The organism is Pseudomonas sp. GW823-FHT06E10 (assembly GCF_058794995.1).
In genome coordinates this window covers 112,145-223,721 of the sequence record NZ_JBXAHJ010000002.1, presented here as the reverse complement: position 1 = coordinate 223,721, position 111,577 = coordinate 112,145, and the positions used below count along the sequence as shown (strand labels likewise).

The following is a 111,577-nucleotide window of genomic DNA, read 5'->3' as shown; positions in this document are numbered from 1 at the left end:
CTCGGCCACGACCTGGACCTGCTGACCTGCAAGTGGGCACCAATGTGGGTCGTCGACTTCCCGATGTTTGAAGAAAACGACGACGGCAGCTTCACCGCCTTGCACCACCCGTTCACCGCGCCGAAGTGCACCCCGCAAGAGCTGGAGGCCAACCCGGCTGGCGCTCTGTCCCGTGCCTACGACATGGTATTGAACGGTACCGAACTGGGTGGCGGTTCGATCCGTATCCACCGTAAAGAGATGCAGCAGTCGGTGTTCCGTCTGTTGGGCATCAACGAAGCGGAACAGGAAGAGAAATTCGGCTTCCTGCTCGATGCCCTGAAATACGGCGCGCCACCGCACGGTGGCCTGGCCTTCGGTCTGGACCGTCTGGTCATGCTGATGACCGGCGCCCAGTCGATCCGTGAAGTGATCGCCTTCCCGAAAACCCAGAGCGCGGCGGATGTCATGACTCAGGCGCCGGGCCAGGTGGATGCCAAGGCATTGCGCGAACTGCACATTCGTCTGCGCGAAACGCCTAAGGCCGAGTAAGGCTGACCTGAAGGGCGCATCTGTGGATGCGCCCTTTCCTTTATAGGCAGAGCAGTTCAAGATTTTTGTTTGCCGGCCGGCGCAATGCAGCGCGGCGGGCAATGTTTCAAAGAGAATTCGGAGCGAGTTATGGCAGGTCATTCCAAGTGGGCGAACATCAAGCACCGCAAAGAACGTCAGGATGCCAAGAGGGGCAAGATCTTCACCAAGTGGATTCGTGAGCTGACCGTCGCTGCCCGTCAGGGTGGTGGTGATCCAGGCTCCAATCCGCGTCTGCGCCTGGCCCTGGACAAGGCCCTGGGTGCGAACATGAGCCGCGACATCATCGATCGTGCCGTCGCCCGCGGAACCGGCGCTGCCGACACGGACGACGTGGTCGAACTGACCTACGAAGGTTACGGTCCGGGCGGCGTGGCGGTGATGGTCGAATGCATGACCGACAACCGTAATCGCACCGCAGCCGCTGTTCGTCACGCGTTCAGCAAGTGCGGTGGCAACCTGGGGACTGACGGTTCGGTGGCCTATCTGTTCGAGCGCAAGGGGCAGATCTCCTTCGCTGCCGGCGTTGACGAAGACGCACTGATGGAAGCCGCCATGGAAGCCGACGCCGATGACGTGGTGACCAACGAAGACGGTTCGATCGACGTTTTCACCTCGTTTGCCGGATTCTATTCCGTGCGTAACGCACTGGAAGCGGCGGGCTTCAAGGGTGACGACGCTGAAATCGTCATGTTGCCGACCACCAGCGCCGAGCTCGATCTGGAAGGCGCCGAGAAAGTCCTCAAGCTGATCGACATGCTCGAAGACCTGGATGACGTGCAAAACGTCTATTCCAACGCGGAGATTCCGGAGTCGGTGGCCGCGCAGCTCGGTTGAGAGCGCCGTCTTTGTAGGAGCGAGCTTGCTCGCGATAAACCTGAGAGCGACGCTGATTTCAAACGTTGCGTTATCGTTAAGGTCCATCGCGAGCGAGCTCGCTCCTACAGCGTGCGGTGTTCTGGCCGACGCGTTATTTCAATTTATCCGCAGGCGTTATGACTTTAATTCTTGGTATCGACCCCGGTTCGCGCATCACCGGTTACGGTGTGGTTCGCGATACCGGCCGTGGCTGTGAGTACGTCGCCTCCGGTTGTATCCGCACCGGTGCCGGCGAGCTGCATGAGCGGCTGCAGATTGTCTACCGCGGGGTGCGGGAGATCATTCAGACTTACCACCCGGTGACCATGGGGATCGAAAAGGTGTTCATGGCCCGTAACGCCGATTCCGCCCTGAAACTGGGGCAGGCCCGTGGTGCCGCGATCGTGGCGGGAGCCGAGGAAAGCCTGGAAATTGCCGAATACACTGCAACCCAGGTCAAGCAGGCGGTCGTCGGCACCGGTGCGGCCAACAAGGAACAGGTGCAGATGATGGTCATGCACATGCTCAAACTCACCAGCAAACCGCAGATCGATGCTTCGGATGCCCTGGCCATTGCCATCTGCCACGCTCATACCCGTTCCAGTCTGTTGCCCCATGGTCTGGGAGCTGCACGCAGTCGTGGCGGGCGCCTGCGTCTCTGATAGCATCAGCAATCATTTTCATGGAGTGAGGGTATTCCGCCTGTGTTGTCGGCGGTATTCCTCGCTCTATCAGTCGCTGGCCATGAGCTGGCCAACGCTCAAGGATTTGTAACGTGATTGGACGTTTGCGCGGCACCCTGGCTGAGAAGCAGCCTCCCCATCTGATCCTGGATGTAAATGGCCTGGGCTATGAACTTGAAGTGCCCATGACGACCCTTTACCGCTTGCCGTCGGTCGGTGAGCCGCTAACCTTGCACACGCATTTGGTCGTGCGCGAAGACGCACAGTTACTCTATGGTTTTGTCGGCAAGCGTGAACGCGACTTTTTTCGCGAATTGATCCGTCTCAATGGCGTCGGGCCGAAACTGGCCCTGGCCTTGATGTCGAGCCTGGAAGTCGACGAACTGGTTCGTTGTGTACAGTCACAGGACACGTCGGCGCTGACCAAGGTCCCGGGCGTCGGCAAGAAAACCGCCGAGCGTTTGCTGGTGGAACTCAAGGATCGCTTCAAGGCCTGGGAAACCGTACCGGCCATGTTCGCCCTGGTGCCGAACCAGCCGGATGGTCCGGCTCCGGTGAACACTGCCGAGACTGACGCCGTCAGCGCCTTGATTTCCCTGGGCTACAAGCCCCAGGAAGCGAGCAAGGCAGTGTCTGCGATCAAGGAGAAAGATTTGAGCAGTGAAGACATGATCCGCCGCGCCTTGAAGGGAATGATCTAAGTGATTGAAGCTGATCGTCTGATCGCTGCCACGCACAGTCCGCGTGAGCGCGAAGAAGTCCAGGACCGAGCCATTCGCCCGGTCAGCCTGGCCGAATATATTGGCCAACCGACCGTTCGCGAGCAGATGGAGTTGTTCATTCAGGCTGCGCGCGGTCGTAATGAATCCCTGGATCACACGCTGATCTTCGGGCCGCCCGGCCTGGGCAAGACCACCCTCGCCAACATCATCGCCCAAGAAATGGGCGTATCGATCAAGAGCACCTCGGGGCCGGTGCTGGAGCGCCCCGGTGACCTGGCGGCGCTGTTGACCAACCTTGAACCCCACGATGTGCTGTTTATCGACGAGATCCATCGCCTGTCGCCCATCGTTGAAGAGGTGCTGTACCCGGCCATGGAGGATTTCCAGCTCGACATCATGATCGGCGAAGGTCCGGCCGCGCGTTCGATCAAGCTGGATCTGCCGCCGTTCACGCTGGTCGGCGCAACGACGCGGGCGGGGATGCTCACCAACCCGTTGCGTGACCGTTTCGGCATCGTTCAGCGTCTTGAGTTCTACAACAACGCCGATTTGTCGACGATTGTCAGTCGTTCGGCGAGTATCCTCGGTTTGCCGCTGGACCCGGAAGGCGCCTTCGAAATCGCCCGCCGTGCCCGTGGCACGCCACGGATCGCCAACCGGCTGCTGCGCCGGGTGCGTGATTTCGCCGAAGTTCGCGCCAAGGGGCATATCACCAAGCCGATTGCCGACCTGGCGCTGAACCTGCTGGACGTCGACGAACGTGGCTTCGATCACCAGGACCGGCGTCTGTTGTTGACCATGATCGAGAAATTCGACGGCGGGCCAGTCGGGGTCGACAGCCTGGCCGCCGCCATCAGTGAAGAGCGTCACACCATCGAAGACGTGCTGGAGCCTTACCTGATCCAGCAGGGTTACATCATGCGCACGCCACGGGGGCGGGTGGTGACGCGGCATGCCTACCTGCATTTCGGCTTAAACATTCCGTCACGATTGGGCGAAATGCCCGTGGTAGACGAGTTTCTTGAAGCCGCTGACGATTAATTAACATTGCGTGCTGATTTTTTCGGGCAATGTAGGGTCCCAGGACCGTACTTTCACGTGAAAGCCGCAGAACAATGAAAAACAGTTGCCATGCCGGATTGGCAACCTGAGGAGTAAGCACTAGAGTATGCGCGCGCAAAACGGGCTTGAGCCTTTCGCACATCGTTGTCGCGTTTATTACGAGGACACCGATGCGGGCGGCATCGTGTATTACGTTAATTACCTCAAGTTTATGGAACGGGCTCGAACCGAGCGGCTACGAGATCTGGGCTTTGCCCAATCGCAGCTGGCAGGGGAGGACCTGTTGTTCGTCGTGCATTCCAGCGAAGCGCGCTACCACGCGCCGGCGCGACTGGATGACGAACTGTTGGTAAGCGCTGAAGTAATCGAATTGAACCGTGCCAGCCTGCGCTTCAAGCAGCAGGTCAGGCGAGCAACGGATAACGCACTGCTCTGCGAAGGGCAGTTTCTGGTGGCCTGTGTGCGCACTGAAAGTTTAAAACCCCGGGCCATTCCCGAAGCTTTACGAGCGGCCTTTGCCGACGTGAGCGGCGCGGGTACACACTCAAAGCAGGAGATAAAGCGTGGAAGCTAACGTCGTCGACCATTCCTCCATGTGGAGCCTGGTCAGCAATGCCAGTATCGTGGTGCAACTGGTAATGCTGATCCTGGTAGCCGCATCGGTGACCTCGTGGATCATGATCTTTCAGCGCAGCAACCTGCTGCGCGCCGGTCGACGTGCCCTGGAGAGCTTTGAAGAGCGCTTCTGGTCAGGTATCGACCTGTCCAAGCTGTACCGTCAGGCCGGCAGCAATCCGGACCCTGATTCGGGTGTCGAACAAATCTTCCGTGCCGGTTTCAAGGAATTCTCCCGTCTGCGCCAGCAGTCAGGCGTTGACCCGGAAGCGGTCATGGAAGGCGTGGCGCGTGCCATGCGCGTTGCCATTTCCCGCGAAGAAGAAAAGCTTGAGCAGAGCCTGCCCTTCCTGGCCACCGTTGGTTCCGTCAGCCCGTACATCGGTCTGTTCGGCACCGTCTGGGGGATCATGAACTCCTTCCGTGGCCTGGCAACCGCCCAGCAAGCGACCCTGGCCACTGTGGCCCCGGGTATTGCCGAAGCACTGATCGCCACGGCCATCGGTCTGTTCGCTGCCATTCCAGCTGTTATCGCTTACAACCGTTTTGCTGCGCGCAGTGAAACCCTGCTGGGCCGCTACTACACCTTCGCCGACGAGTTCCAGGCGATCCTGCACCGCAAAGTGCACACCAGCGAAGAATAAGCAGGTAATTTCCAATGGCTTTAATCGCTCGAGCTCGCAAAAAGCGCAAGCCGGTCGCCGAGATGAACGTAGTGCCTTACATCGACGTGATGTTGGTACTGCTGGTCATCTTCATGGTGACCGCGCCGATGCTCAATCAGGGCGTGAAAGTTGATCTGCCCAAGGTTTCCAGCGAAGCCTTGCCGCAGGACAACAACACCCAGGTCCTGACCATTTCCATCAAATCCGACAAGACCTACTACTGGAACCTTGGTAGCGAAGTCGACACCGAAAAGCAGCAGGATCGGGCCATGACCCTGCCGCAGATGACTGACGCGGTGACCAAGATCATTCGCGTCGGTAACGAAGGCGGCAAGCGTACCCAGGTCTTCATTCGCGGCGACAAGAGTGTCGATTACGGCTCCGTAATGGGCGCCATGGGCGGGTTGCAGAAAGCCGGGGTCGGTAATGTTGGCTTGATTACCGAGGCGCCCTGATGCAGCAACAGCGAGAGCCGTCCGCCTCGGAAAGCTACTTCTGGCCTAGTGTCTGGGCGATTGGCTTGCACGTGCTGGTGTTCGGCATGCTGTTCGTCAGCTTTGCCTTTACCCCGGAACTGCCGCCGGCCAAGCCGATTGTCCAGGCGACCTTGTACCAGCTGAAATCGAAAAGTCGGGCGACCACCCAGACCAATCAGAAGATTGCCGGTGAGGCGCAGAAATCTGCTGCGCGTCAGACCGAAGTCGAGCAGATGGAACAGAAAAAGGTCGAGCAGGAAGCGGTGAAGGCTGCGGAACAAAAGAAAGAAGAGGCTGCTCAAAAGGCCGAAGAAGCCAAGAAGGCCGACGAGGCGAAGAAAGCGGACGAGGCGAAAAAGGCTGATGAAGCCAAGAAAGCCGACGATGCGAAGAAAACCGCGGAAGCCAAGAAGGCAGAAGAGAAACAATTGGCTGATATAGCCAAGAAGAAAGCTGAAGAAGAAGCCAAGAAAGCTGCGGAAGAAGAGGCCAAGAAAGCGGCCGCTGAAGAAGCCAAGAAAAAGATCGTCGAAGACGCGAAGAAGAAAGCCGCGGAAGACGCCAAGAAGAAAGCTGAAGCTGAAGAGGCGAAGAAGAAAGTCGCCGAGGAAGCGAAGAAGAAAGCTGCTGCCGATGCTGCGAAGAAGAAATCGCAGGATGCGGCGCGTAAATCCGCCGAAGACAAAAAGGCCCAGGCCCTGGCAGATTTGCTTTCAGACACGCCGCAGCGTCAACAGGCCTTGGCCGATGAGCAGGGCGACGAAGTCGCCGGCAGTTTCGATGACCTGATTCGTGCGCGTGCAGCGGAAGGCTGGGCTCGTCCACCTTCAGCACGCAAAGGCATGACGGTCGTGTTGCAAATCGGCATGTTGCCGGACGGTACGGTGACTTCGGTCAGCGTGTCCAAGTCCAGTGGCGACGGTCCGTTTGACGCATCGGCTGTTGCAGCGGTGAAGAATATTGGACGTTTGACAGAAATGCAGGGAATGAAGCCGAGTGATTTCGCTCCGTATCGTTCATTCAAGATGACATTCACACCTGAGGATCTAGCCTTGTGAGAAACCTTCTTCGAGGAATGCTGGTCGTTATCTGCTGCATGGCAGGGATGGCGATGGCAGATGAGAAAAACATTCTGGTTACCAGCGGCAGCGATCGAGCGACCCCGATCGCAGTCGTGCCGTTCGGCTTCCAGGGCGGTAGCGTACTGCCGGACGACATGGCGGAAATCATCGGTAACGACCTGCGCAACTCGGGTTACTACTCGCCGCTTCCAAAGCAGAACATGATCAGCCAGCCGAGCCAGGCCAGCGAAATCATCTTCCGTGACTTCAAGGCGCTGGGTGCCCAGTACGTCATGGTCGGCAGCATTGTGCCGGCGGGCGGTCGCCTGCAGGTGCAATACGCACTGTTCAACGTGGCCACCGAGCAGCAAGTGCTGACCGGCAGCGTGTCCGGCGGCGTCGATCAGTTGCGCGACATGGCGCACTACATCTCCGACCAGTCGTTCGAAAAACTCACGGGTATCAAGGGTGCCTTCTCGACTCGCCTGCTGTACGTAACGGCCGAGCGTTTCTCCGAGAACAACACTCGCTACACCCTGCAACGTTCGGACTACGACGGTGCTCGCGCCGTGACCCTGCTGCAGTCGCGCGAGCCGATCCTGTCGCCGCGTTTCGCACCGGATGGCAAGCGCATCGCTTATGTCTCCTTCGAGCAGAAGCGTCCACGCATCTTCATGCAGAACATCGACACCGGTCGCCGTGAGCAGATCACCAACTTCGAAGGCCTGAACGGTGCGCCAGCCTGGTCACCGGATGGCAATCGCCTGGCGTTCGTACTGTCGAAAGACGGCAACCCGGACATCTACGTGATGAACCTGGGTTCGCGTCAGATCAGCCGCGTCACCAACGGTCCTGGCATCAACACCGAACCGTTCTGGGGCAAGGATGGCTCGACCATCTACTTCACTTCCGACCGTGGCGGCAAACCGCAGATCTACAAGACCAGTGCCGGTGGTGGCGGTGCCGAACGCGTGACTTTCGTCGGTAACTACAACGCCAACCCTAAACTGTCGGCTGATGAAAAGACGCTTGTCATGATTCACCGTCAGGATGGCTTCACCAATTTCAAGGTGGCGGCCCAGGATTTGCAGCGCGGTAGTGTAAAAATCCTCACTGATAGCACTCTGGACGAGTCGCCTACTGTTGCGCCCAACGGCACCATGGTAATCTACGCCACCCGCCAGCAGGGCCGGGGAGTCTTGATGCTCGTGTCCATCAATGGACGCGTAAGGCTCCCGCTTCCTACCGCACAAGGCGAAGTCAGAGAACCTTCCTGGTCCCCTTACCTGAACTGACGCGGCGCTATACGTTGTACTTAACACACTGGGGTTCATTAGGAGTTTCACGATGGAAATGCTGAAGTTTGGTAAATTTGCTGCGCTGGCACTGGCCATGGCTGTAGCTGTAGGTTGCTCGTCCAAAGGCGGCGACAATGCCGGTGAAGGCGCGGTAGATCCAAACGCTGGTTACGGCGCAAACACTGGTGCAGTTGACGGCTCCCTGAGCGAAGAAGCTGCTCTGCGCGCTATCACCACTTTCTACTTCGAATACGACAGCTCGGACCTGAAGCCAGAAGCCATGCGCGCTCTGGACGTTCACGCCAAAGACCTGAAAGCAAACGGCGCTCGCGTTGTTCTGGAAGGCAACACCGACGAACGTGGTACTCGTGAGTACAACATGGCACTGGGCGAGCGTCGTGCGAAAGCCGTTCAGCGCTACCTGGTACTGCAAGGTGTTTCCCCAGCTCAGCTGGAACTGGTTTCCTACGGCGAAGAGCGTCCAGTTGCTACCGGCAACGACGAGCAGTCCTGGGCTCAAAACCGTCGCGTCGAACTGCGTAAGTAATTCGTCATGCGAACGTGCCGTCGTGCTGTAACTGTTCTGGCTCTCAGCCTCGCGCCGCTTGCGGTGTGGGCTGCGGTTCCTGTGGTCGATAACGACTCCGGCTATAACAATAGCGGGAGCAGTTATCCGCCTGCAGGTTACGGTACGAACGGCGCCTATGCCGGGGGAGGGGTTTCGGCCCCTGTCTCGGCACAGGGCGAGCTGTTCAACCAACTGCAATCAATGCAGCAACAGATCGAGCGCCAGCAAGGTGCGATTGAAGTTCTGCAAAATGATGTAGCGCGCATGAAGCAGGAAAACCTGGAGCGATATCAGGATCTTGATCGGCGCATAGGAACCGGCGTTGCACCAGCCGCGACTCCTGAAAATTCTTCCACCGGTGGCGATTTGAACGCCCCCGGTGCAGCAGCTGGTGCAGGGGCAGCTGCCGCCCAGGCACCGGCCGCAGGTAGCGAACCGGCGGATCCGGCGAAGGAAAAGCTCTACTACGATGCTGCCTTCGACCTGATCAAAGCCAAGGATTTCGACAAGGCCAGTCAGGCTTTTGCCGCATTCCTGCGCAAATACCCGAACAGCCAGTACGCGGGCAACGCCCAATACTGGTTGGGCGAAGTGAACCTGGCCAAAGGCGATCTGCAAGGCGCAGGTCAGGCATTTGCCAAGGTTTCGCAGTTGTATCCCAAGCACGCCAAAGTGCCGGACTCGCTGTACAAGCTCGCTGATGTAGAGCGCCGCTTGGGGCATACCGACCGAGTCAAAGGCATTCTGCAGCAGGTGGTTTCCCAATATCCGGGCACTTCCGCCGCTCAGTTGGCCCAGCGCGATCTGCAAAAAATGTAAGCCTGCTTGACCCGTTTCAAAGAAACCCGCGCTTGTCGCGGGTTTTTTCGTTAGAATTCACGCCCTTTTTATGAAACACGCTTTTGGGGGCCTGCGCTTTGCCGGGGTTCCTTCAAGTGCCTGACGGAGGCGGACAGCCTGTTTAGCTGTTACGCCCGTGGCGACTATGCAAGACACATTGAGAATCACCGAAGTTTTCTACTCGTTGCAGGGTGAAACGCGGACTGCTGGCCTGCCCACTGTTTTTGTGCGCCTGACCGGTTGCCCTCTGCGTTGCCAATACTGCGACAGCGCCTACGCGTTCACCGGCGGGACCATTCGCACGCTCGACGACATCCTCGAGCAGGTCGCAGGATTTCGCCCGCGTTACGTCTGCGTCACGGGCGGCGAGCCCCTGGCACAGCCCAACGCCATTCCCTTGCTCAAGCGCTTGTGTGACGCCGGTTACGAAGTGTCACTGGAAACCAGTGGCTCCATCGATATCTCGGCAGTAGATTCCCGGGTCAGTCGCGTTGTCGACCTGAAAACCCCGGGTTCGAAGGAAGCACACCGCAACCGCTACGAAAACATCGAGCTGCTCACGCCCAACGATCAGGTGAAGTTTGTCATCTGCTCGCGAGAGGACTATGACTGGTCCGTTTCCAAGCTGATCCAATACGGTCTGGACCAGCGCGCCGGTGAAGTCCTGTTCTCGCCAAGTCACCATGATCTCAATGCCCGGGATCTGGCGGACTGGGTGGTGGCAGACAACCTGCCAGTGCGTTTGCAATTGCAGCTGCATAAATATCTATGGAATGACGAGCCGGGGCGCTGAAATGACTGAACAACTCAATACTGCTGAAAAACGTGCGGTCATCCTGCTGTCCGGTGGCCTGGACTCGGCGACCGTCGTGGCCATGGCGCGCGCCGAAGGCTACAGCTGCTACACCATGAGCTTCGACTACGGCCAGCGCTCTCACGCCGAACTGTACGCCGCCGAGCGTGTGGCGCGGGACCTGGGTGTGGTCGAGCACAAGGTGATCGGCCTGAACCTGAACGGCATGGGCGGCTCGGCCCTGACCGACAGCAGTATCGATATTCCAGAGGAGCTCGGTGAAGGCATTCCCGTGACTTACGTGCCTGCGCGTAACACGGTGTTCCTGTCCCTGGCCCTGGGCTGGGCAGAAGTACTCGGCGCACGGGACATCTTCATCGGCGTCAACGCCGTGGATTACTCCGGTTACCCGGACTGCCGTCCCGAGTTCATCGAGTCGTTCGAGCGCATGGCCAACCTGGCAACCAAAGCCGGTGTTGAAGGCAATGGCTTCCGTATTCAGGCACCGCTGCAAAACCTCAGCAAGGCGCAGATCGTCCAGGCGGGCGTGAAGCTTGGCGTGAACTACGGGCTGACCGTTTCCTGCTATCAGGCCGACGATGAAGGCCGTGCGTGCGGCAAGTGCGACAGCTGCCGACTGCGTGCGGAAGGCTTTGCAGCGGCCGGAATCAGCGATCCAACCCCTTATTTTTGATTTATTTCAAAATAGGTGTTGAATAGTCCTTAAAAATCAGTATTATACGCGCCACCACACAGCGGGTCGTTAGCTCAGTTGGTAGAGCAGTTGGCTTTTAACCAATTGGTCGTAGGTTCGAATCCCACACGACCCACCATTTTTGGCGGTTTAGAAAATCCGGAAGGCCCACGCAAGTGAGGATTTCCGGGTTTTTTTTTGCCCGCGATTCAGGTCCGCCTCGTTGCGGGCTGCTGCCCATGACGCAGATCAGAATCACCTTTTGCATCCATCGGATATTCTGTAGCCTTGCGCAGCTTCAACGCTGTCCGTGCCTGATGAATACTCACTTTCCCGGCGGTACCCCGTAGGGTCCGGAGCCGGGTGTATACTCGACTTTCGCGCGAATGCGCCTGCAGGTCTTGCGAACATGACGCAAATTTCCGAACGCCTTCTGGTTCAAGCCCACCTCGACGCCAAACAGCCCAAGCCGCTGACTGCCGATGAAGAGGCTTATTACCGTGCTGCCATCGCTGCCGAGCTCAAAGCTCAGGACGCGGTGCTGGTGGCCCACTTCTATTGTGACCCTGTCATTCAGGCGCTGGCCGAAGAGACGGGCGGTTGTGTTTCCGACTCGTTGGAAATGGCCCGTTTCGGCAACGCCCATCCGGCCAAGACCGTGGTCGTCGCCGGCGTGAAGTTCATGGGTGAGACTGCCAAGATCCTCAACCCGGAAAAACGCGTGCTGATGCCGACGCTCGAAGCGACCTGTTCGCTCGACCTGGGTTGCCCTGTGGACGAGTTTTCCGCGTTCTGCGATCAGCACCCGGAGCGCACGGTGGTGGTGTACGCCAACACTTCGGCTGCGGTAAAGGCCCGAGCGGATTGGGTGGTGACTTCAAGCTGTGCGCTGGAGATCGTCGAAAGCCTGATGGACAACGGCGAGACCATCATCTGGGGCCCGGACAAGCACCTGGGGACCTACATCCAGCGCCAGACCGGTGCCGACATGCTGCTGTGGGACGGTGCCTGCATCGTTCACGAAGAGTTCAAGTCCAAGCAGCTTGAAGACATGAAGGCGCTGTACCCGGATGCGGCGATTCTGGTGCACCCGGAGTCGCCGACCTCGGTGATCGAACTGGCGGACGCCGTGGGCTCCACCAGTCAGTTGATCGCGGCGGCACAGAGCCTGCCGAACAAGACGCTGATCGTTGCGACCGACCGCGGCATTTTCTACAAGATGCAGCAGTTGTGCCCGGACAAGGTCTTTATCGAAGCCCCAACGGCGGGTAACGGCGCGGCGTGCCGCAGTTGTGCACATTGCCCGTGGATGGCCATGAACACCCTTGAGCGCACGCTCAAGGCGTTGAAGGAAGGGGCGAACGAGATCTTTGTCGATCCGGCACTGATCCCGCAGGCGATCCGGCCGCTCAAGCGCATGCTCGATTTCACCCAGGCGGCGCGGATGAAGCTGGCCGGTAACGCCTGAGATCTTTCAACCAGGCCCAAAAAAACTGTGGGAGCGAGCTTGCTCGCGATGGCGGTGTATCAGTCACCATTGAAGTTGACTGACACCACGCCATCGCGAGCAAGCTCGCTCCCACAGTGGTTTCTGCGTCGGGAAATTATTTGGTCTTCTTCGGAATCCGCACCAGTTCGGTATTGGAGTAGATGTCATGCCAGCTGCGTTTCTGTTTGTCGAACAGCGACCAGAAGAATCCCAGGCCAACACACAGCAACGAAGCAATCGACACCACAAAGCGCAGCAGCGCCTGCCACAGGCTGATGGACGAGCCATCGGCATTCTGAACGCGGATGCACCAGACCTGCATGCCCAGGGTCTGACCGGACCAGGTCCAGAATTTGGCGAAGAAGCCGAACAGTACGAACAGCAGGACCGTAGAGAGCAGGGGGTCGCCGTCCAGCGCCCCGGCTTCGGTAAGGGTGCGCATCCTTTCTTCGCCGATGATCGCCATCTGGATCATCTTGTAGATGCCGCTGGTGACGATCAGCAGGGCGGTGCACAGCAGGAAATCATAGAACATGGCTGCCAGGCGACGACCCAGGCCAGCGGCAGGAAAGTCGCCCTGGGGGGTAAGCAGGTGTTTCGACATGGCAGGCTCTCGGCGAAAAAGAAGCCATTTTACGGATTTACGCGCACAAAAAAGCCCCTGATGTCAGCATCAGGGGCTTTTTCGTTACAGAAGATTAGGCTTCTGCTTGTACTTCGTCAGCCTGCATGCCTTTCTGGCCCTGCACGGCGATGAAAGTCACTTTCTGGCCTTCTTTCAGGCTCTTGAAGCCGTTGCCCTGGATGGCGCGGAAATGCACGAACAGATCCGGACCGCTTTCAGGAGTGATAAAACCAAAACCTTTCTCGTCGTTAAACCACTTGACGGTACCGCTCTGACGTTGGGACATTTCTTATTTCCTTTGACGCAAAAATTAATGACAGTCTCCTTCTCATGAAAGAGTACTGGGGCTGGTTGCAGGAGAGTAAGAAGACGTCGAACGGGATGTAGCTAACTTGTAGGCTACTGCCCAGGTCACGATTCCAAGCGACCCATGCAAACACAGTGAACAAACTCTACGCCAACTACGGGAGAAAAAACAAGCCCCGTGTAGGCCCCGTATTTCCTCAGGTTGATGGCAAAGTAAGTCCACTAGTGGGGCCTTATTCACTAACCTTGTTCAATTGTTTTCGATCGTTATAAGCAAAGTTCATAATCGAAGCTTATAGCCAAACAATGCACTATTTTATGGCGGTTGCGTTACACATTAGTGCGCCGTTAACGCAACCGCGTTACTTATAGGAACATTCAATCAGCCGCGATAGTAGCGCTGTGGAACAAATGGCATTTTGCTTACAAGCAAAGGCACCTTTTTCCCACGAACGATCGCCCAGACCGGTGTGTCCAGTGCGATGTAAGCGCTGTCGACGTAACCCATGGCTAGCGGGCCGCCCAGGGTTGGCCCGAAACCACCGCTGCAGACGCTGCCGATGATGTCACCGGCTTCGTTGACGATCTCGGCGCCTTCGCGCACGGGTGTGCGTTCCTGTGGTAGCAGACCTACACGTTTGCGGCTCACGCCTGCCTGTTGCTGGGCGAATACGGTTTCGGCGCCAGGGAAGCCGCCGGCCCGTGCGCCATCAGCGCGACGTGGCTTGGAGATCGCCCACAGCAGGCTCGCTTCGATCGGGGTGGTGTCGGTGTTCATGTCGTGGCCGTACAGGCACAAACCCGCTTCCAGGCGCAGGGAGTCGCGGGCGCCCAGGCCGATGGCGGCCACTTCGGCTTCAGCGAGCAGGGCGCGAGCCAGGGCTTCGGCGTTGGTGGCGGGTACGGAAATTTCGAAACCGTCTTCACCGGTGTAACCCGAACGGCTGACAAAGCAGTCCACGCCCAGCAGCTTCACGCGGGCGAACTGCATGAAAGTCATCTTCGCCACTTCAGGGGCCAGACGTGCAAGCACGGTCACTGCAGCCGGGCCTTGCAGGGCGAGCAGGGCGCGCTCTTCGAACAGCGGTTCGATCGTGCACTGGTCGCTAATGTGCTTGCGCAGGTGTGCCAGGTCCTGGTCCTTGCAGGCGGCGTTGACCACCAGGAACAGTTCGTCATTACCCAGGTTGGCGACCATCAGGTCATCGAGGATGCCGCCCGTCGCATTGGTGAACATCGCGTAGCGCTGCATGCCCACTGGCAGGTCGATGATGTCCACTGGCACCAGGGTTTCCAGGGCCTTGGCGGCATTGGCGCCGGTCAGGCGAATCTGGCCCATGTGCGAGACATCGAACAACCCCGCCTGGTCGCGGGTGTGCTGGTGTTCTTTCATCACGCCCAGCGGGTACTGCACGGGCATGTCGTAGCCGGCGAAGGGCACCATGCGGGCGCCGAGTTCGATGTGCAGTGCGTGCAACGGAGTTTTCAACAGTTGTTCGGTGGACATATTCAGCTCCTGAAAAAGGGTGCAGATGAGCGCGCATCAGCACTCGATAATGTTGACCGCCAAACCGCCACGGGCGGTTTCCTTGTATTTGCTTTTCATGTCGGCGCCGGTCTGGCGCATGGTGCGGATGACCTTGTCGAGGGAGACGAAGTGTTGTCCATCGCCGCGCAGCGCCATGCGCACCGCATTGATGGCTTTGACCGAGCCCATGGCGTTGCGCTCGATGCAAGGCACTTGCACCAGCCCGCCAATCGGGTCGCAGGTCAATCCGAGGTTGTGTTCCATGCCGATTTCCGCGGCGTTTTCCACTTGCTGCACGCTGCCGCCGAGTACTTCGCACAAGGCACCGGCGGCCATCGAGCAGGCGACGCCGACTTCACCCTGACAGCCGACTTCGGCGCCGGAGATCGAGGCGTTTTCCTTGTACAGAATGCCGATGGCCGCGGCGGTCAGCAGGAATCGCACCACGCCGTCGTCATTGGAGCCCGGGATAAAGCGCATGTAGTAGTGCAATACCGCTGGAATGATCCCCGCTGCACCATTGGTGGGTGCCGTTACGACGCGCCCACCGTTGGCGTTCTCCTCGTTGACGGCCAGGGCGTAGAGGTTGACCCAGTCCAGCACCGACAGGGGATCGCGCAACGACGATTCCGGGTTCTTGCACAATTGCCGATGCAGTGCGGCGGCCCGGCGCTTGACCTTCAGCCCGCCGGGCAGGATGCCTTCGTTGCGGCATCCGGCGGCGACGCAGTCCTGCATCACTTGCCAGATTTTCAGCAGGCCGGCGCGGGTTTCCGCTTCCGGACGCCAGGCGCTTTCGTTGGTCAACATCACCTGGCTGATGGACAGCCCGTATTTGACGCAATGACCGAGAAGATCCTTGGCGCTTTTGAACGGAAAGGTCAGGGGTGTGGCGTCTTCGACGATGCGGTCGGCGCCGGCGGCGTCCTCATCGACCACAAAACCGCCGCCGACCGAGTAGTACTCGCGGCTGCGGATCTGCAGGCCCGCGGCGTCGAAGGCGCGGAAAATCATGCCATTGGGGTGATAGGCCAACGGTTTGCGAATCATCGCCAGGTGTTCTTTCTCGTTGAACGCAATGCTGTGTTCGCCGAGCAGGTTCAAGCGGCCGTTGCCGCGAATCTCTTGCAGGCGCGCGGTGACGGTCTCTGTATCCACGGTGTCCGGGTGTTCGCCTTCCAGGCCGAGCAGCACAGCCTTGTCACTGCCGTGGCCTTTGCCGGTGGCACCAAGCGAACCATACAGCTCGACTTTGACGCAGGTGGTGGCTTCAAGCAGGTTTTCGCGGCGCAAACCTTCGGCGAAGCGCGCAGCGGCACGCATCGGGCCGACGGTGTGGGAACTGGAGGGGCCGATGCCAATCTTGAACAGGTCGAACACGCTTAACGACATGGTGGTTCTCCGGTTTCTTGTTATAGGAATTCACGGAACATAAGACTTGGCACAGATCCCTGTGGGAGCGAGCTTGCTCGCGATAGCGGTCGTTCAGTCGACATCGATGGTGGCTGTCAGTCCGTCATCGCGAGCAAGCTCGCTCCCACAGGGTTGTGGGGTGTTCTGGAAATTGGGGGCGGATCAATCCGCCCCCTCATTGGTTTAAGCGTAGCTTTCGATCGACGGGCAGGCGCAGACCAGGTTGCGGTCGCCAAACACGTTGTCGACGCGACCGACCGGTGGCCAGTACTTGCCTTCGATCAGCGACGCAACCGGGTAAACCGCTTGTTCACGGCTGTACGGGTGCGACCACTCGCCAACCAGTTCCTTGGCGGTGTGCGGCGCGTTTTTCAGCGGGTTGTCGTCCTTGTCCAGCGTGCCATTTTCCACTGCGCGGATTTCTTCGCGGATGCGGATCATGGCGTCGCAGAAGCGGTCCAGTTCTTCCTTGGATTCGCTTTCGGTCGGCTCGATCATCAGCGTGCCTGCCACCGGGAACGACATGGTCGGCGCGTGGAAGCCGAAGTCGATCAGACGCTTGGCGACGTCATCGACACTGATGCCGCTGCTGTCTTTCAGTGGGCGCAGGTCGAGGATGCACTCGTGCGCCACCAGGCCGTTGCTGCCGGTGTACAGCACTGGATAGTGCTCTTCCAGGCGACGGGAGATGTAGTTGGCATTGAGGATCGCCAGCTGCGAAGCACGCTTGAGGCCCGCGCCACCCATCATACGAATGTACATCCAGGTGATCGGCAGGATGCTCGCGCTGCCGAACGGTGCCGCGCAAACGGCGCCTTCCTTGCGCTCCATCTGTGCGTGGCCCGGCAGGAATGGCGCCAGGTGCGACTTCACGCCGATCGGGCCGACGCCCGGGCCGCCACCACCGTGGGGAATGCAGAAGGTCTTGTGCAGGTTCAGGTGCGAAACGTCGCCGCCGAACTTGCCCGGGGCACAGAGGCCGACCATGGCGTTCATGTTGGCGCCGTCGATGTACACCTGGCCGCCGTTGTCATGAATGATGCCGCAGATTTCGCGGATCCCTTCTTCGAACACGCCGTGGGTCGACGGGTAGGTGATCATCAGCGCGGCGAGGTGTTCGCGGTGCTCGATGGCCTTGGCGCGCAGGTCTTCGATGTCGACGTTGCCACGGGCATCGCACGCGGTGACGACCACGCGCATGCCGGCCATTTGTGCGGTGGCCGGGTTGGTGCCGTGGGCCGACGACGGGATCAGGCAGATGTCGCGACGGTCTTCGCCACGGCTCTGGTGGTAGGCACGGATCGCCAGCAGACCTGCGTATTCACCCTGGGAGCCGGCGTTCGGTTGCAGGGACACCGAGTCATAACCGGTGGCAGCGCAGAGCATCGCTTCCAGCTCGTCGGTCAGTTGCTGGTAGCCAGCGCTTTGCTCGGCCGGGGCGAACGGGTGCAGGGCACCGAACTCGGCCCAGGTCACCGGGATCATTTCGCTGGCGGCGTTGAGTTTCATGGTGCACGAACCCAGCGGGATCATGGTGCGGTCCAGCGCCAGGTCCTTGTCCGCCAGTTTGCGCAGGTAGCGCATCAGCTCGGTTTCCGAGTGATAGCGGTTGAACACCGGGTGGCTGAGGATCGGTGACTGACGCACCAGCGTGGCCGGGATGGCGCTCTGCACCGAGGCGGCGAGGGCGGCGAAGTCCGGCAGGGCCTTGCCGTCGGACAGCAGGCTCCACAGGGTTTCAACGTCGGCCTGAGTGGTGGTTTCGTCCAGGGACAGGCCCAGGCGCTCACCATCGACCACGCGCAGATTGATGCGCTGGGCGTGTGCCTTGTCGTGCAGGGCGGCGGTTTGCGCGCCGGCCTTCACCGTCAGGGTGTCGAAGAAGCTCGCCTGCTCGACGCTCAGGCCCAGTGCGCTCAAGCCTTTGGCCAGGATTGCAGTCAGGTGATGCACGCGATTGGCGATTTGCGTCAGGCCTTTTGGGCCGTGGTACACGGCATACATGCTGGCGATGTTGGCCAGCAGTACTTGCGCGGTGCAGATGTTGCTGGTGGCTTTCTCGCGACGGATGTGTTGCTCGCGGGTCTGCATGGCCAGGCGCAGGGCCGGGTTGCCGAAACGGTCTACGGAAACACCGACCAGGCGGCCCGGCATGTCACGCTTGAACGCGTCCTTGGTGGAGAAGTACGCCGCGTGTGGGCCACCGAAGCCCAGCGGCACGCCGAAGCGCTGTGCACTGCCGATGGCCACGTCGGCGCCGAATTCGCCCGGCGCGGTCAGCACGGTCAGGGCCAGCAGGTCGGCAGCCACGGCTACCAGGGCGTTGGCGGCGTGGAAGCGTTCGGTCAGCTCGCGGTAATCGAACACGTCACCGTTGCTTGCCGGGTATTGCAGCAGAGCGCCGAAGAACGGCGTCACGTCGCTCAGTTCACGCTCGTCGCCCACCACCACGTCGATGCCCAGAGGCTCGGCACGGGTGCGCAGTACGTCGAGGGTCTGCGGGTGGCAATGCACGGAGGCGAAGAAAGCGTGGCTGCTTTTGTTCTTGCTCAGGCGTTTGCAGAAGGTCATGGCTTCGGCAGCGGCGGTGGCTTCGTCGAGCAAGGAAGCGTTGGCGATCGGCAGGCCGGTGAGGTCGCTGATCAGGGTCTGGAAGTTCAGCAGCGCTTCGAGACGGCCTTGGGAAATTTCTGGCTGGTATGGGGTGTAGGCGGTGTACCAGGCCGGGTTTTCCAGCAGGTTGCGCAGGATCGGCGACGGCGTGTGGGTGCCGTAGTAGCCCTGGCCGATGTAGGTCTTGAACAGCTGGTTTTTAGTCGCGATGGACTTGATCAAGGCCAGGGCATCGGCTTCGCTCAAGCCATCTTCCAGGCCGAGGACGCTGGTGCCCTTGATGCTGTCGGGAATCACGCTGGCGCTCAGGGCTTCCAGGGAGTCGAAACCGAGGCTGTTGAGCATGGCTTGCTCGTCACCGGCGCGCGGGCCGATGTGACGGGCGATGAATTCGTTGGCGGTAGTCAAATTGATCTGGGTCATGTCGGTGCTCCTCAGGCTTCGGCTTGGGCTTTGATCAGGCGGTCGTAGGCGTCCTGATCCAGCAGTTGGCCGACAGCGGCGGCGTCGCTTGGTTTGAAACGGAAGAACCAGCCTTCGCCCAGCGGATCTTCGTTGACCAGTTCCGGGCTGCTGTCGAGCGCCGGGTTCACTTCCAGCACTTCGCCGTCCAGCGGCATGTACACGCCGCTTGCAGCCTTTACCGATTCCACGGTGGCGGCTTCGGCGCCTTTGTCGTAGGACTGCAGCTCAGGCAGTTGAACGAAAACCACGTCGCCCAGGGCGTTCTGTGCGAAAGCGGTGATGCCGACCGTGACGCTGCCGTCAGCTTCGGTGCGCAGCCATTCGTGATCTTCAGTAAAACGCAACTCGCTCATGGAAACTCCTAAGGGGCCAGACTCGTCTGGTGGACGCGATTGAAGGCTTGGGCATTGCCCAGGTTATGCAGGACTACATAGCAAGAACGCGGCCAACGTTGTTTTTATTGTTATTGATCAATGATTTAGGTGGTTTCGACAAACGCTGAAATTCACTCGTTGTAGCGAAATCGATACGGTATATGTCAAGGATAAAAGCCGAGGTGGATCAAAGCCTTGCACAGCCGTGATCGGAGAGGTGTGTAGCGATATCGTTCCGCTGTAGCGCTTTCAGTACAGGTGGAGGTCGTTTTTGGCGCGGTTTCGCACCGGACACAAAACCTGTGGGAGCGAGCTTGCTCGCGATGAGGGAGTATCAGCCGACACAAACGTTGAATGTAATACCGCCATCGCGAGCAAGCTCGCTCCCACAGGTTTGTTCGGTGTCAGGCCTCAGGCCTTGCTCGGAATCCCGTACTTGCGCAACCGATGGGCAATCGCCGTGTGGGAGGTTTGCAGCCGGGTCGCGAGTTGCCGGGTCGAGGGGTAGCTGGCGTAGAGTTTTTCCAGCAGGGTTTTCTCGAACTCGTCCATGGCCTGTTCCAGGCTGTCGACGTCATGATCGCCCTGGCGGGCTACCGAGGTGCCGGCGATGTCGAGATCGCCGATGTCCACCAGGCTGCTTTCGCAGATCGCCGCGGCGCGAAAGATCACGTTCTGCAATTGCCGCACGTTGCCTGGCCAGCGGTTGCCCAGCAGCGCCGGATAAGTGCCCGGCGCCAGGCGACAGATCGGTCGCTGGATCTGCGCACAGGCCTGCTGCATGAAGTAGCGAGCCAGCAGCAGAATGTCCTGGCCGCGCTCGCGCAGGGGCGGCACTTCGACGTTGAGGACGTTGAGGCGATAGAACAGGTCCTCGCGGAACAGGCCTTCGCTGACCATTTTTTCCAGGTCGCGGTGGGTGGCGCTGAGGATCCGTACGTTGACCTTGACCTCACGGTCACCGCCGACCCGGCGAAAACTGCCGTCGTTGAGGAAACGCAGCAATTTGGCTTGCAAATACGGCGACATCTCGCCGATTTCATCGAGAAACACCGTGCCCTGGTTGGCCAGTTCCATCAAACCGGGTTTGCCGCCCCGTTGTGCGCCGGTGAAGGCGCCGGGGGCGTAGCCGAACAGTTCACTTTCGGCGAGGTTCTCCGGCAATGCCGCGCAGTTCAACGCCAGAAACGGTGCGCTGTGCCGGGCGCTGATGGCGTGGCAGGCGCGGGCCACCAGTTCCTTGCCGGTGCCGGTTTCGCCCTGGATCAGCAACGGTGCGTCGAGGGCCGCCACCCGCTGAGCACGCGCCTTGAGGGTGCGGATCACCGGGGACTCGCCGAGCAGGGCATCGAAACCTTCGGCGTGGTCATGGTGCAGTGCGGAAAGGCGTTCGCCGATGCGGTTCGGTTGGTACAGGGTCAGCAGGGCGCCGGCGTCGGTGATCGGTGTGGCGTCGAGCAACAGGGTCTGGCCGTTGACGGTGATTTCCCGCAGCGGCAGGCGAAAGCCGTGTTCGAGCAGGGTGTCGAGCAAGGCCGGGTCGGCAAACAGGTCGGCCACGCTTTCACCATCCGGTTCGCGGCCGTACAGGGCGATCAGGGCCGGGTTGGCCAGCAGCACCTTGCCGTCGCTGTCCAGCGCCAGCACCGGGTCGGTCATGGCAGCAAGCAATGCGTCGAGCTGCAGGTGCCGGCGCTGGCCGGGCAGGATGTCGACCACCGTCACCGCTTGCACGCCACGCACGCTGAACAGGGCATCACGCAGTTCCTCGAGGACTTGCGGGCTCAGCGTCGGGGCGTCGATATAAACATTGGGCGGGACCATTTCCACCGCATCCAGGTTCAGATTGCGCCCGCCGAGCAGGGCCAGGACTTCCTGGGTGATACCGACGCGGTCGATGAAGCTGACGTGGATACGCATGGGGCGGTCTTGGGTTCTGCAGTGCGAAGGGTGGCAAGTATGCCTTGGGGCGGGCTAATGGTGAAATCCTGCGCGGACTTCAATTGAGCGAACGCCCCCTGTGGGAGCGAGCTTGCTCGCGATGGCAGTGTGTCAGTCAACATCAATGATGGATGACAGGCCGCTATCGCGAGCAAGCTCGCTCCCACAGGGATCGGTGGTGTTCACAGAGTCCGGGGTTATTCCAGGTGCTCGGGTTTGACCGGGTCGCCCGATTTCATGTTCAGTTGTACCCGCACGTCCTCGAACATGGCGTCGTAATGCTTGTGGATCGAACCGATGTTGCTATGGGTTTTCGGGATGCCGTGCTTCTCGGCAATCTTGGTGACGTTGCTGGCGAAGTTGTAGGCCATGTCCTTGGGCAGGAAGAACGTCTCGCTCATGTCCTTGCCCTGGATGCTGCCGTGCATCTTGAACTGCATCCCTTTGCCTTCCTTGGGGTCCTGGGCGACTTCATAGTCGATGCAGATGTTGTAGCTGACGTCATCCTTGTTCAGCGCGTGTCGCTCGATGTGCAGGTGACCCGGCTCGAACGTTGCCATTGTTGACTCTCCTTCAAAAGATCTTGAATCAGGGCCGGCCCCAGGCCTGCCCCGCCGTTTCGTTTACTGATAGCTGATGCCCGGTGTCGCCGTACTGATGCGCGTACCGGCCTTGCCCTGGACGATCGCTTCGATGTCCGAGAGCGAGCCGATCACTGCGACTTTCCCAGTATGGCGCGCGAATTCGCAGGCTGCCTGCACCTTCGGTCCCATGGAGCCGGCGGCGAAGCCGAGTTTTTCCATTTCGTCGGGGTGGGCCTGGGCGATGGCTTTCTGCGTGGGTTTGCCAAAGTCGATGAAGGCGGCGTTGACGTCGGTGGCGATCACCAGCAGATCGGCTTCAAGCTGTTCAGCCAGCAGCGCCGAGCACAGGTCCTTGTCGATGACCGCTTCGACGCCCTCGAGTTTGCCGGGCGAGGTATACATGGTCGGAATGCCGCCACCGCCGGCGCAGATCACGATGCTGCTTTTTTCCAGCAGCCATTTGATCGGACGGATTTCGAAGATGCGTTTCGGTTTCGGGCTGGCGACCACGCGACGGTATTTGTCGCCGTCCGGGGCAATGGCCCAGCCTTTCTCGGCGGCGAGTGCTTCGGCCTCTTCCTTGGTATAGACAGGGCCGATGGGTTTGGTCGGGTTCTTGAAGGCCGGGTCATTGGCATCGACTTCGACCTGGGTCAGCAAGGTCGCGAAGGGCACTTCGAAGTCCAGCAGATTGCCCAGTTCCTGTTCGATGATGTAGCCGATCATGCCTTCGGTTTCGGCACCGAGCACATCCAGCGGATAAGGCGAAACCGAGGTGTAGGCCGCCGCCTGCAATGACAGCAGGCCGACTTGAGGGCCATTGCCATGGGCGATGACCAGTTGGTTGCCGGGATGGATCTTGGCGATCTGTTCGGTGGCGATCCGGATGTTGGCGCGCTGGTTGTCAGCGGTCATGGGTTCGCCCCGGCGGAGCAGGGCATTACCGCCCAGAGCAACGACGATACGCATGGTGCTAGTCCTTCTAAAAGAGAAGTAAACGGGCGACTCGGTCTGTCGATGGAACCCGATCCTGTGGGAGCGAGCTTGCTCGCGATGGGATCGCCTCGGTTTGTCAGATGCACCGCGGCGCTGCCATCGCAGGCGAGCCAGCTCCCACATTGACCGTGTTCCGTCAGTGGGAGCCAGTCAGCCGTTATAGATCAGCCAGCGTTGACACCAGAATCGCCTTGATGGTGTGCATGCGGTTTTCCGCTTGCTCGAAGGCGATGCAGGCCGGCGACTCGAACACGTCATCGGTCACTTCGATGCCGTTGCTCAGGTGCGGGTACTGCTCGGCAATCTGCTTGCCGACTTTGGTATCACAGTTGTGGAACGCCGGCAGGCAGTGCATGAACTTGGTGCGCGGGTTGCCGGTGGCTTTCATCAGTTCGGCGTTGACCTGATACGGCAGCAATTGCTGGATGCGTTCGGCCCAGGCTTCAACCGGCTCGCCCATCGACACCCAGACGTCGGTGTGGATGAAGTCCACACCCTTGACCGCTGCTTTCGGGTCTTCGGTGAGAGTAATGCGCGCACCGCTTTCTTCGCCGTACTGTTTGCAGCGCGCCACCAGGTCGTCCGCCGGCCACAGGGCTTTTGGCGCACAGATGCGCACGTCCATGCCGAGCTTGGCGCCGATCAGCAGCAGCGAGTTGCCCATGTTGTTGCGCGCATCGCCCAGGTAGGCGTAGCTGATCTCGTGGATCGGCTTGTCGGCGTGCTCACGCATGGTCAGCACGTCGGCGATCATTTGCGTCGGGTGATATTCGTCGGTCAAGCCGTTGAACACCGGTACCCCGGCGAACTTGGCCAGTTCCTCGACGATTTCCTGCTTGAAGCCACGGTACTCGATGGCGTCATACATGCGCCCGAGCACGCGGGCGGTGTCCTTCATGCTTTCCTTGTGGCCGATCTGCGAGGAGTTCGGGTCGATGTAGGTGACGTTGGCGCCCTGGTCATAGGCTGCTACTTCAAACGCGCAGCGGGTGCGGGTCGAGGTTTTTTCGAAGATCAGCGCGATGTTGTTGCCCTTGAGATGCTGCTGTTCGGTGCCGGTGTACTTGGCACGCTTGAGGTCGCGGGACAGGTCGAGCAGGTAGCGCAATTCGCGAGGGGTGTGGTGTTCCAGGCTCAGCAGATTGCGGTTATGGATATTGAACGCCATTTTGGATCTCCTAAGGTGTCGGTAATCCCCTTGGCCTGCGCATGCCCTTGGGTAGAGGGCAGCGCGGTCCAAGGCAATAGGTTAGTAGTCAATCGGGTCGCGGATGATCGGGCAGGTCATGCAATGGCCGCCGCCCCGACCCCGGCCGAGTTCGCCGGCGCTGATGGTGATCACTTCCACACCGGCCTTGCGCAGCAGGGTGTTGGTGTAGGTATTGCGGTCGTAGCCGATGACCACGCCTGGCTCCACGGCCACTACGTTGTTGCCGTCGTCCCATTGCTCGCGTTCGGCGGCGAAGCTGTTGCCGCCGGTTTCCACCACGCGCAACGCTTTGAGGTTCAGGGCCTGGGCCACGGTGTCGAGGAAGCTGGTTTCCTCGCGGCGGATATCGATGCCGCCAGCCTTGCTTTCATCGGGACGCAGGGTGAAGGCGACAATCTGGTTCACCACTTCCGGGAAGATCGTGACGAGGTCGCGATCGCAGAAGCTGAAAACGGTGTCCAGGTGCATCGCCGCGCGGGATTTCGGCAGGCCGGCGACGATCACTTTCTCCACGGCTTTGTTTTTGAACAGGTTCACCGCCAGTTGGGCAATGGCCTGGCGCGACGAGCGTTCGCCCATGCCGATCAAGACCACGCCGTTGCCGATCGGCATCACATCACCACCCTCAAGGGTGGAGTTACCGTGGTCCAGGTCCGGGTCGCCGTACCAGATCTCGAAATCTGCTTTGGTGAACTCGGGGTGGAATTTGTAGATGGCGGTGGTCAGCAGGGTTTCCTGACGACGTGCCGGCCAGTACATCGGGTTGAGGGTGACGCCACCGTAAATCCAGCAGGTGGTATCGCGGGTGAACTGGGTGTTGGGCAGCGGCGGCAGGATGAAGCTGGAGTTGCCGAGGAAGTCGCGGAACATCTCGATGGCCTTGCCACCGAAACTGGAGGGCAAATCATCGCCTGAGACGCCGCCGATCAGGAACTCGGCGATCTTGCGCGGCTCCAGGCTGCGCAGCCACGAGGCGGTTTCGTTGATCAGGCCAAGGCCCACCGAGTTGGCGGTGACCTTGCGCTCCAGAATCCAGTCCAGGGCTTCGGGGATGGCGACGATGTCGGTCAGCAGGTTGTGCATTTCCAGCACATCGATGTTGCGTTCGCGCATCTTGGTAACGAAGTCGAAGTGGTCGCGCTTGGCCTGGGCCACCCACAGCACATCATCGAACAGCAGTTCATCGCAGTTGTTCGGGGTCAGCCGCTGATGGGCCAGGCCTGGGGAGCAAACCATGACTTTGCGCAGTTTGCCGGCCTCGGAATGGACGCCGTACTTAACTTTTTCCGTGGTCATTACAGTGATCCTCCAGATGACAAAAACAGGGGTTTTACAGAGTCAGGAAGCCGTCATAGAGACCGTAGGCCGCCACCATGGCGCCGACGACCACCGTAGCGAAAATCAGCTTCTCGACGTTGGTGAAAACCGGTTTGTTGATTTCCAGCTTGGCCTTGGCGAACAAGATCACACCGGGGGCGTAGAGCAGGGCGGACAGCAGCAGGTACTTGATGCCACCGGCGTACAACAGCCAGACCGCGTAGATCAGAGCCACGGCGCCGATGATGAGATCCTTCTGCCGCTCGCCCGCGGCGCCTTCGTAGCTTTCGCCACGCACCGCCAGCAGCAAGGCGTAGGCTGCCGACCACAGGTAAGGCACCAGGATCATCGAGGTGGCGAGGTAGATCAGCGACAGGTAAGTGCTGGCCGAGAACAACGTGATGATCAGGAAAACCTGCACCATGGCGTTGGTCAGCCACAGGGCGTTGACCGGTACATGGTTGGCGTTTTCCTTGCGCAGAAACTCCGGCATGGTGTGGTCCTTGGCGGCGGCGAACATGATCTCCGCGCACAGCAGCACCCACGACAGCAGCGCCCCCAGCAACGAGATGATCAAACCGACGCTGATCAGCACCGCACCCCAGTGACCGACTACGTGCTCCAGCACGGCGGCCATCGACGGATTCTGCAGTTTGGCCAGTTCCGGCTGGGTCATGATCCCCAACGACAGCACGTTGACCAGGACCAAAAACAGCAGCACGGTGACGAAGCCGATCACGGTGGCCTTACCCACGTCGCTGCGTTTTTCCGCCCGGGCCGAAAAGATGCTCGCGCCTTCGATGCCGATGAACACCCACACGGTGACCAGCATCATCTTGCGCACCTGGTCCATCACGCTGCCCAGGTCCGGGTTCTTCAGGCCCCAGATGTCGGCGGTGAAGATGTCCAGTTTGAAGGCGAACAACGCAATCAACATGAACAGCAGCAGCGGCACGATCTTGGCGACAGTGGTCACCAGGTTGATGAACGCTGCTTCCTTTATTCCTCGCAGTACGAGGAAATGTACCGCCCACAGCAGCACCGAGGCGCCGATCACGGCAGCGGGGGTATTCCCCTCCCCAAATATCGGAAAGAAGTAGCCGAGGGTGCTGAACAAAAGTACGAAGTACCCCACGTTGCCCAGCCAGGCACTGATCCAGTACCCCCAGGCGGACGAGAAGCCCATGTAGTCGCCGAACCCGGCCTTGGCGTAGGCGTAAACCCCGCCATCAAGATCGGGTTTGCGGTTGGCCAGGGTCTGGAACACGAACGCCAGGGTCAACATGCCGACGGCGGTGATCGCCCAACCGATCAGAATGGCGCCGACATCCGCGCTGGCCGCCATGTTTTGTGGCAAGGAAAATATCCCGCCACCAATCATCGAACCCACGACTAACGCAACCAGCGCGCCGAGTTTCAGTTTTCCGGGAGCTTCAGACATTGCATGACTCCAATGCAGGAGAAGAGAGGCAACAGACTAATTCCGTTGACTGCTGAATCAGCTGACTTAGATCACTAAATGAGAGTGTTACCAGTTTGTTGGCGGAGTGCCATCATTTACGGTGTTTCTGCCTGTAATGCCTGTTCTAGAGCCTTTTTAAGTTTGTTTTAGCACTTTTTGTATTTGTTTCGAATTATGACGCTAGTTGGGGTTTTCGAATCTGCAAGTTTTGTTTATGCGTTTTTTGTACAGAGTTGACATATTAAAAGTGCGTATAAAACAAATGAATATATCGGTGCCAAAATAGCCATTTTGTGCAAGTAAAAAAGAGGCTGGTTGGCGTTATCCAATAAACGTTATTACTCTTCATCAGTTTAGTTAGCGCCCGTTATCTGACGATCTCGTGGCCGTTGCCGCCCACCAACGAAAAATGGAGATGCAACGATGTCGCAATCACCGAACAAGCTTCGCCTGAGCGCGCTGATCGCGCTGGTGGTGGGGTCGATGATCGGCGGCGGGATTTTTTCCCTGCCGCAGAACATGGCGGCCAGGGCCGATGCCGGGGCGATCCTGATCGGTTGGGCAATCACCGCCGTCGGCATGTTGACCCTGGCGTTCGTGTTCCAGACCCTGGCCAATCGCAAGCCGGAGCTGGACTCCGGGGTGTACGCCTATGCCAAGGCCGGGTTCGGCGATTACATGGGTTTTTCTTCGGCCTGGGGCTACTGGATCAGCGCCTGGCTGGGCAACGTCGGCTACTTCGTGCTGCTGTTCAGCACCCTCGGTTATTTCGTTCCGGTGTTTGGCGAAGGCAACACGCCGATCGCCATCGCCTGCGCTTCGGTGCTGCTCTGGACCGTGCATTTTGTGGTGATGCGCGGGATCAAGGAGGCGGCGTTCATCAATCAAGTGACCACCGTGGCCAAGATCGTGCCGCTGATCATGTTCATCGTGATCGCCGCCGTGGCGTTCAAGGCGGATATCTTCACCGCCGACATCTGGGGGCGCAACAACCCGGAATTCGGCAGCGTGATGGATCAGGTTCGGCACATGATGCTGGTCACCGTGTTCGTGTTCATCGGTATCGAGGGGGCCAGTGTCTATTCGGCCCGGGCGGAGAAACGTTCCGACGTGGGCCGGGCGACGGTGATCGGGTTCATTGGGGTATTGGCACTGCTGGTGCTGGTGAACGTGCTGTCGCTGGGCATCATGACCCAGCCGCAACTGGCGAAACTGCAGAACCCCTCGCTGGCGGCAGTGCTTGAACATATCGTCGGCCCCTGGGGTGCGTTGCTGATCAGCGTCGGCCTGGCGATCTCGCTGTTGGGGGCCTTGTTGTCCTGGGCGTTGCTGTGCGCCGAAATCCTGTTCGCCACGGCGAAAGACAAGACCATGCCGGCATTCCTGACCAAGGAAAACGCCAACCATGTGCCGGTCAATGCGATGTGGCTGACCAACTCGATGATCCAGTTGTTCCTGCTGATCACCCTGTTTTCCGCCGGCACCTATACCAGCCTGATTTACCTGGCGTCCTCGATGATTCTGGTGCCGTACCTGTGGTCGGCAGCCTATGCGGTGTTGTTGTGCGCACGGGGTGAAACCTATCAACAGGCACCCGCCGAGCGGGTCAAGGACCTGCTCATTGGTGGCATCGCTCTGGGCTACGCGGTGTGGTTGCTGTATGCCGGCGGCCTGAAGTATTTGCTGCTGTCGGCGCTGCTGTATGCGCCGGGTGTGATCCTGTTCGCCAAGGCTCGTAATGAGCAGGGCAAGCCACTGTTCACGGTTGTCGAGAAAGGTATTTTCACCTGTGTCATCGGTGGTGCGGGGCTGGCAGCCTACGGGTTGTACAGCGGGTTGCTCAGTCTGTGAGGTTGTTGCTGGCGTACCAGCCGCCCTATGACTGGCCGGCGCTCCTGGGGTTCTTGTCGGCGCGGGCGATCGTGGGCCTGGAAAGGGTGGTCGAGGGTGTGTACTCGCGCAGCATCGACCTGGATGGCGTTCACGGTACGTTTTCGATCCAGCCTGCTACATCCGATGCACTTGAGCTGACCCTGGACTTTCCGGAGGCTGCTGCCGTGCCTGAGATCGTTGCGCGAGTGCGGCGAATGTTCGACCTGGATGCCGACCTGTCCACGATTCACCGGCACCTGGCGGTTGATCCGCTGATGGCGCGGTTGATTGCCGAACGCCCGGGCCTGCGCGTACCCGGGGCGTGGGACGGGCTGGAGCTGGCGATCCGCGCGGTACTGGGGCAGCAGATTACGGTGGCGGCGGCGATCCGCCTGGCGGGGAAACTGGTAGAGCAGTACGGCACGCCATTGAGTTCAGCGCTACCGGGATTGACCCATGTTTTTCCCCGGGCCAGCGTTTTGGCAGGCGCAGATCTGGCAGCGCTGGGCATGCCGAAAAGCCGAGGCCGGACCTTGTCGGATGTGGCTCAGGCACTGCTCGATGATCCGCGATTGTTTGAGCCCGGCCGGGAGGGGGGCGTAGCGCGGTTGCTGGCGTTGTACGGGATTGGTGACTGGACGGCGCAATACATTGCCTTGCGACAGTTGCGGGAGATGGATGGGTTTCCCAATGGTGATGTCGGGCTGATCAATGCGTTGGCGGCGCTGGAGGGGGGGCCGGTGACAGCCAGGCAACTGTTGCAGCGGGCTGAAGGGTGGCGGCCGTATCGAGGTTATGCGGCGCAGGTGCTGTGGACTTCCTTGAGTCGGGCGGACTGAGCTGATCCGGGATTTGTGCTGCTGTTTCTGGCGCTATCGCGAGCAAGCTCGCTCCCACAGGTGAGCGAGACCTTCCGAGCGACCGTGATCAACTGTGGGAGCGAGCTTGCTCGCGATGGCGATATGACTGTCACCACCACTGTGCGGGATGTGAACCCAGTTCAGTCGCGGGCAAGGTCCATTGCAGAGGCGTTCCTGTGATCTTCAGAGGCGCCTGCAACCGATGCGCCGGTCCCCAGGGTGTCTGCTCCACCATCAACCCCTGATCCTGCTCATCTTCCGCACGTAACGCTTCACTCGTCCCCGCCCCATGCTCGATCAACAACCTCGCCGTACGCGCCAACGACAATCGCGCCGAACCCCCGATACCATCGCTCAACCGCTGTGCCAGCAACCGGATCGCACTGGCCGCCATCAGATACCCGGTGGCGTGATCGAGGGCCTGCACCGGCAATGGCGTCGGTTTGTCCGACTGCTTCCAGCGCATGCCCGCTTCGGCAATGCCACTGCTCATCTGCACCAGGCTGTCGAAGCCCCGCCGATTTTGCCAGGGGCCGCTCCAGCCATAGGCGTTTAGACAAACATCGATCAGGCCCGGGTTCAGTTGCCGGCGCTCATTCATGCCCAGTCCAAGTCGTTCCAGCGCATCGGCACGATAACCATGAAGCAGAATGTCGGCGTCCTTGAGCAGGCATTCGAATACGGCGCGGTCGGACTTGTCGTTCAGATCAAGACGCGCACAGCGTTTTCCCAAGGTGACTTCCGGCACCACTCCAGGTTCGTTCCAGGTCGGCGGATCGATGCGCAGGACATCGGCGCCCAGGCCTGCCAGAAAGCGACTGGCGATGGGGCCGGCCAGTACCCGGGTCAAGTCCAGCACCTTGATGCCAGCCAGTGGTCGAGCCACAGAACCTGTCCACGGTTGGCGGCTCTGGCTTGGGTGGTTGGCGAATTGAATCAAGGGTTCGGCGTTTACTGCCTGGCCTTGAGGATGGACCTGCCATTGTTCCCAGGTGCGCATTTCGGCGGCACAGCCACCGGCATCGACCACAGCCTGCTCCAGATCGCTTTTCGCCCACCGAGCCACTTTGTCGGCCATCGTTGCGCGGTCGGTACAGGCACCGAGCACGCTTTCGGCAGCGGCGCGGTGATGGGGCGCGTTGGTGTGCAGGCGAATCCAGCCATCGCGGGTGGCGTAGTCACCCGCGATCGGGTCCCACAACGGCGGAACGCTCCAGCCAAGCGGGCGAATCGAGGTTGCGAACCAGAATGACGCCAGGCGTCGGTCAACTTCAAGGTCGGGCAGGCGCCCGGTTTGTTGGTGCAGCAGTTCGCTGGCAGCCTGGCCGGCGACGGCCATGCTGGCGCAGGCCAGATCAGTGACGGCAAACGCCGAGGGCAGGGCGCCACTGGACGTGAATGGAATCGGGGTGTGAGGCAAACCGAGTGCGGCTTGAATGGACGTGAGCAGATCAGTCATTGAAGAGCCCTCCGGAGCGAGAGCCCGATCTTAGATCAAAAAACCTGAGGTCAGATGAAATCCATCTGTGGGAGCGAGCTTGCTCGCTCCCACAGGGGATCTTCGGTAGGTTCTTTAAACGCGGAACTGATCCATCAACTTCATCTGGTGGGTGGTCAGGGAGTTGAGCTGGCTGCTGATCTGCGCCGATTCGGTGGCCTGGCTGGTCAGGGTTTCGGTGACGGTGCGGATCGCCGAGACGTTGCGGTTGACCTCTTCGGCGACGGCGCTTTGCTGTTCGGCGGCGCTGGCGATTTGCAGGTTCATATCGCTGATCACGGTAACCGCATCGCTGATCTTGCCCAAGGCCTGGACGGCCTGCTGGATCTGCCCGGCGTTGCTGTGGGCCTGGGTCTGGCTTGAGTGCATGGTGGCGACCACGTCGCGGGTGCCGCTCTGGATGCGTTCGATCACCAGGCGAATTTCTTCCACCGAGTCCTGGGTGCGTTTGGCCAGGTTGCGCACTTCATCGGCGACCACCGCAAAACCACGACCGCTTTCACCGGCACGGGCGGCTTCGATGGCGGCGTTGAGCGCCAGCAGGTTGGTTTGTTCGGCGATGCTGCGAATCACCTCCAGCACCGAACCGATCTGCTCGCTGTTGACCGCGAGGGCTTCGACTTCGGTCACAGCCTTGCTGACTTCTTCGGCCAGTTGATTGATGTCGCGGGTGCTGCGCTCGATGATTTGCATGCCGTCGCGGGCCGACTGGTCGGCACCTTTCGCCGCGTTGGCCGCGTTCGAGGCGCTGTTGGCGACATCGTGGGCGGTGGCGCTCATTTCGTTGGACGCGGTGGCGACCTGGTCGATTTCGCGGAACTGCACCTGCATGCCTTCACTGGTCTGGCGGGCGATTTCCGAAGACTGGTCGGCCGTGCCACGGGCATCGGTGATGCTTTGCTTGATCTGCGCGATGGTCGGTTGCAGCTTGTCGAGGAAGCGGTTGAACCAGCTCACCAGTTCGCCCAACTCGTCCTTCTTGCTGTAGTGCAGGCGCTGGGTCAGGTCGCCGTCCCCACTGGCAATCGCCTTGAGCATGTCGGCCACGCTGTTGATCGGGCGGGTCACGCCGGACGCGGTAAGCCACATCAGCAGCAGACCGATCACACCGGCAATCACTGCCACCGACAGTGCCTTGATCGTGCCGCTTTGCTGAGCATCGTCGAGTACCGCTTGCAGTTTCACTGAGTCGGCCAGCAGCACTTGCTTGGGCAGGTCGATCACCACGGCCCAGGCCTTGGCATCGGCAATCGGACTGACTGGGTACACCGCGCGGATCAGGTCGCCTTGCTGGAGAATCTTCGGCGCGCCACTAGTGAGCAACTGCAGGATGTCCTTGCCATCGCCGCCCAGGGTGTCGCCGATGTTCTTGCCGACTTTGCCGGCGTCGACACTGTAGGCGGCCAGTACGCCAGTGCCGGAAACGATGAGCATGTGCCCGGCACTGTTGAACAGGTCGCGCTGGGAGTCGACCGCCGCCGCTTGCAGGGCGTCGAGGGCGATGTCGATGCCGACCACGCCGATGGACTTGCCATCTACCAGCAGCGGTACGGAAATGGTGGTCATCAACATTTCCTTGTTGCCGACGGTATCGGCATACGGGTCGAGCAGGCAGATGCGCTTGCTGTCCCGCGGGCAGGTGTACCAGACGTTGTACGGCGTGCCGCTGAGGTTCAGGGTGGTTTTGGTCATGTCTTCTTCGACCATGATCGTGTTCAGCGACTCACCCCCGGCGCGGCTCCAGTACGTGGCGAAACGGCCGATCTCGTTGGACTGGCGGGCGGCGTCATTGACGAATTCGCTGTCCTTGCCGTCCAGCCCATTGGGTTCGAACGCCAGCCAAATGCCCAGCACTTTGCTGTTGCGCTCGAAGGCGGTTTTCAGGCTCTGGTTCAACTCTTCTCGCAAGATGCCGGGCTCGAGGGAGCGTTTGGCGGCCAGGTTGCGCATGTCCTGGATCTGGTCCGCGAGGGCGGTCACCACCGTCAGGGTTTCACCGAACGTCTTCTGCACCCGCACCGCCTGCTCGGCGGCCTTGGCCTGGAGCAGGTCCTGCACGCTGGCGGTAAGCATTCTGCTGCTGGAATCGCTGACCAGATCATCGTTCTGATTGGTCTGGTAGATGTTCATACCCACTATCAAGGCGACTACGCCCAGCAGGCACAGACCGGACAGCAGGACGATTTTCAGGCGAATGGACAGTGAGTCGAACATAGGGCGAGCTCGCGAATGGATGAAGTGTTGGCTGTGGGCCGTTTTGGCTCACTCGCTAAATCCATTTAGCGCCGATCAATGCACATCGGCGTGGCGAAGAGGTTACATGAGGGGCAACCCGACGAGCGGTAGTTGTTGAACGTTTGCGCAGAAAAATGTGCCGAAAATGGGGATAAAAAGAGGAAAAAGCGCGGGGTGAATTCAGGGGGCATCAGGGACGCCGGTCTCGAAGCGCCTGAATGAAATTCACAAAATACATATGTACCGCTTCTCATAAACGGCAGGACGTTTCAATGCAGATGCCACCTCGGTGGAACACTTCCGGAAGCTTTGGCTTTCGGCATCTGACAGAAAATAATGAGAAGACTCTATGTGGATTACTTGCTTTAAAAGGACCGGGTTGCGCTCGGTGTTGTTGATTTGGGGGATGTTGTTGGCGGCAGGCGCGGCTCCTGCCATGTCTTTTCTGAACTCGGCAGCTATTTCGGGTATTGCCTCTCAAATTCCCTCGGCGGCCACGGTACTGCCGGACAAGCTGAACACCCTCAAGGAAAGTCTGGCTGACGAAACGGATGTGAAGCAATACAGCTTCATGACGGTGCGGGGGCAGGATGTGTGGATCCGTGCGAGCGGGACGAAGGGCGGGCCATTGACGCTGGAATACAATCGCGATGGAAACTGGGCCGTAATCCCTTGGGGTACACCCTTAACGGTTTCTGGTTTGCAGCCGAATCAGGAAGTTCAGGTTCGCATCTCGAAGAAACCGTCCGCCCCGTTCGTGGCGGGTGATATCTACACGCTTGAGTTTGGTTCTGCACCTTACTACGCCGACAGTCGCGTCCGGGGCGATGCCGGTGAGCTGCCGCTGTACTGGGCGACCACGCAGGCCTACAGAGTCCTGAACTGGTCGGTCCGATTGAGGGATTCGACAGGGCAGCCGCTCGAAGGCGCTAAAGCTACCTTGATATTGAACAAGGGGGGGGATGACGAAAGGTTCGACCTTATAACGGACAGCACTGGTAGCGCCGCGCAAGCCCTTGAGTTGGGCAGGTGCTATGGCCAGTTGAAGTCTGATCCTTTCTGGACCAGCAGTGGCAAGTATCGCTATAAGTGGGAGGTCGAATACAACCTGGGATATTGGTCGATTCAGGTTCAAGACAAAGAGGCGTCGGGGGTGGGCGGTCACAACGTGCCGAACGTTTCATTCGCTCAGATATGCTATCAAAACATGTTGCATAACTAGATCCGGCATATTCCCGGCAATGCGGTGATGTACACCGCTTTGCCGGGCTTTTTTTCAAACGATCAGGCCTCGATGTGCAGTCCCTGCTTTCTCTCGCTCGGGTCCTTTTCGGCTTTTTTATGCAATTGATCCAGCCAGGAGTCTGAACTTCCCAGGTCCAGAGCACCTTTGTTCAGCAATAATCCATAGTCAATCATCTTGTGGAAGTTGCTCAGGTCCAGATTCACCTTGCCCTCGAACTGTGGCTTATCCAGCTGAATCAACTCGATTACGGTCTTGGCGTGCTTGAGGGTCAGGGGTTGCAAGCCTTTGGCCTCGTTCAACAGGGTGTTCAATATTTCCTCATCCCTGGCAGTCAGGGTGTCGGGGGGCGAAGTGACTTTCAACTGACCGTCTTCGGCCACGGTGAAGCCCATTACGTTATGGGCCAGGCCAGACCATTTGTTTTGCAGGTCTTTTTTGAAGTCGGAGTAAATCCCTTCCATTTTTTTGAGCATCAAATTTGCCTGGAATTCATGATGCCTGATCATTGAATATCTAAAGCTTTTTATCTGAGGGGGTAGGTCATAGAACCCGTTAAGTGATTCGAGCGTATTCAAGAAATCCTCCACCTCATTCAGTTTTTCGCTGCTGAGATTTCTAGGTTCACTTCGAGGAGCTCGGAGTTTCTCGATGGTCAACCTTATCCTGTCATCCATTACCGGAATGTCGACTTTCTCAAGCTGGGATTTTTCCGTGTTCGCCTTCACTGTTTGCGGATACGGAACTTGAAAAGATGCAGCGGCACTTACATTCATGTCAGCTTCTCATTGTGTGGGTTCATCGTGCTTAACGGCCAAACCCGGTCATGGATGACCTGATAAACACGTAGGAGAAGTCCGAACAGGAAGTAGGTACTTTCAAGTATGCCGTTGTCGGCTGTCACAGGGCGGTTTGAAGAGGTTTCAGGTGACTTGCGGCAGTGATTCCGGCCGTGACCAGATCCACAGATTGCCCAGCCCCATGCCGGCAATTGCCAGGTAAATCGGCCAGCCGTGATCGAGCATCACCAGCATGAGACCGGCACATAACAGCATGCTGACCGTGGCGCTGACTTTTGCCCGACGCGCGATGATCTTGCCGTTGCGCCAGTTATGGAGGATGGGGCCGAACAGCCGGTGGTTTTCCAGCCAGGCACTCAGGCGCGGCGAACTGCGGGTCGCGGCCCAGGCGGCCAGCAGGATGAACTCGGTGGTTGGCAGGCCGGGTATGACGATGGCGATCAGGCCGATGCCCAGGCTGACATAGGCCAGCAGGCCGAAGAGGAGGCGGGAGAGTCTGGAGGAGGCTGGCATGGGCTCAAGGCAATATGTGAGGCTGATCGAAATCTTACGGATTTGCTTCGTTCCTTGTGGGAGCGGGCTTGCTCGCGATAGGGGGGTATCAGTCGACAATAATGCTGTCTGGAATACCGTCATCGCGAGCAAGCTCGCTCCCACAGGGGAATGTGGTATGTCAGGCGACTTCCGGAGCGCTGGCGTAAGCCCGCTCCAGCAACACGGTAAAACGGTTGAACGCGTCGATAGCGCCTTTTTCCACTTCGGCTTCTTCCTGGGCGCTGAATGCCAGGCCGTCCAGGGTTTTGACGAAGCTCTTCCAGCCTTCAGCGCGGCCGCCGGCCGGTTCGCCGAGGTGGCGGGCGCCGAAGGTTTCGCTCAGGCCAAGGCCCACGGCGCGCTTGATGAGGAACGCCGCGCCGAGCTTCGAGCCTTCGGAGACGAAGATCCAGCCCAGGGCCTCGGCCTTGGTCGGGTTCTTCAGTGCACCGGCGACAGGTGCCGGCACGTCGGTGTCCAGGTCCGCGAGGTCGGCCCTGGCTGCTTCGGCACGACAGCGGGCCGGCAGGTCCGGGACGATGGCGGTCAGTTCGGTATCGTTGTACAGCGACACCAGCTCCGACTGGAACAGGTACTGCGCCACCACGAAACGGGCGAAATTGGCCGGGGTTTCAAACGGGGCATGAGCCTTGACCAGGGCATCGAGCTTGCTGTGCGGCTCGTGGGTGATCTGGTTCAAACGTTGCGAACGCAGGTTGGGGCGTTGTTCGGTGGCCTGGGTAGTCATGGCAATTCCTTGGAGAAAGAGAGGCGCTTGGTAACGAGACGAACAGGAAGGCGCCTGACAGTAAAAAATCCTCACCGGGCGGCATGATGAAACCGCCAGGCGAGCTGAGCGGATCAGATATCCCAGATCAGGTTGACCGCAAAGTTGCGACCCGGCTGGGTCAGGCGGTCGAGGTTGGCCGGTTGGGTCACCGAGGCTTCGCCGACGCTGTCGTAGCCGCGCACGTCATCCCACAGCCAGTACTTCTTGTCGGTGAGGTTGTAGACGCCGCCGCTGACGGTCACGTCGTCGGTCACCTTGTAGAACGCGCTCAGGTCCAGAATGCCGAAGCCGGGCGTCTTGAACTGGGTGCTGGTGCCGTCCGGGGTTTTGAAACTGGTGCTGTCGACGCGGTCTTTCTTTTTCACCAGCGTCCAGCTGAGCAAGCCGCCGTAGGTGTCCTGGTCGTAGCCGAGGCCGAATACGCCGGTCAGCGGGTTGACGCTGTTGAGCGGCTCGCCGTTGTCGTCGTTGCGACCGTAGGCATAGGCCACCGAGCCCTGGGTGTAGAGGCCTTGCGGCGCGCCGAAGGCGTCCAGGTTCAGGCGTCCCTTGACCTCGGCACCCTTGATGGTGGCGTGCTTGATGTTGTTGCTCTGGAACGTGGTCTCGGTGTAGCCCGGCGTGATGGCGTTCTCGTTAATGAAGTCGCGGTATTTGTTGTAGAACACCGCCACGTCAAACGAGCCCTGCTCGAAGTTGCCGCGCAAACCCGTCTCGTAGCTTTTGCTTTTTTCCGGTTCGAGGTCAGGATTAGGCGCTACCCGATAGCCGCCGGCGATGTTTTCGAAACGACCGTACAACGCCTTGGCGGTCGGGGTGCGGAAGCCTTCGGCGTATTGGCCGTACCAGGTGTAATGGTCGTTGAAGCTGTAGGTGGTGCCGAACTTCGGCGACAGGCGATGCCAGGTTTTGGTCTCGTCGCTCACCGTACCGTTACCGCTCTGGTCGGCGGTGGCCAGGAACTCTTCGGTGATGTGCGGCTTGAGCTCGGTGTAGTCGTAGCGAGCACCTGGCGCAAAGGTCCAGTTGCCCCAGCTGATCAGATCCTGGGTGAACATGCTGTAGCTGTTGACGGTCGGGTCCGGGAAGTCACTGGCGGGTGTCAGCGTGTCGGTGGCACTAGGGGCGCCAATGACCCGGCAGGATCCGGCCACGGTCAGGCAGGTGCCGGTGCCGGTACGCAGGCCGGTGATTTTGTCCTGCTTGATGGTGGTGCCATAGGTGACGAGGTGGTCGGTGTCGGCGATGGCAAACGACTTGTCAGCCTGGGCATCGAATACCCATTGGCGGTCCTTGTAGGTGGTATCGCGGTTACGCAGCACGGTTCGTGACGGCGGCGCGTAGATTTCCTCGGTGCTCTGGTCGGTCTTGGCGATCTGGTAGTTCAGCGTCCACTTGATGTTGTCGGCCAGGGCGCTGTCCAGACCGAAGCTGTGTTCCAGGCCAAAGCGTTCGCGGGTGATCGTGTCGTTACCGGTACGGGACTTGTAGTAGCCGAAACCGCGTCCGGCATTGAACGGGCCGCCCACTGCGCTCAATTGATTGGTGTCGCGGTCGTCCTTGTAATGCTCATAGGTCAGGCCTAGGCGCGCGTCGTCGGCGTAATTCCAGCCCAGTTTTGCCAGCACGCTGGTGGTGCGAGCGTCCTGGGGGTTGGCTTCAGTACGGTTCAGGCCAGTGCCGCCGGTTTCGCCATAGGACTCTGTTTCATGACCGTTGCGTTGACTGAGATGCAACAGGCTATCGAACTCGCCTGTACGGCCAGCGACGGTGCCGGACGTCAGCCAGCTATCGTCGGCGGAGCTGTAGCCGGTTTTCAGGCGCGCGCCGACATCCTTGCCCGGTTTGATGATGTCGTCCGGGTCAAGCGTGTAGTAGCTGACGGCGCCGCCAATGGCATTGCTGCCGTACAAGACAGAGGCCGGGCCCCGGAGAATTTCCACACGCTTGACGATTTCCGGGTCGACATAGTTGCGGTTGGTCTGGGCATAGGGGCCGTTGAAGAAGCCGTCGGGTACCTGCACGCCATCGACCTGGGTCAGCACGCGGTCGCCATCGATGCCGCGAATGTTGTAGCCGGTGATACCGGCCCGCTGGCCTGCGCCGCCTACCGAAACACCGGGTTCGTAGCGCACCAGCTCCTTGATGGTATTGACGTTGTTGCGGTCCAGATCTTCGCGGGTGTAGACAGAGACCGTGCTCGGCACGCTATTCAGAGACTGTTCGTTACGGGTGGCGCTGATGGTCACCTGATCGAGATTGAGGGCACTGCTACCGCTGCGCTTTTCCAGAACGATGCTGTTGTTGCCCAGTTTGCGATAGCCCAGGTTGGTCCCCACCAACAGGCGATCCAGGGCTTTCTCCGGTGACAGGGATCCGCGTACTCCCGGCGAGGCCACACCTTGTGCCAGCTCCGACGACACACCGATCTGCCAGCCCGTTACGGTGGTAAAGGCATTGAGTGCCGACACCAGTGATTGCTGGGGAATGGCGAACGAGTAGTCGCCCATTTTGCGGGTCGACTGCTCGGTGGCGGTGGCGGCCATGAGCGGTGCGGTACCGGCCATCAGGATGGCGGCGGTCAGCAGCGACAGCACGCGGGAAGGTGTAGGGGCTTGGCGGGTAAGGCGAGGGGACATCGATAGCGCTCCGTGTCGCACGAATCTTTATAGGTGCTGATTGGCATGGTGAGATGCGAATCAATTGCATTGGCTATAACGAGACGTACGGGGTTTGGCTATCGAGTAAAAATAATTCTCATTCAGTTCAGGATGACCAGCGCCGGGAATTCCTGGAGCCGGGCCGAGGTGATGTGGGCCAGGGAGCGAACCACATCCAGCGGCTGATCGAGACGGTAGTTGCCGGTCACGGTGACATCGGCCAACTGTTCGTTGTTGTTGATGATCCAGCCCGGGTAGTAGCGGCGAAGTTCTGCCAGCACCTGGTTCAACGGACAGTTCTCGAACACCAGCCGTCCCTGGACCCACGCCAGGTCGGTGGCGGCATCCAGCTTGGCCGGGCGGTCGAAGCCGTTGGGGCCGATGCGAATGCTTTCCCCGGCGGACAAGCGTACCCGCGCGTCATCCCGAGTGGCGCGCAAGTCGACGTCGCCGCGCTGTACCCGTACCTGCGCCACGCCGTCGAGGTAACGCACGGCAAATGCGGTATCGCGAACGCTGGCCGTGACCGGGCCGGCGTCGATTTCCAGTGGTTGGCCGCGATTGGCCTGCACTTCGAAAAACGCTTCGCCCTGATACAGGCGGGCAACACGTTGCTGGTCGTTGATGGTGCTTGAGAACGCCGAATTGGTATTGAGCAGAACCCTGGAACCGTCCTCCAGTTGCAGGCGCTGGCGTTCGCCGACCACAGTCAGGTGATCGGCCTGCAGGCGCATCGGCAAACTGCTGAAACTGAACAGCCCGAGCAGCAGCACGGCGGCGGTGGCCAGTGGTTTCCAGTGCGGGCGCAGACGGGCGAGGACAGTGACTTTCGCCGGACGGGCGGCCAGGCTTTGCGCGCATTGCGCCACTTGCGGGCCGTCCCAGATCGCCTGGGCCTTGGCGAACGCCTGGGCATTCAACGGATCGGCGTCGAGCCATGCATGGAATTGGCGGCTCTGCTCCTCGTCGGGACTGCCGAGCACAATCAGCCAGTCCAGGGCCTGGTCCATCGCGCTTGCGGGGTCCTGCGCCGATGAAGGCTCGGGGGAGCGGTGGTTGTCCGTCACGGTGTTTCCTCGGCAGTGTCTGTGCACGGCTGTTTTTTAGTGAAGCGTAAAAGTGGGCCAAGGGTAGCAAAGCCCGATGATCAGCGCAGTCGGTCCAGGTAAGCGCAGGGCCTTGGCGCTCAGTTGGCGTTCAAGCGATCGGCAACCCCGATGCAGATCGACATGATCAGTTTGAGTTCTTTCTGCACGGTGCTGAGGGACACGTTCAGCTCGTCGGCGATTTCCTGGTAACTGTGCCCGTGCAGGCGGCTGAGGATGAAAATCCGCTGTTGGCGGGCGCTGAGTTCACTGAGGCTCACGTTCAGGCGCTCCAGCAATTGTTCGGCGTGGGCGGCGTCTTCGGCGCTGCTGGTGGCGGCGGCGATGCTGTGCATCACCTCCTGCGGCACGTCGTCGACCATCGTGCGCGAATGGATGCGCCGCGCGCGCAAATGGTCCAGCGCCAGGTTGCGCGCCGTCTGGAAGACAAAGGGCTCAAGATGATCGATGGCCCGTTCGCTCAATGCCCGGGTCACCCGCAGGTAAGTTTCCTGCAAGAGGTCTTCAGCGGTGCTGTGATTGTTGACCATCCGCTCCAGCGTGCGCAGCAGGGAGGTGCGCTGGGTGAGGAAAACGTGGTTGAAGCGCGACTGACTCACGGGAGAACCTGATCCATTTCGAGTAGATGATAATGCTTATCATCTACTCGAGTGGTCAAGCACTGATTTGTGACGCTTTACGCGCGACCTTGCAAATAGGTGGCGTAATCGGGAATCCGATGGAGGTGCGCCTGATCCATCAGCGGGCTGCTGAGCAGGTAGTCGGCGCTGCATTCGTTGCACGCCACCGGGATGTTCCACACTGCCGCGACCCGCAGCAACGCCTTGATATCCGGGTCGTGGGGCTGTGGCTCGAACGGGTCCCAGAAGAACACCAGCATGTCGACCCGCTGCTCGGCGATTTGCGCACCGAGCTGCTGGTCGCCGCCCAGTGGCCCGCTGATCATGCTTTGCACCGGCAGATCGAGGCGTTGTTGCAACAACAACCCCGTGGTGCCAGTGGCGACCAGATCATGCTGGGCCAGTCTGTCTTTTTGCCGTTCGGCCCAGTCCAGCAAGAACACCTTGCAGTGGTCATGGGCAACCAGGGCGATACGCTTGCGCGCCGCCATGGTCTTTTGCGTAAAGCTGATGCCGATCATCGATGCTGGCTCCAGAAATGACACGTACCTTGTAGGAGCGAGCTTGCTCGCGATGGATGCAAGGGCCCCGCGTTCATTCAGGCTACCCTTGTCATCGTTCACGACCATCGCGAGCAAGCTCGCTCCTACAAGACCGGGGGCGTGCTGCTTATTCTGCGTTGCACAGCGCCAGGCAGTTATCGAGCATGCGGTTGGAGAAGCCCCACTCGTTGTCATACCACGCCAGTACCTTGAGCAGCTTGCCGCTGGATTTGGTGTGGTTGGCGTCGAAGATCGACGACAGCGGGTTGTGGTTGAAGTCGCTGGAGACCAGCGGCAGGGTGTTGTACCCAAGGATCTTCGAGTGCTGGCTGGCTTCTTTCATCAGCGCATTGACCTCATCGGCCGACGCTTCGCGCTTGAGCTGCACCGTCAGGTCCACCAGCGATACATTGATGACCGGTACGCGCACCGACATGCCGGTCAATTTGCCCGCCAGTTCCGGCAGCACCAGGCCCACCGCTTCAGCAGCACCGGTCTTGCTCGGGATCATGTTCTGGGTGGCCGAGCGGGCGCGGTACGGATCGACGTGATAGACGTCGGTCAGGTGCTGGTCGTTGGTATAGGCGTGAATGGTGGTCATCAGACCGCTTTCGATGCCCAGCTCGCGGTGCAGCACCTGGGCCACCGGGGCCAGGCAGTTGGTGGTGCACGACGCGTTGGAAATGATCTGGTGCGATTGGCGCAGAATGTCGTGGTTCACCCCGTAGACGACGGTGGCGTCGGCGCCTTTGGCCGGGGCGGAGATAATCACTTTGCGCGCGCCCGCCGTAATATGCGCAGCGGCCTTGGCCCGGTCGGTGAACAGACCGGTGCATTCGAACACCACATCAATCTTTTCCGCGGCCCAGGGCAGGTCGGCCGGGTTGCGGATGGCACTGACCGAAATGCGGTCGCCGTTGACCGTCAGGCTCTCTTGGTCGTGCTGGACATCGGCATCGAATGTGCCGTGAACGGTGTCGTACTTGAGTAGATGAGCATTGATCGCGCTATCACCCAAATCGTTGATGGCGACAATCTGCAGATCCTGACGATAGCCCTGGGTATAGAGTGCGCGCAGGACATTACGGCCGATGCGGCCAAAACCATTGATTGCGATTCGAAGAGTCATAGTGCGGCGCTACCGTCGTTTTGTTGTTGGAATTACAAGATTATTCGTAAAAAAATAGAAAACAAGCCTTTTTGATGGCAATATTTTGTTCGATCTACAACGAGTGACCTGAATCAACTGGTCCGAATGGTCAAATAAACCGTCTGTCATCCCATCGACACCGGCCTTTGATCAGCATAGACAATCAGGTCGCCACATCCGTTAGCCTGGAGTTCTACACATGCATCCCCGCGTCCTTGAGGTCACTGAACGGCTTATCGCCCGCAGCCGCGCCACGCGTGAGGCCTACCTTGCATTGATCCGCGGTGCGGCCAGCGACGGTCCGATGCGCGGCAAGCTGCAATGCGCCAACTTCGCCCATGGCGTGGCCGGTTGCGGCAGCGACGACAAGCACAGCCTGCGGATGATGAACTCCGCGAACATCGCGATAGTTTCGTCATATAACGACATGCTCTCGGCACACCAGCCGTACGAAGTCTTCCCCGAACTGATCAAGAAAGCCCTGCGCGAAATCGGCTCCGTCGGTCAGTTCGCCGGTGGCACGCCGGCCATGTGCGATGGCGTGACCCAGGGCGAGCCGGGCATGGAGCTGAGCCTGCCGAGCCGCGAAGTGATCGCGTTGTCCACTGCCGTGGCGCTGTCCCACAACATGTTCGACGGCGCGCTGCTGCTCGGCATCTGCGACAAGATCGTGCCGGGCCTGATGATGGGTGCGCTGCGCTTCGGCCATCTGCCGATGATCTTCGTGCCGGGTGGGCCGATGGTGTCGGGCATTTCCAACAAGCAGAAAGCCGATGTGCGCCAGAAGTACGCCGAAGGCAAGGCGACTCGCGAAGAGCTGCTGGAATCGGAAATGAAGTCCTACCACAGCCCTGGCACCTGCACCTTCTACGGCACCGCCAACACCAACCAGTTGCTGATGGAAGTCATGGGCCTGCATCTGCCGGGCGCGTCCTTCGTCAACCCGAACACGCCGTTGCGCGATGCCTTGACCCGCGAAGCCGCGCACCAGGTCACGCGCCTGACCAAGCAGAACGGCGACTTCATGCCGATCGGCGAAATCGTCGACGAGCGTTCGCTGGTCAACTCGATTGTCGCGTTGCATGCCACGGGCGGTTCGACCAACCACACCCTGCACATGCCGGCCATCGCCATGGCGGCGGGCATTCAATTGACCTGGCAGGACATGGCCGACCTCTCCGAAGTCGTGCCGACCCTGAGCCACGTCTACCCGAACGGCAAAGCCGACATCAACCACTTCCAGGCTGCGGGCGGCATGTCGTTCCTGATCCGTGAACTGCTGGAAGCCGGGCTGCTCCACGAAAACGTCAACACCGTGATGGGCCACGGCCTGAGCCGCTACACCCAGGAGCCGTTCCTCGACAATGGCCAACTGGTCTGGCGTGAAGGCGTGACCGACAGCCTCGACGAAAGCATCCTGCGTCCGGTCGCCCGCGCGTTCTCGGCCGAAGGTGGCCTGCGGGTGATGGAAGGCAACCTCGGTCGTGGCGTGATGAAAGTCTCCGCCGTAGCCGTGGAAAACCAGATCGTCGAAGCGCCGGCCATGGTATTCCAGGATCAACAGGACCTGGCCGATGCGTTCAAGGCCGGTTTGCTGGAGAAGGATTTTGTCGCGGTGATGCGCTTCCAGGGCCCGCGCTCCAACGGCATGCCAGAGCTGCACAAGATGACGCCGTTCCTCGGCGTGTTGCAGGATCGCGGCTTCAAAGTCGCGCTGGTGACCGACGGGCGCATGTCCGGCGCGTCGGGGAAAATCCCGGCGGCCATTCATGTCAGCCCCGAAGCTTATGTCGGCGGCGCTTTGGCGCGGGTACAAGAGGGCGATATCATCCGCGTCGATGGCGTCAAAGGCACCCTGGAGCTTAAGGTGGACGCCGAAGAATTCGCAGCGCGCACGCCGGCCAAGGGCCTGTTGGGCAACAACATCGGCACCGGTCGCGAGCTGTTCGGTTTCATGCGCATGGCCTTCAGCTCGGCGGAGCAGGGCGCCAGCGCCTTTACTTCTGCCCTGGAGACGCTTAATTGAAACTGGCTTTGGTCGGTGACATCGGTGGGACCAACGCACGTTTCGCGTTGTGGAAAAACCAGCAGCTGGAATCGGTCCAGGTGCTGGCAACGGCAGATTTCCCCAGCCCTATCGATGCGATCAGCCTGTACCTTAATGGTCTGGGGCTGGCGCCGGGTTCGATCGGTTCGGTGTGCCTGTCGGTGGCGGGCCCGGTGAGTGGTGACGAATTCAAGTTCACCAACAATCACTGGCGCCTGAGCCGCAAGGGCTTTTGCCAGACCTTGCAGGTGGATCAGCTGTTGTTGGTCAACGACTTCTCGGCCATGGCCCTGGGCATGACCCGTTTGCAGCCCGGCGAATTCCGCGTGGTCTGCGAAGGCACGCCGGAGCCGTTGCGCCCGGCGGTGGTGATTGGCCCGGGCACCGGCCTGGGCGTCGGCACCTTGCTCGATTTGGGCGCGGGCCGTTTTGCCGCGTTGCCGGGGGAGGGCGGTCACGTCGATCTGCCATTGAGCAGCCCGCGTGAAACACAGCTCTGGCAGCACATCTTCAACGAAATTGGCCATGTCAGTGCGGAAACAGCCTTGAGCGGTGGCGGCTTGCCCCGTGTCTATCGGGCGATCTGTGCGGTGGACGGGCACACGCCTGTGCTCGACACACCGGAAGCCATCACCGCTGCAGGGCTGGCGGGCGACCCGATTGCCGTGGAAGTGCTTGAACAGTTCTGCTGCTGGCTCGGTCGCGTGGCCGGCAATAACGTGCTGACCACCGGTGGACGCGGTGGCGTGTACATCGTGGGCGGGGTGATTCCGCGCTTTGCCGATTTCTTCCTCGAAAGCGGTTTCGCCCGCTGCTTCGCCGACAAGGGTTGCATGAGCGACTACTTCAAGGGGATTCCGGTGTGGCTGGTGACGGCGCCGTATTCCGGGTTGATGGGCGCGGGTGTGGCGTTGGAACAATCAATCCCCGCTTGAAACCCGATTACCTGTAGGAGCGAGCCTGCTCGCGATGGACGTCAACGATAACGCGTGCTTTCTGAATGTACGCGGTGCCTTCAAGTCCATCGCGAGCAGGCTCGCTCCTACAGTGGTTTTGTGGTGTTTGTAAAATCGGTGCTTAAGGCATAATCCGCCCCAATTCAAACAACAAGGACGCCGCCCGTGAGCTCAGTCAACAAGTCGATTTTGTTGGTCGATGACGATCAAGAGATACGCGAGTTGCTGGATACCTACCTGACCCGCGCCGGTTTCCAGGTACGTACCACGCCCGACGGTGCCGGCTTTCGCCAGGCGCTGAACGAGGCGCCGAGTGATCTGGTGATCCTTGATGTGATGTTGCCCGACGAAGACGGCTTCAGCCTGTGCCGCTGGATTCGCCAGCATCCGCGCCAGGCGCAGGTGCCGATCATCATGCTCACCGCCAGTTCCGACGAAGCCGATCGCGTCATCGGCCTGGAACTGGGCGCCGACGATTACCTGGGCAAGCCCTTCAGCCCACGGGAGTTGCAGGCACGGATCAAGGCGTTGCTGCGCCGCGCGCAGTTCGGTCAGGAGCGCAGTGGCGGTGAGGTGCTGGCCTTCGATGACTGGCGGCTGGACATGGTCAGCCATCGGCTGTTTCACATCGACGGCGAAGAGGTGATTCTCTCGGGTGCCGATTTCGCGCTGCTGAAACTGTTCCTCGATCATCCACAGGAAATCCTCGACCGCGACACCATCGGCAACGCCACCCGCGGCCGCGAACTGATGCCCCTGGATCGCATCGTCGACATGGCGGTCAGCCGGTTGCGCCAGCGTCTGCGCGACACGGAAAAACCGCCACGGCTGATCCGCACCGTGCGTGGCAGCGGCTACCAACTGGCGGCCAACGTGGTTGCCAGCAATGGTCACTGAGGCTTTGCGCAAGCTCGCCGCCAAGGTGCCGATGCCGCGTTCGCTGCTCGGGCGGATGTTGCTGCTGACCCTGCTGGCGGTGTTGTTCGCCCAGGCATTGTCGAGTGTGATCTGGGTGTCGCAACTGCGCGCCACGCAGCTCGAGGGCCTGGTCACCAGTGCCCGCAGCCTGGCCCATTCAATGACCGCCAGCGTCAGTTATTTCCGTTCGTTGCCGGTGGCGTTTCGGCCCCTGGTGCTCGATCAATTGCGCAGCATGGGCGGCACCCGGTTCGTGGTGACGCTCAATGACAAACCCCTGGGCATGGAAGTGCTGCCCATCACCCCGCGTAAAGAGGCGGTGCTCAAGGCGGTCGACGAAGTGCTGCGCCAGTCCCTCGGTCACGACACGGACATCTCGGTGACTTTCGTCAGCCCGGAAGACCTGCGCATCTTCAATGGTGGCCTGAAGCTCGATGAGTTGCCACGCTCCTGGGCGCACTACGCGCTGACCCTGGAGCCGGTGAACCCGCCAGTGCTGGTCACGCAGATCCAGATGGCACCGGGGGAATGGCTGTACATCGCCTCGCTGTTGCCCGAGCCCTACACCAGTCTTGAAGAGCAGGGCCTGCCGGCGCAGCAGGTGTGGTTCATCGTCCTGACCAGCAGCTTTTTGCTGTTGTTCATCGGCCTGCTTGTGCACTGGCAGAGTCGTCCGCTCAAGCGCCTGGCGCGGGCGGCGCGGGACCTGTCGTTGGGTGCCGACGTGGAACCGGTGGCCGAGGGCGGTGGCAGCGAAGTGGTCGAGGTCGGGCGCGCCTTCAACACCATGCGCGAGCGCATCAGCCGTTACCTGACCGAACGCAGCCAGTTGTTCAGCGCCATTTCCCACGACCTGCGCACGCCGATCACCCGCTTGCGCCTGCGGGTTGAATTGCTCGAAGACGAAACACTGCAAGCCAAGTTCGGGCGCGATCTGGACGAGCTGGAGTTGCTGGTCAAGGGGGCGCTGCAATGCGTGAAAGACACCGACATCCACGAGAACATCGAGCCGGTGGATCTCAACCATGTGCTCGACTGTCTGGTGGAACCCTATCTCGCGCCGAACGGCAACGGCCGCGTGACCCAGCAGGGGCGGGCACTGGCGGCATACCCGGGCAAACCGCTGGCGCTCAAGCGCTGCATCGGCAACCTGATCGATAATGCGCTGAAGTACGGGCAGAACGCGCACCTGCACATCGATGACGACGAAAGCGCGTTCATCCTGCATGTCGATGACGAAGGGCCGGGCGTGCCGGAGCAGCGCCTGGAGCAGGTGTTCGAACCGCACTTCCGCCTGGCCGGGCAGCAGCAGGGTTACGGCTTGGGGCTGGGGATTGCCCGCAACATTGCCCATAGCCATGGTGGTGAGGTCAGCTTGCAGAATTTGCGTGAAGGCGGGTTGCGGGTAACGTTGCAGTTGCCCCGCTCAGTGGATTGACACCGCCCTGTGGCGAGGGGGCTTGCCCCCGTTGGACCGCGAAGCGGTCCCAAAACCATCACCCACAGACTGCCTGTAAAAATCAGGTCGCTGATTTTACGACTGCTGCGCAGCCGGAAGGGGGCAAGCCCCCTCGCCACAAGTATTTCACTCAATGTCTGTGTCCATTGTCACAAGCTGGTGACATAACCCACCCCCTTCGTTACAAGCCGACCTTCGTCCGTTGTTTATGCTGCCCCACAGTCATAACAACAAAAAAGGTACGCCATGGACACCTTCCAACCGGTCTTCAGCAGTTGGCTGAACGCACCTGCCCATCAGCAATGGCTCGCCACCGAAGGCTTGCGCCTGCTGACCTTCGCCAAGGCTTCGAAACTGCCTGAAGGCTTCGGCAACCTCGATGAAAAAGGCCGCCTCCCGCCTGATGCGCAAGCCCAGACCATGAACACCGCGCGCATGACCCACAGCTTCGCCATGGCCCATGTCCAAGGGCTGCCGGGCTTTGCCGAGCTGGTGGATCACGGTGTCGCGGCACTTCGCGGGCCACTGCGGGATGCGCTGCACGGCGGCTGGTTCGCGACTGCCGAACATCGCGACGGCAATACCGGCAAGAACGCCTATCTGCATGCCTTCGTCGCGCTGGCCGCCAGTTCAGCGGTAGTCGCGCAGCGCCCCGGTGCGCAAGCGTTGCTCGATGATGCCATCGATATCATCGACACTTATTTCTGGAGCGAAGAAGAAGGCGCGATGCGCGAGTCTTTCAATCGCGACTGGAGCGAAGAGGAGGCGTACCGGGGCGCCAACAGCAACATGCACGCCACCGAGGCCTTCCTCGCCCTGGCCGATGTCACCGATGACAACCGTTGGCTCAGCCGTGCCCATCGGATTGTCGAGCGCGTAATTCATGGCCACGCCGCCGCCAACGATTACCTGGTGATCGAGCATTTCGACCGCGCCTGGCAGCCACTGCGGGACTACAACCGCGACAATCCGGCCGACGGCTTCCGCCCCTACGGCACCACCCCGGGCCATGGTTTCGAGTGGGCGCGGCTGTTGCTGCACCTCGAAGCTTCGCGGGTGAGAGCCGGGATGCTCACGCCGGGCTGGCTGGTCACCGATGCGCAAAAACTGTTCGAGCACAATTGCCTCCATGGCTGGGATGTCGATGGCGCGCCGGGCATTGTCTACACCCTGGACTGGGACAACAAAGCGGTGGTCCGCCATCGCCTGCACTGGACCCATTGTGAAGCCAGTGCCGCCGCCAGTGCCTTGCTCAAGCGCACTGGCGATGAACAATACGAACACTGGTACCGACTGTTCTGGGAATTCTGTGACAGTCATTTCATCGACCGCGAAGACGGCAGCTGGCATCACGAACTCGACCCGCTGAACCGTCCGAGTGCCGATATCTGGCCCGGCAAGCCTGATCTTTACCACACCTGGCAAGCCGTGCTGATTCCGCGCCTGGCGCTGGCGCCGAGCATGGCCACGGCGCTGGCGCAGCCGTCCCAGAGCGGTTCTATGTAACCATGCGGTGACATTCGCGCATCCCTTCGTTACCTGCGAGGGGATATCTCCTGTTTAGAATCTTATGCAGCGCAAGCAACAGACTTGCATGCATAACAACAAGAAAGGTGCTCCTAGATGAATGCGATTTCTCGCCTCGCTACTGTCATTTCTCTCGCTTCCCTGTCTGCGCTCCCCCTCAGTGTCCTGGCCGCCGAATCCAAAGGTTCCGTTGAAGTCGTTCACTGGTGGACTTCCGGTGGTGAAAAAGCAGCGGTCGATGTCCTGAAGGCTCAAGTCGAAAAAGACGGCTTCACCTGGAAGGACGGCGCAGTCGCCGGTGGTGGCGGTTCCACGGCCATGACCGTACTCAAAAGTCGCGCCGTAGCCGGCAACCCGCCGGGCGTTGCACAGATCAAGGGCCCGGACATCCAGGAGTGGGGCAGCACTGGCCTGCTCAGCACCGACGCGTTGAAGGACGTTTCCAAGGCGGAAAACTGGGATGGCCTGCTGTCGAAGAAAGTCTCCGACACCGTGAAGTACGAAGGTGACTACGTCGCCGTGCCGGTGAACATCCACCGCGTCAACTGGCTGTGGATCAACCCTGAAGTGTTCAAGAAAGCCGGGATCGAAAAAGCCCCGACGACCCTCGAAGAATTCTATGCCGCCGGCGACAAGCTCAAGGCCGCCGGCTTCATCGCGCTTGCCCACGGCGGTCAGCCTTGGCAGGACAGCACCGTGTTCGAAGACGTGGTGCTCTCGGTCATGGGCGCCGACGGTTACAAGAAAGCCCTGGTCGACCTGGACCAGAAAACCCTGTCCGGCCCGGAGATGACCAAGTCGTTCGCCGAGCTGAAAAAAATCACCGGCTACATGGACCCAAACCGCGCCGGTCGTGACTGGAACATCGCCGCCGCCGACGTCATCAATGGCAAGGCCGGCATGCAGATGATGGGCGACTGGGCGAAAAGCGAGTGGACCGCCGCGAAGAAAATCGCCGGCAAGGACTACCAGTGCGTAGCGTTCCCGGGCACCGAAAAAGCCTTCACCTACAACATCGATTCGATGGCGGTGTTCAAGCTCAAGGCCGATCGCAAGGGCGACATCGCTGCCCAGCAAGACCTGGCCAAGGTCGCGTTGGGTACCGACTTCCAGAAAGTCTTCAGCATGAACAAGGGTTCGATCCCGGTGCGTAACGACATGCTGAACGAAATGGACAAGCTCGGCTTCGACGAGTGTGCCCAGAAGTCGGCCAAGGACTTCATCGCGGACGACAAGACCGGCGGCCTGCAACCGAGCATGGCGCACAACATGGCCACCTCCCTGGCCGTGCAGGGCGCGATCTTCGACGTGGTCACCAACTTCATGAACGACAAGGACGCAGACCCGGCCAAGGCCAGCGCCCAACTGGCCTCGGCTGTCAAAGCTGCCCAGTAACTCGTAATCGCCGCAGGTGATCCTGCGGCAAACCCCAGAGAGAGCTCCATCCCATTGTGGGAGCGAGCTTGCTCGCGATGGACTACCAGGCACCGCGCCAATCCAGACAGGCCCCGGTGTTCTTGATTCCATCGCGAGCAGGCTCGCTCCTACAGGGGGGAACTCTGTCCGGATTTCACTTCTCCACCTGGATTATCCCGATGAGCTCTGTGGCGGTTTTCAGCAAAGCCTCACCGTTCGATGCGCTGCAACGCTGGTTACCCAAGTTGGTACTCGCGCCGAGCATGCTGATCGTGTTGGTTGGCTTCTACGGTTACATCATCTGGACATTCATACTGTCCTTCACCAACTCCAGCTTCATGCCGAGCTACAAGTGGGTCGGCCTGCAGCAATACATGCGCCTGATGGACAACGACCGCTGGTGGGTCGCGAGCAAGAACCTCGCACTGTTCGGCGGCATGTTCATCGGCATCAGCCTGGTGCTGGGCGTGTTCCTCGCGGTGCTGCTGGACCAGCGCATTCGCAAGGAAGGCTTCATCCGCACCGTCTACCTGTACCCGATGGCGCTGTCGATGATCGTCACCGGTACCGCGTGGAAATGGCTGCTCAACCCAGGCCTGGGCCTGGACAAGATGCTGCGCGACTGGGGCTGGGAAGGCTTCCGTCTCGACTGGCTGGTGGATCAGGATCGCGTGGTCTACTGCCTGGTGATCGCCGCCGTGTGGCAAGCCTCCGGGTTTGTCATGGCGATGTTCCTCGCCGGCCTGCGCGGTGTCGATCAATCGATCATCCGCGCTGCGCAAGTCGATGGCGCGAGCTTGCCGACCATCTACCTGAAGATCGTCCTGCCGAGCCTGCGCCCGGTGTTCTTCAGTGCCTTCATGATCCTGGCGCACATCGCGATCAAGAGCTTCGACCTGGTCGCGGCGATGACCGCGGGTGGTCCTGGTTACTCCTCCGACCTGCCGGCGATGTTCATGTATTCCTTCACCTTCAGCCGTGGCCAGATGGGCATCGGTTCGGCCAGCGCCATGTTGATGCTCGGCGCCGTGCTGACCATCCTCGTGCCGTACCTGTACTCCGAGCTGCGAGGCAAACGCCATGACTAATCAACTCGGAAAATCGGGTATCAGTTTCAGCCGCATCGCGATCTACGCAACTCTGTTGCTGGCGGCAGCGGTGTACTTGATCCCGTTGGTGGTAATGCTGCTGACCAGCTTCAAATCCCCGGAAGACATCCGTACCGGCAACCTGCTGAGCTGGCCGACCGTGATCGACGGCATTGGCTGGATCAAGGCCTGGGACGTGGTCGGCGGCTACTTCTGGAACTCGGTGAAGATCACCGTGCCGGCGGTGCTGATCTCGACCTTCATTGGTGCGATGAACGGCTATGTGCTGTCGATGTGGCGCTTCCGTGGTTCGCAACTGTTCTTCGGCCTGTTGCTGTTCGGCTGCTTCCTGCCGTTCCAGACCGTGCTGCTGCCAGCCTCGTTCACCCTCGGCAAGTTCGGCCTGGCCAACACCACCACCGGCCTGGTGCTGGTGCACGTGGTCTACGGCCTGGCGTTCACCACGCTGTTCTTCCGCAACTACTACGTGAGCATTCCGGATGCGCTGGTCAAGGCCGCACGGCTCGATGGCGCGGGCTTCTTCACGATCTTCCTGAAGATCCTGCTGCCGATGTCGATCCCGATCGTGATGGTCTGCCTGATCTGGCAGTTCACCCAGATCTGGAACGACTTCCTGTTCGGCGTGGTGTTCGCCAGTGGCGACGCCCAGCCAATTACCGTGGCCCTGAACAACCTGGTCAACACCAGCACCGGGGCCAAGGAATACAACGTTGATATGGCCGCCGCGATGATCGCCGGGCTGCCGACACTGCTGGTCTACATATTCGCTGGCAAGTATTTCCTGCGCGGGCTGACGTCCGGCGCGGTCAAGGGGTAGAACATGGCAACTCTCGAATTACGCAACGTCAACAAGACCTACGGCCCCGGTTTGCCGGACACCCTGAAGAACATCGAACTGAAAATCGATGACGGTGAGTTCCTGATCCTGGTCGGCCCGTCGGGCTGCGGCAAGTCGACCTTGATGAACTGCATCGCGGGCCTTGAAACCATCAGCGGTGGCGCGATCCTGGTGGACGACGCCGATATCAGCGGCATGAGCCCCAAGGATCGCGACATCGCCATGGTGTTCCAGTCCTACGCGCTGTACCCGACCATGAGTGTGCGCGACAACATCGCCTTCGGCTTGAAAATCCGCAAAATGCCGACTGCCGAAATCGACGAAGAAGTCGCTCGGGTTTCCAAGCTGTTGCAGATCGAACACCTGCTCAGCCGCAAGCCCGGCCAGCTCTCCGGCGGCCAGCAACAGCGCGTGGCGATGGGCCGTGCCCTGGCGCGGCGGCCGAAGATTTATCTGTTCGACGAACCGCTGTCCAACCTCGACGCCAAGCTGCGGGTCGAGATGCGCACCGAAATGAAACTGATGCACCAGCGCCTGAAAACCACCACGGTCTACGTGACCCACGACCAGATCGAAGCCATGACCCTGGGCGACAAAGTGGCGGTGATGAAGGACGGGATCATCCAGCAGTTCGGTACGCCGAAGGACATCTACAACAACCCGGCCAACCTGTTCGTGGCGAGCTTCATCGGTTCGCCGCCGATGAACTTCATCCCGCTGCGCTTGCAACGCAAGGACGGTCGTCTGCTGGCGCTGCTCGACAGCGGTCAGGCCCGTTGCGAATTGCCGCTGGGCATGCAGGACGCCGGTCTTGAAGACCGCGAAGTGATCCTCGGCATCCGCCCTGAGCAGATCATCCTGGCCAACGGCGAAGCAAACGGGTTGCCGACCATTCGTGCCGAAGTCCAGGTCACCGAACCGACCGGGCCCGACACCCTGGTCTTCGTCAATCTCAACGACACCAAGGTCTGCTGCCGCCTGGCGCCGGACGTGGCGCCGGCGGTGGGCGAGACCCTGACCCTGCAATTCGATCCGGCGAAAGTGCTGTTGTTCGATGCCAAGACCGGGGAGCGTTTGGGGGTTGCCGGCGTGCCGAAAGCCGAGGCGCATGCTGACAACGTGGCGCAATTCAAAGGTCGCTGAAATGCAAATCTGTAGGAGCGAGCCTGCTCGCGATGGACGTCAACGATGACACTGGAAACCTGACACCCCGCGGTGTTCTCAAGTTTCTCGCGAGCAAGCTCGCTCCTACAGGGGGGGATTCGCAATGCGCGGCCTGTCGCGCGTTGCACCGGATGTAACCGCGTTAAAAAAAGAAAAGTTAATAACAATAAAACGAGGAAGTAGGGATGAAGATGAAGAACAAGGCCCGGTTGATCTGCCAGGTTTCAGCAGCGGCAGCACTGGTTCTGGCCGGCAATGCGATGGCCGATGAAGCGTTCAGCTCCGACTCCAGGTGGATGACGGGCGACTGGGGTGGCGAGCGTACCAAGCTGATCGAGCAAGGCATCGACATCAAGATGGACTACGTCGGTGAAGTCGGCGGCAACCTCCATGGCGGCTTCAACGATGACAAGACCGCGCGCTACGCCGACCAGTTTGGCCTGGGCGCGGCGCTGGACCTGGAGAAGCTGTTTGGCTGGGATAACACCCAGGCCAAGATCCAGCTCACCAACCGTAACGGTGAGAACATCTCCAACGACCGTATCGGCGATCCGCGTGCCGGCACCTTGAGTTCCTCCCAGGAAGTCTATGGTCGCGGCCACATGGTCCGTCTGACCCAGTTGTGGATTCAGCACCAGTTCCTCGACAACAAGCTGGACGTCAAGGCCGGTTACTTCGGTGAAGGTGAAGACTTCAACACCTTCCCGTGCGAGTTCCAGAACCTGGCGTTCTGCGGATCCCAGGTGGGTAACTGGGCCACCAACATCTGGTACAACTGGCCGGTCAGCCAGGCGGCGATCCGTGTGAAGTACAACATCAATGACGAGCTCTACGCCCAGATTGGCGCGTACAACCAGAACACGTCGCAACTGGAGCACGGTAACGGCTTCAAGCTCAGCGGCAGTGGCACCAATGGCACCGTCCTGCCGGTCGAGCTGGTCTGGTCGCCGAAGGTCAACAACCTGCCGGGCGAATACCGTGTCGGTTACTACAAAAGTACCTCTGATGCCGACGACGTTCTCAAGGACGACAACGGCCAGAACGCAGCGACCACCGGCAACCCTTATCGCGTCCACGATAGCAAGCACGGCTACTGGTTCGTCGCGCAGCAGCAACTGACCAGCCACAATGGCGATGCTTCCCGTGGTCTGAACATCGCGGCCAACGCAACGTTCCACGACAAAGACACCAACTTCATCGACAACTACCAGTCGCTGATGTTCGTGTACAAGGGCCCGTTCGACGCGCGTCCGAAGGATGACGTGGGCATCGGTTTCGCCCGTATTCACGTCAACGATGACGTGAAGAAAAACGCTGAGCTGACCAACGCGGCCAACGGTGTTTCGGAATACGACAATCCGCTGTTCTCGCCCATTCGTGAAACCGAATACAACTACGAGATCAACTACGGCTTCCACGTGACCAACTGGCTGACCGTGCGTCCCAACCTGCAATACGTCACTCATCCGGGTGGTGTGGATGAAGTCGACAACGCGCTGGTGGCCGGCCTGAAAATTCAGTCGGTGTTCTAACGCGTCTGCGATAAGCTTCTCTCCATGTGCGCATATTTGCGGACAGCCATGGCTGTCCGCTTTTTTTTGTGAGGGCTAACAAGACATGTTGTGTCGAGCGCAACTGTGGCGAGGGGGCTTGCCCCCGTTGGGTTGCGAAGCGGCCCCAAAAACAGCCAACTGGTTCTTTCAGATAATTCGTTGCGACAGTATTGGGAGCGCTTCGCGCTCCAGCGGGGGCAAGCCCCCTCGCCACAGTGGTTCACTGGTCACGACAGTATGAGTACACCCATGTTTTTCAGGACCGTGGCACATGCTTGAGCATCCGCTACAACGCTTCTTCAAATCCTTGCGCGAACGTCCGGTGTTCGCGTGGGAGCGCTATCAGACGCGCGATGTGCTGGTGATCGATCATCCGCTGTGTCAGGCGGTGTTCAGTCGTCAGGGCGCGCAGTTGTTGCACTTCCAGCCCAAGGGCCAGAAACCCTGGCTGTGGTGTGCGGCAAAGTGGCCGCAGGTCGGCGCCATTCGCGGCGGTGTGCCGGTGTGTTGGCCGTGGTATGGCCGGCATCCGAGCGAAAATGCCTGGCCGTCCCATGGCTGGGCGCGGTTGCTCGACTGGAAGCTGCTGGACAGCAACAGTGACGACGATGGCGTGCGATTGCACTGGCAACTGAAGTTGTGCGACTGGCAGGTGGACCTGCACGCACACCTGGGTGAACGCATGGAGTTGCGCCTGAGCACCGAGCATCAGGACGACATGCCGTGCCAGTTGAGCCAGGCTTTGCACGCTTACTGGCGTATTGGCGATGTCAGTGAGATAGCGCTGTCTGGGCTCGAAGGCGCGCAGGGTTACGATCAGTTGAGCCGACAGGTTTGTCAGCAGGAAGGCGAGTTACGCGTTGATGGCGGGTGTCAGCGGGTGTTCCAGCACGACGGCGAATTGCAGTTGAACGACCATGCCTGGCAGCGGGCGTTGTGCATTGATACCGGGGATACGGCAGACACGGTGGTGTGGCATCCCGGTTCACGCCCGTTGCTCGGCGTGACCTGGAACGAGATATCCGAATTCGTTTGCGTAGAGGCCGCTAGCGGCGGCACCGACAGCCTGTGCCTTGCACCCGGGGAGCGGGCGCATTTGAGTTTGCAGGCGCGGGTGGGGGCTTAGCTCTGGATTTGCGGTGCTGCGTCTGCCGCCATCGCGAGCAAGCTCGCTCCCACACTGGATCTTCGGTGAACACAGTTTTTGTGTTCAACACCAATCCCCTGTGGGAGCGAGCTTGCTCCGGGCGGCGTTCCGACGATGAGGTCAGGACGATCAGCGCAAATGTTGGATCAGTTGAACTCATCTCCAACCGGATACCGGCTGGCATTCAGGCTTTCCTTGATCTTGCGCAAATGCGGCTGGAAGTCCACGCCACGGCGCAAGGTCATGCCGGTGGCGAGTACGTCCAGCACGGTCAGCTGGATGATCCGCGACGTCATCGGCATGTAGATGTCGGTGTCTTCCGGCAGCGGGATGTTCAGGCTCAGGGTGCTGGCCTTGGCCAGTGGCGAGTTCTCGGCGGTCAGGCCAAGCACCGAGGCGCCGTTTTCCCGGGCGATGCGCGCCACTTCCACCAGTTCGCGGGTGCGACCGGTGTAGGAAATGATCACGAACAATTCGCCGGTATGGGCCACCGAGGCAATCATGCGCTGCATCAGCACATCCGCATGGGCCGTGACGGCGAGGTTGAAGCGGAAGAACTTGTGCTGCGCATCCAGTGCCACCGGGGCCGAGGCGCCGAGGCCGAAGAAGTGGATCTGCCGGGCCTGGATCAGCAGGTCGACGGCGCGACTGATCAGGTTCGGGTCCAGTGCCTGGCAGGCGCTGTCCAGTGAGGCGATGGCGCTGCCGAAGATCTTCTGGGTGTAGGCCTCCGGATTGTCATCGGCCTCCACCGCACGGCTGACATAGGCGGCGCCACTGGCCAGGCTCTGGGCCAGTTGCAGTTTGAGCTCGGGGTAGCCGCTGACACCGAACGAACGGCAGAAACGGTTGACCGTCGGCTCGCTGACCGAGGCGGCCTGGGCGAGGGCGGCGATGCTGAAGCGGGTGGCCTGCTGCGGGTTGAGCAGGATCACCTCGGCGACTTTGCGTTCGGCCTTGTTCAGCTCTTCAAGGCGATTCTGGATTTGCTCCAGTAAATTTCGCACGCGGTCCATATAAGTATCCTTTACACCTGCGCCAACAAGCGCGCGGCTAATGCAAAAAGGGCCTTTGGTGAGGCCCGTAACGGTGGCCTATCCTACTGATGGCTCCGACCGACCACCACTCGGAATCTGTATTTTGCGAAAATGTTGTGGTTATTACTACATTTTCCCTTGAGTGATGCCTTGAAAAAAGGTATTTGTAGCTTAACTTGATAAAAGAACAAACATCATGCTCTCGATTACGGTTGAACCGTGCACCTTTGCCTTGTTCGGCGCCCTTGGCGACCTGGCCTTGCGCAAGCTGTTTCCTGCCCTCTATCAACTCGACGGCGCCGGCCTGCTGCACGAGGACACGCGTATTATCGCGCTGGCCCGTGAGCCGGGCAGCGAGCAGGAGCACCTGGCGTTCATCACCTCCGAGCTGCGCCGCTATGTCGGTGCCAAAGAGCTGGACGAAGCCGTGGTCGAGCGTTTTCTGGCGCGCCTGAACTACCTGCACGTCGACTTCCTCAACCCCGATGATTATGTGGCCCTGGCCGAATCCGCCGGCAGTTCGCAGCGGGTCATCGCCTACTTTGCGACTCCTGCCGCCGTGTATGGCGCGATTTGCGAGAACCTGGCCAAGGTCGGCCTGGCGCAAAACACCCGTGTGGTGCTGGAAAAACCCATCGGTTCGGATCTGGAATCCTCGCGTAAGGTCAACGATGCCGTGGCGCAGTTCTTCCCGGAGAACCGCACCTACCGCATCGACCACTATCTGGGTAAAGAGACCGTCCAGAACCTGATCGCCCTGCGTTTCGCCAACAGCCTGTTCGAAACCCAGTGGAACCAGAATTACATTTCCCACGTGGAAATCACCGTGGCCGAGAAGGTCGGTATCGAAGGCCGCTGGGGTTACTTCGACAAGGCCGGCCAGCTGCGGGACATGATCCAGAACCACCTGCTGCAACTGCTCTGCCTGATCGCCATGGACCCGCCGGCCGACCTGTCCGCCGACAGCATCCGCGACGAGAAGGTCAAAGTGCTCAAGGCCCTGGCGCCGATCAGCCCGGAAGGCCTGACCACTCAAGTGGTGCGCGGCCAGTACATCGCCGGCTACAGCGAAGGCAAGGCAGTACCGGGGTACCTGGAAGAGCCCAATTCCAACACCCAGAGCGACACCGAAACCTTCGTCGCCCTGCGTGCCGACATCCGCAACTGGCGCTGGGCCGGCGTGCCGTTTTACCTGCGTACCGGCAAGCGCATGCCGCAGAAGCTGTCGCAGATCGTCATCCACTTCAAGGAACCGTCGCACTACATCTTCGCTCCCGAGCAGCGCCTGCAAATCAGCAACAAGCTGATTATCCGCCTGCAACCGGACGAAGGCATTTCCTTGCGTGTCATGACCAAAGATCAAGGCCTGGACAAGGGCATGCAGCTGCGCAGCGGTCCGTTGCAGCTGAATTTTTCCGACACCTGGAGCAGCGCACGGATTCCCGATGCCTACGAGCGGTTGTTGCTGGAAGTGATGCGTGGCAATCAGAACCTGTTTGTCCGTAAAGATGAAATCGAAGCCGCGTGGAAGTGGTGTGACCAGTTGATCGCCGGGTGGAAAAAATCCGGTGATGCGCCCAAGCCGTACGCGGCCGGGTCCTGGGGACCGATGAGCTCCATTGCTCTGATCACGCGGGACGGGAGGTCGTGGTATGGCGATATCTGATTTGAAACTGCCGCAGGGCGTCAGCGCCCATGCATACAAGAGCCCGGTGCTGCTGGCTGAAAGCCTGGCACTGAACGTGGCGAAACAACTGAGCGACGCGATCGACGCCCAGGGCACTGCGACCCTGGTGGTTTCCGGTGGCCGCAGCCCGGTGGCGTTTTTCCAGCACCTGGCCAAGCAGACGCTGGACTGGTCGAACGTGGTGATCAGCCTGGCCGACGAGCGCTGGGTGCCGGTCGAACACGCCGACAGCAACGCCGGTCTGATCAAGCGTTACCTGCTGCAAGGCCAAGCGGCCAAGGCGCAGTTCCTGAGCCTGTACAGCGCCAGTGCCAACCTGGAACAGGCAGCCGAGCAGGCCGACCGCTTGCTGTCGGAGTTGCCGGTGATCGACGTGCTGATCCTCGGCATGGGCGATGACGGCCACACCGCATCGCTGTTCCCCAACAGCCCGAACCTTGCCGAGGCATTACAGGTCGATGGCGTTCGTCGCTGCTGGCCGATGCTGGCGCCGACCGTGCCGCATCAGCGCCTGACCATGAGCCGCGCGCTGCTGGCTTCGGCCAAACATAAAATTCTGTCGATCTCCGGTCAGTCCAAGCTGACCACCCTGAGTTTCGCGCTGGCCGGTGACGATGTCGCCGAAATGCCGGTGCGCGCGTTTCTGCAACCCACGTTAGAGATTTACTGGTGCCCATGAGCCAAGGAACAGCCGCTATGACAAACCCATCCCCGACCGTTTCCATGGCGGACAAAGTTGCCCTGATCGACAGTATTTGCGCGAAAGCGCGGATTCTGCCGGTGATCACCATTGCCCGCGAGCAGGACGTTCTGCCGTTGGCCGACGCCCTCGCGGCCGGTGGCCTGACGGCCCTGGAAGTGACCCTGCGTTCGCAATTCGGCCTCAAGGCCATCCAGATTCTGCGTGAGCAGCGTCCGGAGCTGGTGACCGGTGCCGGCACCGTGCTGGATCGCCACATGCTGGCGGCGGCGGAAGCGGCCGGCTCGCAATTCATCGTCACGCCGGGTATCACCCGCGACCTGCTGGAAGCCAGCGTCGCCAGCCCGATTCCACTGTTGCCAGGCATCAGCAATGCCTCGGGCATCATGGAAGGCTACGGCCTGGGTTATCGCCGCTTCAAGCTATTCCCGGCCGAAGTCAGCGGCGGCGTCGCGGCCATCAAGGCTCTGGGCGGCCCGTTCGGCGAAGTGAAATTCTGCCCGACCGGCGGCGTGGGACCTGCCAATATCAAGAGCTACATGGCATTGAAAAACGTCATGTGCGTGGGCGGTAGCTGGATGCTTGATCCGGAGTGGATCAAGAACGGCGACTGGGCCCGCATTCAGGAATGCACCGCCGAGGCTTTGGCGCTGCTGGACTGATCGCTTCACCCTACACCTCGTTGTGTGTTCTACGGCTTTACGGTGCGCTTGGTCGGTGCACCGTTTTTTTTTGCCTGAAGAAAGTTGTCGTACCCCTGTGGGAGCGAGCTTGCTCGCGATAGCGGTGTGACAGATTGCATGGATGTTGACTGACACGACGCCATCTAGAGCAAGTTCACTCCCTCAGGGACAAGGACATCATGCGATACATAGTTACCGCATAACGAAAATCGACCGGTGCTAGCCTGCGTTCATCTTATGGAAGAGAGAACGTCATGGACGCTACCACCTCAGCTGCACCCCCGGCACCGGTCTACCTGCTGTCTCCCGAACAGATTGCCGGCCCGTATTTCCGCAACCCCAAACTGATCCGCAGAAACATCAGCGAAGGCGCCGAAGGCGTTCCGTTGGTGCTGCGGCTGACCATTGTCGATGCCATGACCGGCGAGCCGGTCCCCGATGCGCTGGTGGATATCTGGCACTGCAATGCCCGCGGTGCCTATTCGGGCTGGAGCAAGATCAACCCGGACGTCGAGGTCGATACCGGTGATATCGGCGCCGTCCCGCGCACCGATGACGATACCTATCTGCGCGGCGGGCAGTTCACCGACAAGTCGGGCATCGTGCGCTTCACCACGATCTATCCGGGTTTTTACGCCGGTCGCGCATTGCACATTCACGTCGCCGTGCGCATCACGGCCGGCAACAACTATCTGCAAGAACGGCATGTCGCCTGGGTCGGGCAGCTTTACCTGCCTGAGGTGGCCTCTCGTTCGGTGCTCGGTAGCCGACCGTACAGCGGCCGAACCGTGCCGGCACTGACCAACGCTCAGGACTATTTTTATTCAACCATGGGCGGTGAAAAATCGACCTTGAGTGTGCACACCCTGGGGCGGGATTCGGCTGAAGACGGCTACTTCGGGCAGATGACCATCGGCATCGACACGTTCGCCGTGTCGACACAGATCAAGCCCGAGGACTTTGACAAGTACACCGTCTGAGGTCAGCCCAGCTCGGTCAGCGCCCTGACCAGCACATCCATGTCGGCCGCGGTGGTGGTAAGCCCTGGTGTAATGCGGATGCACGGACCGCATGCCGCGCCACTGCGGGTCACGGTGAACAGGTTGTATTCATTGAGCAGGCGCTCGACCATGGTTTGCTGGTCGGCATGCCGGGTAAAGCGCATCGAGGTGATGCCGCAATACAGGCGTGGGTCATCCGGGGTCAGGACTTCGACGCCCGGCAACTGCCGCGCCGCAGCGACCCAGCGGTTGCGCAGATAATTGAGCCGCGCGCCCTTGGCCGCGGCACCGCCCATCGCCCAATGTTCTTCGAGCACCAGCGGCAGGGTCATCAGCGCCGGGATGTTGGGGGTGCTGTACGAGGTACGGGCGCGAATGTCAGTGGGCGGAAAATGCATCTCGCCCATGTCCGGGTCGATGTCGGCCAGGCGTTCGGGTGCGATGTAGATAAAGCCGAGCGTCAACGGTGCGCCGATCCACTTGTGCAGATTGAAGCCGGCGAAGGCGATACCGAGCTCGGTCAGGTCGAATTCAAACTGGCCGAGGGCATGGGCGCCGTCGAGGATGACGTCGATGCCCTGTTCCTTTGCAGCGGCTGCAATCGCCTGCACCGGCATCACCAGGCCCGTGCGATGGGTGACGTGGGTCAGGGCCATCAGCTTCAGCCGCGGATAGCGCGCGAAGGCTTCCCGATAGGTATTGAGCAAGCTGTCGAAGGTTGCCGGGTGTGCGTGTTCGATCTCGATCACTTCGACACCGCGATTACGCGCCAGCCAACGCATGGCGCCTTTGACCGTGTCGTATTCCAGATCGCAAACCAGTACCTGGTCGCCGGGCTGCAGCCGGTTGTAGTTGCGGATCAGCGACTGCAAACCTTCCGAGGCGTTACGGGTCAGGGCGATGCTGTCGGCGGGTACGCCAATCAACCTGGCCAGTTGCGCGCGGATCTTCAGGCTGTCGCCCTGTTCGAAACGCTGGCGCACGTACACCGAATTGCTGCGGTTGATCAGTTCGATGTTGCGCTGATATTCCTCGACCACCGTGCGCGACATGCGTGCGAAGTAACCGTTCTCCAGGTTGAGCGGGCCGGGTTCGACATCGTAGCGGTCGGCAAAGGTTCGCCAGAAGGCTTCATCACGGGCGCGGCGGGTGTTGTCGGGCATGGGGTACTCGGTAGGTGATTCAATGGCGCGGGGCCGGCTTGCCGTGTTTGGCGCGCAGCGGTTCGAGCAAGTCCGACAAACCGTTGTGATCGATCTCCTGCATCAGGGCCAGCAGGCCGCCCAACTCGCCATGGGGGAAACCCTCCCGGGCGAACCAGTTCAGGTAAGGGCCGGGCAGGTCGGCAATGATTCGACCCTTGTATTTGCCGAAGGGCATTTCACGGGTGATCAGCAGTTCGAGCTTTTCAGGGTTCATCGATCAGTCGTCTTGATTCAGTCAGTCTGGAAAATACAGGCATTCTGCATGCAGGCCAAATGACAGATCATGCAAATAAAACGGATACAGATTTTTTGATAATGGATAACTATTTGAAAAGTAAAGAATAGTTAGACGATTCCGAGCTGGCACGCAGAGTGCAACATTCCTTACACCGTTCATCTGTCGTAAGGAGTTGAAAAATGACCGACATCAAAAAAGAAGCGATTTCTGTACTCAACGACCTGATTGAAACCAGCAAGGACGGTCAGGCCGGGTTCAAGACATGCGCTGAAGACATCAAGCACCCTGAACTCAAAACCCTGTTCATCAATCGTGCGAGCGATTGTGGTACGGCCGCTGCGGAGTTGCAGTCTGCCGTGCGTTCACTGGGTGGCGATCCGGAAACTTCCACCAGTGTCAGCGGCGACTTGCACCGTCGCTGGGTCGACGTGAAGTCGATGTTCACCGGCAAGGGCGAGGAGGCCGTGCTCAATGAAGCCGAGCGCGGTGAAGACCATGCGTTGAAGGCTTACCGCGACGCCATGGAGAAAATCAACAAGCACAACCTGGTGGGCATTCGCGACCTGGTTGAGCGTCAGTACCACGGCGTGCAGCGTAACCACGATCAGGTCAAGGCCCTGCGTAACCAGGCGCGTGCACGTTCGTAACGACTGGTTGAAACAACTGTGGGAGCGAGCTTGCTCGCGATAGCGCCAGATCAGTCAACATCAATGTTGAATGTCAGGCCCTCATCGCGAGCAAGCTCGCTCCCACAGTTTTTGCCCCGTCAATCAGCCAATGCTGATCGCCGGCAGCTCCGTCAACGTCACACTCTGTTGCTTGCGTGGCGCGAGGATTTCCGCCTCGCCATCCACCACCAGTTCATCGCGCTGGTTGAACACGCGAGTGGCGATGCGCACGCGAAACTTCGGCAGTTTTTCCAGGATTTCCAGGCGCACGGTCAGGGTGTCGCCGATCTTCACCGGCTTCTGAAAGCTCATTTGCTGGCCGATGTAGATGGTTCCCGGGCCAGGCAACTCGCAGGCGACCGCCGCGCTGATCAACGCGCCGCTGAACATGCCGTGGGCGATGCGCTCCTTGAACATGGTGCTGGCGGCGTATTCGGCATCCAGGTGTACCGGGTTGTGGTCGCCGGACATCGCAGCGAACAGCTGGATGTCGCGCTCTTCGACCGTCTTGCTGAAACTGGCGGTCTGGCCGACTTCGAGGGCTTCGTAAGGGGTGTTGGTAACCTGGGTCATCTGTCTCAATTCCTGTGACGAATTAAAAAATTCACAAAAAAAATCTATTCGGACCGGTGCGGCCGAGAAGCGCTCAAGGCCTGTGCGATCCAGTTCAGCACATCGGCGATGATTTCATCGCGGTTGCTCTCGTTGAACAGTTCGTGCCGCGCCTGTGGGTAAACGGTCAGTTGCAGGTGCTGGCTGCCGGCCGCCCGCAGCGCGTCGGCCAGATCCTTGAGACGTTTGCCTTCGCTCACCGGATCACATTCGCCGCCAATCACCAGCAGCGGCAGGCCCGGGTCGATCTGCGCGAGATTGGACGCTTTGCTGATTTGCTGCAAGCCGCCGAGCAAGTCGATCCACAGTTGATTGGTGCAACGGAAACCGCAGAGCGGGTCGTTGACGTACAGATCGACCTGCGCCGGATCACGGCTGAGCCAGTCGAACGGTGTGCGTGCCGGTTTGAATTTGTTGTTGAACGAGCCGAACGACAGCCATTCGATCAATGCGCTTCGTCCTGTGCGGCCCTGGCGCAGGCGTTCGAGACGGGCGATTTGCCGTGCCGCGCGATAAAGCGCCACAGGCTGGAAGTTCGAGCCGCTGAGGATTGCCCCGTGCAGGCTGGCACTGTGGTGCAGCAGATAGGCCTGGGCGATGTAACTGCCCATGCTGTGACCGAGCAGCACGATCGGGACGCCAGGGTGCTGCTGGCCGATGTGCTGGTTGAGGCTGGCCAGGTCGCTCACGACCTTGCACCAGCCATCGTCATCGGCGAAATGCCCGAGTGTCCCGTTTTCGGCAGTTTTGCCATGTCCACGCAGGTCCGGCGCGCACACGCCATAGCCCTGGTCACAGAGCTTTTGCGCAAGGGGGCCGTAACGACCGCTGTGTTCGGCCATGCCGTGGGCCAGCAAAATCATTGCCTTGAGGCTGCCGTCGGGAAGCCACTGGTTGACGAAGAGGCGGCTGTGGTCGCTCGTGGTCAGCCAGAAAGTGTCATGGATCATGGCGGTTCCTTTGCATGAGGCTGCCTGGTCGCAAACAGCTCGTTGCAGTTTATAGCGCATCCTTGGCCGGGCGTCTGATCAGCCTACGCCACGGCAAGAAGATTCATACGGTCAATGACGGCCGTGGGCATATTTGCCTGCTACGTCATAACTGCTAGTGTCCGTGAAGCTCCGCTTTTTGCATTTTTTTTGAAAAATGACAGAAAAGTGGCCCCGGATAGATTCAGGTCAAAGAGGACAAGAACAATGCAACCTGATTTCTGGAATGACAAACGCCCGGCCGGTGTCCCCCTGGATATTGATCTGGGAGCCTACAAGTCAGTGATCGAGGTGTTCGAGCGTTCCTGCAAGAAGTTTGCTGACCGCCCGGCGTTCAGCAACATGGGCGTGACCCTGACCTACGCCGAGCTGGAGCGCCAAAGCGCGGCCTTCGCCGGTTATCTGCAAGCCCACACCGACCTGGTGGCGGGGGACCGCATCGCGGTGCAGATGCCCAACGTCCTGCATTACCCGATCGCCGTGTTCGGTGCCTTGCGCGCCGGGTTGATTGTGGTCAACACCAATCCGCTGTATACCGCGCGGGAAATGCGCCATCAGTTCAAGGACTCCGGTGCCCGGGCGCTGGTTTACCTGAACATGTTCGGCCAGAAAGTCCAGGAAGTACTCCCCGACACCGATATCCAGTACCTGATCGAAGCGAAGATGGGCGACCTGATGCCCGCCGCCAAGGGGTGGCTGGTCAACACGGTGGTGAGCAAGGTCAAGAAGATGGTCCCGGAATATTCCTTGCCCCAGGCCGTTTCCTTCAAGAGTGCGCTGCGCATGGGCCGTGGCCTGGGCATCAAGCCGTTGAAGGTCGGCCTCGACGACATCGCCGTGCTGCAATACACCGGCGGCACCACGGGCCTGGCCAAGGGCGCGATGCTGACCCACGGCAACCTGGTGGCGAACATGCAGCAGGCACGGGCCTGCCTCAGCCAGTCGGCCAGCGACGGGCAACCGCTGCTGCGCGAAGGCCAGGAGGTGATGATCGCGCCGCTGCCGCTGTACCACATCTATGCCTTCACAGCGAACTGCATGTGCATGATGGTGACGGGCAACCACAACGTGCTGATCACCAATCCGCGGGACATCGCCGGCTTCATCAAGGAACTGAAGAACTGGCGGTTCTCGGCCTTGCTGGGGCTGAACACATTGTTCGTTGCGCTGATGGATCATCCGGACTTCAAGACCCTGGACTTCTCCAGCCTCAAGCTCACCAACTCCGGCGGCACTGCGCTGGTCAAGGCCACCGCCGAGCGTTGGGAACAACTGACCGGTTGCCGCATCACCGAAGGTTACGGCCTGACCGAAACTTCGCCGGTGGCTTGCACCAACCCCTATGGCGACCAGTCGCGGATTGGCACGGTCGGCCTGCCGGTGCCAGGCACCACGCTGAAAGTCATCAATGATGACGGTGTCGAACAACCGTTGGGCGAACGCGGCGAGTTGTGCATCAAGGGCCCGCAAATCATGAAGGGCTACTGGCAGAAACCTGATGCCACGGCCGAGGTGCTGGATGCCGAGGGCTGGTTCAAGTCCGGTGACATTGCGGTGATCGACCCGGATGGCTTCGTACGCATCGTTGACCGCAAGAAGGACATGATCATTGTCTCGGGCTTCAACGTGTACCCGAACGAAATCGAAGACGTCGTGATGGCTCACCCGAACGTCGCCAACTGTGCGGTCATCGGTGTGCCCGACGAGCGGTCGGGGGAGGCGGTGAAGCTGTTCGTGGTGGCCCGTGAAGCGGGCGTCAGCCTTGAAGAGCTGAAGGCTTACTGCAAGGAGAACTTCACGGCGTACAAGGTACCCAAGCACATCGTGCTGCGGGAGTCCCTGCCGATGACGCCGGTGGGCAAGATCCTGCGGCGGGAGTTGCGTGATATCGCCTGATCGGTGAATGGCCGATCCCTGTAGGAGCGAGCGCGCTCGCGATGGACGTCAAGATAACGCGCCCTGTCTGAATGATCGCGTTGCCCGGACGTTTTTCGCGAGCAAGCTCGCTCCCACAGGTTTAAGCGAAAGCCCCGGATTTCGTGGCTTTCAGAGGCGTATAGAATTTTTGCTCTAAAATGACCAATCGCTAGTCTTGAGTCACAAATGTGACCGTAGAGGCCGCTTTTGGCTCTAGTCGACCCTTGGCAAAGCTGCTACTCTCGGCGCGCTTTGTGACTTCTCGGCCTTCTATCAGCCAGATTCACCAATGACCAAACACCAATAATAATCGCATCAAATGCGGTGCTGAATTCGCGTTGCTGAGGAGTGGGCTTCCATGATCGAAGACTTTTGGAAGGATAAGTACCCAGCTGGGATTGCTGCCGACATCAATCCCGACGAGTATCCGAATATTCAGGCAGTGTTGAAGCAATCCTGCCAACGCTTCGCCAACAAGCCGGCATTCAGCAACCTGGGCAAGACACTCACCTACGGTGAACTGTACGAATTGTCCGGTGCGTTTGCCGCTTACCTGCAACAGCATACCGATTTGCAACCCGGCGATCGAATCGCCGTGCAACTGCCCAACGTGTTGCAGTACCCGGTAGCCGTCTTCGGTGCAATCCGCGCCGGGCTGATCGTGGTCAACACCAACCCGCTCTACACTGCGCGGGAAATGGAACACCAATTCAACGACTCCGGTGCCAAGGCCCTGGTCTGCCTGGCCAACATGGCGCACCTGGCGGAAACCGTGGTGCCGAAAACCGGCGTCAAGCACGTGATCGTCACCGAAGTCGCCGACCTGCTGCCGCCACTCAAGCGTCTGCTGATCAACAGCGTCATCAAGTACGTGAAGAAGATGGTGCCGGCCTATCACTTGCCCAAGGCCGTCAAGTTCAACGACGTGCTGAGCAAAGGCCTGGGCCAGCCAGTGGCGGAAGCCAACCCGGCCAGTGGTGACGTCGCGGTACTGCAATACACCGGCGGCACCACCGGCGTGGCCAAGGGCGCGATGCTGACCCACCGCAACCTGGTGGCGAACATGCTGCAGTGCAAGGCGCTGATGGGCTCCAACCTCAATGAAGGTTGCGAGATCCTGATCACGCCGCTGCCGCTGTACCACATCTATGCGTTCACCTTTCACTGCATGGCGATGATGCTGGCGGGCAACCACAACATCCTGATCAGCAACCCGCGCGATCTGCCGGCGATGGTCAAGGAACTGTCGAAGTGGAAGTTCAGCGGCTTCGTTGGCCTGAACACGCTGTTCGTGGCCCTGTGCAACAACGAAGGCTTCCGCAAGCTGGACTTCTCCGCGCTGAAAGTCACCTTGTCGGGGGGCATGGCCCTGCAACTGGCCGCGGCCGAACGCTGGAAAGCGGTGACCGGTTGCGCCATCTGCGAAGGCTACGGTATGACCGAAACCAGCCCGGTGGCGACGGTGAACCCGATCCAGCACATCCAGGTCGGCACCATTGGCATTCCGGTACCGTCGACCCTGTGCAAAATCATCAATGATGCCGGTGTCGAGCAGCCGCTGGGCGAAATCGGCGAACTGTGCGTGAAGGGGCCGCAGGTCATGAAGGGCTACTGGCAGCGCCAGGAAGCCACGGATGAAATCCTCGACAGCGAAGGCTGGTTGAAGACCGGCGACATCGCGCTGATCCAGCCCGATGGCTTCATGCGCATTGTCGATCGCAAGAAAGACATGATCCTGGTGTCCGGTTTCAACGTGTACCCGAACGAGCTCGAAGACGTGCTGGCCACTCTGCCGGGCGTGCTGCAATGCGCGGCCATCGGTGTGCCGGACGAAAAGTCGGGCGAGGCGATCAAGATTTTCATCGTTGCCAAGCCGGGCGTGACCCTGACCAAGGAACAGGTGATGGAGCACATGCGCGCCAACGTCACCGGCTACAAGGTCCCGCGCTCCGTGGAGTTTCGCGATGCACTGCCGACCACCAACGTTGGCAAGATCCTGCGTCGTGAATTGCGCGATGAAGAGCTGAAGAAGATCAACGCGAAGAAAGCCACCGCGTAATCAACAAAAAGCCCCGCCGATGCGGGGCTTTTTGTTGATCGTCTGGCAACACCGATCCTCTGTAGGAGCGAGCAAGCTCGCGAAAAAGGTACAGACAACGCGGGCATCCAGGCACCCCGCGTTATCGTTTACGTCCATCGCGAGCAGGCTCGCTCCTACAGGAATGATGGTTATTGACGAAACGGCGCGAAGTTGACGTTGGTGCCTGCCGGGCGCATGTCCTGCAGGAAGGAGTCCTTGTCGGCGCTCAGTTCCAGGCTCAATGCCGCCTTGCGCTTGCCTTCATTGCGCACCACCAGGCCTTCGAGCTTCTCGCGCAGGAACACGGTCGGCACTTTCAGGTGCAGCAGTTCGTCGGTGTCCGGCGTGTGCATCAGCAGGTGAATCCACTCGTACTGACCCACGGCCAGACGCGATACCGGGATGTCGAACCACCAGATATTGCGGTTGCGGTTCAATTCGGTGAAGTGGCAGTTGTTGACGCCAAGCACAGCACCGCCGAGTTCCTGGTTTCTGCGGGCAATGGCCTGCTTTTTATCGAGTTTCATAACGTTCCTACGGGATTGGATCTTCAGCGCCAAGGCCTGAATGTGTTGCGCATTCTCAAGGGTTGGCCCGCAAACATAAAGCGCAACCTGCACTGAACGATGAAATGTCGTGGTGAAAATAAATGAAACTCCCTGCAAAAGCCCCCGGTCAACCTTGTGTAACGACTTTCCTGCATTGAAATGTCTTTAATGAAAAGAAGACGCGGCCATCTTCAGATGGCCGTTTTTGTGTCAGCCTGAACTTGCACGCCGAATTTGTTTCAAAGTCGCCAACTGGGCTACCTTGATGAAAGAAAACAGCCCCTGAGTCGCCACGACTTCACCCCAAATCCGTATGCGGCGAATGGAGACGCTAATGATTTTCCCGGACATGAGAGGCTTGCCCCTGCACCGTGTGATGATGCGCACGGTCACCGAGTTCATCGCCGACGAGATGTCGACCTATGCCTCGGCGCTGGCCTATCAAATGCTCTTTTCGCTGTTTCCGTTCATTCTGTTTCTGATCGCCCTGATCGGCTTCCTGCATCTGCCCGACTTCTTCTCCTGGCTGCGCCTGCAATCGGAACTTGTATTGCCGCCCCAGGCGCTGGAGCAGGTCAACCCGGTGATCGACCAGCTTCAGCAGTCCAAGGGGGGGCTGCTGTCAGTGGGTATCGTGATTGCGCTGTATACCGCCTCCGCCGGTGTGCGGCTGATGATGAGCGCGATGAACGCAGCCTACGACGTGGTTGAAGGGCGCCCGCTGTGGAAGCGCTTTCCGTTGTCGATCATCTACACCGTCGGCATTGCCGGCATGCTGCTGATCGCCGCAGCGCTGATGGTGCTCGGACCGCAGGTGATGGGCTGGATCGCTGCGCAAGTCGGCCTTGAGTACTTCATCGTCACCCTCTGGACCATTGCGCGCTGGCCGGTGATCGTGATTCTGCTGATGGTCGCGGTGGCGTTGATCTACTACGTCATGCCCGACGTCAAACAGGAATTCCGCTTCATCACCCCAGGCTCGGTGCTGGCGGTGGTGGTATGGATCATCGCGTCCCTGGGCTTCGGTTTGTACGTCAAGGAGTTCGCCAACTACAACGCCATGTATGGCAGTATCGGTGCGATTATCGTGCTGTTGCTGTACTTCTACATTTCCGCCGCGGTGCTGCTGCTGGGCGCGGAGATGAATGCCGTGATCGAGCACATGTCACGAGAGGGCAAGGACCCTGGCGAAAAAGTGGCTGGCGAGCATGGTCCCGTCCATGAGGAAAAGCACCACGTGTCGGGGCTTGGCCGCGATCATTCACAACCGAAACCGACCATTGACGAAACCTGATCATGATTCGTGAAATTCTGAAAATGGGCGATGAGCGCCTGCTGCGCATTGCCCCACCAGTGCCGGTCGAAATGTTCGACAGCCCCGAGCTGTGGCAGCTGATCGATGACATGTTCCAGACCATGGAAAGCGTGGGGGGCGTTGGCCTGGCCGCTCCGCAGATCGGGGTCGACCTGCAACTGGTGATCTTCGGTTTCGAGCACAGCGAGCGTTATCCGGATGCCGAAGCCGTGCCGCAGACGATCCTGATCAACCCGTTGATCACACCGCTGAGCCCGATCCTGGAAGAGGGCTTCGAAGGCTGTTTGTCCGTGCCTGGCCTGCGTGGCGCGGTGCAGCGTTACCAGCAGATTCGCTACGAAGGCGTCGACCCCAAGGGTGAGCCCATCGTGCGTTTTGCCTCGGGGTTTCATGCGCGGGTGGTGCAACATGAGTGTGACCACCTGATCGGCCGCCTGTACCCGTCGCGCATTACCGACTTCAGCAAGTTTGGCTTCACCGAGGTGATGTTCCCGGACCTGGATCCCAACGCGGACGACTAGATCACTATAAAACCCTGTGGGAGCGAGCTTGCTCGCGATGGCGGTGTATCAGTTGCCTACAATGCTGACCGACCGGACCTCATCGCGAGCAAGCTCGCTCCCACATTGGATCTCCAACTGGCTTGAGTCAGTTAAACGCCTGGAGCCAACCCCATAGCAATCATCGGCTTGCTGCGCGCGTATCGGCTCAACCGTTCAACCATCGCGTAAGGCATCGGCGGATCGAAAGTAAACCCGCGCCGCTCATAAAACCCCCGCAAATCCGGATGACAGAACAACCACACCGGCTGTTCGCAATCCTTCACCGCTGCCGCAATCAACCCGGCGGCAAGCCCTTGTTCGCGACAGGCCGGATCGACAAACAACCCGGTCAGCCAATGCCCGCCGGACACCGGACGCAAACACAGCGCGGCAACTATCTGGTCACGTCGGGCCACCCACAACTGCGCGTCGCGCACGGCTTTCATCGACGATTGGTGAGCGCGGTAGAACTTGTTCATCAATGGCCATAAAGGCTCGTCGAGCAGGGTGTATCGGGTCTCGGGCATGGTTTTGGACTGTCGGTATGCAAAGCGGGCGATTATAAAAGAACGCGCGCGCCGGGATAGGTGTATACCTGATCTCACATCCCCATGAGTGGAGTACGCATCATGTCCAAAGGTATGGATTCAAAGAAATCGGCGAAAAAGAAACCGGTGAAAACCGCCATTGAAAAGCGCGCGGACAAGAAGGCCAAAAAAGTTGGCGTATTCGGTCACTGATCCGCGTTGATTGATCGCTCCCATGCAACATGGGAGCGATCCTCCTGAAAATAATCTGCAAGATTTCCCAAGGCCATTGCACAGAAGGGGACTGGTCCCCGATCTGAGCAACGCCATGCCCCATTACTTTGATAGCGCCCACCAAGAAGAAATCGAAACACTGCGCCGACGCTTCACCGCGCGCACCGAATGGCCGACCTGGTTGCTGTTGATCGGTGTGTATGGCGGCTGGTTTGGCATCGTGTTGAACAGCCATCGATTGGGTTTATGGTGGAGCACGCTGTTGCTGACTCCATTGCTGGTGCTGTGGTTATCCGTGCAACACGAACTGCTGCACGGTCATCCCACGCGCTGGTCAACCCTGAACAAAATCCTTGGCTACGCGCCGTTTGCCGTCTGGTATCCGTACACCCTGTATCGCGACAGCCATTTGCAGCATCACCGCGACGAGGACCTGACGATCCCCGGTCGCGATCCGGAAAGCCGTTACTTGAGCGCCGGGCAGTGGCAGGGCAGTTCGCCGCTGGTGCGCAGCCTGCACTGGCTGAACAAAACCGTGCTCGGTCGTTTTTCCCTGGGGGCACCGCTGGCCTTGCTGGCATTGGCCCGTGAAGAGCTGCAACGCCTCAGGGCAGGCGAGCGCCAGGCTTGGCTGATGTGGTTGAGTCACGGCTTGATGACCGGGTTGATGCTGCTGTTCATCGCGAACTTCAGCCTGTTGCCGGTTTGGCATTACCTGTTTTTGATCAGTGTGCCGGCGCTGTCGATCGCCATGATTCGCTCCTACTATGAACATCGACCTCATGCCGCGCCGGAGCAGCGCACGGTGCTCAATGAAGCGGCGTGGCCGTGGCGCTGGCTGTTCCTGAACCTCAATTTTCATTTGGTGCACCACGAGTTGCCGGGGTTGCCCTGGTACGACTTGCCCCGCGCCTACAGGGCGCGCCGCGAGCAATGGCTGGCGCGTAGCGGCGGGTTTCTGGTGCGGGGTTATGGGCAGTTGTGGCGTGAACATGGAGTCAAGGCCATCGACAGCCCGAGGCATCCGTTTTACTGATTTTTGAATCGCCACTGATCTACTGTGGGAGCGAGCTTGCTCGCGATAGCGTCGTGTCAGTCGACATCAATGCAATCTGTTACACCGCTATCGCGAGCAAGCTCGCTCCCACAGGGGGGGCTTTGTTACATGGAAAACTTCGATGACCCAACACTTCGCCGAACTGCTGATGTACACCGCCCCCGAACCCATCCACCAGGCCAACGAACGCTGGCTGGCGCGAATCCTCGAGCACCTGGGCGACACCCGCCGGGATGCCGAAGGCCTGTCACTGCTGAACTTGTGGTTGTCGCCGCACTTGTTGCTCACCCAAACCTGCGGCTATCCGCTGATGACGGCATTGCGCGGCAAGGTCCGGGTGCTGGGGCGGCCTCGTTATGAGCTGCCGGACAGCAGTGGCGGCAATCATTGCAGCCTGCTGTTGTGCCGCGTCGATGATCGGCGACAGACCTTGGCGGATTTTCGCCACAGCCGAGGGGTGATCAATAGCCAGGACTCCAACAGCGGCATGAATTTGCTGCGCCACCGTTTGGCATCCTTGCAACGTGACGGGCGGTTTTTTACCCAGGTCGGAATCAGCGGCAGCCATCGCGAAAGCCTGCGCTGGTTACACGAAAACCTTGCCGATCTGGCGGCCATCGACAGCGTGACCTTCGCCTATCTGGCACGCCACGCCGCAGAGGAAGTGGCCGGTTTGCGGGTGATTGCCCGCAGTGCGCTCAGTCCTGCCTTACCGTTCATTACTGCCGCGACGGTCACGGATGAGCAGGCTGAAGAGCTCCTGCGGGTGATGAACCTGGCGTTGCGCGAGCTGCCGGAGGTTGCCGAAACCCTCGGTTTGCCAGAGGTACTGCCCACCAACGAAAGCGACTATCAGATTGTGCTCGACTACCAGCGTGAGGCCGAGGTGCTGGGGTATGGGGATTTGCGATAGCGGCCTGTCAGGTATTTTTTAAGTCCATAAATGAATATAAAAATAAGTTTTAAATATTATTAATGAATAAGGCTCCTTGTTAGGATTCGCCTCACCGGACCACCGGACATTCAGCGACCCCTAACCCAGGAGCCCCTATGTCCGGCGCCGATATTCTTCATCGCAAACAGGTGGACGGATTGTTCCGCGCCCACTACCTCTGGCTCTGCACGCGCCTGCGTCAGTCCCTGAACGATGCCGCCGCTGTCGAAGACATTGCCTGCGAAACCTTTGTGCAACTGCTGCAGGCCCCTGGCCTGACGGCAATCCGTGAACCCCGTGCGTTGCTCACCACCATCGCCCAGCGCCTGCTCTATCAGCGTTGGCGTCGAGGTGACCTGGAGCGTCAGTACCTTCAACAACTACGACAGGCCGAGTCGATCCACGCCCAATCGCCGGAAGAACTGGCTCAGGTGTCCCAGACCCTGACCCGTGTGGATCGCAGTCTTCAGCGGCTACCCGGCAAAGTCCGCTCGACCTTCCTGCTGTCACGGATCGACGGCCTGACCTATCCGCAAATTGCCGCTGCGCTGGGCATCTCCCTGCGTTCAGTCAGCGACTACATGACCCGTTCCCAGGCCCTGTGCGACCGGCACAGCGCCAATCAATCCCTGAACCGTCCCCTCCAGAACAAGAGGTCCGCATGAGATCGATCAAAACCCTGCTCGGCAGTTCGTTGCTGGCCCTGAGCCTGTTGTCCCACCCGGCATCGGCCACGGAAAAAGCGGCACCTATTCACTTTGGTGACATCACTTGGGAAAGCGGCAGCCTCATCACCGAAATCCTGCGCCTGATCGTCGAAAAAGGTTACGGCTACCCGACCGACACGCTGCCGGGCAGCACCGTCAGCCTTGAAGCGGCGCTGGCCAAAAACGACATCCAGGTCATCGGTGAAGAGTGGGCCGGACGCAGTCCCGCCTGGGTCAAGGCGGCGGCGGAGGGCAAGGTATTCGGCCTTGGCGATACGGTCAAAGGCGCCACCGAAGGCTGGTGGGTGCCGGAGTACGTGATCAAGGGCGATCCGGAGCGCGGCATCAAGCCCTTGGCCCCGGAGTTGAAATCCGTTGCCGACCTGGCGAAGTACAAGGACGTGTTCCGTGACCCCGAAGACCCGAGCCGCGGACGCTTCCTCAACAGCCCGACCGGCTGGACTTCGGAAATCGTCAACAGCCAGAAGCTCAAGGCCTATGACCTGACCGCCAGCTACGTCAACTTCCGCACGGGGTCTGGTGCCGCACTGGATGCCGAGGTGGCGTCGTCGATCCGCCGTGGCAAACCGGTGCTGTTCTACTACTGGTCGCCGACACCGCTGTTGGGGCGTTTTAAACTGGTCAAACTCGATGAACCACCATTCGATGCCGAAGCCTGGAAAACCCTGGCCGATGCCAACAACCCGAACCCCAAAGGCACGCGCTCGATGCCGGCCAGCCTGGCCATCGGCGTATCGGCACCGTTCAAGGCGCAATACCCGGACCTGGTGACGTTCTTTGAAAAGGTCGATTTGCCGATTGATCTGTTGAACCAGACCTTGGGTCAGATGAGTGAAAAACGGCAGAAACCCCGAGAAGTCGCCGAAGCGTTTTTGCGTGAGCAGCCGCAGGTATGGAAGGGTTGGGTGCCGGGAGAGGTGGCCACCAAAGTGAGTGCCAGCTTGTAGTTTGTTCTGAAAGTTCTGCGGTGTTTGAGCTGCAACCATTCGCGAGCAAGCCCGCTCCCACATTGAATCTGTGATTTCCACAAAACCTGTGGTCACCGCCGATCCCCTGTGGGAGCGGGCTTGCTCGCGAATGGTCTACAGCCTTAAGCCAATTCGGCAGCCAGCGCCGCTCTCACTACCGACCGCTGATCTGTCTTGTTCTCCGAGTATTTCCCCCCCTCGACAAGCTGCTGAACCGATTTTGTCCTCAGTAGTGGCAGACTAGTGGCCTTGCAAGCCCGAGGTTGCTGTCTATGATCAGGTGTAACTAACTGTATCGACCCTCATGAGGTGGTCGATCTCTGGTCGCAGAGTGCGCAATCGAAGGCACCAACACTTGATGGCAAGGAGCTGTCCGCTAAATGGAATTTGTTGTGAATCTGTTAGGGCTGGCCCGCATGCGGGCTATCAAGAGAAGGATGTCTTGATGAGCGTGTCGCTGTAAGGACCCTCCGATTGAACATCATTTATCACCTGACTAGTCCTTCTTTTTGGAGGGATGCGTGTGCCTGTTCCACGGAGCGTAGTGGTGGATTTGAAAGACCTGCAACGTTCATCAATCAAAAAACCGCGCGGAAGGTGATACGACAATGTTCAACCTACATCACAAGGCCGACCTGCTGGAAATTGAACGGTTCAGTTGCGCGCTGACTGAGGTTAATGCCAAGTTGGCGGCGATCAGTCATTCGATGGCGATGATTGAGTTCACTCCGGACGGCATCGTCATCGATGCCAACGAAAACTTTTGCAATGCCATGGGCTACAGCGCTGACGAGGTGCGCGGCAAACATCACCGGGTCTTTTGTGAAGAGCAGTATTACCGCAGCGATGAGTACAGCAAGTTATGGCGTGACCTGGCGCGGGGCGAGCCGCTGGGGGGGACCTTTTTGCGCTTGCACAAGAGTGGCCGGGAGATCTGGCTCGAAGCCAGTTACATGCCGGTGCTGGGCCCCGACCGGCAGGTGAAAAGTGTGATCAAGGTAGCCACCGACATCACCGCACGGATCAACAAGGAACACGAAAACGAAAGCAGGCTCGCCGCGATCGGCCGTTCGATGGCCGTGATCGAATTCACGCCCGAAGGCAAGGTCATCACCGCCAACGAGAACTTCCTGAAAACCATGCAGTACTCGCTCAACGAAGTGGCGGGGCAGCATCACAGCCTGTTCTGCCACCGTGCCGAAGCCGAGTCCCAGGGCTACCGGAATTTCTGGGCTTCGCTCAACCGCGGCGAATATCACTCACATCGTTTCGAACGCAGGAACAAGCAAGGTCAGACGGTATTCCTGGAAGCCTCCTACAACCCGTTGTTCGACGCCAAGGGGCGGTTGTACAAGGTGGTCAAGTTCGCCAGCGATATCACCCACCAGATGACCACCCTGCAAACCGCCGCAGAGTCGGCCCACAGCACTTCGGTACAAAACGACGTCTGCGCGCGCAAGGGCTCCGAGGTGGTGCAGCAGACGGTGCAGATCATCCAGGACATTTCCCGGGACTTGAACGAGGCGGCTCTGAGCATCGACGCCGTGAGCAAACAGTCCGACATCATCGGCACCATCGTGCAGACCATTCGCGGCATTGCCGATCAGACCAACCTGCTGGCGCTCAACGCGGCGATCGAAGCGGCCCGTGCCGGAGAGCACGGGCGCGGGTTTGCGGTGGTAGCCGATGAAGTGCGCAGCCTTGCGGCGCGCACCAGTCAGGCGACGCTGGAGATTGTCGAGGTGGTGCGCAAGAACCACGATTTGTCGCTCAGCGCGGTGTCGAGCATGCAATCGAGTCTGAGTCGAACTGGCCTCGGAGTTGAATTGGCGAACGAGGCAGGGGAGGTGATTCTGGAAATCCAGCAGGGCTCGCGGCATGTGGTGGATGCGATCAGTCAGTTCAACTCGACGTTGCAATTGAACTAGTCGCGGTAGGGTCGATAACGCGTGTTTTCTGGATATACGCGGCGCTCTTGCATCCATCGCGAGCGAGCTCGCTCCTACAAAAAACGTTGACCCACTGTAGGAGCGAGCTTGCTCGCGATGGACGTCAACGATAACGCGTGAAAGCTGGTTGAACGCGGTGTTCTCAGGTCCATCGCGAGCAAGCTCGCTCCTACAAGAAACAGCGCGGCATTTTGCGGCTCCTCAAGGCAAGCCATTGCAGCCGTGCTTGAGGAACCCCGGACGTTGCGCCAGACGCTGGAAGTATTCATCGACGGAGGGGTAATCCGGACGCTCGATCGGCGTCATCAGCCAGCGATTGACCGACAAACCGATGACAACGTCGGCCAGGGTAAAGTGTGGTCCGGCGACATACGCCTTGGTGGTTGCGAGTTGATGTTCGAGGATGCTCATTTTCTGGTTCCAACTACGGATGCCGACTTCAAGGCTATGCGGGTCCTGGAATTCCGGGTCCTTGCGCACCAGTGACATGAACGGGTATCTCCAGGACGGATTGAGCTCGGTGGCTTGCCAGTCCATCCACTGCTCCACCCGAGCGCGGGCGGCCGGTTCGGTGGGCAGCAACTCGCTGTGATGGTGGTGGTGTTTGCCAGCCAGATAGCGGCAGATGGTATTGGATTCCCACAACACGCCGGCTTCATCGATGATCACCGGCACCTGTGCATTGGGATTGAAGCGCAGGAACTCGGGGCTGTGGGTGGACGCGAAACCACTGCCCCAGTCCTCGCGTTCGTAGGCAATACCCAGCTCCTCGCAAGTCCACAGGACTTTTCGGACGTTGATGGACGAGGCTTTGCCGAGAATCTTTAGTGCATGTTCCATTTTGCTACTCCGTCAGCGAATCATGGCGTCGGGAATTCATAGTGTGCCTGCCGACGGCTGACATCAAGTCTGCAGGATCGGCAGGACCAGACGTAAACCTGTAGGAATGGTCCGTAGGCAAGGGGTATCAGAGGATTTCCGCAGACAGTGATTTCTTGCGCAATTACCTACGACTACGCCAGAATCCGCCGACTTGTGCGCTTGGTATCCGGACTCGTATTGTTCCGTGTCGCTGCAAATTCAGCGATCGGGTCTAGCAGCCTGGATACTTTAGACGCATGGCGTCCACCGTTCGTGATCGGTTCACGTTATGGCGGCTGTGTGTGGGAAGACCTTCGGGTCTACCGGGTTCTAGAGTCCTGGTCTGCTAGCCCGCGCACGGCTGCCACCTTAATTTCGTCTAGCAGCGAATCGTGACAGCTCCATCACTCTAGGAGCATTGCCATGTTCAAACCCACGCCCAACCCCCCACGCAATCCCAGCCCCATGTTCTCCATCTCGCCTGGCATCAACAACGAAACGCTGTTGGCGCACGCCTGTGAATCACTGGCCTCGGCGAGTGTCATGACCAATGACTTTGCTACGTTTCTGGAAGGTAGCCATCGCAACACGGCGCTGGCGATCGCACAGATCATCATGCTGGCCGAGCTGGCGGTGAACCGGGTGCTGGATAACCTCGATCCGCAGGATTGAACACTGAGCGGGGGCGAAAGGCTTTCCCTGTGGCGAGGGGGCTTGCCCCCGTTCGGCTGCGGAGCAGTCGTAATCCAGTTCACGGGTTTTACCTGTATGACTGCGGCGCTGTTTTTGGGGCTGCTTCGCAACCCAACGGGGGCAAGCCCCCTCGCCACAAAATCTGACTTCACTGCGGGTGTGTCGTGCTTACGTGCTTTCGCGCACCTTCAACTCAAACCCCATGTCCTGCACCGGTTTGGCCACGGTGTTGCCGGCCATCAGCGTCAGCATCTGCTCCGCCGCGCGACGGCCGATGGCTTCACGCGGGGTGTTGATGCTGCTCAGGCGCGGGACCATGTGTTCGGACATGGGCAAGTCGTTGAAGCCGAGGATCGCAACCTGTTCGGGGATCTTGATCCCGTTGCGCATGGCTTCGAGCAGGGCGCCCTGGGCCAGGTCGTCGTTGCCGAAGAAGATCGCATCGACATCCGGATGACTGGCCAGCAGTTGCAGGAACAACTCGCCGCCGAGGCCGACGGAGGAGGAGCGGGGCGTCAGCACTTCCAGGTCCGGGTCATACCGACCGGCCTTTTGCAGGGCTTTGCGGAAGCCTTCGCCGCGCAACAAAGTGCGCTGGTCCAGCTGCGCGCCGATGTAGGCCAGGCGCTTGCGGCCGCGGGACAGCAAGTGTTCGGCAGCCGTTTCGCCGGCCGCCAGTTGCGAAAAGCCAACGCAATTGAGCCCGGCGGCGCTGTCCAGTTCCATCATGTACACGCAAGGAATATTGCTGGCTTCGATCATCCGCCGCGAACTTTCGGTGCGGTCGAAACCCGTCAGCAATAAGCCGCGCGGTTGATAGGCCATGTAGTTTCGCAGCAGGTTTTCTTCTTCATCGCGCGAATAATGGAAGTTGCCGATCAGCACTTCGAAGCCCTTGGGGCGCAAAACCCGATGAATGGCTTCCAGGGTGTCAATGAACAGCAGGTTGGACAGCGACGGCACCAAAACCACGACTGACTGGCTCTGGGCCGAGGCCAAGGCGCGGGCGGCAGGGTTGACCACATAGTTGAGCTCAAGCGCCGCTTTTTGCACCTTTTCCACAAGTTCAGTGGCCACGGTGCTGACGCCACGCAAGGCGCGGGAGGCGGTGATCGGGCTGACGCCGGCCAGTCGGGCAACTTCGTTCAGGGTAGGGCGGCCAGTGGTGCGAGTATTTTTATCGTTCTTGGTTGTGTTCATCGATGGCTTGCCAAACAAAATTCAAGGCACTAAGGTAGCGCTGTCTCGATGCAGCTGCAAATGCGTGAGCGAGGGTTCGCCTGATCCTTGCTTTTTGGTGTTGGGACCTAACCTGCTGCAACCCATAAAATGACAAGAAAGGCGTCGGCAACTTCTGCTTTTGATCTGGTGTCATAACTGGCAAAGGTAGCGCTGTCTGCGCGCTGAGGTGTTACATGAATCATCCCATCACCGCCCTGGTCATCATGGGCGTTGCCGGTTGCGGCAAGACGTGCGTCAGCGAGGCCTTGTGCCATTTGAGCGGCGCCACTGCCATTGAAGGCGACTCTTTTCACCCTGCCGCCAATATCGAAAAGATGAGCGCGGGGATTCCCCTGAACGATGAAGACCGTGCCGGCTGGCTCGACAGCCTGTGCGATGAACTGCGCCGTGTCGACGCCAAGGGCCAGCGCCCGGTGCTGACCTGTTCGGCTCTCAAGCACGTCTACCGCGAACGTCTGCGCAGTGCCTTGCCGGGCCTGGGCTTTGTGTTCCTTGAGTTGACCCCCGAAGTCGCCGCCGACCGTGTCTCCCATCGGCCAGGCCACTTCATGCCGTCGACTCTGATCGACAGCCAGTTCGCGACCCTCGAATCGCCCGTCGGCGAGCCGTTGACCCTGGCGCTGGATGCTTCGACCTATAGCGTCGAGCAACTGGCGGCGCAGGCTCATGCCTGGTGGCAGGCGAACGGCCTGAAACAGGCGGTATGACTGTGCTCGCAAAGACAGCGCTGTCCTCACGACTTCTGATCAACCCGCTTTAATAACAACAACAACCAGGAGACACCCCTAATGTTTGGCATGTCCCACGAGACGTTCCTGCTGCTCGATGCAGTGGTCACGGTGATCGGGCTTATCGTCCTGATCACCAAGTTCAAGTTGCACCCATTCCTCGCACTGATCATCGCCGCCGCCTTCCTCGGGCTGACCTCCGGCATGCCGATCGGCACCATCATCAAGGCGTTCCAGGACGGCTTCGGTGGCGTGCTTGGTTTCGTCGGCATCATCCTGGCGCTGGGCACCATGCTCGGCAAAATGATGGCCGAATCAGGCGGTGCGGATCAGATTGCGCAGACGTTGATCCGCGCCTTCGGCAAGGACAAGGTGCAGTGGGCGATGATGTTCGCCGCGTTCCTGGTCGGCATTCCGCTGTTCTTCGAAATCGGCTTCGTGCTGCTGATTCCGCTGGTGTTCATCGTGGCCCGTCGCACTGGCGTGTCGATCATCAAGATCGGTATCCCGCTGCTGGCCGGTCTGTCCGCGGTACACGGCCTGGTGCCGCCGCACCCGGGTCCGCTGCTGGCCATCGGCGTGTTCGGTGCCGACATCGGCAAGACCATTCTGTACGGCCTGATCGTTGCGTTGCCAACCGCCATCATCGCTGGCCCGATCTTCGGTACGTTCATTGCCAAGCACATTCCCGGTCATCCGAACCAGGAGCTGGTGGATCAACTGTCGCGCGAAACGGATTCGGCTGAACTGCCGAGCTTCGGCATCACGCTGGTGACCGTGCTGCTGCCGGTGTTCCTGATGCTGCTCAAGACGTTTGCCGACGTGGTGCTGCCCGATGGCAACATTTTCCGCGCCTTCATGGACCTGATCGGTCACCCGATTTCGGCGTTGCTGCTGGCATTGCTGCTGTCGCTGTATACCTTCGGCTACAAGCAGGGCATCGGTTCCAGCCAAATGATGAAATGGCTGGATGCCAGCCTCGCGCCGACCGCCGCGATCATCCTGATCATCGGTGCCGGTGGTGGCTTCAAGCAGATGCTGGTGACCAGCGGCGTGGGTGACGTGATCGGCCACATGGCGGTGAACGCACAGATCTCGCCGATCCTGCTGGCCTGGCTGGTGGCGGCGGTGATTCGTATCGCGACCGGTTCAGCGACCGTGGCGACCATCACTGGCGCCGGCATCGTGGTGCCGGTGGTGGGGATGATTCCGGGTGTGAACCGTGAGCTGCTGGTGCTGGCCACCGGTGCAGGCTCCCTGATCCTGTCCCACGTCAACGACGCCGGTTTCTGGTTGGTGAAGCAGTACTTCAACATGACCGTGGCCGAAACCTTCAAGACCTGGACCGCGATGGAAACCATCCTCTCCGTGGTTGGCCTGGGCTTTATCCTGTTGTTGTCGCTGTTCGTCTAAGCGATTCGACAGGCACAAAAAAACCGCTGCGATGCGGTTTTTTTGTGTTCGAAGGGTGAACCTGTTCATTGTGGCGAGGGGGCTTGCCCCCGTTCGGCGGCGAAGCCGTCGTAAAACCAGTTAACGCATTTTGCCTGAAGCACCGCGGTGACTGGTTTTGGGATTGCTGCGCAACCCAACGGGGGCAAGCCCCCTCGCCACAGGAATGTTCTTGCCACAGGTTTTTGTGTCAGGCGTTGGTTTTCGGTGCCAACCCATCCGCCCTGAACATCCCGCGAATCCCGCGTACGGCCTGACGAATCCGGTCCTGGTTTTCAATCAGGGCGAAGCGCACGTGATCGTCACCGTACTCGCCAAACCCGACGCCCGGCGAGACACATACCTTGGCTTCGGCCAGCAGTTTCTTGGCGAACTCCAGCGAGCCCAGGTGCGCATAAGCCTCGGGAATCTTGGCCCAGACATACATCGACGCTTTCGGGTTTTCCACCATCCAGCCCAGTTCATGCAGACCCTTGACCAGCACATTGCGCCGCTGCCGATACTGCTCGGCGATGTCGCGCACGCATTGCTGATCGCCTTCAAGCGCAGCGATGGCCGCCACTTGCAGCGGAGTGAAGGTGCCGTAGTCGTGGTAGCTCTTGATCCGCGCCAGGGCATTGACCAGTTCCGGGTTGCCGACCATGAAGCCAATGCGCCAGCCGGCCATGTTGTAGCTCTTGGACAGGGTGAAAAACTCCACCGCAATGTCCTTGGCCCCGGGCACTTGCATGATCGACGGGGCTTTCCAGCCGTCGTAGACGATGTCGGCGTAGGCCAGGTCGTGTACCACAAGCACGTCGTACTGCTTGGCGAGGGCGATCACTCGCTCGAAGAAATCCAGCTCCACGCACTGGGCGGTCGGGTTGGACGGGAAACCGAGGATCATCATCTTCGGCTTCGGGATCGAACCGCGAATGGCCCGCTCCAGTTCAGCGAAGAAATCCACGCCCGGCACCAGCGGCACCGACCGCACCTGGGCGCCGGCAATCACGGCACCGTAGATGTGAATCGGGTAGCTCGGGTTGGGCACGAGCACGGTGTCGCCCTGATCCAGGGTGGCCAGCATCAGGTGCGCCAGGCCTTCCTTGGAACCGATGGTGACAATGGCTTCACTTTCCGGGTCGATGTCGACCTCGTAGCGGTCCTTGTACCAGTTGGAAATCGCCCGGCGCAGGCGCGGAATGCCCTTGGACGTCGAGTAGCCGTGGGTGTCTTCGCGCTGGGCCACCGTGACGAGTTTTTCGACGATATGCGGCGGCGTGGCGCCGTCGGGGTTGCCCATGCTCAAGTCGATGATGTCTTCGCCACGACGACGGGCGGCCATCTTCAGCTCGGCAGTGATGTTGAAAACGTAAGGGGGGAGTCGATCTATGCGCGCAAAGCGGCGCGGCGAACCTTGTTCGGCCATTGTTGCCTCGGATAACGTAAGCGCCCGGAACCGTCCGAGCGACGCTGGTCACTGCGGTGACCTGTGGCGGAATGTAAGGGCAGCTGTGGCAGACTGTCCAGCCTCAATGTAAACAAATTTTTCCGAAGGATAGGGTTCGATGGAATTTACCAGCGGCTTCTTGCTGAGCCTCTCGCTGTGCCTGGATATCGGCGTGGCCAACATCGCGATGATCACCCTGGCCATGCAGCGCGGCTATTTCCAGGGGTTTGCGCTGGGGCTGGGGACTTGTGTCGGCGACCTGATCTACGCGGTACTGGCACTGGCCGGCATGACCGTGTTGCTGCAATACGAAACCGTGCGCTGGGTGCTGTGGATCGGTGGCTCGGCGCTGCTGGTGTACTTCGCGGCGAAGATGATCTATTCGGCGATTCACCACGAAGCGGTGCTGGCGCAATCGGCCGAGGTGGGGCACAACTCCCATCGCAAGGAGTTCTTGCGCGGGATCTTCCTGGCCATGTCGTCGCCCAGCGCGATTCTCTGGTTCGCTGCGGTGGGTGGCACGCTGATCGCCCGTTCCGGCGGCGGTGGCGCCCTCAGCTCCGCGCTGTTTCTCGGCGGTTTTCTCTGCGCAGGGATTCTCTGGTGTGTCGGGCTGTGCTTTGCTGCGAGCCACGGCGGCAAGTTGCTCGGCGACAAGCTACTGCGGTATTCCTACATGGCATCGGCAGCGATCTTCTGCTATTTCGCGGTCTACGTGATCCTATCGGGTTACAACGAGTTTGTCGGTTCAGGCGCCGTCGAGCAATTGCACGCCCTGTAATTGGGCGAATCGGGTTTGGCTTCTATACTCCCAGCCGAACCCACTTTTTGCTCCAGGAGTTGAGCCATGGATGAGCAAACACGCGTCGAACTGGCGGAGCCACGCTTCGAACACGGACACTTCCTGCTGATTGCAGGGCTTGGCGGAACATTTACCCAACAATCCGTTCAAGGCATTCCCGAACTCTGGGAGAAACTCATCCCGCATCTGGGCCATATTCCGGGCCAAAAAGGCGAAGTCACCTACGGTGTCTGCTGCAATTTCGACGGCAAGGGCGGCTTCGATTACATCGCCGGGGTCGAGATCAGCAAGCTCGACGACTTGCCCGAAACCTACCGCTGGGTAGAAGTTCAGCCGCAGCAGTACGTGGTGTTCGAACACAAAGGACCGCTGGACACCCTGCCGCAAACCTTTCAGTACATCCATGGCACGTGGCTGCCGCAGTCCGGCCACGAGCTATTGGCGGCTCCGGAGTTCGAGCGCTACAGCGAAGACTTCAACCCCAAACTCAACACCGGCAAGCTGGAAATCTGGCTGCCGATCAAGGCATGACACCTGCACGAGAGGCGGATCAGCCGATTCGTCTCTCGATGTCCCACAGCAGCTGATTTATCATCCCCAGCCTTTCCCATGCTGATCCCGAGCTGCCATGAACACCGTCATCCGCAACGTCACCCCCGCCGATCTGGACCGCTGCTTTGCCATCGAAACCCTTGCCTATGAAGGTGACGAAGCCGCGACCCGCGAGAAAATCGCCACCCGCATCGCCACCTGGCCCGAGGGTTTTATCGTCGCTGAAGTGGACGGGGTTGTCGCCGGATTCATCAACTCCGGTGCGGCGTTCCAGGTGGAAATGTCGGACGAGGCGTTCAAGGAACTGATCGGCCACGACCCGGCCGGGCCGCATGTGGTGATCATGTCGGTGGTGGTGCACCCGGATTATCAGGGCCAAGGCCTGGCGAAGCACCTGATGGCCGAGTTCATCGAACGCATGCGCGCGATGGGCAAGGTCACCATCAACCTGATGTGCAAGGAACGGCATATTCCGTTGTATGCCGGGTTCGGCTTTGCCTACGTTAAACCCTCGGCCTCGGACCATGGCGGCATGGCGTGGCATGAGATGGTGCTCGAACTCTGATCCGACGTAGATCCCTTGTGGGAGCGAGCTTGCTCGCGATAGCGGACTATCAGTCGACATCGATGTTGAATGTTACGCCGCCATCGCGAGCAAGCTCGCTCCCACAGTAGTTTTGTGGTGTTGGTGGGGGCTGTGTTCAAAACACCAACCCCATCCGCCGCTCATACCCGATCCGGCCCTTGTATGCCTCGCCGCTGTCGACAAAGCCATACCTGGCGTACAGGGCGATGGCCGCCTCGTTGTCGGCATCCACCGACAGTTCCAGCCCCTTGATTTCCGGCCAGGCCCGGCGTGCGGCCTCGGGTAGCGCCTGCAGGCAGGCCTTGCCGTAGCCTTTGCCTTGAGCGCGTTGATCGACTTGCAGCGCATGCAGCGTGGCGCTGTGCTCATCGGCCCAGGCCGGCAATACCGGCGGGCGCTTGAGCAGCAGGAACGCGACGGGCACATCCTCGGCCAGCAGGGCGAAGCCCTTGACGCCAGGGCCGGGCTTGGACAACAGCGTGTGCAAGGCGCCGTGGATGTCACCCGAGAATCTGATCTGTTCCGAATGCACTTCAATGGCCTCGACCTGCTGGCGCTGCAGCGCATTCAGGCTTTCATAAGGCACGAGTCGGGCTGTCACGGGAGTGTCCTTTTTCCATCACAAATGAGCCTCGGATTCTAGCGAGTTTGCTTTCCCGGATTATTTTTATTTCACCTGTCGATTCACCGGATCGCCAGACGACTAAGGGTGTCTTCACTATAAAAACCACGGAGAACCACCATGAACTCGCAAACCCAGATCCAGAACCTCATCGAGAACTATCGTCAGGCGGTCATGACCAAGGACATTGAAAAAGTCATGGCTCTGTATGCCGATGACATCGTCTCCTTCGACGCGGTCAAGGCCCTGCAATTCAAAGGCAAGCCGGCGTATCGCGCGCATTGGCAGGCCTGCATGGAAATGTGCCCCGGCCCGCACATCTTCGAATTCGACGAAATCACCATCGAGCCGTCCCAGGAAATTGCGTTCGCTCACTGGCTGGCACATTGCGGTGGCACCAACGACAAGGGCGAAACCCAGTCCTGCTGGATGCGCGTCACCGCCTGCTATCGGCAAGAAGCCGGGCTGTGGCAGATCGTCCACGAACATTGGTCGGCGCCATTCGACATGACCAGCGGCGCGACGCTGTTCGACCTCAAGCCCTGATCGTCGGGAAGCCGAGCCAGAATGCCAATCAGCGGCCATAGTTGATCGTTCGATAAGGAGAGCGTGATGAAGTATTTATGCCTGGTCTACAGCGATGAGCGGTTGCTGCATTCGTTACCTCAAAGCCCGAAGGACGAAGAGTGCATGGCCTATGCCGAGTCGATCCAGGGCAGTGGCCGGATGGTTGCCGCCGAGGCGCTGGAGTCGGTGCAGACCGCCACCACCGTGCGCATGCGCAATGGCAAGATGTCGATCACCGATGGGCCATTCGCTGAAACCAAGGAGCAATTGGCCGGTTTTTATCTGATCGATGCCAAGGACCTCAACGAAGCCATCCAGGTCGCCGGGAACATTCCGGCGGCCCGGGTCGGCAGTGTCGAAGTGCGCCCCGTTCGGCAGTTGAATCCTTAAGATGCCGGGGCTGCCGGTTCAGGCGCAGGTCGAGCGGGTTTATCGCGAAGAGTCGCGGCGGATTCTTGCGACCCTGATTCGCTTGCTGGGTGATTTCGACCTCGCCGAAGAGGCCTTGCACGAGGCGTTTTTCATCGCGGTCGAACGCTGGCAGCGTGACGGCGTGCCGGACAATCCGCGGGCCTGGCTGGTGTCCACCGGGCGCTTCAAGGCCATCGATGCCTTGCGCCGACGCGCACGCTTTGCCGCGTCGCAGCCCTTGCTGATCGCGCAACTGGAGGAACTGGAGCAGGCCGACTGGAGTGATGAAGACGTGGAAGACGATCGCCTGCGGCTGATCTTCACTTGCTGCCACCCGGCCCTGGCGGCCGACGCACAAGTGCCACTGACGCTGCGGGAAGTCTGCGACCTGACCACGGAAGAAATCGCCCGGGCCTTTCTCTCGGCCCCGGCCACCATCGCCCAGCGCATCGTGCGCGCCAAGGCGAAGATCCGCGATGCGAAAATCCCTTATCAAGTGCCGACACTCGCTGAGCTACCCGAGCGCCTGGACAGTGTATTGCGGGTGATTTACCTGGTGTTCAACGAGGGCTACTCGGCGTCCATCGGGGCAGAACTGATCCGCGAGGATTTGACCCGTGAAGCGATCCGACTCGGGCGGTTGCTGGTGGAACTGCTGCCGGAACCGGAGGTGATGGGCTTGCTGGCGTTGATGCTGCTGCACGAGTCGCGCCGCCCGGCCAGGACCTCGGCGAGCGGCGAGCTGATTGTGCTGGACGAACAGGACCGTTCGCTGTGGGACGCCGGGTTGATCAGTGAAGGCTGCACGCTGGTCGAGCGGGCGCTGACCATGGGACGATTCGGACCCTATTGCCTGCAAGCGGCGATCGCAGCGGTGCACGCCGAAGCCCCGACGGCGGGGGAAACCGATTGGCCGCAGATTGTCGGTCTGTATGACGTCCTGCTGCGGGCTGTGCCGTCGCCGGTGATCGAATTGAATCGTGCGGCGGCGATTTCGCAACGGGATGGTCCGCTGGCGGGACTGACGTTGGTCGACGCCATTCTGGAGCGGGGAGAACTGCTCGACTACCACCTGGTGCATTCGGCGCGGGCGCAATTCTGTTGGCAACTGGGTCGCAAGCAGGAGGCGCGGGCCGCGTGGGAGCGGGCGCTGGCGTTGACCCGACAAGAGCCGGAGCGGCGGTTTATCGAAGGGCGGCTCAAGGCGTTGGATTGATGTGGCCGTTCTGGCCTCATCGCGAGCAAGCTCGCTCCCACAGGTATCGAGTACGCCATCAATCCCTGTGGGAGCGAGCTTGCTCGCGATAAGGGCCGAAGGACCTTCACTCCAGCATCTTGCCCAGCAACCAGCTCCCCGCCGGCCCCGGCGGATTCAGCCGCGACCACAACGCATCCACCGACACCGTTTTCGGCCAGCCGCGCACCACCAGTTCCTGCAACGTACCGGGCCCGAACCGCTCGACCAGCCAGCGGGGCAACGGCGCCCAGCCGAATCCGCCCTGGGCCATTTCCAGCAACATCAGGTAACTCGGCGCCGACCAGACGCGGCCCTTCGCCCGGCTTTCATAGGGATTGATGATGGTGGCCAGACGCAGTTCGCGGTGTTGCTGCAGTACGTCCCGGTCGATGTGGTCCAACGTCGCCAAAGGATGCGTCGAGGACACGAACAAGGCGATTTCCGTGCGCTCGTCCACCGTCGAACTGACCAGGTCCGGCGGGTAGCTGTCCTGCATTTCGGCGAAGGCAATCTGCGCCCGGCCGCTTTGCACCAGGGACATCAGGTCATCGCATTCGGCGATCAGACACTCGAGCTCCAGGTCTGGGTAACGCTGCTCGAAGGCACTGAGGGCGGCTTCGAAGCGGTCCGACTGATAGGTATCGGACAGCGCCACCGTCAGCTTCGCTTCCACCCCTTGGGACAGTTGGCTGGCGGCTATTTCCAGGCGACTGGTGGCGGCCAGGATGTCTTCGGCCCGTTGCAGCATGACGTGTCCGGCCGGGGTCAAGCCGGGCTTGCGGCTGCTGCGGTCGAACAGCGTCACATTCAGGTCGATTTCCAGGCTGGCCACCGCCGCACTGATGGTCGACTGACTGCGGCCCAATTTGCGCGCCGCGGCGGAAAACGAGCCTTGGGTCGCGGCTTCGACAAACGCCAGCAACACTTCGTGAGAGGCCATGAACTATCGCCTTGATCGATGGTTATTGGTTATGAAGTATCGGCGTGCTGATGGATCATGGCAACCACAGTCACCCAAGGGAGTTCGGCCATGAGCGCCAACAAATCCATTACTGAACGTATTTTTCAAGCCATCGGCTTCGAACTGCTGGCCATCCTGATCTGTACCCCATTGCTGGCCTGGATCATGAAGAAACCGATGCTGGAAATGGGCATGGTCACCATCCTCATCGCCGGCCTGGCCCTGGCCTGGAACGTGGTCTTCAACGGTATGTTCGATCGGCTGCTCAAGCGCCTCGCCATCGCACACAACGCCTGGGTCCGTGTGGTGCATGCGCTGTTGTTCGAAGGCGGCCTGGTCGCCCTCGGCGTGCCGCTGATCGCCTGGTGGCTGAATGTCAGCCTGTGGCAGGCGTTCTTGCTGGATATCGGTGTGTTGCTGTTCTTCCTGCCGTACACCTACGTCTACCACTGGGTGTATGACGTGGTTCGGGAGCGGATGCTGGTGACTCGTGAGGTTTGCTGAGTCGTGTTTGAACCGGTTTTTGTGGGAGCAAGCTTGCTCGCGATGGCGGTGTGTCAGTCAACTTCATTGCTGAATGTCAGACCGCTTTCGCGAGCAGGCTCGCTCCCACAGGTTTTGCACCCGATCAGACGTGGAAGTAACCCACGCACGAATCGAACGGCAGGCGCTTGAGTTCGATCTTGTTCAGGTCGAGCACTTCACGCAGGGCCTTGGTTTCGCCCGGGAAGTTGCGGTAGGCGACTTCGTCGAGCACCACGATCGCGCCTTTGGGCATGTACGGCAGGAAGGTTTCCAGCGCGACTTTGGTCGACTCGTACAGGTCGGTGTCGAGGATCAGCATGGCCACGACCAGGTCGGGACGGGTCTTGACCCACTCCGGTACGGTCTTGACGATGTCGCCCTTGACCAGTTCGCAGCGCGGAATGCGATTGACCGGGCGCAACAGGTCGTTGGCGTCGATCATGTCCTGGATCAGCGACTGGTCGGTGTCGGCGAACATGGTTTCGTTGACGTCGGCCGGGTCTTCTTTCTTGTCGATGCTCTGGAAGCCTTCGAAGGTGTCGAAACCCACGATCGAGCGGTTGATCGCATACGGTTCGAGAATCATCGACAAGTGCATGTAGAGCATCAACGAGTTGCCCTTGTACACGCCGCACTCAATGATGGCGCCCGGCACTTCCGCGACCTTCTTGAACAGCTCCATGCGCGACAACGCGGCAGTCACGCCAATGCGGTTGGCGAAGACGAACGGAGCGTCGGCCACGTATTCGGCATCGACCCGTTTCAGGACGTTGGTACGGGTTTCGTTGTACTGGGCCTCGGCGGGCGTGATGCGACGCTTGGTCATTGCGGGATTCCTCGGAAATTCGAAAAGTCGTGGACGTGGAAGTAGTCTTTGAAGCCGGCGCCAACATCCGGGCAGGCGCTGTCGACGTTAATCGCGCCGCGCTGGTGCTTGAGGTCGTCGAGGTGCATCAGGCGAAAGTCCACGCTGAAGCGGGTTTGTTGCGTGTAATTGGGAACGGTGCCGTGCAGGTGCGAACCCGAGAACACCAGCATCTCGGCGGTGTTGCCGGCGATGCGCAGTTCAGAGGCGCTATTGATCGCTTCGGTGGGCACCGGGTGCTGGCGCGCCTCTTCCTTGACGTTGTCCTTGGCGCGCTGGCGTTGCACGCCGATCCAGTCGGACAGGCTCCACTGCGCCGAGGTGTTTTTCACCGGGGCGTCGAAGTAGGCCGGGTTGATCATCATGGTCTGGTCAGGCTGGATCGTGTAGACCGGCATCCAGGTATTGATCTGGCAGTCGACACCGCCGTACCAGGTATCGCGATGGGGTTTGTAGGCGTAGCTGACGCCAGCGTGCAGGTAGTCGTAGTTGGGTACGACACGGATGCGCGGGACGTCGAAAATGAACTCCTCGGGAGCGGCACCGATTTCGTCGGTGAAGCTGCGGATCAGCTCCTTGGCACGCAGGCTGTTGGTGAACTGGCCCTTGAGCCGAGTCACCAGCACCACGAACTCTTCCACCGGCATCAGTGTGTGCAGCGCCTGGTGGTTGGTCTCGCCATCGAAGGCCGCCGTGATGCTTTCCTGGGCAAAGGCACAGAGTTCTTTGGCGGCGCGTAACTGCGTGTTCAGGAAAATATCGCCCGCGTAAATGGCTTCTTTAAAGTCAGCTTTCTGTTGCAGCTGATTGATGTACAGATTCACGGTTCCTCTCCTGAATACATCGAGTGTCTTATGAGTCGGCACCACGCTGGCAAACTGAAGGGCTGCCGGACGAGTTGTGCGTCAATAAAGCGCAGCCCTTGAGTTCGCGAGCAAATGCCGTGCCGCTGGACGAAAAAATCCCGACGGGAAAACCCGCCGGGATGATGTGCTTCGAACTTGTACCCTGTGGGAGCGGGCCTGTCGGAACGCCACACCGCCCCGTTCGGCTGCAGAGCAGTCCTCAATCCTGCTAGTGCGGTTTGAATGACCGAGTGCTGGGGCGGCTGCGCCACCCAGCGGGGGTAAGCCCCCTCGCCACAGTTGATCAGTGTGTCAGGTGATGACGGGGACTCAATAATCCTGCTGCTTGCGAAACGCCCAGCGCCCGGCGATCACGGTAAAGGTCGCGACCAGCGCCACCAGGATCCAGAAACCCTGCGGGTCATCCGCCAGCGGAATGCCGCCGACGTTCATGCCGAAGAAACCGGCGATGATGTTGATCGGCAGCGCCAGCACCGTCACTACCGTCAGGGTGAACAGCGTGCGGTTGGTCTGTTCGTTGATGTTGGCGGCGATCTCTTCCTGCAACAGCTTGATCCGTTCACCCAGCGCCGTGAGGTCGTTGATGATCAGCGCGAACTCCTCGGTGGATTTGCGCAGCTCCTTCACGTCTTCCTTTTGCAGCCATTGCGGTGGCCGGTTGAGCAGGCGCAGCAATGAGCCTGGCTCCAGCGCCAGCAGCCGTTGCAATCGCACCAGTACCCGCCGATTGGCGCCCAGTTCAGCGCGGTTGGTCGACAGCCGCGAGGACAGCAATTGGTCTTCGATCTGGTCCACGCTCTGACTGGTCTTGCGCACGATCTGGGTCAGCACCTCACCCTGGTCGCGCAGCAAATGCACCAGCAGCTCCAGCGGGGAGCGAAAGCACTCCCGGGCCTTCACCGACGAGCGCAATTTGTCCACCGAGTGCAGCGGTTGCAGGCGGGCGCTGATGATCAATTGGCTGCGGGCGCACACCCACAGGGTCGAGACATCCGACGAGACCATGTTGCTGAGGTTGAACACCACATCGTTGACCACTGCCAGCAGTGCGGAGTCGACATGCTCGATGCGCGTCGAACGCGAGCCTTCGTGCAGCGCTTCGAAAAATTCCTCGGGCAACTCCAAATGGCTTTTCATCCAGCGCTCGCACGCGGCGTGGGCGAGGTTCAGGTGCAGCCAGAGAAATTGCTCATCGCTTTGCGGCTGTTGCAGGTACTGCAAGGCCTCGGCGGAATTGATTTCCCGACCGGCCTCACCGGGGCGAAAACTGAAACCGTAAAGCAGGCCGAACAGATCCGTGTCGCGATGGCTTTGATCGATGCTGTGGTTCATGAGGACTCGCAAGGGGAGGCGCCTGTTACGTGTTTTACAGGTTCACTTGAGCGGCATCATCGCAAACGGGAATGACGTTTTTGTGACAGGAAAACAACGCAAAAAATTGTTCTACCGGCGGTCGGGATTTTCTCAAGAACCGCTCTGGCTAGCCGATCACGCTTGGGTTAAGTTGCGCGCCGCAGGCCTCGGCCGGGACCGCAGACAGGGATGTCCGGACACTTTTCACGCCTTAACGGGCGTGCCCCATTCCTGTCATGAGTACCCTGCGATGCTTTTGCAAAAGTCCCTGAGAGCACAAATTCTCGCCCTGCTGAGCGGCAGCCTGCTGGCGATGCTGTTGATCGCCCTGGCGTGCTTTCACTTCCTGTCCAGCGGCGTGCAGAACTACGCCAATCTGATCGAAGGCCCGCTGCACACCTCGCAATTGATCGATGAAGCCAACCTGCAATTCAAGGTGCAGGTGCAGGAATGGAAAAACGTCCTGCTGCGCGGCAAGCAACCGGCGGACCTGAGCAAGTACTGGGGGCAATTCGAGGGGCGTCAGCGCGATGTGCAAAACATCCTTGGCGAACTGGCCGCGCAGAAGGGCATAGAGCCGCAACTCAAGAGCCGCATCGAGCGCTTGCGTGACGAACATCGCCAGTTGGGCGCGGCCTATCAGAAGGGCCGGGACGCGTTCGTGGCCGCCGGTGGTGACCCGACGGCGGGCGACGTGGCGGTCAAGGGTGTGGACCGCGCAACCAGCGATCAGATGAGTGAACTGGTCAGCGAGTTGCGCAAGCAGGGCGCCGAGCAATCGACACTGATCAGCGCCAGTGCCGAGCGCACGGTGTTGCTGGGGCTGGTCGTGATGCTGGTTTCGGGGGTACTGATCGGCCTGCTGAGCTTGTGGCTGGTCAACCGCAACCTGGTCGAGCCGATCCGCAAACTGATCGAATACGTGGCGCAACTCAGCCAGGGGCGTATTGCCGAGCGCGTGGCCAGCACCCGTCAGGACGAGTTGGGCAAACTGGCGATGGCCGCCAACACCCTGCGCGATTTCCTCGCCGAAACCTTCAGCCGTTTGCAGCGCAGCGCGTCGGACCTGGACAGCGCCAGCGGTGAGTTGAACTCGATCGCCACCGTGATGGCCGGCGGCACCAACGAGCAGTTCAACCGCACCGATCAGGTGGCCACGGCGATGAACGAAATGTCCGCCACCGCACAGGAAGTGGCCCGGCATGCCGCCGAAGCGGCGCGGGCCGCCGACGATGCCGACCAGTCCGCCCAACAGGGTGAAAAAGTCATGCAGGGCACCATCCACACCATCACCCAGATGCGCGGCGAAATCGCCAACACCGCCACGGTCATCCGCCAACTGGAAACCGACAGCGGACGCATCGGCAAGGTTCTGGAGGTGATTCGCGGGATCGCCGAACAGACCAACCTGCTGGCACTCAACGCGGCCATCGAAGCGGCCCGCGCCGGTGAGGCCGGACGCGGATTCGCCGTGGTGGCCGACGAAGTGCGAAGCCTGGCCCAGCGCACGGCGGCGTCGATCATCGAGATCAACCAGATCATCCAGACCGTGCAGACCGGTGCAATCGAAGCGGCCCAGGCGATTGAAAGCGGTCAGTCGCGCAGCGAACAAAGCGTGCAGCAAGTGACGGAGGCCGGCGCCATGCTCGAACGTATCACCCTGGCCGTGGAAGCCATCCGCGACATGAACCGCCAGATCGCCACTGCCGCCGAAGAGCAGACCTCGGTGGCCGAAGACATCTCGCGCAACCTCACCGAAATCACCAGCATCGCCAGCACCAACCTGGACAACGTGCAGCGCACTGAAGCGGCCAGCACCAATCTGCACGGCTTGTCGGGGCAGTTGAACGAGGTGACGGCGCGCCTGAGCGCTTGAATCCCGAAAACGCAAAAGCCGCACGATGTTCCCATCGTACGGCTTTTGTTTGTTTGGGGATTACGTGTCCTGTTTGTTTTCCAGGACCTTGCCGTTGGAGGCATCGATGTCCACATCCCACTCGACGTTCTTGGCGTCACGCAGTTCAACTTCGTACTCGTAACCGTTGAAGTGGTTGTCCAGTTCGGTCTTGGTAATCGTTGCACCCGGATGCAGATCCAGCGCGATCTTGTTCAAGTCTTCCAGTGGCTTGATCTTGCCTTCCTTGACCAGTTGCGGGATTTGATCGACTCGCACATCGGCCTGGGCCAGGCCGGCGGTGAGGGTCAGGGTTGCAGCGGTAAACAAAGCAGTCAGGGTCTTCATGGGCTTCTTTCCTTGGGTGATCTGTTTAAGTGAGATCAGGTTAGCCTGTGTAACTTAATCCACCCTTAAATCCCTCAACATGTCCTGCATCAATCCCTGTGGGAGCGTGGCTTGCCCGCGAAGGCGGAGTGTCAGTCAACGTTGATGTTGAAGCTGATGGCCCTATCGCGAGCAAGCTCGCTCCCACAGGTTTTTGTGCAATAGCGCATCAATACCCGTTGTTCTGTAGCACCTGCGCAACACTCGCCGCCGGGCGTTTATAGAACTTCAACAACTCACTGGCGCGATTGGTGAAAATGCCGTCGACACCGGCGTCCATGACTTTCTGGTAGTCCACCGCATCGTCGATGGTGTAGACGTGCACCAGCAGGCCCTGATCGTGGGTGTACTGGTTCATCCAGGGTTGCACCAGATCCGAGTAGCTCTGGTCGCCACCCTGGGTCAGTGCAGCGGACGGGCCGGTGCCGATGGCGCCCTGGGCCTTGGCGTAGTCGACCCAGTGCTGGAATTCGGCTTTGTCCTTCGGTTGCTGTTTGGCGTAGTAAGCGGCTTTGTCCTTTTCGCCGGACTCGGCAAATGTCACCTTGGACTTGGGCTCGATACTGCCTTCTCCGACCCACAGCAGCAGGATCTTCGGCACCTTCGGCATCTCTTTTTGCAGCAGTTCGAGGCTGCTCTTCTCGAAAGTCTGCAGGACCACCTTGCCTTTGCCTTGGCCGACCGCCAGCTCGTTTTTTGCCAGTTTCGAAGCGGTCGGGCTCAGCCAGCCCCGGTCCTGAAGTTTTTCCTTGAGGTCGCGTTCGATGCCGGGGAACTGCTTGGGCTCCTTGGTCTCGATGTACAGGCCGGGCTTGTGCAGGCTGTTGCCCTCGGCGATGTCGATGATTTCATCAAAGGTCAGAATCTTCAGGCCCGCGAAGGCGGGACGTGCGCGATCCGGGTACGCGGCATTGAACCAGCTGCCCGCGTCCAGGGTTTTCAGTTCGGCCATGGTGAACGCATTGGCGGGGCTGTCCTTGCGCTCGGGGAATTTGCTGGCGACGTCGGTGGTGCGTTGCAGATTGTTGTCGTGCAGGGCAAACAGCACGCCATCCTTGCTGCGCTGCAGATCCAGTTCCAGGTAGTCGGCGCCCAGGTCGCGGGCAGTCTTGTAGGCGGCGGCGGTGGATTCCGGCGCATCGAACGATGCGCCGCGGTGGGCGATCACCGCTGGACGCGGAATGTCCAAGCGGGTCGCCAGTGCCGCGGGACCGGGTTCGCTGGCGGCCTGTGCGTGGCCGAGGGCGAGCAACAGGCTCAGTAACAGGGCGCTTTTAGTAAAGGTTGCGGGCATGGTCGAGATCCTTTCGCAATAAGTGAGCGGTCCCTTTTAACAACTCATCGTTGCAGACGCTATCACCAGACCGACACAAACCTGTCGAAAGCTGATTTTCGTCAGCGCTTTTGTGCGCCCGTTTGCAGTACGCTGAGGCCCTGCAATTTCCCCGGCAGAGGGAAACGCAGGCCCTGCGTGCAAACCAACGATCACCATTGCGGGGTTTACCATGCGCATCACTTCCCAGCTCATCTGCCAGGCTGCCGACCAACTCAAAGGCTTCGTCGGCCTCAACCGCAAGACCGGGCACTACATTGTGCGCTTCAGCGAAGACTCGTTTGGCATGGACGTGGCGGACGACGGCATCATCCCTGTCAGCGAATTCGTCTGGGCCGCGGGCCCCGGGCAGGTCATGACGCTCAAGCGTGAATTGATCCAGTTGCTGCTGGACCAGAACATCGATGACCGGATCAACATCACCGAGCCGTTGCGGGTGTACATGAACCGGCGGGAAGTGCCGGAGATTTCGGCGGTTCGCAGTCTGGTTCAGGGGTGAGTTTTTGCGGTGAATTGACGGGCCCCATCGCGAGCAAGCTCGCTCCCACATTTTGATCCCGGTCGGTCACAACATTTGTGCGCGACAAAGATCTACTGTGGGAGCGAGCTTGCTCGCGATGGCGGCCTGAAGAACTCTAAATCAGTCACTGATTGAATCCGTAAGCCCGCTCAACCCGGCACACCCGCGTATGACACCGCGCATACCAGGTCGAGCGCCCACGCTCGCGAATCGCACTGTGCTCCGGATGATGCTTCCACGCCAGAATGGCCGCTTCACTGGCCCAGTACGACACGGTTATTCCCAACCCATCCTCGCCCCGCGCCGACTCCACGCCGAGAAACCCCGGCTGTTCGCGGGCCAGTTCCAGCATCCGTGCGGCCGCTTCGGCGTAACCCTGGTCACCCTCGGTGCGCAGTGAAGTGAAGATCACCGCGTAATAAGGCGCAGCTGGTGTATCGGCGATCATGACGAGCGCCTCGCACAGGCTTCGACAAAGGCGCCAACCAACGGCGGCAATACGCCCTTGAGCGCCGCCCGCTCGGGTTGGAACAAGGTCGCGACAAAGAACGGATGACCGCTGAGTTCGACCGCCCGCAGTCCGTGTTCCGAATCGTGGCCGACGGCATGTAGTTCGCGCTTGAGCAACTCCCCTTCGAACTGCGGATTCACACCAAAACGACAGCGATAGCCTTCACGAATCTCGGTGTTTTCGTACGCCTTGGCGAGCAACGAACCCTCAAGCAAATCAATCGTATCGACCGCTTCCACCAGCGCACACGACAGTGGCGTCAGCAGCGCCCGCGCGGCATCGGGATTTGTCTCGCCGTGTTCGGCATCTGACCAGCCCAGCACGTTTCGCGCATATTCCAGCACCGCGTGTTGAAAACCACCGCAGGTGCCGAGGAAAGGTCGCCGTTGTTCGCGGGCAAAGCGAATCGCCAGCAATGCACCGTCCATGCTCCGGTAAGGGCTGGCCGGCACACACCAGAACCCGTCGAATGTGTGCAGCGGTGTCTCGACGTGGATTTCATCGGTGGTCAGCCATTGCCATTGCACGTTCGGGCCACTGTGTTCAGCGGCCATTTCGAGGGCGACGGGAATGGCCTGGTGGGCGGTGACTTGCGGGTCGTAGTCGCCGATCAGGGCGATGCGAATCGGGCGGGTTTCCATGTGGGGCCTCTGCACTTGTTGATTGCTGGTGCCCACTATAGATTGGCGCTCACGCACTCAATATTGGCGTTTTCCCAAGTGATCAATGCAGTGACGCACTATCGATTGGACTACCCGGACCTGGCCCTGATCCTCGCGCTGGTACGTGGCGGCTCTCTGGCCCGGGCAGCGCAACTGTTGAAGGTGGATGTTTCGACGGTGTTTCGAGCGGTGCGCCGGCTGGAGGGTGCACTGGGTCAGCAACTGTTCGAAAAAAGCCGCGCCGGGTACCTGCCCACCACCCTGGCGCAGTCCCTGGCTGAACAGGCCGAGCGCGCTGAACAGGCTCTGGAGGCGGCACGCATTGGTGTGGAGCAGGGCGGAGAAGTGATCAGCGGCATCGTGCGCCTGACCTGTACCGATTCGGTCCTGCAAGGTTTGCTGTTGCCGGCGCTGGCGCAGTTCATGCCGAACTATCCGGCGCTGACCCTTGAACTGAGCACGTCCAATGATTTTGCCAACCTCAGCCGTCGGGATGCCGATATCGCCCTGCGCCTGACCCGCACGCCACCGGAGCATCTGGTGGGAAGGCGGCTGGCGGACATTTCCTATCGCGTGTGTGCCAGCGAGCGATACCTGCAATCGGTCAATACCCCTGACCTGGCCTCATTGACCTGGATAGCCCCGGATGACTTCCTGCCTGATCACCCGACCGTTACCTGGCGTCGCCAAGCCTTGCCGGGCGTAACGCCGGGCTATCGCTGCAACAGCATGCTGTCGGTGACCGAGCTGGTCAGGGCCGGTCTGGGTGTAGCGGCGTTGCCGGATTTTTTGATCGGCGACGGATTACAGCCGCTGAGCGAACCCCTGCACGGATACGACACCGCGCTGTGGCTGCTGACCCGTCCCGACTGCCGCGCTTTGCGCTCGGTGGTCACCTTGTTCGATGAGTTGGGGCGAGCGCTGAAACTGCCGTGAAACCGTTCAGGTTCCTGGCTGAAGCTCACTAAAGCCTCAGTGCCGGTTTCATTCTGAAACACATCGCGTCATTCAAATCAGAGCCATCGATCCTTCGACGCCGCCGTCGAACTTGTCATTTATTGCAACTGATAGCAGGCCAGAAACATGTCCAGCGCGGAGTCTGCCACCTGGTGTTGTTCTTCGGGTGACAAGCCTGGTTTGCCCATGGAAATCTGCGGCCAGAAGGCAAACGACTTGAGCAGCCCCTGCACCTGTTGTGCGGCAAAATCAGGGGCAATAGCTTTCAACCGACCATCGGCCTGAGCGGCACGAATCCAGACCGTCAGCCCTTCTTCGCGCTCGCCCATTCGCGCCACCATATCCTGCGCCCGCTCCGGGGAATGAATCGTCGCCGCTATCGCCACCCGCGCCAGGTCGAGAAAATTGTCATCGCCCAACATTTGCAGCTTGGCCATCAGCAATCCGCGCAATTGCTCACGCAACGGTAGGTCGGGACGGTAGGCCGTTTCCTGTTCGGCCGTCACCCGGGTCCATAATTGATTGAGGATCTCGGCGAACAACTCTTCCTTGCTGGGAAAGTGGTTGTACACCGTGCGCTTCGACACACCGGCAGTGGCAGCAATCTTGTCCATGCTGGTGATCTCGAAACCGTTGTCACGGAATTCGTTGATCGCGGCATGAATGATCGCTTGGCGTTTTCGGTCGGTGAGGCGCTGTGGAGCTGTCATAAGTACGCTTCGGCAGGAAGAAGGGAGGAATTACACTCAGCAGTTTACTTGTCATCGACTTTGATGCAACCTAGAAACTACACTGTGCAGTGTAATGTTTTGTTAATCCTGCCCAGCAAAAATAGAAAGTCCGGCTGATGCGTGCGTGCTTTGGCCATTTATCGTCCCAAAACGGAAAGTCGCGTCATGCGCGGTTTTTCTGGAGTCATTCAGTCATGGCCAATTCAAACTCCCCGGCGGACAACGCCTCCACACCTGAAGCGTCCCGACAGGCTCAAGGGCAGTACCAAAACTTCACGCCGGTTCAACGTTTAAGCTTTGGCAAAACCATGGGCGTCCTTTGGAACGTGCTGTTCCACAAACCGCAAAACACCCGCCCGAGCGCGCCCGTCCCGGTGCAAGCCCTGACTCAAGCCGCGCTGATCGCAGCGCCCAACCACAGCGTCTATCGACTGGGCCACTCCACGGTGTTGCTCAAGCTGCGCGACAAATTCTGGATCACCGACCCGGTCTTCGCCGAGCGTGCCTCGCCCGTACAATGGGCTGGCCCCAAGCGTTTCCACCAGCCACCGATCAGCCTGGAAGAATTGCCACCGATCGAAGCGGTGATCCTGTCCCACGACCACTACGATCACCTGGATCATCAGGCCGTGCTCAAGCTCGCGGACAAGACCAAACACTTCCTTACCCCGCTGGGCGTAGGCGACACCCTGATCAAGTGGGGCATCGACGCGAGCAAAGTCCGCCAGCTGGATTGGTGGCAAGGCACGGAAGTCGATGGCATCCAGTTCATCGCTACCCCGTCGCAGCACTTTTCCGGCCGTGGCCTGTTCGACAGCAACAGCACCCTCTGGGCCTCGTGGGTGATGATCGACGGCGACACGCGCCTCTTCTTCAGCGGCGACAGCGGCTACTTCGACGGCTTCAAACGCATCGGCGAACAGTACGGTCCATTCGACCTGACCCTGATGGAAACCGGTGCCTACAACGTCGACTGGCCACACGTGCACATGCAACCCGAACAAACCCTGCAAGCCCACCTCGACCTCAAGGGCCGCTGGCTACTGCCAATCCACAACGGTACGTTCGACCTGTCGATGCACGCCTGGTACGAACCCTTCGACCGTATCCTGGCCCTGGCCTGGGAACGCAACGTATCGATCACCACGCCGCAGATGGGCGAGGCGTTCAACCTGATGCATCCGCAGCGCGGTAGGGCGTGGTGGTTGGCGGTGGAAGGGGAGAGTGATCGGGTGGTGGCTCATAACGCGTAGAGTGATTGGTTGAGTTGTAGACCTCAGCTAAAAACCACTTCAATTCGGCCCTCTTTGCGTGAGCGCGGGGCCGACTTGACCACGATTTGCACATCACGCCCGAGAAGTAACAAGCACTCCATCATCTTGGCCTCACTGATCCCACGAAATTTACCGCGCAACATTTCAGATAGCTTGGGCTGTGACAGACCTAAAATTTCAGACGCCTGAACCTGGGTCAAATGACGAGCCTTGATGATTTCGCCAATTTTTGCAGCCAATTGGGATTTGACTCGCATTTCATTGGCGTTCGGTGTCCCGAGGTCTTCGTAGACGTTGCCACTGCCTTCTTCGATTTCAATCATGTTCTGATCCTTTTGCGTGTTCCTGCGCCGCTTGAAGTCTCTTCCTGATCAAATCGATGTCGTGCTGCGCGGTTTTGATTCCCGTGGTCGACTTTTTCTGAAAACAGTGCAGAACATAAACAGCATTACCAAAACGAACGGTATAAACGGCGCGATAGGTGTTCGTATCGAAGTCCTCAATCAACTCAAGGACTCCGGCACCACCAAAGCCTTTCAGTGGTTTTGCATCTGGGTGCTTCTTGTTGCTTTGGGCCAGATCAAGAGCGTGGCCAAAAACGTCCTGTACATCTGCAGGCATCTGCTTGAGGTCTTTTTTACTGCTGCTAACCCACAGGAGTGGCTTCCTTGTACTCATGTGAAAATATACCTAAATGGGAATAATCGTCAATCGATAAGTTGGCTCACTCCACCATCGCAAAATCCGCCCGCCCAACCGGATTCGGCGTAGAGCCTTTGACGTTCATCCCTCGACCCGGCGCAAATCCCGGGAAGAACACCAACCCCTCCGATTCGAACCGATAGGCCAGCGCCAGGCGCGTGACATCCAGCACCTCCTGGCGTGCCTCGAAGCGTTGAATGGCATCCACCGAGACCCGGGATTCCCGCGACAGCTCTTCCACACTCCAGCCCAGCATCGCTCGGGCCTGGGCGCAGTGGGCCGGGGTGAATTGGAAGAGGGCGATACGTTCCAGGGTGATTTTCATCGCTTGAGAGGCCATGGTGTTCTCCGGGCTCGAGAGTGTTGGTTCAAAATATACTGTGTTTTTGTACAGTTGTTTTGAGCCCGGATCAAACGCATTTTTTGATTTGTCTTTTCAGACAGACGAACGGTGCTGCGCTTACTTGCCCGCCAACCCCGGCGCTTCCCGCACGATAAAGTGATCCAGATTCTCGATGTTGGCGCTGAACACCCCGAACGTCTGCTCGGGGTTTTTCTTGCTCGGCACCTGCTTCAGTTCGGGCGTTACGCCATAAAAGAAGCAATACAACTCCCGCCCGCTCTCGATGGCGTGCTTGATCTCCTCCAGGAACGCTTTGCGCTTGCGATAGCTGTCGATCAGCTTTTTGCTCAGGTAGACATTGACCGAGTAAGGCTTTTTCTCGAACCAGACCTTCTTCTCGAAATCGATGCGAAAGCTCTGGGTATAGTCCTTGATCTCCTTGACCTTGCCCCAGTAAATCAGCCCCTTGTTGTCCTGCAGGTATTCGATTTTCTTGAAAAACGACCCGTAGGGCGCGGTGTGCTCGCCAATCTTCAGCGGCACGCGCTTGAGCAAATCCTTGTCGTCGAAGTTCGACACAAAACACTCCACCGGATGGGCGAAGACGCTGGTCTTGTCCGGTGCTGATTCCCTGCTCGGTTGCTCGACATTGCTTGCCACCGAAGGCGTCAGCGACTCATCCCGCACCCCGTCCGCCGCGACCTTCGGGCTGGACGGCTTACGCACGTATTCACGCCGAGTCAGTAACAATTCCGACGGGAAATTTTCCTCGCGGCTGTCATCCGTTTCCGTCTCATCCACACCCGACGCTGGCGTCCTCAAGCTGACATAAGGGCAGCCCTCGACATGCCGCGTACTCGGCAAGTTCTTGAAGTGCGGCGTGCGCACGTAATTCACATTCTTCGCGTTGAACGTGCCCAGCTCATTGGTCGCATCGAACGCCAAACGACAGGCATCGTTGGGGCACTGGAAGTGTTCCTTGGCGGAGTCGAAATCCATCGTCTCGTCGAAATTCAGATCCCGAACGTCGTAGATCGACAACTTGTCGTTGAGGCCGAGGCAATAGGCGAGGTCGAATTTCATGTCGGGTTCCAAATCCTTTAGGTGAACAGCTTCCAGTGATGGCGCATTCGAAGCAATAGCTACACTCAGATCACTTCGATATCGCCGAGCCTGCACAGTCCATCAAAGAGGGCGGTTCATGAGCCATTCAGATGCTTCGCCCCCTCTCCCGGAGCCAGGCCGGATAGCCCGCCGGGATGAACAGACCGGCTGGCGCCGTTGGGTACCGGGGCTGAGCATGCTGCGCGAATACCAACCGGCATGGTTGCGTTACGACATCGTGGCCGGCCTGGTGCTGACCACGATGCTGGTGCCGGTCGGTATCGCCTATGCGGTCGCTTCAGGCGTGCCAGGCATATATGGCCTCTACGCGACCATCGTTCCGCTGCTGTTCTATGCCTTGTTCGGCCCCAGCCGAATTCTGGTGATGGGGCCGGATTCCTCCCTGGTGGCCGTCATCCTTGCCGTCATCATTCCACTCTCCGGCGGCGACCCGCAGCGAGCCGTCGCCCTGGCGGGCATGATGGCGATCGTCTCGGGAGCGGTGTGTATCCTGGCCGGGATCGCGCGCCTGGGTTTCATCACCGAGCTGCTGTCCAAACCGATCCGCTACGGCTACATGAACGGCATCGCACTGACCGTTTTGATCAGCCAGTTGCCCAAGCTGTTCGGTTTTACGATTGAGTCCGACGGCCCATTGAACAACATAGGGGCCATCGCCTCAGCGGTGATGGAGGGGAAGGTCAACTGGACCACCTTCACGGTGGGCGGGCTCACCCTGGCGGTGATCCTGCTACTAAAAAGGTGGCCGCGACTACCGGGCATCCTGATCGCCGTGGTTGGCGCGACAGTCGCCGTGGGCGTACTCGACTTTGCGACACGCGCCGGAGTGTCGGTTCTCGGTTCGCTCCCCCAGGGCTTGCCCGGTTTTGCCATCCCCTGGATCACCAGCGCCGACATCGTCCCGGTGTTGATCGGCGGTTGCGCCGTCGCACTCGTCTCGTTCGCCGACACCAGCGTGCTCTCCCGCGTCTATGCGGCGCGGACCCGAACCTATGTCAACCCGAACCAGGAAATGGTGGGCCTCGGCATCGCCAACCTGGCGGCCGGTTTTTTCCAAGGCTTCCCGATCAGCAGCAGCTCGTCACGGACCCCCGTGGCCGAGGCCGCCGGAGCCAAAACCCAAATGACCGGCGTCGTCGGCGCACTGGCGGTTGCCTTGCTGCTGGTGGTGGCACCGGACCTGCTGCAACATCTACCGTCCAGCGCCCTGGCGGCAGTCGTGATCGCCTCGGCCATCGGCCTGATCGAAATCACCGACCTGCGCCGGATCTATCGCATCCAGCGCTGGGAATGCTGGCTGTCGATCGTCTGCACCGTCGGCGTGGCCGTGTTCGGCGCGATCGAGGGCATCGGCCTGGCCATCGTGATTGCCGTCATAGAATTCCTCTGGGACGGCTGGCGCCCGTACTCCGCGGTATTGGGCCGCGCCGATGGGGTCAAGGGCTACCACGACATCAAACGCTACCCCGACGCACGCCTGATCCCCGGCCTGGTCCTGTTTCGCTGGGATGCACCCTTGTTTTTCGCCAACGCCGAACTGTTCAGCGACCGAGTGCTGGACGCCGTAGCGGCATCGCCCACGCCCGTGCGCTGGCTGGTGGTCGCCGCAGAGCCCGTCACCAGTGTCGATGTGACGTCTGCCGACATGCTGGCCGAACTGGACGACACCTTGCATGCGGCGGGTATTGAGTTGTGTATTGCCGAGATGAAGGATCCGGTGAAGGACAAGCTGAAGCGGTTCGGGTTGTTTGCACGGTTGGGGGAGACGGCGTTTTTTCCTACGATTGGGACGGCTGTGGATAGTTATGTGGCGAATTATCGGGTGGATTACAGGGAGCGGGAAGATGAAGGGAACGGATTGCCGTGAAACCCGCGAGATTGAAATAGAGACTTCACATCAAGGAGCGAACCATGCCGAACAACTGGCCCGCAGGGATTGAGCACGTCGTCGTGCTGATGATGGAAAACCGTTCGTTCGACCATTTGCTGGGGGATTACACAAGCATCAATGCCGCGTGTGACGGTATCAACCGCAAGGCGCCCAGCACCAACCCGTTGAAGCTGGCCAACGGTAATTCGACGGTGATCACTCAAGCGTCGGAGTTCCCGGAAAACTACAGCCTGTGGGCACCGCCGCCCCCTCTGCCTCCGGCGCTGCCGCCGGGCAACAGCGAGGGTTTCGACCTTGGCCACGAGTTCGTTAACGTGGAGAAGCAACTCGGTGTCTCCTTCAAGACCAGCCCGGCCAACCCTACGCTCGCCGGTTTTGCCCAGGACGCCTACGACAAGGCCCGCAGCGACCTGAAGGTGTACAAAACCTGGTCGCAATCCATGGCCCAACGGGCGATGAACTACATCCCGTTCGGCGCCACGCCAGCGAAGGATACGCTGCCGGCCATCCACGGATTGGCGCGTAACTTCACCGTATGCGACCGCTGGTTTTCCTCGGTGCCGGGCCCCACCTGGCCGAACCGTTTTTTTGCCATGCTCGGCAGTTGCAATGGTCACCTGCTGATGCCCTCCACGGGCACGGTGCTGGCCGGCATCAAAAGCCTGATCGCACAGTTCGGCGGTGAGAGTATTTTTTCGCTGCTGCGCAACAACGGCCACGATGCGCGCATTTATTCCGATGGCGCGATCCCGCTGGCGGCGCTGGTCAAGGGTGGTTTGCAGCACCTGAGCATCGACGACTTCAAGTCGGACGTCGCCGGTAACAGGCTCCCCGAACTGTCCTGGATCGAGCCGAGCTATGGCCTGCTCAACGGAAAACTCGGGCCCAATGTGTCGCATCATCCACCCGAAGATTTGCGCTTCGGCGATCAGTTTGTCGGTGAAGTGTTCAACGCCTTGTCGGCCAACACCGCTGTCTGGAACAAAACCCTGTTCGTGCTGCTGTACGACGAACATGGCGGCTTCCATGACCACGTGGTACCGCCGACTTGCGTGGCGACCGGTTCAACGGTCGATGTCCCGTGGAAAAATCCATTCACCCGCCTCGGCGTTCGGGTGCCGGCGATTCTGGCTTCGCCGTGGCTCAAGCCAGGCTTGATTCCCTGGACGGGCAACGTCCAGGCCCAGCATTACGATCACACCAGCCTGCTGGCGTTTCTTTGCGATCACTTCAAATTGCCGCGCAGTGCCCTCGGCCCGCGGGTGGTCGCGGCGCAGCACTTCGGCAACGCACCTATCTGGCGCGCTGCACCGGGTGTAACGGCTGCGCCAAAATTGGCGGCCACTGTGGTGCCCAGTCGCGTCGGGTTGCCATTGATCGAGTCGGAGCTGGCGACCCAGAGTCGGCAGGTGGTGGACAGCGCCACCGGTTACCTCGACGGCCTCGATCCAGAGCAGATCTGGAAGAGCAGCGCCCAATGGGTCAGCGGTTTTCTCGGCAACCGCAGCCGCGCCCTGGCTGATCCGGCTCAGGCCGCGCTCACGCCTGCCGCGCCCAGTGCGGACAGCCTGGAGGCGAAACTGCGGCGCTTGCAGGATTTGATGGTCACCGCCCAAGGGCTAGCCGTTCGCCCCGTTGCAGTGCCTGCCAGCAAAGCCTTGGCAGAACCGGGAGTGGAAGTCGCGCCAACGCGGCTGCGCGTCCTGTGCCTGCCTGGTGTCGGTTTCACGCCAGCCGGCCAAGGGCAGGGCGGCATCGATGCGAACTGGCAGGACCAATGGCGCACATTGATCCGTACTCAACTGGCGCAGAACGGTCGCCCCATCGATGACCAGGACATCGACTTCCTGTCCTTCGACGAGCAACTCAAGGAGGGACCGGACTTCGCCCAGATCACCCGAGGCCTGGCGATGCTGAGCGCCGACGCCAGGGGCAAGGCCGACGAGAACTTCGGCAGTTGGGGCCTGCCGGTCAATGAGATGTTGCGCACCACCGTCGGCGCCATCGTGCAATGGATCGAAGACGCCGAGTTGCGCACGGCGTTGACTCAACATCTGTTGGCGAAGATCGAGGCATTCAATCCGCAGATCATCTTCGCTCAAGGGCTGGGCAGCTTGATCGGCTATGACGCCCTACGCCGCTCGGTGGCAAAAAAAGGTACGGCACTCAAGCGCATCGATGGCCGAGTGTTCGTCAGCTTCGGCTCACCGATTGCACTGCCGCTGGTGATGCGCGAAGTGTGGGGCGGGCGGGTGCTGCGGTTGAGTGAAAACGGTCGAGGTATCCGCCGCTGGTTCCACCTCCACAACCCCAACGACGGCTTGCTGGCCCGACCGATCACCTCGCCGGATTCAGCGCGAGTCGACCTGCAAACCGAATTCAGCGTGCAGCTGCGTGATGACCTGCTCGACCTCAATCACGCCGCCCAGGCCTACTTGTCCTCACCCACCAGCCAGACCGGCCTGTGGCCGCAACTCGCCCGCGATGTGGTGGCGGCGCGAGCGCTGGAAGTGCCGGCATTCCTGGCCCGCAGCGGTCAACGCAAACGTCGCGCCCTGGTGGTCGGCATCAACGATTACCTCGACCCGAGCGCACGCCTCGAGGGCTGCATCAACGACACCTACCTGATCAGCCGCATGCTTCAGGAAAGCGGCTACGATGCCGGCGACATCCGATTGCTGCACGACGCCCGAGCGACCCGGGCCAACTTCGTCGAACGCCTCGAATGGCTGGTGGAAGGCGCCCGTGCCGGCGACGAGCGCGTACTGTTCTACTCCGGCCACGGCACTCAACTGCCGGTCTACAGCAGCAGCGGCGAAGCCGACTGCATGGACGAAACCCTGGTACTCCACGACTTCGACTGGGACGACGAAAGCACCCACTTCACCGACAAACTGTTCCGCCAGTTCTACAGCCACCTGCCATTCGACCCGGACGGCCACGGCGCCAAACTCACCGTCATGTTCGACTGCTGCTACGCCGGCGGCATGACCCGCGGCAACGGCCGCGTGCGCGGCATCACCCCACCCAGCGACATCCGCCACCGCATGCTGCGCTGGGACCCCTACGCCGGCGACTGGGACCGCCGCGTCTACGCCACCGACGCCGACCGCCGCGACTTCAGCGAACAAGACAACAAAACCCGCGGCCTCACCCGCACCCGCACCACCCAAGGCGCCGCCACCGGCCTGCGTCCCGAAAAAAAAGCCCAACTGCTGCGCCAAACCAAACTCTACGGCCACCACGGGCCCTACATGCCCCTGATGCTCTACGCTGCGCGGGAGAACGAAAAGGCCAATGAGTATGAGGTGGGGTCGAACAGCTATGGCGCTTTCACCTATGCGTTGGTTGAACAACTGCGCAAGTTGCATCAGGAGGATGCGACGTTGGGGTTTGATCAGTTGATTGAACGGGTGGGGAGTGTGTTGAGTGCGAGGTCGTTGGGGCAGACGCCGGAGATTGTTGGGCCTAGTGGGGTTAGGGCGGCGGTTTGTCCGTGGCGGATTAGTGGGTTGGGGAGGTGAGGTTTTAGCTGTATTGCGGGTGAAGAAAAGGGCCGCTGGAAAATCCAGCGCCCCTTTTAGCATCGAAACTCTAAAGCCTGCCCCAGATCCCCTGTGGGAGCGAGCTTGCTCGCGATTCGCAAAATCAGCACAGCAAGCAAGTCAGCCACAGGCTAATGTTCCGCTCGGTTATTCCGGCTTCAGCCGTTTCACCTTTGTATAAAGCAAAGCAGTGAACTTCTCCCGATCACTCGAATGGTGACAACGCCGATGGCAGTTCGGGCACAGCGCTACAGCATTGCTCGGACGGTCTGAACCTTCCTGTGCCAAATGCTTAACGTGGTGAACCTCAAGAAACGGACTGCCTGACTTTTCAAACGGAGCAGGGTTGCCACAGCCTTCGCATTTACCTTCAGCCTGTTGGCGAACCCACGCTCTCACTTCCGGATCGCGAACATACGACTTTCCGCTGGACTGAGTTTGCTCTGGTTTCTCAATCCCCTTCGGCTCGGCTTTAATCGGTTGTCGCTCAAGCTTTGCAGCTCGCTGCTCCAGTGTGGCCTCGTCGGCTGTCGGGGCGAAGTCCTCGGGAGTTATAGGACCTGGAGCATTGAGTGCTTTACGAATGCTCTTCGTAACATTGGCACCGACATTCTTGGCAGGCTTGTATCCCTTGATAGGTTCTCGACCCAGTTCGACCATAACCGTAGAAATGTTCTGCATTCGAAACTCAACCGAACCTTTGGTCCGACCGGCTAAAGCACCCTCGCGCAGGACGCGATTTTCATGCGTCTTGTTAATCGCCTGACCGTTCTGCTCGCGAGAAAGCATGCTGAGATAGGCATCGACCGCAGCCTGAATCTCTGTGTCACTCCAATCGCTGCTGTTCTTTTTCGTATCCATACAATCGCCGAGGGTGAAATACCCTCGGACGATACGGAGTGGCCACTACAACTGTCTACGAAAATTCCTACACAAAACGGAGACGAATCTCGCAAGCGATCCTACAAGCACGTCACTTAACCCACCGATTGCTTCGACAACTGAAACACCTGCACCACCTTCCGCCACCAAGGCTTAATCACCGGCGTCCGATGTTGT

107 protein-coding genes, 1 tRNA gene and 2 pseudogenes (2 of these 110 cut by a window edge) are annotated in these 111,577 nt (G+C 59.9%); 61 read left to right on the top strand and 49 right to left on the bottom strand.

The window, feature by feature from the left end:
- From aspS to nadA, 16 genes are all read left to right on the top strand, one after another.
- Nucleotides 1–531: the 3' end of an aspartate--tRNA ligase gene (gene aspS, locus AC1Q6Y_RS04095; protein WP_007995642.1), read on the top strand. The gene continues 1,245 nt to the left of window position 1, outside the view; the window shows 531 of its 1,776 coding nt (coding positions 1,246–1,776); the start codon falls outside the window, past its left edge; its stop codon occupies nucleotides 529–531.
- Nucleotides 532–660: 129 nt separating this feature from the next.
- A complete protein-coding gene (locus tag AC1Q6Y_RS04090; protein WP_007995641.1) occupies nucleotides 661–1,407 on the top strand; it encodes a YebC/PmpR family DNA-binding transcriptional regulator in 747 nt (248 codons plus the stop codon).
- A 158-nt stretch (nucleotides 1,408–1,565) separates the two neighbouring features.
- Entirely contained in the window at nucleotides 1,566–2,090 is a 525-nt protein-coding gene (gene ruvC / locus AC1Q6Y_RS04085; protein ID WP_008015799.1) for a crossover junction endodeoxyribonuclease RuvC, read from the top strand.
- 113 nt (nucleotides 2,091–2,203) lie between these two features.
- Nucleotides 2,204–2,812 carry a Holliday junction branch migration protein RuvA gene (gene ruvA / locus AC1Q6Y_RS04080; RefSeq protein ID WP_008052450.1) on the top strand — a complete coding sequence of 203 codons (609 nt, stop codon included), beginning with the start codon at nucleotides 2,204–2,206 and terminating at the stop codon, nucleotides 2,810–2,812.
- On the top strand, nucleotides 2,813–3,874 hold the full coding sequence (gene ruvB / locus AC1Q6Y_RS04075; protein ID WP_057713517.1) for a Holliday junction branch migration DNA helicase RuvB: 1,062 nt from the start codon (nucleotides 2,813–2,815) through the stop codon (nucleotides 3,872–3,874).
- Between the two features lie 127 nt (nucleotides 3,875–4,001).
- Nucleotides 4,002–4,469 carry a tol-pal system-associated acyl-CoA thioesterase gene (gene ybgC, locus AC1Q6Y_RS04070; RefSeq protein WP_057713518.1) on the top strand — a complete coding sequence of 156 codons (468 nt, stop codon included), beginning with the start codon at nucleotides 4,002–4,004 and terminating at the stop codon, nucleotides 4,467–4,469.
- Nucleotides 4,459–5,154, top strand: a complete 696-nt coding sequence (gene tolQ, locus AC1Q6Y_RS04065) for a protein TolQ (RefSeq protein WP_007897030.1) — start codon at nucleotides 4,459–4,461, stop codon at nucleotides 5,152–5,154. Before ybgC ends, tolQ begins: the two co-directional genes overlap by 11 nt.
- A 23-nt stretch (nucleotides 5,155–5,177) precedes the next feature.
- Nucleotides 5,178–5,630 (top strand): protein TolR, encoded by a 453-nt coding sequence (gene tolR, locus AC1Q6Y_RS04060; RefSeq protein WP_162135951.1) that lies wholly within the window; start codon nucleotides 5,178–5,180, stop codon nucleotides 5,628–5,630.
- Nucleotides 5,630–6,709 carry a cell envelope integrity protein TolA gene (gene tolA / locus AC1Q6Y_RS04055; RefSeq protein WP_056726036.1) on the top strand — a complete coding sequence of 360 codons (1,080 nt, stop codon included), beginning with the start codon at nucleotides 5,630–5,632 and terminating at the stop codon, nucleotides 6,707–6,709. The genes tolR and tolA overlap by 1 nt, the downstream gene beginning before the upstream one ends.
- A gap of 17 nt (nucleotides 6,710–6,726) precedes the next feature.
- Nucleotides 6,727–8,007 (top strand): Tol-Pal system beta propeller repeat protein TolB, encoded by a 1,281-nt coding sequence (gene tolB, locus AC1Q6Y_RS04050; protein WP_167362903.1) that lies wholly within the window; start codon nucleotides 6,727–6,729, stop codon nucleotides 8,005–8,007.
- A 52-nt stretch (nucleotides 8,008–8,059) separates the two neighbouring features.
- Nucleotides 8,060–8,557: a peptidoglycan-associated lipoprotein Pal gene (gene pal, locus AC1Q6Y_RS04045; protein WP_003178634.1), complete on the top strand. Its 498-nt coding sequence runs from the start codon at nucleotides 8,060–8,062 to the stop codon at nucleotides 8,555–8,557.
- 6 nt (nucleotides 8,558–8,563) lie between these two features.
- Complete coding sequence (gene ybgF, locus AC1Q6Y_RS04040; protein WP_057713519.1) at nucleotides 8,564–9,397, top strand: tol-pal system protein YbgF; 834 nt, start codon at nucleotides 8,564–8,566, stop codon at nucleotides 9,395–9,397.
- A 166-nt stretch (nucleotides 9,398–9,563) separates the two neighbouring features.
- A complete protein-coding gene (queE, locus tag AC1Q6Y_RS04035; RefSeq protein WP_007995628.1) occupies nucleotides 9,564–10,211 on the top strand; it encodes a 7-carboxy-7-deazaguanine synthase QueE in 648 nt (215 codons plus the stop codon).
- Nucleotide 10,212: 1 nt separating this feature from the next.
- On the top strand, nucleotides 10,213–10,905 hold the full coding sequence (gene queC, locus AC1Q6Y_RS04030) for a 7-cyano-7-deazaguanine synthase QueC (protein WP_090457445.1): 693 nt from the start codon (nucleotides 10,213–10,215) through the stop codon (nucleotides 10,903–10,905).
- Between the two features lie 63 nt (nucleotides 10,906–10,968).
- Nucleotides 10,969–11,044 (top strand) — tRNA-Lys (locus AC1Q6Y_RS04025).
- Nucleotides 11,045–11,314: 270 nt separating this feature from the next.
- Complete coding sequence (gene nadA / locus AC1Q6Y_RS04020) at nucleotides 11,315–12,373, top strand: quinolinate synthase NadA (RefSeq protein WP_007995624.1); 1,059 nt, start codon at nucleotides 11,315–11,317, stop codon at nucleotides 12,371–12,373.
- Nucleotides 12,374–12,509: 136 nt separating this feature from the next.
- Here the strand turns inward: nadA and AC1Q6Y_RS04015 are convergent, their stop codons facing one another.
- The 12 genes from AC1Q6Y_RS04015 to arcD (AC1Q6Y_RS03960) all read right to left on the bottom strand — a co-directional run bounded on the left by AC1Q6Y_RS04015 (nucleotide 12,510) and on the right by arcD (AC1Q6Y_RS03960) (nucleotide 27,207).
- Complete coding sequence (locus tag AC1Q6Y_RS04015; protein ID WP_057713522.1) at nucleotides 12,510–12,998, bottom strand: RDD family protein; 489 nt, start codon at nucleotides 12,996–12,998, stop codon at nucleotides 12,510–12,512.
- A gap of 94 nt (nucleotides 12,999–13,092) precedes the next feature.
- A complete protein-coding gene (locus tag AC1Q6Y_RS04010; protein WP_007977299.1) occupies nucleotides 13,093–13,305 on the bottom strand; it encodes a cold-shock protein in 213 nt (70 codons plus the stop codon).
- Nucleotides 13,306–13,707: 402 nt separating this feature from the next.
- Nucleotides 13,708–14,832: a glycine cleavage system aminomethyltransferase GcvT gene (gene gcvT, locus AC1Q6Y_RS04005; protein ID WP_492624066.1), complete on the bottom strand. Its 1,125-nt coding sequence runs from the start codon at nucleotides 14,830–14,832 to the stop codon at nucleotides 13,708–13,710.
- Between the two features lie 36 nt (nucleotides 14,833–14,868).
- Nucleotides 14,869–16,245: an L-serine ammonia-lyase gene (locus tag AC1Q6Y_RS04000; protein ID WP_340313158.1), complete on the bottom strand. Its 1,377-nt coding sequence runs from the start codon at nucleotides 16,243–16,245 to the stop codon at nucleotides 14,869–14,871.
- A gap of 204 nt (nucleotides 16,246–16,449) precedes the next feature.
- Nucleotides 16,450–19,302, bottom strand: coding sequence for an aminomethyl-transferring glycine dehydrogenase (gene gcvP, locus AC1Q6Y_RS03995; protein ID WP_492624065.1), 2,853 nt, complete (start codon nucleotides 19,300–19,302; stop codon nucleotides 16,450–16,452).
- 11 nt (nucleotides 19,303–19,313) lie between these two features.
- Nucleotides 19,314–19,697: a glycine cleavage system protein GcvH gene (gene gcvH / locus AC1Q6Y_RS03990; RefSeq protein ID WP_007996035.1), complete on the bottom strand. Its 384-nt coding sequence runs from the start codon at nucleotides 19,695–19,697 to the stop codon at nucleotides 19,314–19,316.
- A 432-nt stretch (nucleotides 19,698–20,129) separates the two neighbouring features.
- Entirely contained in the window at nucleotides 20,130–21,638 is a 1,509-nt protein-coding gene (gcsR, locus tag AC1Q6Y_RS03985) for a transcriptional regulator GcsR (protein WP_150813296.1), read from the bottom strand.
- A gap of 218 nt (nucleotides 21,639–21,856) precedes the next feature.
- A complete protein-coding gene (locus tag AC1Q6Y_RS03980) occupies nucleotides 21,857–22,219 on the bottom strand; it encodes a DUF5064 family protein (protein ID WP_090457435.1) in 363 nt (120 codons plus the stop codon).
- A 63-nt stretch (nucleotides 22,220–22,282) separates the two neighbouring features.
- Entirely contained in the window at nucleotides 22,283–23,212 is a 930-nt protein-coding gene (gene arcC, locus AC1Q6Y_RS03975; protein WP_057713528.1) for a carbamate kinase, read from the bottom strand.
- Between the two features lie 184 nt (nucleotides 23,213–23,396).
- Nucleotides 23,397–24,407, bottom strand: a complete 1,011-nt coding sequence (locus AC1Q6Y_RS03970) for an ornithine carbamoyltransferase (RefSeq protein ID WP_007974406.1) — start codon at nucleotides 24,405–24,407, stop codon at nucleotides 23,397–23,399.
- Between the two features lie 81 nt (nucleotides 24,408–24,488).
- Nucleotides 24,489–25,745, bottom strand: coding sequence for an arginine deiminase (gene arcA, locus AC1Q6Y_RS03965; protein WP_340313167.1), 1,257 nt, complete (start codon nucleotides 25,743–25,745; stop codon nucleotides 24,489–24,491).
- A 34-nt stretch (nucleotides 25,746–25,779) separates the two neighbouring features.
- Nucleotides 25,780–27,207: an arginine-ornithine antiporter gene (gene arcD, locus AC1Q6Y_RS03960; RefSeq protein ID WP_057713531.1), complete on the bottom strand. Its 1,428-nt coding sequence runs from the start codon at nucleotides 27,205–27,207 to the stop codon at nucleotides 25,780–25,782.
- 444 nt (nucleotides 27,208–27,651) lie between these two features.
- Here arcD (AC1Q6Y_RS03960) and arcD (AC1Q6Y_RS03955) point away from each other — a divergent pair, with 444 nt between their 5' ends.
- A complete protein-coding gene (gene arcD, locus AC1Q6Y_RS03955; protein WP_154860421.1) occupies nucleotides 27,652–29,079 on the top strand; it encodes an arginine-ornithine antiporter in 1,428 nt (475 codons plus the stop codon).
- Nucleotides 29,076–29,939 (top strand): DNA-3-methyladenine glycosylase family protein, encoded by an 864-nt coding sequence (locus tag AC1Q6Y_RS03950; protein ID WP_429520444.1) that lies wholly within the window; start codon nucleotides 29,076–29,078, stop codon nucleotides 29,937–29,939. Before arcD (AC1Q6Y_RS03955) ends, AC1Q6Y_RS03950 begins: the two co-directional genes overlap by 4 nt.
- Nucleotides 29,940–30,069: 130 nt before the next feature.
- Here the strand turns inward: AC1Q6Y_RS03950 and AC1Q6Y_RS03945 are convergent, their stop codons facing one another.
- The 3 genes and pseudogenes from AC1Q6Y_RS03945 to AC1Q6Y_RS03935 all read right to left on the bottom strand — a co-directional run.
- Nucleotides 30,070–31,419: a CoA transferase gene (locus AC1Q6Y_RS03945; RefSeq protein WP_057713534.1), complete on the bottom strand. Its 1,350-nt coding sequence runs from the start codon at nucleotides 31,417–31,419 to the stop codon at nucleotides 30,070–30,072.
- 114 nt (nucleotides 31,420–31,533) lie between these two features.
- Nucleotides 31,534–32,289 carry a methyl-accepting chemotaxis protein gene (locus tag AC1Q6Y_RS03940; protein WP_492624134.1) on the bottom strand — a complete coding sequence of 252 codons (756 nt, stop codon included), beginning with the start codon at nucleotides 32,287–32,289 and terminating at the stop codon, nucleotides 31,534–31,536.
- A gap of 102 nt (nucleotides 32,290–32,391) precedes the next feature.
- Nucleotides 32,392–33,408 (bottom strand): annotated as a pseudogene (locus AC1Q6Y_RS03935) (methyl-accepting chemotaxis protein); the annotation flags it as partial.
- A 721-nt stretch (nucleotides 33,409–34,129) separates the two neighbouring features.
- On the opposite strand from AC1Q6Y_RS03935, the gene AC1Q6Y_RS03930 reads away from it, so the two are divergent.
- Nucleotides 34,130–34,915, top strand: a complete 786-nt coding sequence (locus AC1Q6Y_RS03930; protein ID WP_492624064.1) for a hypothetical protein — start codon at nucleotides 34,130–34,132, stop codon at nucleotides 34,913–34,915.
- Between the two features lie 62 nt (nucleotides 34,916–34,977).
- Here the strand turns inward: AC1Q6Y_RS03930 and AC1Q6Y_RS03925 are convergent, their stop codons facing one another.
- From AC1Q6Y_RS03925 to gap, 8 genes are all read right to left on the bottom strand, one after another.
- Entirely contained in the window at nucleotides 34,978–35,712 is a 735-nt protein-coding gene (locus AC1Q6Y_RS03925; protein WP_492624063.1) for a hypothetical protein, read from the bottom strand.
- A gap of 147 nt (nucleotides 35,713–35,859) precedes the next feature.
- Nucleotides 35,860–36,249: a YbaN family protein gene (locus tag AC1Q6Y_RS03920; protein WP_090457420.1), complete on the bottom strand. Its 390-nt coding sequence runs from the start codon at nucleotides 36,247–36,249 to the stop codon at nucleotides 35,860–35,862.
- Nucleotides 36,250–36,409: 160 nt separating this feature from the next.
- Nucleotides 36,410–37,018 carry a biliverdin-producing heme oxygenase gene (locus tag AC1Q6Y_RS03915; RefSeq protein ID WP_492624062.1) on the bottom strand — a complete coding sequence of 203 codons (609 nt, stop codon included), beginning with the start codon at nucleotides 37,016–37,018 and terminating at the stop codon, nucleotides 36,410–36,412.
- Nucleotides 37,019–37,131: 113 nt separating this feature from the next.
- Nucleotides 37,132–39,699 carry a TonB-dependent receptor gene (locus AC1Q6Y_RS03910; protein WP_492624061.1) on the bottom strand — a complete coding sequence of 856 codons (2,568 nt, stop codon included), beginning with the start codon at nucleotides 39,697–39,699 and terminating at the stop codon, nucleotides 37,132–37,134.
- 122 nt (nucleotides 39,700–39,821) lie between these two features.
- A complete protein-coding gene (locus AC1Q6Y_RS03905) occupies nucleotides 39,822–40,787 on the bottom strand; it encodes a FecR family protein (protein WP_492587549.1) in 966 nt (321 codons plus the stop codon).
- Nucleotides 40,788–40,906: 119 nt separating this feature from the next.
- The gene (locus AC1Q6Y_RS03900; protein ID WP_492624060.1) at nucleotides 40,907–41,425 is read right to left on the bottom strand and encodes an RNA polymerase sigma factor; all 519 of its coding nucleotides are present in this window, start codon (nucleotides 41,423–41,425) and stop codon (nucleotides 40,907–40,909) included.
- A gap of 77 nt (nucleotides 41,426–41,502) precedes the next feature.
- A complete protein-coding gene (locus AC1Q6Y_RS03895; protein WP_057713543.1) occupies nucleotides 41,503–41,967 on the bottom strand; it encodes a methylglyoxal synthase in 465 nt (154 codons plus the stop codon).
- Between the two features lie 148 nt (nucleotides 41,968–42,115).
- Nucleotides 42,116–43,117, bottom strand: a complete 1,002-nt coding sequence (gap, locus tag AC1Q6Y_RS03890; protein WP_007974423.1) for a type I glyceraldehyde-3-phosphate dehydrogenase — start codon at nucleotides 43,115–43,117, stop codon at nucleotides 42,116–42,118.
- A gap of 220 nt (nucleotides 43,118–43,337) precedes the next feature.
- Between gap and edd the strand changes: the two genes are divergently transcribed.
- The 11 genes from edd to AC1Q6Y_RS03835 all read left to right on the top strand — a co-directional run bounded on the left by edd (nucleotide 43,338) and on the right by AC1Q6Y_RS03835 (nucleotide 57,251).
- Nucleotides 43,338–45,164, top strand: a complete 1,827-nt coding sequence (edd, locus tag AC1Q6Y_RS03885; protein WP_057713545.1) for a phosphogluconate dehydratase — start codon at nucleotides 43,338–43,340, stop codon at nucleotides 45,162–45,164.
- The gene (locus AC1Q6Y_RS03880; protein WP_492624059.1) at nucleotides 45,161–46,120 is read left to right on the top strand and encodes a glucokinase; all 960 of its coding nucleotides are present in this window, start codon (nucleotides 45,161–45,163) and stop codon (nucleotides 46,118–46,120) included. Before edd ends, AC1Q6Y_RS03880 begins: the two co-directional genes overlap by 4 nt.
- A gap of 186 nt (nucleotides 46,121–46,306) precedes the next feature.
- Complete coding sequence (locus AC1Q6Y_RS03875) at nucleotides 46,307–47,038, top strand: response regulator (protein ID WP_008050538.1); 732 nt, start codon at nucleotides 46,307–46,309, stop codon at nucleotides 47,036–47,038.
- 31 nt (nucleotides 47,039–47,069) lie between these two features.
- Nucleotides 47,070–48,497, top strand: coding sequence for an ATP-binding protein (locus AC1Q6Y_RS03870; protein ID WP_492624133.1), 1,428 nt, complete (start codon nucleotides 47,070–47,072; stop codon nucleotides 48,495–48,497).
- Nucleotides 48,498–48,764: 267 nt separating this feature from the next.
- Nucleotides 48,765–50,024, top strand: a complete 1,260-nt coding sequence (locus AC1Q6Y_RS03865) for a D-mannose isomerase (RefSeq protein WP_492624058.1) — start codon at nucleotides 48,765–48,767, stop codon at nucleotides 50,022–50,024.
- A 117-nt stretch (nucleotides 50,025–50,141) separates the two neighbouring features.
- Nucleotides 50,142–51,440: an ABC transporter substrate-binding protein gene (locus tag AC1Q6Y_RS03860; RefSeq protein WP_150813281.1), complete on the top strand. Its 1,299-nt coding sequence runs from the start codon at nucleotides 50,142–50,144 to the stop codon at nucleotides 51,438–51,440.
- 200 nt (nucleotides 51,441–51,640) lie between these two features.
- A complete protein-coding gene (locus tag AC1Q6Y_RS03855) occupies nucleotides 51,641–52,549 on the top strand; it encodes a carbohydrate ABC transporter permease (protein ID WP_008032969.1) in 909 nt (302 codons plus the stop codon).
- Entirely contained in the window at nucleotides 52,542–53,387 is an 846-nt protein-coding gene (locus AC1Q6Y_RS03850) for a carbohydrate ABC transporter permease (protein ID WP_007974434.1), read from the top strand. Before AC1Q6Y_RS03855 ends, AC1Q6Y_RS03850 begins: the two co-directional genes overlap by 8 nt.
- Before the next feature lie 3 nt (nucleotides 53,388–53,390).
- Entirely contained in the window at nucleotides 53,391–54,551 is a 1,161-nt protein-coding gene (locus tag AC1Q6Y_RS03845; protein ID WP_057713551.1) for an ABC transporter ATP-binding protein, read from the top strand.
- A 206-nt stretch (nucleotides 54,552–54,757) separates the two neighbouring features.
- Complete coding sequence (locus AC1Q6Y_RS03840; protein ID WP_492624057.1) at nucleotides 54,758–56,104, top strand: carbohydrate porin; 1,347 nt, start codon at nucleotides 54,758–54,760, stop codon at nucleotides 56,102–56,104.
- Nucleotides 56,105–56,396: 292 nt separating this feature from the next.
- Nucleotides 56,397–57,251 (top strand): D-hexose-6-phosphate mutarotase, encoded by an 855-nt coding sequence (locus AC1Q6Y_RS03835; RefSeq protein ID WP_057713553.1) that lies wholly within the window; start codon nucleotides 56,397–56,399, stop codon nucleotides 57,249–57,251.
- Between the two features lie 167 nt (nucleotides 57,252–57,418).
- On the opposite strand, the gene AC1Q6Y_RS03830 is transcribed toward AC1Q6Y_RS03835, so the two are convergent.
- On the bottom strand, nucleotides 57,419–58,279 hold the full coding sequence (locus AC1Q6Y_RS03830) for a MurR/RpiR family transcriptional regulator (protein WP_170948639.1): 861 nt from the start codon (nucleotides 58,277–58,279) through the stop codon (nucleotides 57,419–57,421).
- A 226-nt stretch (nucleotides 58,280–58,505) separates the two neighbouring features.
- On the opposite strand from AC1Q6Y_RS03830, the gene zwf reads away from it, so the two are divergent.
- The 4 genes from zwf to AC1Q6Y_RS03810 all read left to right on the top strand — a co-directional run bounded on the left by zwf (nucleotide 58,506) and on the right by AC1Q6Y_RS03810 (nucleotide 62,359).
- Nucleotides 58,506–59,975, top strand: coding sequence for a glucose-6-phosphate dehydrogenase (zwf, locus tag AC1Q6Y_RS03825; RefSeq protein ID WP_057713554.1), 1,470 nt, complete (start codon nucleotides 58,506–58,508; stop codon nucleotides 59,973–59,975).
- A complete protein-coding gene (gene pgl, locus AC1Q6Y_RS03820; protein ID WP_090457404.1) occupies nucleotides 59,962–60,675 on the top strand; it encodes a 6-phosphogluconolactonase in 714 nt (237 codons plus the stop codon). Before zwf ends, pgl begins: the two co-directional genes overlap by 14 nt.
- Before the next feature lie 17 nt (nucleotides 60,676–60,692).
- Nucleotides 60,693–61,358 (top strand): bifunctional 4-hydroxy-2-oxoglutarate aldolase/2-dehydro-3-deoxy-phosphogluconate aldolase, encoded by a 666-nt coding sequence (locus AC1Q6Y_RS03815; protein WP_008050561.1) that lies wholly within the window; start codon nucleotides 60,693–60,695, stop codon nucleotides 61,356–61,358.
- A gap of 275 nt (nucleotides 61,359–61,633) precedes the next feature.
- Nucleotides 61,634–62,359: an intradiol ring-cleavage dioxygenase gene (locus tag AC1Q6Y_RS03810; RefSeq protein WP_057713556.1), complete on the top strand. Its 726-nt coding sequence runs from the start codon at nucleotides 61,634–61,636 to the stop codon at nucleotides 62,357–62,359.
- A 2-nt stretch (nucleotides 62,360–62,361) separates the two neighbouring features.
- On the opposite strand, the gene AC1Q6Y_RS03805 is transcribed toward AC1Q6Y_RS03810, so the two are convergent.
- Nucleotides 62,362–63,543 (bottom strand): aminotransferase class V-fold PLP-dependent enzyme, encoded by a 1,182-nt coding sequence (locus AC1Q6Y_RS03805; protein ID WP_090457401.1) that lies wholly within the window; start codon nucleotides 63,541–63,543, stop codon nucleotides 62,362–62,364.
- A 19-nt stretch (nucleotides 63,544–63,562) separates the two neighbouring features.
- A complete protein-coding gene (locus AC1Q6Y_RS03800) occupies nucleotides 63,563–63,799 on the bottom strand; it encodes a DUF3820 family protein (RefSeq protein WP_003227425.1) in 237 nt (78 codons plus the stop codon).
- A gap of 203 nt (nucleotides 63,800–64,002) precedes the next feature.
- On the opposite strand from AC1Q6Y_RS03800, the gene AC1Q6Y_RS03795 reads away from it, so the two are divergent.
- Nucleotides 64,003–64,470 carry a ferritin-like domain-containing protein gene (locus AC1Q6Y_RS03795; protein WP_057713558.1) on the top strand — a complete coding sequence of 156 codons (468 nt, stop codon included), beginning with the start codon at nucleotides 64,003–64,005 and terminating at the stop codon, nucleotides 64,468–64,470.
- A gap of 123 nt (nucleotides 64,471–64,593) precedes the next feature.
- Here AC1Q6Y_RS03795 and AC1Q6Y_RS03790 read toward each other — a convergent pair whose 3' ends face one another.
- A complete protein-coding gene (locus AC1Q6Y_RS03790) occupies nucleotides 64,594–65,064 on the bottom strand; it encodes a MaoC family dehydratase (protein WP_007974451.1) in 471 nt (156 codons plus the stop codon).
- 44 nt (nucleotides 65,065–65,108) lie between these two features.
- Nucleotides 65,109–66,053: an alpha/beta hydrolase gene (locus AC1Q6Y_RS03785; protein WP_492624056.1), complete on the bottom strand. Its 945-nt coding sequence runs from the start codon at nucleotides 66,051–66,053 to the stop codon at nucleotides 65,109–65,111.
- 246 nt (nucleotides 66,054–66,299) lie between these two features.
- Between AC1Q6Y_RS03785 and fadD2 the strand changes: the two genes are divergently transcribed.
- A complete protein-coding gene (gene fadD2, locus AC1Q6Y_RS03780; RefSeq protein ID WP_492624055.1) occupies nucleotides 66,300–67,988 on the top strand; it encodes a long-chain-fatty-acid--CoA ligase FadD2 in 1,689 nt (562 codons plus the stop codon).
- Between the two features lie 379 nt (nucleotides 67,989–68,367).
- A complete protein-coding gene (gene fadD1, locus AC1Q6Y_RS03775; protein WP_090457395.1) occupies nucleotides 68,368–70,068 on the top strand; it encodes a long-chain-fatty-acid--CoA ligase FadD1 in 1,701 nt (566 codons plus the stop codon).
- A gap of 170 nt (nucleotides 70,069–70,238) precedes the next feature.
- Here the strand turns inward: fadD1 and AC1Q6Y_RS03770 are convergent, their stop codons facing one another.
- The gene (locus AC1Q6Y_RS03770) at nucleotides 70,239–70,616 is read right to left on the bottom strand and encodes a hypothetical protein (protein WP_008019269.1); all 378 of its coding nucleotides are present in this window, start codon (nucleotides 70,614–70,616) and stop codon (nucleotides 70,239–70,241) included.
- A gap of 355 nt (nucleotides 70,617–70,971) precedes the next feature.
- Here AC1Q6Y_RS03770 and AC1Q6Y_RS03765 point away from each other — a divergent pair, with 355 nt between their 5' ends.
- Together AC1Q6Y_RS03765 and def are read left to right on the top strand one after the other, a co-directional pair.
- The gene (locus AC1Q6Y_RS03765; protein WP_340313217.1) at nucleotides 70,972–71,931 is read left to right on the top strand and encodes a YihY/virulence factor BrkB family protein; all 960 of its coding nucleotides are present in this window, start codon (nucleotides 70,972–70,974) and stop codon (nucleotides 71,929–71,931) included.
- A 2-nt stretch (nucleotides 71,932–71,933) separates the two neighbouring features.
- Nucleotides 71,934–72,473: a peptide deformylase gene (def, locus tag AC1Q6Y_RS03760; RefSeq protein WP_154947525.1), complete on the top strand. Its 540-nt coding sequence runs from the start codon at nucleotides 71,934–71,936 to the stop codon at nucleotides 72,471–72,473.
- 131 nt (nucleotides 72,474–72,604) lie between these two features.
- On the opposite strand, the gene AC1Q6Y_RS03755 is transcribed toward def, so the two are convergent.
- Nucleotides 72,605–73,021 (bottom strand): GNAT family N-acetyltransferase, encoded by a 417-nt coding sequence (locus AC1Q6Y_RS03755; protein ID WP_057713565.1) that lies wholly within the window; start codon nucleotides 73,019–73,021, stop codon nucleotides 72,605–72,607.
- A 328-nt stretch (nucleotides 73,022–73,349) separates the two neighbouring features.
- Here AC1Q6Y_RS03755 and AC1Q6Y_RS03750 point away from each other — a divergent pair, with 328 nt between their 5' ends.
- The 6 genes and pseudogenes from AC1Q6Y_RS03750 to AC1Q6Y_RS03725 all read left to right on the top strand — a co-directional run bounded on the left by AC1Q6Y_RS03750 (nucleotide 73,350) and on the right by AC1Q6Y_RS03725 (nucleotide 78,870).
- On the top strand, nucleotides 73,350–74,291 hold the full coding sequence (locus tag AC1Q6Y_RS03750; protein ID WP_492624054.1) for a fatty acid desaturase: 942 nt from the start codon (nucleotides 73,350–73,352) through the stop codon (nucleotides 74,289–74,291).
- Between the two features lie 142 nt (nucleotides 74,292–74,433).
- Nucleotides 74,434–75,225, top strand: a complete 792-nt coding sequence (locus AC1Q6Y_RS03745; RefSeq protein ID WP_492624053.1) for a phosphate/phosphite/phosphonate ABC transporter substrate-binding protein — start codon at nucleotides 74,434–74,436, stop codon at nucleotides 75,223–75,225.
- A gap of 137 nt (nucleotides 75,226–75,362) precedes the next feature.
- Nucleotides 75,363–75,911, top strand: a complete 549-nt coding sequence (locus tag AC1Q6Y_RS03740) for a sigma-70 family RNA polymerase sigma factor (protein WP_492624052.1) — start codon at nucleotides 75,363–75,365, stop codon at nucleotides 75,909–75,911.
- Nucleotides 75,908–76,921, top strand: a complete 1,014-nt coding sequence (locus AC1Q6Y_RS03735; protein ID WP_057399024.1) for an ABC transporter substrate-binding protein — start codon at nucleotides 75,908–75,910, stop codon at nucleotides 76,919–76,921. The genes AC1Q6Y_RS03740 and AC1Q6Y_RS03735 overlap by 4 nt, the downstream gene beginning before the upstream one ends.
- A 629-nt stretch (nucleotides 76,922–77,550) precedes the next feature.
- Nucleotides 77,551–78,324, top strand: a pseudogene (locus AC1Q6Y_RS03730) (PAS domain-containing protein); the annotation flags it as partial.
- Nucleotides 78,325–78,330: 6 nt separating this feature from the next.
- Nucleotides 78,331–78,870 (top strand): methyl-accepting chemotaxis protein, encoded by a 540-nt coding sequence (locus AC1Q6Y_RS03725; protein ID WP_227698141.1) that lies wholly within the window; start codon nucleotides 78,331–78,333, stop codon nucleotides 78,868–78,870.
- Nucleotides 78,871–79,092: 222 nt separating this feature from the next.
- Here the strand turns inward: AC1Q6Y_RS03725 and AC1Q6Y_RS03720 are convergent, their stop codons facing one another.
- Nucleotides 79,093–79,731 carry a glutathione S-transferase family protein gene (locus AC1Q6Y_RS03720; RefSeq protein ID WP_492624051.1) on the bottom strand — a complete coding sequence of 213 codons (639 nt, stop codon included), beginning with the start codon at nucleotides 79,729–79,731 and terminating at the stop codon, nucleotides 79,093–79,095.
- Nucleotides 79,732–80,175: 444 nt separating this feature from the next.
- On the opposite strand from AC1Q6Y_RS03720, the gene AC1Q6Y_RS03715 reads away from it, so the two are divergent.
- Nucleotides 80,176–80,424: a DUF6124 family protein gene (locus tag AC1Q6Y_RS03715; protein ID WP_349735168.1), complete on the top strand. Its 249-nt coding sequence runs from the start codon at nucleotides 80,176–80,178 to the stop codon at nucleotides 80,422–80,424.
- Between the two features lie 189 nt (nucleotides 80,425–80,613).
- Here the strand turns inward: AC1Q6Y_RS03715 and gntR are convergent, their stop codons facing one another.
- On the bottom strand, nucleotides 80,614–81,645 hold the full coding sequence (gene gntR / locus AC1Q6Y_RS03710; RefSeq protein WP_057713572.1) for an HTH-type transcriptional regulator GntR: 1,032 nt from the start codon (nucleotides 81,643–81,645) through the stop codon (nucleotides 80,614–80,616).
- Between the two features lie 215 nt (nucleotides 81,646–81,860).
- Here gntR and AC1Q6Y_RS03705 point away from each other — a divergent pair, with 215 nt between their 5' ends.
- Nucleotides 81,861–82,394, top strand: coding sequence for a gluconokinase (locus AC1Q6Y_RS03705; protein ID WP_090457379.1), 534 nt, complete (start codon nucleotides 81,861–81,863; stop codon nucleotides 82,392–82,394).
- Nucleotides 82,395–82,475: 81 nt separating this feature from the next.
- Nucleotides 82,476–83,828, top strand: coding sequence for a GntP family permease (locus tag AC1Q6Y_RS03700; RefSeq protein WP_057713574.1), 1,353 nt, complete (start codon nucleotides 82,476–82,478; stop codon nucleotides 83,826–83,828).
- Between the two features lie 229 nt (nucleotides 83,829–84,057).
- On the opposite strand, the gene alaC is transcribed toward AC1Q6Y_RS03700, so the two are convergent.
- Entirely contained in the window at nucleotides 84,058–85,275 is a 1,218-nt protein-coding gene (alaC, locus tag AC1Q6Y_RS03695) for an alanine transaminase (protein ID WP_057713575.1), read from the bottom strand.
- Between the two features lie 139 nt (nucleotides 85,276–85,414).
- On the opposite strand from alaC, the gene AC1Q6Y_RS03690 reads away from it, so the two are divergent.
- The 3 genes from AC1Q6Y_RS03690 to AC1Q6Y_RS03680 all read left to right on the top strand — a co-directional run bounded on the left by AC1Q6Y_RS03690 (nucleotide 85,415) and on the right by AC1Q6Y_RS03680 (nucleotide 87,215).
- A complete protein-coding gene (locus tag AC1Q6Y_RS03690) occupies nucleotides 85,415–86,077 on the top strand; it encodes a LysE family translocator (protein ID WP_492624050.1) in 663 nt (220 codons plus the stop codon).
- 66 nt (nucleotides 86,078–86,143) lie between these two features.
- On the top strand, nucleotides 86,144–86,629 hold the full coding sequence (locus AC1Q6Y_RS03685; RefSeq protein WP_090457378.1) for a GyrI-like domain-containing protein: 486 nt from the start codon (nucleotides 86,144–86,146) through the stop codon (nucleotides 86,627–86,629).
- 97 nt (nucleotides 86,630–86,726) lie between these two features.
- On the top strand, nucleotides 86,727–87,215 hold the full coding sequence (locus AC1Q6Y_RS03680) for a GNAT family N-acetyltransferase (protein ID WP_492624049.1): 489 nt from the start codon (nucleotides 86,727–86,729) through the stop codon (nucleotides 87,213–87,215).
- A gap of 136 nt (nucleotides 87,216–87,351) precedes the next feature.
- Here AC1Q6Y_RS03680 and AC1Q6Y_RS03675 read toward each other — a convergent pair whose 3' ends face one another.
- Nucleotides 87,352–87,837, bottom strand: coding sequence for a GNAT family N-acetyltransferase (locus tag AC1Q6Y_RS03675; RefSeq protein WP_429520469.1), 486 nt, complete (start codon nucleotides 87,835–87,837; stop codon nucleotides 87,352–87,354).
- A gap of 141 nt (nucleotides 87,838–87,978) precedes the next feature.
- Here AC1Q6Y_RS03675 and AC1Q6Y_RS03670 point away from each other — a divergent pair, with 141 nt between their 5' ends.
- From AC1Q6Y_RS03670 to AC1Q6Y_RS03660, 3 genes are all read left to right on the top strand, one after another.
- Nucleotides 87,979–88,404, top strand: coding sequence for a YybH family protein (locus AC1Q6Y_RS03670; RefSeq protein WP_057713580.1), 426 nt, complete (start codon nucleotides 87,979–87,981; stop codon nucleotides 88,402–88,404).
- A gap of 66 nt (nucleotides 88,405–88,470) precedes the next feature.
- The gene (locus tag AC1Q6Y_RS03665; RefSeq protein ID WP_492624048.1) at nucleotides 88,471–88,815 is read left to right on the top strand and encodes a YciI family protein; all 345 of its coding nucleotides are present in this window, start codon (nucleotides 88,471–88,473) and stop codon (nucleotides 88,813–88,815) included.
- Between the two features lies 1 nt (nucleotide 88,816).
- A complete protein-coding gene (locus tag AC1Q6Y_RS03660) occupies nucleotides 88,817–90,052 on the top strand; it encodes an RNA polymerase sigma factor (RefSeq protein ID WP_492624047.1) in 1,236 nt (411 codons plus the stop codon).
- A gap of 106 nt (nucleotides 90,053–90,158) precedes the next feature.
- Here the strand turns inward: AC1Q6Y_RS03660 and AC1Q6Y_RS03655 are convergent, their stop codons facing one another.
- Nucleotides 90,159–91,013 (bottom strand): LysR family transcriptional regulator, encoded by an 855-nt coding sequence (locus AC1Q6Y_RS03655; RefSeq protein ID WP_492624046.1) that lies wholly within the window; start codon nucleotides 91,011–91,013, stop codon nucleotides 90,159–90,161.
- Nucleotides 91,014–91,103: 90 nt separating this feature from the next.
- Between AC1Q6Y_RS03655 and AC1Q6Y_RS03650 the strand changes: the two genes are divergently transcribed.
- Nucleotides 91,104–91,538: a multidrug/biocide efflux PACE transporter gene (locus tag AC1Q6Y_RS03650; RefSeq protein WP_057713583.1), complete on the top strand. Its 435-nt coding sequence runs from the start codon at nucleotides 91,104–91,106 to the stop codon at nucleotides 91,536–91,538.
- Between the two features lie 124 nt (nucleotides 91,539–91,662).
- Here the strand turns inward: AC1Q6Y_RS03650 and AC1Q6Y_RS03645 are convergent, their stop codons facing one another.
- The 3 genes from AC1Q6Y_RS03645 to AC1Q6Y_RS03635 form a co-directional block, all read right to left on the bottom strand.
- Nucleotides 91,663–92,385, bottom strand: coding sequence for a TylF/MycF/NovP-related O-methyltransferase (locus AC1Q6Y_RS03645; protein ID WP_056725897.1), 723 nt, complete (start codon nucleotides 92,383–92,385; stop codon nucleotides 91,663–91,665).
- Nucleotides 92,382–93,248 (bottom strand): hypothetical protein, encoded by an 867-nt coding sequence (locus tag AC1Q6Y_RS03640; protein WP_090457369.1) that lies wholly within the window; start codon nucleotides 93,246–93,248, stop codon nucleotides 92,382–92,384. The genes AC1Q6Y_RS03645 and AC1Q6Y_RS03640 overlap by 4 nt, the downstream gene beginning before the upstream one ends.
- Nucleotides 93,249–93,599: 351 nt before the next feature.
- Nucleotides 93,600–94,622, bottom strand: coding sequence for a transporter (locus AC1Q6Y_RS03635; protein ID WP_090457368.1), 1,023 nt, complete (start codon nucleotides 94,620–94,622; stop codon nucleotides 93,600–93,602).
- Nucleotides 94,623–94,893: 271 nt separating this feature from the next.
- Here AC1Q6Y_RS03635 and AC1Q6Y_RS03630 point away from each other — a divergent pair, with 271 nt between their 5' ends.
- The gene (locus tag AC1Q6Y_RS03630; protein WP_492624045.1) at nucleotides 94,894–96,519 is read left to right on the top strand and encodes a methyl-accepting chemotaxis protein; all 1,626 of its coding nucleotides are present in this window, start codon (nucleotides 94,894–94,896) and stop codon (nucleotides 96,517–96,519) included.
- 60 nt (nucleotides 96,520–96,579) lie between these two features.
- Here AC1Q6Y_RS03630 and AC1Q6Y_RS03625 read toward each other — a convergent pair whose 3' ends face one another.
- Together AC1Q6Y_RS03625 and AC1Q6Y_RS03620 are read right to left on the bottom strand one after the other, a co-directional pair.
- On the bottom strand, nucleotides 96,580–96,885 hold the full coding sequence (locus tag AC1Q6Y_RS03625) for a PepSY domain-containing protein (RefSeq protein WP_492624044.1): 306 nt from the start codon (nucleotides 96,883–96,885) through the stop codon (nucleotides 96,580–96,582).
- A gap of 208 nt (nucleotides 96,886–97,093) precedes the next feature.
- Nucleotides 97,094–98,218: a glycerophosphodiester phosphodiesterase gene (locus AC1Q6Y_RS03620; RefSeq protein ID WP_492587530.1), complete on the bottom strand. Its 1,125-nt coding sequence runs from the start codon at nucleotides 98,216–98,218 to the stop codon at nucleotides 97,094–97,096.
- A 211-nt stretch (nucleotides 98,219–98,429) separates the two neighbouring features.
- Here AC1Q6Y_RS03620 and AC1Q6Y_RS03615 point away from each other — a divergent pair, with 211 nt between their 5' ends.
- A complete protein-coding gene (locus AC1Q6Y_RS03615; protein ID WP_057713589.1) occupies nucleotides 98,430–98,756 on the top strand; it encodes a DUF2025 family protein in 327 nt (108 codons plus the stop codon).
- A gap of 145 nt (nucleotides 98,757–98,901) precedes the next feature.
- Here the strand turns inward: AC1Q6Y_RS03615 and AC1Q6Y_RS03610 are convergent, their stop codons facing one another.
- Nucleotides 98,902–99,225, bottom strand: coding sequence for an antibiotic biosynthesis monooxygenase family protein (locus AC1Q6Y_RS03610; protein ID WP_218494324.1), 324 nt, complete (start codon nucleotides 99,223–99,225; stop codon nucleotides 98,902–98,904).
- Nucleotides 99,222–99,929 carry a CTP synthase C-terminal region-related (seleno)protein gene (locus AC1Q6Y_RS03605; protein ID WP_492624043.1) on the bottom strand — a complete coding sequence of 236 codons (708 nt, stop codon included), beginning with the start codon at nucleotides 99,927–99,929 and terminating at the stop codon, nucleotides 99,222–99,224. Before AC1Q6Y_RS03605 ends, AC1Q6Y_RS03610 begins: the two co-directional genes overlap by 4 nt.
- A 15-nt stretch (nucleotides 99,930–99,944) precedes the next feature.
- On the opposite strand from AC1Q6Y_RS03605, the gene AC1Q6Y_RS03600 reads away from it, so the two are divergent.
- Nucleotides 99,945–100,886, top strand: a complete 942-nt coding sequence (locus AC1Q6Y_RS03600) for a LysR family transcriptional regulator (protein ID WP_492587527.1) — start codon at nucleotides 99,945–99,947, stop codon at nucleotides 100,884–100,886.
- 119 nt (nucleotides 100,887–101,005) lie between these two features.
- Here the strand turns inward: AC1Q6Y_RS03600 and AC1Q6Y_RS03595 are convergent, their stop codons facing one another.
- Nucleotides 101,006–101,617, bottom strand: coding sequence for a TetR/AcrR family transcriptional regulator (locus AC1Q6Y_RS03595; RefSeq protein WP_057713592.1), 612 nt, complete (start codon nucleotides 101,615–101,617; stop codon nucleotides 101,006–101,008).
- A gap of 215 nt (nucleotides 101,618–101,832) precedes the next feature.
- Here AC1Q6Y_RS03595 and AC1Q6Y_RS03590 point away from each other — a divergent pair, with 215 nt between their 5' ends.
- Complete coding sequence (locus AC1Q6Y_RS03590; RefSeq protein ID WP_154860386.1) at nucleotides 101,833–102,891, top strand: MBL fold metallo-hydrolase; 1,059 nt, start codon at nucleotides 101,833–101,835, stop codon at nucleotides 102,889–102,891.
- Nucleotides 102,892–102,914: 23 nt separating this feature from the next.
- Here AC1Q6Y_RS03590 and AC1Q6Y_RS03585 read toward each other — a convergent pair whose 3' ends face one another.
- The 4 genes from AC1Q6Y_RS03585 to AC1Q6Y_RS03570 form a co-directional block, all read right to left on the bottom strand.
- The gene (locus tag AC1Q6Y_RS03585) at nucleotides 102,915–103,235 is read right to left on the bottom strand and encodes a helix-turn-helix domain-containing protein (RefSeq protein ID WP_102670296.1); all 321 of its coding nucleotides are present in this window, start codon (nucleotides 103,233–103,235) and stop codon (nucleotides 102,915–102,917) included.
- On the bottom strand, nucleotides 103,228–103,590 hold the full coding sequence (locus AC1Q6Y_RS03580) for a type II toxin-antitoxin system RelE/ParE family toxin (protein ID WP_102670295.1): 363 nt from the start codon (nucleotides 103,588–103,590) through the stop codon (nucleotides 103,228–103,230). Before AC1Q6Y_RS03580 ends, AC1Q6Y_RS03585 begins: the two co-directional genes overlap by 8 nt.
- Nucleotides 103,591–103,636: 46 nt before the next feature.
- Nucleotides 103,637–103,954 (bottom strand): helix-turn-helix domain-containing protein, encoded by a 318-nt coding sequence (locus AC1Q6Y_RS03575; RefSeq protein WP_007998876.1) that lies wholly within the window; start codon nucleotides 103,952–103,954, stop codon nucleotides 103,637–103,639.
- A 120-nt stretch (nucleotides 103,955–104,074) separates the two neighbouring features.
- Nucleotides 104,075–105,040: a hypothetical protein gene (locus AC1Q6Y_RS03570; protein WP_492587526.1), complete on the bottom strand. Its 966-nt coding sequence runs from the start codon at nucleotides 105,038–105,040 to the stop codon at nucleotides 104,075–104,077.
- A 118-nt stretch (nucleotides 105,041–105,158) separates the two neighbouring features.
- On the opposite strand from AC1Q6Y_RS03570, the gene AC1Q6Y_RS03565 reads away from it, so the two are divergent.
- Together AC1Q6Y_RS03565 and AC1Q6Y_RS03560 are read left to right on the top strand one after the other, a co-directional pair.
- Nucleotides 105,159–106,949, top strand: a complete 1,791-nt coding sequence (locus tag AC1Q6Y_RS03565) for a SulP family inorganic anion transporter (RefSeq protein ID WP_492624042.1) — start codon at nucleotides 105,159–105,161, stop codon at nucleotides 106,947–106,949.
- 44 nt (nucleotides 106,950–106,993) lie between these two features.
- On the top strand, nucleotides 106,994–110,497 hold the full coding sequence (locus AC1Q6Y_RS03560; RefSeq protein ID WP_492587524.1) for an alkaline phosphatase family protein: 3,504 nt from the start codon (nucleotides 106,994–106,996) through the stop codon (nucleotides 110,495–110,497).
- A 168-nt stretch (nucleotides 110,498–110,665) separates the two neighbouring features.
- Here the strand turns inward: AC1Q6Y_RS03560 and AC1Q6Y_RS03555 are convergent, their stop codons facing one another.
- Both AC1Q6Y_RS03555 and AC1Q6Y_RS03550 read right to left on the bottom strand, forming a co-directional pair.
- Nucleotides 110,666–111,379 carry an HNH endonuclease gene (locus AC1Q6Y_RS03555; RefSeq protein WP_492587523.1) on the bottom strand — a complete coding sequence of 238 codons (714 nt, stop codon included), beginning with the start codon at nucleotides 111,377–111,379 and terminating at the stop codon, nucleotides 110,666–110,668.
- A gap of 116 nt (nucleotides 111,380–111,495) precedes the next feature.
- On the bottom strand, nucleotides 111,496–111,577 hold the final stretch of the coding sequence (locus AC1Q6Y_RS03550) for a BRO-N domain-containing protein (protein ID WP_492587661.1). 500 nt of this gene lie beyond the right edge of the window; 82 of the gene's 582 nt are visible here — the last part of the coding sequence; the start codon falls outside the window, past its right edge; its stop codon occupies nucleotides 111,496–111,498.

Excerpts from the sequence above, each read along its gene's own strand:
- AC1Q6Y_RS03845 (WP_057713551.1), top strand. The coding sequence starts at position 53,391 with ATGGCAACTCTCGAATTACGCAACGTCAACAAGACCTACGGCCCCGGT.
- AC1Q6Y_RS03865 (WP_492624058.1), top strand. The coding sequence starts at position 48,765 with ATGGACACCTTCCAACCGGTCTTCAGCAGTTGGCTGAACGCACCTGCC.
- AC1Q6Y_RS03615 (WP_057713589.1), top strand. The coding sequence starts at position 98,430 with ATGCGCATCACTTCCCAGCTCATCTGCCAGGCTGCCGACCAACTCAAA.
- AC1Q6Y_RS03835 (WP_057713553.1), top strand. The coding sequence starts at position 56,397 with ATGCTTGAGCATCCGCTACAACGCTTCTTCAAATCCTTGCGCGAACGT.
- AC1Q6Y_RS03915 (WP_492624062.1), bottom strand. The coding sequence starts at position 37,018 with ATGACTACCCAGGCCACCGAACAACGCCCCAACCTGCGTTCGCAACGT.
- edd (WP_057713545.1), top strand. The coding sequence starts at position 43,338 with ATGCATCCCCGCGTCCTTGAGGTCACTGAACGGCTTATCGCCCGCAGC.
- AC1Q6Y_RS03650 (WP_057713583.1), top strand. The coding sequence starts at position 91,104 with ATGAGCGCCAACAAATCCATTACTGAACGTATTTTTCAAGCCATCGGC.
- pgl (WP_090457404.1), top strand. The coding sequence starts at position 59,962 with ATGGCGATATCTGATTTGAAACTGCCGCAGGGCGTCAGCGCCCATGCA.
- AC1Q6Y_RS03605 (WP_492624043.1), bottom strand. The coding sequence starts at position 99,929 with ATGGAAACCCGCCCGATTCGCATCGCCCTGATCGGCGACTACGACCCG.
- arcA (WP_340313167.1), bottom strand. The coding sequence starts at position 25,745 with ATGACCACGGAAAAAGTTAAGTACGGCGTCCATTCCGAGGCCGGCAAA.
- AC1Q6Y_RS03770 (WP_008019269.1), bottom strand. The coding sequence starts at position 70,616 with ATGAAACTCGATAAAAAGCAGGCCATTGCCCGCAGAAACCAGGAACTC.
- AC1Q6Y_RS03680 (WP_492624049.1), top strand. The coding sequence starts at position 86,727 with ATGAACACCGTCATCCGCAACGTCACCCCCGCCGATCTGGACCGCTGC.
- alaC (WP_057713575.1), bottom strand. The coding sequence starts at position 85,275 with ATGGCCGAACAAGGTTCGCCGCGCCGCTTTGCGCGCATAGATCGACTC.
- AC1Q6Y_RS03565 (WP_492624042.1), top strand. The coding sequence starts at position 105,159 with ATGAGCCATTCAGATGCTTCGCCCCCTCTCCCGGAGCCAGGCCGGATA.
- AC1Q6Y_RS03660 (WP_492624047.1), top strand. The coding sequence starts at position 88,817 with ATGCCGGGGCTGCCGGTTCAGGCGCAGGTCGAGCGGGTTTATCGCGAA.
- arcD (WP_154860421.1), top strand. The coding sequence starts at position 27,652 with ATGTCGCAATCACCGAACAAGCTTCGCCTGAGCGCGCTGATCGCGCTG.
- AC1Q6Y_RS03910 (WP_492624061.1), bottom strand. The coding sequence starts at position 39,699 with ATGTCCCCTCGCCTTACCCGCCAAGCCCCTACACCTTCCCGCGTGCTG.
- AC1Q6Y_RS03610 (WP_218494324.1), bottom strand. The coding sequence starts at position 99,225 with ATGATCGCCGATACACCAGCTGCGCCTTATTACGCGGTGATCTTCACT.
- AC1Q6Y_RS03850 (WP_007974434.1), top strand. The coding sequence starts at position 52,542 with ATGACTAATCAACTCGGAAAATCGGGTATCAGTTTCAGCCGCATCGCG.
- AC1Q6Y_RS03700 (WP_057713574.1), top strand. The coding sequence starts at position 82,476 with ATGTTTGGCATGTCCCACGAGACGTTCCTGCTGCTCGATGCAGTGGTC.
- AC1Q6Y_RS03970 (WP_007974406.1), bottom strand. The coding sequence starts at position 24,407 with ATGGCGTTCAATATCCATAACCGCAATCTGCTGAGCCTGGAACACCAC.
- fadD1 (WP_090457395.1), top strand. The coding sequence starts at position 68,368 with ATGATCGAAGACTTTTGGAAGGATAAGTACCCAGCTGGGATTGCTGCC.
- AC1Q6Y_RS03570 (WP_492587526.1), bottom strand. The coding sequence starts at position 105,040 with ATGAAATTCGACCTCGCCTATTGCCTCGGCCTCAACGACAAGTTGTCG.
- AC1Q6Y_RS03625 (WP_492624044.1), bottom strand. The coding sequence starts at position 96,885 with ATGAAGACCCTGACTGCTTTGTTTACCGCTGCAACCCTGACCCTCACC.
- AC1Q6Y_RS03805 (WP_090457401.1), bottom strand. The coding sequence starts at position 63,543 with ATGCCCGACAACACCCGCCGCGCCCGTGATGAAGCCTTCTGGCGAACC.
- AC1Q6Y_RS04000 (WP_340313158.1), bottom strand. The coding sequence starts at position 16,245 with ATGTCGTTAAGCGTGTTCGACCTGTTCAAGATTGGCATCGGCCCCTCC.
- gcvH (WP_007996035.1), bottom strand. The coding sequence starts at position 19,697 with ATGAGCGAGTTGCGTTTTACTGAAGATCACGAATGGCTGCGCACCGAA.
- AC1Q6Y_RS03980 (WP_090457435.1), bottom strand. The coding sequence starts at position 22,219 with ATGGCAACGTTCGAGCCGGGTCACCTGCACATCGAGCGACACGCGCTG.
- AC1Q6Y_RS03720 (WP_492624051.1), bottom strand. The coding sequence starts at position 79,731 with ATGGAACATGCACTAAAGATTCTCGGCAAAGCCTCGTCCATCAACGTC.
- gntR (WP_057713572.1), bottom strand. The coding sequence starts at position 81,645 with ATGAACACAACCAAGAACGATAAAAATACTCGCACCACTGGCCGCCCT.
- AC1Q6Y_RS03925 (WP_492624063.1), bottom strand. The coding sequence starts at position 35,712 with ATGAATGTAAGTGCCGCTGCATCTTTTCAAGTTCCGTATCCGCAAACA.
- AC1Q6Y_RS03725 (WP_227698141.1), top strand. The coding sequence starts at position 78,331 with ATGACCACCCTGCAAACCGCCGCAGAGTCGGCCCACAGCACTTCGGTA.
- AC1Q6Y_RS03655 (WP_492624046.1), bottom strand. The coding sequence starts at position 91,013 with ATGGCCTCTCACGAAGTGTTGCTGGCGTTTGTCGAAGCCGCGACCCAA.
- AC1Q6Y_RS03895 (WP_057713543.1), bottom strand. The coding sequence starts at position 41,967 with ATGATCGGCATCAGCTTTACGCAAAAGACCATGGCGGCGCGCAAGCGT.
- arcC (WP_057713528.1), bottom strand. The coding sequence starts at position 23,212 with ATGCGTATCGTCGTTGCTCTGGGCGGTAATGCCCTGCTCCGCCGGGGC.
- AC1Q6Y_RS03590 (WP_154860386.1), top strand. The coding sequence starts at position 101,833 with ATGGCCAATTCAAACTCCCCGGCGGACAACGCCTCCACACCTGAAGCG.
- arcD (WP_057713531.1), bottom strand. The coding sequence starts at position 27,207 with ATGTCTGAAGCTCCCGGAAAACTGAAACTCGGCGCGCTGGTTGCGTTA.
- AC1Q6Y_RS03620 (WP_492587530.1), bottom strand. The coding sequence starts at position 98,218 with ATGCCCGCAACCTTTACTAAAAGCGCCCTGTTACTGAGCCTGTTGCTC.
- AC1Q6Y_RS03575 (WP_007998876.1), bottom strand. The coding sequence starts at position 103,954 with ATGGCCTCTCAAGCGATGAAAATCACCCTGGAACGTATCGCCCTCTTC.
- gap (WP_007974423.1), bottom strand. The coding sequence starts at position 43,117 with ATGACTCTTCGAATCGCAATCAATGGTTTTGGCCGCATCGGCCGTAAT.
- AC1Q6Y_RS03860 (WP_150813281.1), top strand. The coding sequence starts at position 50,142 with ATGAATGCGATTTCTCGCCTCGCTACTGTCATTTCTCTCGCTTCCCTG.
- ybgF (WP_057713519.1), top strand. The coding sequence starts at position 8,564 with ATGCGAACGTGCCGTCGTGCTGTAACTGTTCTGGCTCTCAGCCTCGCG.
- AC1Q6Y_RS03555 (WP_492587523.1), bottom strand. The coding sequence starts at position 111,379 with ATGGATACGAAAAAGAACAGCAGCGATTGGAGTGACACAGAGATTCAG.
- AC1Q6Y_RS03930 (WP_492624064.1), top strand. The coding sequence starts at position 34,130 with ATGTCTTTTCTGAACTCGGCAGCTATTTCGGGTATTGCCTCTCAAATT.
- AC1Q6Y_RS03800 (WP_003227425.1), bottom strand. The coding sequence starts at position 63,799 with ATGAACCCTGAAAAGCTCGAACTGCTGATCACCCGTGAAATGCCCTTC.
- AC1Q6Y_RS03810 (WP_057713556.1), top strand. The coding sequence starts at position 61,634 with ATGGACGCTACCACCTCAGCTGCACCCCCGGCACCGGTCTACCTGCTG.
- AC1Q6Y_RS03840 (WP_492624057.1), top strand. The coding sequence starts at position 54,758 with ATGAAGATGAAGAACAAGGCCCGGTTGATCTGCCAGGTTTCAGCAGCG.
- AC1Q6Y_RS03750 (WP_492624054.1), top strand. The coding sequence starts at position 73,350 with ATGCCCCATTACTTTGATAGCGCCCACCAAGAAGAAATCGAAACACTG.
- AC1Q6Y_RS04015 (WP_057713522.1), bottom strand. The coding sequence starts at position 12,998 with ATGTCGAAACACCTGCTTACCCCCCAGGGCGACTTTCCTGCCGCTGGC.
- AC1Q6Y_RS03870 (WP_492624133.1), top strand. The coding sequence starts at position 47,070 with ATGCCGCGTTCGCTGCTCGGGCGGATGTTGCTGCTGACCCTGCTGGCG.
- AC1Q6Y_RS03785 (WP_492624056.1), bottom strand. The coding sequence starts at position 66,053 with ATGATCCATGACACTTTCTGGCTGACCACGAGCGACCACAGCCGCCTC.
- AC1Q6Y_RS03595 (WP_057713592.1), bottom strand. The coding sequence starts at position 101,617 with ATGACAGCTCCACAGCGCCTCACCGACCGAAAACGCCAAGCGATCATT.
- AC1Q6Y_RS04090 (WP_007995641.1), top strand. The coding sequence starts at position 661 with ATGGCAGGTCATTCCAAGTGGGCGAACATCAAGCACCGCAAAGAACGT.
- AC1Q6Y_RS03645 (WP_056725897.1), bottom strand. The coding sequence starts at position 92,385 with ATGACCAAGCGTCGCATCACGCCCGCCGAGGCCCAGTACAACGAAACC.
- def (WP_154947525.1), top strand. The coding sequence starts at position 71,934 with ATGATTCGTGAAATTCTGAAAATGGGCGATGAGCGCCTGCTGCGCATT.
- AC1Q6Y_RS03795 (WP_057713558.1), top strand. The coding sequence starts at position 64,003 with ATGACCGACATCAAAAAAGAAGCGATTTCTGTACTCAACGACCTGATT.
- queE (WP_007995628.1), top strand. The coding sequence starts at position 9,564 with ATGCAAGACACATTGAGAATCACCGAAGTTTTCTACTCGTTGCAGGGT.
- AC1Q6Y_RS03945 (WP_057713534.1), bottom strand. The coding sequence starts at position 31,419 with ATGACTGATCTGCTCACGTCCATTCAAGCCGCACTCGGTTTGCCTCAC.
- AC1Q6Y_RS03715 (WP_349735168.1), top strand. The coding sequence starts at position 80,176 with ATGTTCAAACCCACGCCCAACCCCCCACGCAATCCCAGCCCCATGTTC.
- ybgC (WP_057713518.1), top strand. The coding sequence starts at position 4,002 with ATGCGCGCGCAAAACGGGCTTGAGCCTTTCGCACATCGTTGTCGCGTT.
- AC1Q6Y_RS03735 (WP_057399024.1), top strand. The coding sequence starts at position 75,908 with ATGAGATCGATCAAAACCCTGCTCGGCAGTTCGTTGCTGGCCCTGAGC.
- AC1Q6Y_RS03855 (WP_008032969.1), top strand. The coding sequence starts at position 51,641 with ATGAGCTCTGTGGCGGTTTTCAGCAAAGCCTCACCGTTCGATGCGCTG.
- AC1Q6Y_RS03920 (WP_090457420.1), bottom strand. The coding sequence starts at position 36,249 with ATGCCAGCCTCCTCCAGACTCTCCCGCCTCCTCTTCGGCCTGCTGGCC.
- AC1Q6Y_RS03815 (WP_008050561.1), top strand. The coding sequence starts at position 60,693 with ATGACAAACCCATCCCCGACCGTTTCCATGGCGGACAAAGTTGCCCTG.
- tolA (WP_056726036.1), top strand. The coding sequence starts at position 5,630 with ATGCAGCAACAGCGAGAGCCGTCCGCCTCGGAAAGCTACTTCTGGCCT.
- tolB (WP_167362903.1), top strand. The coding sequence starts at position 6,727 with ATGCTGGTCGTTATCTGCTGCATGGCAGGGATGGCGATGGCAGATGAG.
- gcsR (WP_150813296.1), bottom strand. The coding sequence starts at position 21,638 with ATGCGTATCCACGTCAGCTTCATCGACCGCGTCGGTATCACCCAGGAA.
- AC1Q6Y_RS03765 (WP_340313217.1), top strand. The coding sequence starts at position 70,972 with ATGATTTTCCCGGACATGAGAGGCTTGCCCCTGCACCGTGTGATGATG.
- nadA (WP_007995624.1), top strand. The coding sequence starts at position 11,315 with ATGACGCAAATTTCCGAACGCCTTCTGGTTCAAGCCCACCTCGACGCC.
- AC1Q6Y_RS03740 (WP_492624052.1), top strand. The coding sequence starts at position 75,363 with ATGTCCGGCGCCGATATTCTTCATCGCAAACAGGTGGACGGATTGTTC.
- AC1Q6Y_RS03635 (WP_090457368.1), bottom strand. The coding sequence starts at position 94,622 with ATGAACCACAGCATCGATCAAAGCCATCGCGACACGGATCTGTTCGGC.
- AC1Q6Y_RS03755 (WP_057713565.1), bottom strand. The coding sequence starts at position 73,021 with ATGCCCGAGACCCGATACACCCTGCTCGACGAGCCTTTATGGCCATTG.
- AC1Q6Y_RS03940 (WP_492624134.1), bottom strand. The coding sequence starts at position 32,289 with ATGCAGGTGCAGTTCCGCGAAATCGACCAGGTCGCCACCGCGTCCAAC.
- AC1Q6Y_RS03790 (WP_007974451.1), bottom strand. The coding sequence starts at position 65,064 with ATGACCCAGGTTACCAACACCCCTTACGAAGCCCTCGAAGTCGGCCAG.
- AC1Q6Y_RS03690 (WP_492624050.1), top strand. The coding sequence starts at position 85,415 with ATGGAATTTACCAGCGGCTTCTTGCTGAGCCTCTCGCTGTGCCTGGAT.
- AC1Q6Y_RS03745 (WP_492624053.1), top strand. The coding sequence starts at position 74,434 with ATGACCCAACACTTCGCCGAACTGCTGATGTACACCGCCCCCGAACCC.
- AC1Q6Y_RS04010 (WP_007977299.1), bottom strand. The coding sequence starts at position 13,305 with ATGTCCCAACGTCAGAGCGGTACCGTCAAGTGGTTTAACGACGAGAAA.
- AC1Q6Y_RS03685 (WP_090457378.1), top strand. The coding sequence starts at position 86,144 with ATGGATGAGCAAACACGCGTCGAACTGGCGGAGCCACGCTTCGAACAC.
- ruvC (WP_008015799.1), top strand. The coding sequence starts at position 1,566 with ATGACTTTAATTCTTGGTATCGACCCCGGTTCGCGCATCACCGGTTAC.
- AC1Q6Y_RS03665 (WP_492624048.1), top strand. The coding sequence starts at position 88,471 with ATGAAGTATTTATGCCTGGTCTACAGCGATGAGCGGTTGCTGCATTCG.
- AC1Q6Y_RS03580 (WP_102670295.1), bottom strand. The coding sequence starts at position 103,590 with ATGAGTACAAGGAAGCCACTCCTGTGGGTTAGCAGCAGTAAAAAAGAC.
- queC (WP_090457445.1), top strand. The coding sequence starts at position 10,213 with ATGACTGAACAACTCAATACTGCTGAAAAACGTGCGGTCATCCTGCTG.
- AC1Q6Y_RS03670 (WP_057713580.1), top strand. The coding sequence starts at position 87,979 with ATGAACTCGCAAACCCAGATCCAGAACCTCATCGAGAACTATCGTCAG.
- AC1Q6Y_RS03560 (WP_492587524.1), top strand. The coding sequence starts at position 106,994 with ATGCCGAACAACTGGCCCGCAGGGATTGAGCACGTCGTCGTGCTGATG.
- gcvP (WP_492624065.1), bottom strand. The coding sequence starts at position 19,302 with ATGACCCAGATCAATTTGACTACCGCCAACGAATTCATCGCCCGTCAC.
- AC1Q6Y_RS03705 (WP_090457379.1), top strand. The coding sequence starts at position 81,861 with ATGAATCATCCCATCACCGCCCTGGTCATCATGGGCGTTGCCGGTTGC.
- gcvT (WP_492624066.1), bottom strand. The coding sequence starts at position 14,832 with ATGTCCACCGAACAACTGTTGAAAACTCCGTTGCACGCACTGCACATC.
- AC1Q6Y_RS03630 (WP_492624045.1), top strand. The coding sequence starts at position 94,894 with ATGCTTTTGCAAAAGTCCCTGAGAGCACAAATTCTCGCCCTGCTGAGC.
- zwf (WP_057713554.1), top strand. The coding sequence starts at position 58,506 with ATGCTCTCGATTACGGTTGAACCGTGCACCTTTGCCTTGTTCGGCGCC.
- AC1Q6Y_RS03585 (WP_102670296.1), bottom strand. The coding sequence starts at position 103,235 with ATGATTGAAATCGAAGAAGGCAGTGGCAACGTCTACGAAGACCTCGGG.
- fadD2 (WP_492624055.1), top strand. The coding sequence starts at position 66,300 with ATGCAACCTGATTTCTGGAATGACAAACGCCCGGCCGGTGTCCCCCTG.
- pal (WP_003178634.1), top strand. The coding sequence starts at position 8,060 with ATGGAAATGCTGAAGTTTGGTAAATTTGCTGCGCTGGCACTGGCCATG.